115 protein-coding genes and 6 pseudogenes (1 of these 121 cut by a window edge) are annotated in these 111,697 nt (G+C 60.3%); 61 read left to right on the forward strand and 60 right to left on the reverse strand.

Translation table 11 applies throughout. From position 1 onward, the window contains the following. From GGQ68_RS20025 to GGQ68_RS20055, 7 genes and pseudogenes are all read right to left on the reverse strand, one after another. Positions 1-357: pseudogene (locus tag GGQ68_RS20025) on the reverse strand (DUF2493 domain-containing protein); the annotation flags it as partial. Positions 358-1,080: 723 nt separating this feature from the next. Further along, entirely contained in the window at positions 1,081-1,410 is a 330-nt protein-coding gene (locus GGQ68_RS20030) for a carboxymuconolactone decarboxylase family protein (protein ID WP_183969173.1), read from the reverse strand. Next, positions 1,410-1,847, reverse strand: a complete 438-nt coding sequence (locus GGQ68_RS20035) for a pseudoazurin (RefSeq protein ID WP_183969175.1) — start codon at positions 1,845-1,847, stop codon at positions 1,410-1,412. The genes GGQ68_RS20030 and GGQ68_RS20035 overlap by 1 nt, the downstream gene beginning before the upstream one ends. A gap of 28 nt (positions 1,848-1,875) precedes the next feature. After that, a complete protein-coding gene (gene moaA, locus GGQ68_RS20040; protein ID WP_183969177.1) occupies positions 1,876-2,883 on the reverse strand; it encodes a GTP 3',8-cyclase MoaA in 1,008 nt (335 codons plus the stop codon). Beyond that, positions 2,873-3,403: a DUF2478 domain-containing protein gene (locus tag GGQ68_RS20045; RefSeq protein WP_183969179.1), complete on the reverse strand. Its 531-nt coding sequence runs from the start codon at positions 3,401-3,403 to the stop codon at positions 2,873-2,875. The genes moaA and GGQ68_RS20045 overlap by 11 nt, the downstream gene beginning before the upstream one ends. Then, positions 3,400-4,671, reverse strand: coding sequence for a molybdopterin molybdotransferase MoeA (locus GGQ68_RS20050; protein WP_183969181.1), 1,272 nt, complete (start codon positions 4,669-4,671; stop codon positions 3,400-3,402). Before GGQ68_RS20050 ends, GGQ68_RS20045 begins: the two co-directional genes overlap by 4 nt. A gap of 92 nt (positions 4,672-4,763) precedes the next feature. Next, a complete protein-coding gene (locus tag GGQ68_RS20055) occupies positions 4,764-7,439 on the reverse strand; it encodes a molybdopterin-dependent oxidoreductase (protein ID WP_183969183.1) in 2,676 nt (891 codons plus the stop codon). Positions 7,440-7,475: 36 nt separating this feature from the next. Between GGQ68_RS20055 and GGQ68_RS20060 the strand changes: the two genes are divergently transcribed. Then, positions 7,476-8,258: a response regulator gene (locus tag GGQ68_RS20060; protein WP_246429468.1), complete on the forward strand. Its 783-nt coding sequence runs from the start codon at positions 7,476-7,478 to the stop codon at positions 8,256-8,258. Here GGQ68_RS20060 and GGQ68_RS20065 read toward each other — a convergent pair. Next, the gene (locus GGQ68_RS20065; protein WP_246429469.1) at positions 8,228-10,990 is read right to left on the reverse strand and encodes an ATP-binding protein; all 2,763 of its coding nucleotides are present in this window, start codon (positions 10,988-10,990) and stop codon (positions 8,228-8,230) included. The genes GGQ68_RS20060 and GGQ68_RS20065 overlap by 31 nt on opposite strands. On the opposite strand from GGQ68_RS20065, the gene torT reads away from it, so the two are divergent. After that, positions 10,962-12,011, forward strand: a complete 1,050-nt coding sequence (gene torT, locus GGQ68_RS20070) for a TMAO reductase system periplasmic protein TorT (protein WP_246429470.1) — start codon at positions 10,962-10,964, stop codon at positions 12,009-12,011. The genes GGQ68_RS20065 and torT overlap by 29 nt on opposite strands. Before the next feature lie 162 nt (positions 12,012-12,173). Here the strand turns inward: torT and GGQ68_RS20075 are convergent, their stop codons facing one another. Next, positions 12,174-12,521 carry a Rossmann-fold NAD(P)-binding domain-containing protein gene (locus tag GGQ68_RS20075; RefSeq protein WP_183969189.1) on the reverse strand — a complete coding sequence of 116 codons (348 nt, stop codon included), beginning with the start codon at positions 12,519-12,521 and terminating at the stop codon, positions 12,174-12,176. 62 nt (positions 12,522-12,583) lie between these two features. On the opposite strand from GGQ68_RS20075, the gene GGQ68_RS24925 reads away from it, so the two are divergent. The 4 genes and pseudogenes from GGQ68_RS24925 (at position 12,584) to GGQ68_RS20095 (ending at position 16,460) form a co-directional block, all read left to right on the forward strand. Beyond that, positions 12,584-13,549 carry a DMT family transporter gene (locus tag GGQ68_RS24925; protein ID WP_425502992.1) on the forward strand — a complete coding sequence of 322 codons (966 nt, stop codon included), beginning with the start codon at positions 12,584-12,586 and terminating at the stop codon, positions 13,547-13,549. Positions 13,550-13,996: 447 nt separating this feature from the next. Beyond that, positions 13,997-14,386 (forward strand): hydroxyisourate hydrolase, encoded by a 390-nt coding sequence (gene uraH, locus GGQ68_RS20085; RefSeq protein WP_183969191.1) that lies wholly within the window; start codon positions 13,997-13,999, stop codon positions 14,384-14,386. A gap of 186 nt (positions 14,387-14,572) precedes the next feature. Next, entirely contained in the window at positions 14,573-14,998 is a 426-nt protein-coding gene (locus GGQ68_RS20090; RefSeq protein ID WP_221235655.1) for a GlcG/HbpS family heme-binding protein, read from the forward strand. A 530-nt stretch (positions 14,999-15,528) separates the two neighbouring features. Next, a pseudogene (locus GGQ68_RS20095) lies at positions 15,529-16,460 on the forward strand (IS5 family transposase). A 238-nt stretch (positions 16,461-16,698) separates the two neighbouring features. Here the strand turns inward: GGQ68_RS20095 and GGQ68_RS20100 are convergent. The 18 genes and pseudogenes from GGQ68_RS20100 to GGQ68_RS20185 all read right to left on the reverse strand — a co-directional run bounded on the left by GGQ68_RS20100 (position 16,699) and on the right by GGQ68_RS20185 (position 31,713). Next, positions 16,699-17,280: a rhomboid family intramembrane serine protease gene (locus tag GGQ68_RS20100; protein ID WP_183969319.1), complete on the reverse strand. Its 582-nt coding sequence runs from the start codon at positions 17,278-17,280 to the stop codon at positions 16,699-16,701. A gap of 148 nt (positions 17,281-17,428) precedes the next feature. Then, complete coding sequence (locus GGQ68_RS20105) at positions 17,429-17,836, reverse strand: hypothetical protein (RefSeq protein WP_114284493.1); 408 nt, start codon at positions 17,834-17,836, stop codon at positions 17,429-17,431. A 284-nt stretch (positions 17,837-18,120) separates the two neighbouring features. Continuing rightward, on the reverse strand, positions 18,121-18,849 hold the full coding sequence (locus GGQ68_RS20110) for a DUF736 family protein (RefSeq protein ID WP_183969196.1): 729 nt from the start codon (positions 18,847-18,849) through the stop codon (positions 18,121-18,123). A gap of 124 nt (positions 18,850-18,973) precedes the next feature. Next, positions 18,974-19,277, reverse strand: a pseudogene (locus GGQ68_RS20115) (hypothetical protein). 100 nt (positions 19,278-19,377) lie between these two features. After that, positions 19,378-19,839, reverse strand: coding sequence for a DUF6915 family protein (locus GGQ68_RS20120; RefSeq protein ID WP_183969200.1), 462 nt, complete (start codon positions 19,837-19,839; stop codon positions 19,378-19,380). Between the two features lies 1 nt (position 19,840). Continuing rightward, positions 19,841-20,227 carry a DUF6878 family protein gene (locus GGQ68_RS20125; protein ID WP_183969202.1) on the reverse strand — a complete coding sequence of 129 codons (387 nt, stop codon included), beginning with the start codon at positions 20,225-20,227 and terminating at the stop codon, positions 19,841-19,843. Positions 20,228-20,348: 121 nt separating this feature from the next. Beyond that, a complete protein-coding gene (locus tag GGQ68_RS20130; RefSeq protein ID WP_183969204.1) occupies positions 20,349-24,611 on the reverse strand; it encodes a strawberry notch family protein in 4,263 nt (1,420 codons plus the stop codon). Between the two features lie 103 nt (positions 24,612-24,714). Then, a complete protein-coding gene (locus tag GGQ68_RS20135) occupies positions 24,715-24,867 on the reverse strand; it encodes an antitoxin PaaA2 family protein (protein ID WP_009820264.1) in 153 nt (50 codons plus the stop codon). Then, positions 24,857-25,021 carry a hypothetical protein gene (locus GGQ68_RS20140; protein WP_009820263.1) on the reverse strand — a complete coding sequence of 55 codons (165 nt, stop codon included), beginning with the start codon at positions 25,019-25,021 and terminating at the stop codon, positions 24,857-24,859. The genes GGQ68_RS20135 and GGQ68_RS20140 overlap by 11 nt, the downstream gene beginning before the upstream one ends. A 94-nt stretch (positions 25,022-25,115) precedes the next feature. Continuing rightward, positions 25,116-25,634 (reverse strand): type II toxin-antitoxin system YhaV family toxin, encoded by a 519-nt coding sequence (locus tag GGQ68_RS20145; RefSeq protein WP_008282927.1) that lies wholly within the window; start codon positions 25,632-25,634, stop codon positions 25,116-25,118. Then, the gene (locus GGQ68_RS20150; RefSeq protein WP_005668772.1) at positions 25,631-25,957 is read right to left on the reverse strand and encodes a type II toxin-antitoxin system PrlF family antitoxin; all 327 of its coding nucleotides are present in this window, start codon (positions 25,955-25,957) and stop codon (positions 25,631-25,633) included. Before GGQ68_RS20150 ends, GGQ68_RS20145 begins: the two co-directional genes overlap by 4 nt. A gap of 124 nt (positions 25,958-26,081) precedes the next feature. After that, positions 26,082-26,735, reverse strand: coding sequence for a DUF6927 domain-containing protein (locus GGQ68_RS20155; RefSeq protein WP_183969206.1), 654 nt, complete (start codon positions 26,733-26,735; stop codon positions 26,082-26,084). Next, on the reverse strand, positions 26,735-27,328 hold the full coding sequence (locus GGQ68_RS20160; protein ID WP_090525080.1) for a regulator: 594 nt from the start codon (positions 27,326-27,328) through the stop codon (positions 26,735-26,737). Before GGQ68_RS20160 ends, GGQ68_RS20155 begins: the two co-directional genes overlap by 1 nt. A gap of 72 nt (positions 27,329-27,400) precedes the next feature. Next, on the reverse strand, positions 27,401-29,383 hold the full coding sequence (locus tag GGQ68_RS20165; protein ID WP_183969208.1) for a ParB/RepB/Spo0J family partition protein: 1,983 nt from the start codon (positions 29,381-29,383) through the stop codon (positions 27,401-27,403). A 154-nt stretch (positions 29,384-29,537) separates the two neighbouring features. Then, a complete protein-coding gene (locus GGQ68_RS20170; RefSeq protein ID WP_183969210.1) occupies positions 29,538-29,927 on the reverse strand; it encodes a DUF3768 domain-containing protein in 390 nt (129 codons plus the stop codon). 87 nt (positions 29,928-30,014) lie between these two features. Further along, positions 30,015-30,224 carry a DUF6330 family protein gene (locus tag GGQ68_RS20175; protein ID WP_150297420.1) on the reverse strand — a complete coding sequence of 70 codons (210 nt, stop codon included), beginning with the start codon at positions 30,222-30,224 and terminating at the stop codon, positions 30,015-30,017. A 23-nt stretch (positions 30,225-30,247) separates the two neighbouring features. Further along, positions 30,248-31,186: an ArdC family protein gene (locus GGQ68_RS20180; RefSeq protein ID WP_183969212.1), complete on the reverse strand. Its 939-nt coding sequence runs from the start codon at positions 31,184-31,186 to the stop codon at positions 30,248-30,250. A gap of 41 nt (positions 31,187-31,227) precedes the next feature. Continuing rightward, complete coding sequence (locus GGQ68_RS20185; protein WP_183969214.1) at positions 31,228-31,713, reverse strand: hypothetical protein; 486 nt, start codon at positions 31,711-31,713, stop codon at positions 31,228-31,230. 279 nt (positions 31,714-31,992) lie between these two features. Here GGQ68_RS20185 and GGQ68_RS20190 point away from each other — a divergent pair, with 279 nt between their 5' ends. Next, positions 31,993-33,195, forward strand: a complete 1,203-nt coding sequence (locus tag GGQ68_RS20190; RefSeq protein WP_183969216.1) for a Fic family protein — start codon at positions 31,993-31,995, stop codon at positions 33,193-33,195. Between the two features lie 212 nt (positions 33,196-33,407). Here the strand turns inward: GGQ68_RS20190 and repC are convergent, their stop codons facing one another. From repC to GGQ68_RS20210, 4 genes are all read right to left on the reverse strand, one after another. After that, a complete protein-coding gene (gene repC, locus GGQ68_RS20195; RefSeq protein ID WP_183969217.1) occupies positions 33,408-34,463 on the reverse strand; it encodes a plasmid replication protein RepC in 1,056 nt (351 codons plus the stop codon). A 238-nt stretch (positions 34,464-34,701) separates the two neighbouring features. Further along, positions 34,702-35,670: a plasmid partitioning protein RepB gene (gene repB, locus GGQ68_RS20200; protein WP_246429471.1), complete on the reverse strand. Its 969-nt coding sequence runs from the start codon at positions 35,668-35,670 to the stop codon at positions 34,702-34,704. Continuing rightward, complete coding sequence (gene repA, locus GGQ68_RS20205; RefSeq protein WP_009807965.1) at positions 35,670-36,869, reverse strand: plasmid partitioning protein RepA; 1,200 nt, start codon at positions 36,867-36,869, stop codon at positions 35,670-35,672. Before repA ends, repB begins: the two co-directional genes overlap by 1 nt. A gap of 341 nt (positions 36,870-37,210) precedes the next feature. Then, the gene (locus GGQ68_RS20210) at positions 37,211-38,119 is read right to left on the reverse strand and encodes a recombinase family protein (RefSeq protein WP_183969322.1); all 909 of its coding nucleotides are present in this window, start codon (positions 38,117-38,119) and stop codon (positions 37,211-37,213) included. A 226-nt stretch (positions 38,120-38,345) separates the two neighbouring features. Between GGQ68_RS20210 and GGQ68_RS20215 the strand changes: the two genes are divergently transcribed. The 6 genes and pseudogenes from GGQ68_RS20215 to GGQ68_RS20240 all read left to right on the forward strand — a co-directional run. Then, complete coding sequence (locus tag GGQ68_RS20215; protein ID WP_071974140.1) at positions 38,346-39,416, forward strand: hypothetical protein; 1,071 nt, start codon at positions 38,346-38,348, stop codon at positions 39,414-39,416. A gap of 215 nt (positions 39,417-39,631) precedes the next feature. Further along, the gene (locus GGQ68_RS20220) at positions 39,632-40,222 is read left to right on the forward strand and encodes a L,D-transpeptidase (RefSeq protein WP_183969219.1); all 591 of its coding nucleotides are present in this window, start codon (positions 39,632-39,634) and stop codon (positions 40,220-40,222) included. Between the two features lie 83 nt (positions 40,223-40,305). Continuing rightward, positions 40,306-40,884 carry a L,D-transpeptidase gene (locus tag GGQ68_RS20225; protein WP_009815505.1) on the forward strand — a complete coding sequence of 193 codons (579 nt, stop codon included), beginning with the start codon at positions 40,306-40,308 and terminating at the stop codon, positions 40,882-40,884. 12 nt (positions 40,885-40,896) lie between these two features. Continuing rightward, positions 40,897-41,631, forward strand: coding sequence for a DsbA family protein (locus tag GGQ68_RS20230; protein ID WP_246429472.1), 735 nt, complete (start codon positions 40,897-40,899; stop codon positions 41,629-41,631). Positions 41,632-41,766: 135 nt separating this feature from the next. Next, the gene (locus tag GGQ68_RS24930; protein WP_156875013.1) at positions 41,767-41,913 is read left to right on the forward strand and encodes a cation transporter; all 147 of its coding nucleotides are present in this window, start codon (positions 41,767-41,769) and stop codon (positions 41,911-41,913) included. A 233-nt stretch (positions 41,914-42,146) separates the two neighbouring features. Further along, positions 42,147-42,425, forward strand: a pseudogene (locus tag GGQ68_RS20240) (hypothetical protein); the annotation flags it as partial. A 336-nt stretch (positions 42,426-42,761) separates the two neighbouring features. Here the strand turns inward: GGQ68_RS20240 and GGQ68_RS20245 are convergent. Together GGQ68_RS20245 and GGQ68_RS20250 are read right to left on the reverse strand one after the other, a co-directional pair. After that, positions 42,762-43,943: a ZIP family metal transporter gene (locus GGQ68_RS20245; protein ID WP_183969220.1), complete on the reverse strand. Its 1,182-nt coding sequence runs from the start codon at positions 43,941-43,943 to the stop codon at positions 42,762-42,764. Continuing rightward, positions 43,940-45,148, reverse strand: coding sequence for a multicopper oxidase domain-containing protein (locus GGQ68_RS20250; protein ID WP_246429473.1), 1,209 nt, complete (start codon positions 45,146-45,148; stop codon positions 43,940-43,942). The genes GGQ68_RS20245 and GGQ68_RS20250 overlap by 4 nt, the downstream gene beginning before the upstream one ends. A 115-nt stretch (positions 45,149-45,263) precedes the next feature. On the opposite strand from GGQ68_RS20250, the gene mntR reads away from it, so the two are divergent. Continuing rightward, positions 45,264-45,716: a manganese-binding transcriptional regulator MntR gene (gene mntR, locus GGQ68_RS20255; protein WP_009815500.1), complete on the forward strand. Its 453-nt coding sequence runs from the start codon at positions 45,264-45,266 to the stop codon at positions 45,714-45,716. Between the two features lie 122 nt (positions 45,717-45,838). Here mntR and GGQ68_RS24455 read toward each other — a convergent pair. Then, positions 45,839-46,230: pseudogene (locus GGQ68_RS24455) on the reverse strand (transposase); the annotation flags it as partial. Positions 46,231-46,478: 248 nt separating this feature from the next. Here GGQ68_RS24455 and GGQ68_RS20265 point away from each other — a divergent pair. Next, positions 46,479-47,144, forward strand: a complete 666-nt coding sequence (locus GGQ68_RS20265) for a L,D-transpeptidase (RefSeq protein ID WP_026155629.1) — start codon at positions 46,479-46,481, stop codon at positions 47,142-47,144. Between the two features lie 25 nt (positions 47,145-47,169). On the opposite strand, the gene GGQ68_RS20270 is transcribed toward GGQ68_RS20265, so the two are convergent. Continuing rightward, complete coding sequence (locus GGQ68_RS20270; RefSeq protein ID WP_071974144.1) at positions 47,170-47,454, reverse strand: hypothetical protein; 285 nt, start codon at positions 47,452-47,454, stop codon at positions 47,170-47,172. A 182-nt stretch (positions 47,455-47,636) separates the two neighbouring features. Here GGQ68_RS20270 and GGQ68_RS20275 point away from each other — a divergent pair, with 182 nt between their 5' ends. From GGQ68_RS20275 to GGQ68_RS20285, 3 genes are all read left to right on the forward strand, one after another. Further along, positions 47,637-49,991: a heavy metal translocating P-type ATPase gene (locus tag GGQ68_RS20275; protein WP_183969221.1), complete on the forward strand. Its 2,355-nt coding sequence runs from the start codon at positions 47,637-47,639 to the stop codon at positions 49,989-49,991. A 34-nt stretch (positions 49,992-50,025) separates the two neighbouring features. Further along, positions 50,026-50,313, forward strand: coding sequence for a TFIIB-type zinc ribbon-containing protein (locus GGQ68_RS20280; RefSeq protein ID WP_183969328.1), 288 nt, complete (start codon positions 50,026-50,028; stop codon positions 50,311-50,313). A 182-nt stretch (positions 50,314-50,495) separates the two neighbouring features. After that, positions 50,496-51,008 (forward strand): L,D-transpeptidase family protein, encoded by a 513-nt coding sequence (locus tag GGQ68_RS20285; protein WP_040618649.1) that lies wholly within the window; start codon positions 50,496-50,498, stop codon positions 51,006-51,008. A 219-nt stretch (positions 51,009-51,227) separates the two neighbouring features. On the opposite strand, the gene GGQ68_RS20290 is transcribed toward GGQ68_RS20285, so the two are convergent. The 13 genes from GGQ68_RS20290 to GGQ68_RS20350 are packed head-to-tail and all read right to left on the reverse strand — an operon-like array spanning position 51,228 to position 61,840. Next, complete coding sequence (locus GGQ68_RS20290; RefSeq protein ID WP_009815494.1) at positions 51,228-52,229, reverse strand: cytochrome c oxidase assembly protein; 1,002 nt, start codon at positions 52,227-52,229, stop codon at positions 51,228-51,230. Then, entirely contained in the window at positions 52,226-54,163 is a 1,938-nt protein-coding gene (locus GGQ68_RS20295; RefSeq protein ID WP_183969223.1) for a penicillin acylase family protein, read from the reverse strand. Before GGQ68_RS20295 ends, GGQ68_RS20290 begins: the two co-directional genes overlap by 4 nt. A gap of 24 nt (positions 54,164-54,187) precedes the next feature. Next, positions 54,188-54,355 carry a hypothetical protein gene (locus tag GGQ68_RS20300; RefSeq protein WP_009815492.1) on the reverse strand — a complete coding sequence of 56 codons (168 nt, stop codon included), beginning with the start codon at positions 54,353-54,355 and terminating at the stop codon, positions 54,188-54,190. Next, a complete protein-coding gene (gene lnt, locus GGQ68_RS20305) occupies positions 54,346-55,959 on the reverse strand; it encodes an apolipoprotein N-acyltransferase (protein ID WP_183969225.1) in 1,614 nt (537 codons plus the stop codon). Before lnt ends, GGQ68_RS20300 begins: the two co-directional genes overlap by 10 nt. Continuing rightward, complete coding sequence (gene lspA / locus GGQ68_RS20310) at positions 55,926-56,384, reverse strand: signal peptidase II (protein WP_183969330.1); 459 nt, start codon at positions 56,382-56,384, stop codon at positions 55,926-55,928. Before lspA ends, lnt begins: the two co-directional genes overlap by 34 nt. A 28-nt stretch (positions 56,385-56,412) precedes the next feature. Continuing rightward, complete coding sequence (locus tag GGQ68_RS20315) at positions 56,413-57,195, reverse strand: ZIP family metal transporter (RefSeq protein ID WP_183969226.1); 783 nt, start codon at positions 57,193-57,195, stop codon at positions 56,413-56,415. Between the two features lie 12 nt (positions 57,196-57,207). Further along, positions 57,208-57,663, reverse strand: coding sequence for a DUF411 domain-containing protein (locus GGQ68_RS20320; RefSeq protein WP_183969228.1), 456 nt, complete (start codon positions 57,661-57,663; stop codon positions 57,208-57,210). Between the two features lie 3 nt (positions 57,664-57,666). Then, entirely contained in the window at positions 57,667-59,040 is a 1,374-nt protein-coding gene (locus tag GGQ68_RS20325; protein WP_183969229.1) for a M23 family metallopeptidase, read from the reverse strand. Continuing rightward, the gene (locus GGQ68_RS20330; RefSeq protein ID WP_183969231.1) at positions 59,037-59,663 is read right to left on the reverse strand and encodes an SCO family protein; all 627 of its coding nucleotides are present in this window, start codon (positions 59,661-59,663) and stop codon (positions 59,037-59,039) included. The genes GGQ68_RS20325 and GGQ68_RS20330 overlap by 4 nt, the downstream gene beginning before the upstream one ends. Continuing rightward, positions 59,663-60,130 carry a copper chaperone PCu(A)C gene (locus GGQ68_RS20335; RefSeq protein ID WP_183969233.1) on the reverse strand — a complete coding sequence of 156 codons (468 nt, stop codon included), beginning with the start codon at positions 60,128-60,130 and terminating at the stop codon, positions 59,663-59,665. The genes GGQ68_RS20330 and GGQ68_RS20335 overlap by 1 nt, the downstream gene beginning before the upstream one ends. 23 nt (positions 60,131-60,153) lie before the next feature. After that, positions 60,154-60,813 (reverse strand): DsbA family protein, encoded by a 660-nt coding sequence (locus GGQ68_RS20340; RefSeq protein ID WP_037941756.1) that lies wholly within the window; start codon positions 60,811-60,813, stop codon positions 60,154-60,156. Continuing rightward, positions 60,810-61,232: a disulfide bond formation protein B gene (locus GGQ68_RS20345; RefSeq protein WP_183969235.1), complete on the reverse strand. Its 423-nt coding sequence runs from the start codon at positions 61,230-61,232 to the stop codon at positions 60,810-60,812. The genes GGQ68_RS20340 and GGQ68_RS20345 overlap by 4 nt, the downstream gene beginning before the upstream one ends. Before the next feature lie 5 nt (positions 61,233-61,237). Further along, entirely contained in the window at positions 61,238-61,840 is a 603-nt protein-coding gene (locus GGQ68_RS20350) for an SCO family protein (protein ID WP_246429474.1), read from the reverse strand. Between the two features lie 171 nt (positions 61,841-62,011). On the opposite strand from GGQ68_RS20350, the gene GGQ68_RS20355 reads away from it, so the two are divergent. The 16 genes from GGQ68_RS20355 (at position 62,012) to GGQ68_RS20425 (ending at position 72,401) form a co-directional block, all read left to right on the forward strand. Further along, a complete protein-coding gene (locus tag GGQ68_RS20355; protein WP_094037598.1) occupies positions 62,012-62,440 on the forward strand; it encodes a MerR family transcriptional regulator in 429 nt (142 codons plus the stop codon). Between the two features lie 103 nt (positions 62,441-62,543). Further along, positions 62,544-63,122, forward strand: coding sequence for a cation efflux transmembrane domain-containing protein (locus GGQ68_RS20360; protein WP_037941752.1), 579 nt, complete (start codon positions 62,544-62,546; stop codon positions 63,120-63,122). Positions 63,123-63,217: 95 nt separating this feature from the next. After that, the gene (locus tag GGQ68_RS20365) at positions 63,218-63,973 is read left to right on the forward strand and encodes a transglutaminase-like domain-containing protein (RefSeq protein ID WP_111734023.1); all 756 of its coding nucleotides are present in this window, start codon (positions 63,218-63,220) and stop codon (positions 63,971-63,973) included. Continuing rightward, positions 63,963-64,928 carry a cation diffusion facilitator family transporter gene (locus GGQ68_RS20370; protein ID WP_111734025.1) on the forward strand — a complete coding sequence of 322 codons (966 nt, stop codon included), beginning with the start codon at positions 63,963-63,965 and terminating at the stop codon, positions 64,926-64,928. The genes GGQ68_RS20365 and GGQ68_RS20370 overlap by 11 nt, the downstream gene beginning before the upstream one ends. Beyond that, positions 64,900-65,262, forward strand: a complete 363-nt coding sequence (locus GGQ68_RS20375; protein ID WP_183969237.1) for a SpoIIAA family protein — start codon at positions 64,900-64,902, stop codon at positions 65,260-65,262. Before GGQ68_RS20370 ends, GGQ68_RS20375 begins: the two co-directional genes overlap by 29 nt. 665 nt (positions 65,263-65,927) lie before the next feature. Beyond that, positions 65,928-67,367 (forward strand): multicopper oxidase family protein, encoded by a 1,440-nt coding sequence (locus GGQ68_RS20380; protein ID WP_183969239.1) that lies wholly within the window; start codon positions 65,928-65,930, stop codon positions 67,365-67,367. Between the two features lie 25 nt (positions 67,368-67,392). After that, entirely contained in the window at positions 67,393-67,860 is a 468-nt protein-coding gene (locus GGQ68_RS20385; protein ID WP_221235658.1) for a DUF411 domain-containing protein, read from the forward strand. 66 nt (positions 67,861-67,926) lie between these two features. Further along, a complete protein-coding gene (locus GGQ68_RS24650; protein ID WP_009503829.1) occupies positions 67,927-68,061 on the forward strand; it encodes a hypothetical protein in 135 nt (44 codons plus the stop codon). 202 nt (positions 68,062-68,263) lie between these two features. After that, a complete protein-coding gene (locus tag GGQ68_RS20390) occupies positions 68,264-68,641 on the forward strand; it encodes a c-type cytochrome (RefSeq protein WP_240558221.1) in 378 nt (125 codons plus the stop codon). Further along, positions 68,638-69,234, forward strand: coding sequence for a DsbE family thiol:disulfide interchange protein (locus GGQ68_RS20395; RefSeq protein WP_183969241.1), 597 nt, complete (start codon positions 68,638-68,640; stop codon positions 69,232-69,234). Before GGQ68_RS20390 ends, GGQ68_RS20395 begins: the two co-directional genes overlap by 4 nt. Further along, positions 69,231-69,743, forward strand: coding sequence for a TlpA family protein disulfide reductase (locus GGQ68_RS20400; protein WP_066010346.1), 513 nt, complete (start codon positions 69,231-69,233; stop codon positions 69,741-69,743). Before GGQ68_RS20395 ends, GGQ68_RS20400 begins: the two co-directional genes overlap by 4 nt. Positions 69,744-69,825: 82 nt before the next feature. Continuing rightward, entirely contained in the window at positions 69,826-70,107 is a 282-nt protein-coding gene (locus GGQ68_RS20405) for a hypothetical protein (RefSeq protein ID WP_183969243.1), read from the forward strand. A 40-nt stretch (positions 70,108-70,147) separates the two neighbouring features. Then, a complete protein-coding gene (locus tag GGQ68_RS20410; RefSeq protein ID WP_071974092.1) occupies positions 70,148-70,420 on the forward strand; it encodes a hypothetical protein in 273 nt (90 codons plus the stop codon). Between the two features lie 60 nt (positions 70,421-70,480). Beyond that, positions 70,481-71,176, forward strand: coding sequence for an SCO family protein (locus tag GGQ68_RS20415; RefSeq protein ID WP_203595585.1), 696 nt, complete (start codon positions 70,481-70,483; stop codon positions 71,174-71,176). Beyond that, positions 71,173-71,664 carry a hypothetical protein gene (locus tag GGQ68_RS20420; RefSeq protein ID WP_164193029.1) on the forward strand — a complete coding sequence of 164 codons (492 nt, stop codon included), beginning with the start codon at positions 71,173-71,175 and terminating at the stop codon, positions 71,662-71,664. The genes GGQ68_RS20415 and GGQ68_RS20420 overlap by 4 nt, the downstream gene beginning before the upstream one ends. Continuing rightward, positions 71,664-72,401, forward strand: coding sequence for a cytochrome c biogenesis CcdA family protein (locus tag GGQ68_RS20425; RefSeq protein ID WP_183969336.1), 738 nt, complete (start codon positions 71,664-71,666; stop codon positions 72,399-72,401). The genes GGQ68_RS20420 and GGQ68_RS20425 overlap by 1 nt, the downstream gene beginning before the upstream one ends. Before the next feature lie 100 nt (positions 72,402-72,501). On the opposite strand, the gene GGQ68_RS20430 is transcribed toward GGQ68_RS20425, so the two are convergent. From GGQ68_RS20430 to GGQ68_RS20445, 4 genes are all read right to left on the reverse strand, one after another. Next, on the reverse strand, positions 72,502-73,266 hold the full coding sequence (locus GGQ68_RS20430; protein ID WP_183969245.1) for a MauE/DoxX family redox-associated membrane protein: 765 nt from the start codon (positions 73,264-73,266) through the stop codon (positions 72,502-72,504). A 22-nt stretch (positions 73,267-73,288) separates the two neighbouring features. Next, positions 73,289-74,161, reverse strand: a complete 873-nt coding sequence (locus GGQ68_RS20435; protein ID WP_183969247.1) for a DUF305 domain-containing protein — start codon at positions 74,159-74,161, stop codon at positions 73,289-73,291. 165 nt (positions 74,162-74,326) lie between these two features. Next, positions 74,327-74,713 (reverse strand): Cu(I)-responsive transcriptional regulator, encoded by a 387-nt coding sequence (gene cueR / locus GGQ68_RS20440; RefSeq protein WP_183969249.1) that lies wholly within the window; start codon positions 74,711-74,713, stop codon positions 74,327-74,329. Positions 74,714-74,731: 18 nt separating this feature from the next. Beyond that, the gene (locus GGQ68_RS20445; protein WP_183969251.1) at positions 74,732-77,239 is read right to left on the reverse strand and encodes a heavy metal translocating P-type ATPase; all 2,508 of its coding nucleotides are present in this window, start codon (positions 77,237-77,239) and stop codon (positions 74,732-74,734) included. A gap of 140 nt (positions 77,240-77,379) precedes the next feature. On the opposite strand from GGQ68_RS20445, the gene GGQ68_RS20450 reads away from it, so the two are divergent. From GGQ68_RS20450 to GGQ68_RS20490, 9 genes and pseudogenes are all read left to right on the forward strand, one after another. After that, on the forward strand, positions 77,380-77,580 hold the full coding sequence (locus GGQ68_RS20450) for a heavy-metal-associated domain-containing protein (RefSeq protein WP_183969253.1): 201 nt from the start codon (positions 77,380-77,382) through the stop codon (positions 77,578-77,580). Positions 77,581-78,274: 694 nt separating this feature from the next. Further along, complete coding sequence (locus tag GGQ68_RS20460) at positions 78,275-78,496, forward strand: hypothetical protein (RefSeq protein WP_221235659.1); 222 nt, start codon at positions 78,275-78,277, stop codon at positions 78,494-78,496. Next, the gene (locus GGQ68_RS20465) at positions 78,496-79,959 is read left to right on the forward strand and encodes a TolC family protein (RefSeq protein WP_183969259.1); all 1,464 of its coding nucleotides are present in this window, start codon (positions 78,496-78,498) and stop codon (positions 79,957-79,959) included. The genes GGQ68_RS20460 and GGQ68_RS20465 overlap by 1 nt, the downstream gene beginning before the upstream one ends. A gap of 11 nt (positions 79,960-79,970) precedes the next feature. Beyond that, entirely contained in the window at positions 79,971-81,329 is a 1,359-nt protein-coding gene (locus GGQ68_RS20470; protein ID WP_110506225.1) for a multicopper oxidase family protein, read from the forward strand. Positions 81,330-81,376: 47 nt separating this feature from the next. Beyond that, a complete protein-coding gene (locus GGQ68_RS20475; protein ID WP_183969261.1) occupies positions 81,377-82,066 on the forward strand; it encodes a copper-binding protein in 690 nt (229 codons plus the stop codon). A gap of 119 nt (positions 82,067-82,185) precedes the next feature. After that, on the forward strand, positions 82,186-82,683 hold the full coding sequence (locus GGQ68_RS20480) for a cupredoxin domain-containing protein (RefSeq protein ID WP_343056015.1): 498 nt from the start codon (positions 82,186-82,188) through the stop codon (positions 82,681-82,683). Between the two features lie 8 nt (positions 82,684-82,691). Then, positions 82,692-83,996, forward strand: coding sequence for an ABC transporter transmembrane domain-containing protein (locus GGQ68_RS20485; protein ID WP_183969263.1), 1,305 nt, complete (start codon positions 82,692-82,694; stop codon positions 83,994-83,996). Between the two features lie 14 nt (positions 83,997-84,010). Further along, positions 84,011-84,450: pseudogene (locus GGQ68_RS24460) on the forward strand (c-type cytochrome). Between the two features lie 188 nt (positions 84,451-84,638). Then, positions 84,639-85,787, forward strand: a complete 1,149-nt coding sequence (locus GGQ68_RS20490; protein WP_183969265.1) for a sialidase family protein — start codon at positions 84,639-84,641, stop codon at positions 85,785-85,787. Positions 85,788-85,836: 49 nt separating this feature from the next. On the opposite strand, the gene GGQ68_RS20495 is transcribed toward GGQ68_RS20490, so the two are convergent. From GGQ68_RS20495 to GGQ68_RS20515, 5 genes are all read right to left on the reverse strand, one after another. Further along, positions 85,837-88,986: an efflux RND transporter permease subunit gene (locus GGQ68_RS20495; protein ID WP_183969267.1), complete on the reverse strand. Its 3,150-nt coding sequence runs from the start codon at positions 88,984-88,986 to the stop codon at positions 85,837-85,839. Beyond that, positions 88,983-90,419, reverse strand: coding sequence for an efflux RND transporter periplasmic adaptor subunit (locus tag GGQ68_RS20500; RefSeq protein ID WP_183969269.1), 1,437 nt, complete (start codon positions 90,417-90,419; stop codon positions 88,983-88,985). Before GGQ68_RS20500 ends, GGQ68_RS20495 begins: the two co-directional genes overlap by 4 nt. After that, entirely contained in the window at positions 90,416-90,814 is a 399-nt protein-coding gene (locus tag GGQ68_RS20505; protein ID WP_183969271.1) for a FixH family protein, read from the reverse strand. The genes GGQ68_RS20500 and GGQ68_RS20505 overlap by 4 nt, the downstream gene beginning before the upstream one ends. A gap of 109 nt (positions 90,815-90,923) precedes the next feature. Next, the gene (locus tag GGQ68_RS20510) at positions 90,924-91,334 is read right to left on the reverse strand and encodes a hypothetical protein (protein WP_183969272.1); all 411 of its coding nucleotides are present in this window, start codon (positions 91,332-91,334) and stop codon (positions 90,924-90,926) included. 12 nt (positions 91,335-91,346) lie between these two features. Beyond that, positions 91,347-93,674 carry a heavy metal translocating P-type ATPase gene (locus GGQ68_RS20515; RefSeq protein WP_183969274.1) on the reverse strand — a complete coding sequence of 776 codons (2,328 nt, stop codon included), beginning with the start codon at positions 93,672-93,674 and terminating at the stop codon, positions 91,347-91,349. Positions 93,675-93,877: 203 nt separating this feature from the next. Here GGQ68_RS20515 and GGQ68_RS20520 point away from each other — a divergent pair, with 203 nt between their 5' ends. Then, on the forward strand, positions 93,878-94,573 hold the full coding sequence (locus GGQ68_RS20520) for a hypothetical protein (RefSeq protein ID WP_246429476.1): 696 nt from the start codon (positions 93,878-93,880) through the stop codon (positions 94,571-94,573). A gap of 517 nt (positions 94,574-95,090) precedes the next feature. Here GGQ68_RS20520 and GGQ68_RS20525 read toward each other — a convergent pair. Together GGQ68_RS20525 and GGQ68_RS20530 are read right to left on the reverse strand one after the other, a co-directional pair. Then, positions 95,091-95,348 (reverse strand): helix-turn-helix domain-containing protein, encoded by a 258-nt coding sequence (locus GGQ68_RS20525; RefSeq protein WP_183969278.1) that lies wholly within the window; start codon positions 95,346-95,348, stop codon positions 95,091-95,093. A 124-nt stretch (positions 95,349-95,472) separates the two neighbouring features. Continuing rightward, positions 95,473-95,724: a hypothetical protein gene (locus GGQ68_RS20530; RefSeq protein WP_025042455.1), complete on the reverse strand. Its 252-nt coding sequence runs from the start codon at positions 95,722-95,724 to the stop codon at positions 95,473-95,475. A gap of 210 nt (positions 95,725-95,934) precedes the next feature. Here GGQ68_RS20530 and GGQ68_RS20535 point away from each other — a divergent pair, with 210 nt between their 5' ends. The 15 genes from GGQ68_RS20535 to GGQ68_RS20605 are packed head-to-tail and all read left to right on the forward strand — an operon-like array spanning position 95,935 to position 107,432. Further along, complete coding sequence (locus GGQ68_RS20535; protein WP_183969280.1) at positions 95,935-96,303, forward strand: hypothetical protein; 369 nt, start codon at positions 95,935-95,937, stop codon at positions 96,301-96,303. A gap of 43 nt (positions 96,304-96,346) precedes the next feature. Beyond that, on the forward strand, positions 96,347-96,961 hold the full coding sequence (locus tag GGQ68_RS20540; protein WP_183969282.1) for a lytic transglycosylase domain-containing protein: 615 nt from the start codon (positions 96,347-96,349) through the stop codon (positions 96,959-96,961). After that, complete coding sequence (locus GGQ68_RS20545) at positions 96,958-97,251, forward strand: TrbC/VirB2 family protein (protein ID WP_012187323.1); 294 nt, start codon at positions 96,958-96,960, stop codon at positions 97,249-97,251. The genes GGQ68_RS20540 and GGQ68_RS20545 overlap by 4 nt, the downstream gene beginning before the upstream one ends. Next, complete coding sequence (locus tag GGQ68_RS20550) at positions 97,244-97,522, forward strand: VirB3 family type IV secretion system protein (protein ID WP_183969284.1); 279 nt, start codon at positions 97,244-97,246, stop codon at positions 97,520-97,522. Before GGQ68_RS20545 ends, GGQ68_RS20550 begins: the two co-directional genes overlap by 8 nt. Continuing rightward, the gene (locus GGQ68_RS20555) at positions 97,512-99,887 is read left to right on the forward strand and encodes a VirB4 family type IV secretion/conjugal transfer ATPase (RefSeq protein ID WP_183969285.1); all 2,376 of its coding nucleotides are present in this window, start codon (positions 97,512-97,514) and stop codon (positions 99,885-99,887) included. Before GGQ68_RS20550 ends, GGQ68_RS20555 begins: the two co-directional genes overlap by 11 nt. Then, positions 99,884-100,051: a hypothetical protein gene (locus GGQ68_RS20560; RefSeq protein WP_183969286.1), complete on the forward strand. Its 168-nt coding sequence runs from the start codon at positions 99,884-99,886 to the stop codon at positions 100,049-100,051. Before GGQ68_RS20555 ends, GGQ68_RS20560 begins: the two co-directional genes overlap by 4 nt. A gap of 55 nt (positions 100,052-100,106) precedes the next feature. After that, positions 100,107-101,195 carry a lytic transglycosylase domain-containing protein gene (locus GGQ68_RS20565; RefSeq protein ID WP_343056022.1) on the forward strand — a complete coding sequence of 363 codons (1,089 nt, stop codon included), beginning with the start codon at positions 100,107-100,109 and terminating at the stop codon, positions 101,193-101,195. After that, positions 101,195-102,004, forward strand: coding sequence for a type IV secretion system protein (locus tag GGQ68_RS20570; RefSeq protein WP_183969338.1), 810 nt, complete (start codon positions 101,195-101,197; stop codon positions 102,002-102,004). Before GGQ68_RS20565 ends, GGQ68_RS20570 begins: the two co-directional genes overlap by 1 nt. 16 nt (positions 102,005-102,020) lie before the next feature. Next, positions 102,021-102,674 (forward strand): VirB8/TrbF family protein, encoded by a 654-nt coding sequence (locus GGQ68_RS20575; RefSeq protein ID WP_183969288.1) that lies wholly within the window; start codon positions 102,021-102,023, stop codon positions 102,672-102,674. Positions 102,675-102,676: 2 nt separating this feature from the next. After that, positions 102,677-103,372: a TrbG/VirB9 family P-type conjugative transfer protein gene (locus GGQ68_RS20580; protein ID WP_183969290.1), complete on the forward strand. Its 696-nt coding sequence runs from the start codon at positions 102,677-102,679 to the stop codon at positions 103,370-103,372. Continuing rightward, the gene (locus GGQ68_RS20585) at positions 103,369-104,748 is read left to right on the forward strand and encodes a TraB/TrbI/VirB10 family type IV secretion system protein (protein ID WP_183969292.1); all 1,380 of its coding nucleotides are present in this window, start codon (positions 103,369-103,371) and stop codon (positions 104,746-104,748) included. The genes GGQ68_RS20580 and GGQ68_RS20585 overlap by 4 nt, the downstream gene beginning before the upstream one ends. Positions 104,749-104,752: 4 nt before the next feature. Then, a complete protein-coding gene (locus GGQ68_RS20590; RefSeq protein ID WP_093968715.1) occupies positions 104,753-105,739 on the forward strand; it encodes an ATPase, T2SS/T4P/T4SS family in 987 nt (328 codons plus the stop codon). Beyond that, complete coding sequence (locus GGQ68_RS20595; RefSeq protein ID WP_009808068.1) at positions 105,736-105,930, forward strand: DUF4177 domain-containing protein; 195 nt, start codon at positions 105,736-105,738, stop codon at positions 105,928-105,930. Before GGQ68_RS20590 ends, GGQ68_RS20595 begins: the two co-directional genes overlap by 4 nt. Further along, on the forward strand, positions 105,927-106,346 hold the full coding sequence (locus GGQ68_RS20600) for a hypothetical protein (protein WP_183969294.1): 420 nt from the start codon (positions 105,927-105,929) through the stop codon (positions 106,344-106,346). Before GGQ68_RS20595 ends, GGQ68_RS20600 begins: the two co-directional genes overlap by 4 nt. 12 nt (positions 106,347-106,358) lie before the next feature. Continuing rightward, the gene (locus GGQ68_RS20605) at positions 106,359-107,432 is read left to right on the forward strand and encodes a TrbL/VirB6 family protein (protein ID WP_183969296.1); all 1,074 of its coding nucleotides are present in this window, start codon (positions 106,359-106,361) and stop codon (positions 107,430-107,432) included. A 1,410-nt stretch (positions 107,433-108,842) separates the two neighbouring features. On the opposite strand, the gene GGQ68_RS20610 is transcribed toward GGQ68_RS20605, so the two are convergent. Continuing rightward, entirely contained in the window at positions 108,843-109,568 is a 726-nt protein-coding gene (locus GGQ68_RS20610; RefSeq protein ID WP_047998257.1) for a putative quinol monooxygenase, read from the reverse strand. 150 nt (positions 109,569-109,718) lie between these two features. Here GGQ68_RS20610 and GGQ68_RS20615 point away from each other — a divergent pair, with 150 nt between their 5' ends. Together GGQ68_RS20615 and GGQ68_RS20620 are read left to right on the forward strand one after the other, a co-directional pair. Continuing rightward, a complete protein-coding gene (locus GGQ68_RS20615; protein WP_183969298.1) occupies positions 109,719-110,585 on the forward strand; it encodes a LysR family transcriptional regulator in 867 nt (288 codons plus the stop codon). Between the two features lie 116 nt (positions 110,586-110,701). Continuing rightward, positions 110,702-111,697, forward strand: partial view of an IS110 family RNA-guided transposase gene (locus GGQ68_RS20620; RefSeq protein WP_183969300.1) — the 5' portion only. 63 nt of this gene lie beyond the right edge of the window; 996 of the gene's 1,059 nt are visible here — the first part of the coding sequence; its start codon is at positions 110,702-110,704; the stop codon falls past the right edge of the window.

Genomic DNA, 111,697 nt, shown 5'->3' on the forward strand with positions numbered 1-111,697 from the left:
AGCGCTGACAATCTCGCGCAGCTGCACAAAGCGCGCCTGCGCCTCGTCGAGCGCGGTCTCGGCGATCTCCGATCCGTCGTGGGATTTTGCCAGCGCGCCGATCTTGTCGGCGGTGCGGTCAACCTCCTTGCCAAGCGCCACCTTGCGGCGCTGCAGGATCGTCGCGAGCCCATGGGCCAGCGGTTCGATTTCGGCTTCAAGCCCGGTCCCGCGCAGCTGCCCGAGCAATGACTCGAAGCTTTCGCGGATGATGTGGTCGCTCAGGACGTGATCTTCCGGGATCGGCAGCTGCGCGTCCTTCTCGGTCAGTCCGAAAAGCTCGATGGTCTCGTAGGTGTTTGCGGTGTCGTAAGCCATGTCTGGTCTCCAGTGTTCGGTTGCAAGGCCACCACGTGAGTGTGGGGGCATGGCCGAATGCCTGGTTTCCGAATCTGCCCGGGTCAGGGACGGCGCAGCCGCCGGCTTGCCGGGCGCAAAAGTTTTCCGCGTGCAGCAACTGACACATGCGCGCCCTCACGCACGGGACCGCCCCAAGCCACAGGCCCCGTCCTCGCCGAAAAGTTTTGCGATCCTTGACGCGGGCTGATTTGGGGGCCATCCGGAGGATATGCTTCCACGCTCATGTGTGTGTGTTTTGACGGTAGGTTTGCCCGACACGAGCAGGCAAACGGCCCGACCGGACGCGGGAGACGGATGCAGCGGCGGGATCGTTTTGCCCCGCAAAACAGACCAGAGCGCAATCCGGCGGAGCGGCCAGGGAGAGACGTGCTCGCGAGGCGGGCAAACCGGGACGCCAAGCGCAACGCCGCGGTGAGGCCGCATGGCCGAATGCGCGACGGACCGAAGGGCCGTTCTCCCCTGCAACAGAGCCGATGGAGGCCAACCGACTCGAGTGATACTCGGGCGATAGCTTGAGTAGGGTAGATATCCGGAAGCGATATTCTAATCGCTTCCGGATGTTGTGTTTCGAGATCATGGGATAGCTCATATCCTTTTCTGACAAGAGTAGAAAAGGATACGTCGCCGTTACGCAGATGTTGAGATTCAGTGAACGCTAACACGATCTGCGGACACCGATTTTTACTTCTCCTCCGTCACATCAGAGATCCAAGTCCCTGCCGCAACGGCGCGCGGAAGGCCGAGCGGGCCAATTGCCAGCAACGCGACCTGATGCAGGTCGACGGCGGCGATGCCTTCCGACAGTCCTCTGCGGCTATGAGAATGCACCGCCCCTTCGGAGGACGCGCCGATGGCAAGGGCCAGCTTGACCAGTCGGCGCTCGCGGGCAGTCAGGCCGCCCGCGTCTGCAGTGGCCTCGCCGAGGGCGGCATAGGCCTCCCAGATCGCGGGATGCTTCTGCGCCAGATCACCGGCCGCGCCGGGAAGCTCTTTGTTGTTCCCGCCGGCCATCAGCTTGCCGCGCCTTCGGCCAGAATTTCCTCAAAGGCTTCTTTTGCTTTCCTTGGCATTTTCGCATCGAGGAAGTCCTCGGGCGCTTCTGCCCCGCCGACCCGGATGACCATGACCATGCCCATTCCCGCATGAGGCTTGCATTCGACGCCGATCATGCCTTCGGTCGTGACCTCGACCGACACTTCCTTGTTCATCTTGCCTTTGAAGCTTTCCTGCCCCTCGGGCACCATTCCCTTGATCGTCTCGGCATTGTGGCCCTTGTCGACGGGCAGAAACACGACCGTATCGCCCACCTCGGCAGACACAAAGCGCGGCTCGAAGACCATGACGCCGGCCTCGCCCTTGTTCAGCATCTTGACCTCAATCGTCTCGGCCATCGCCGACACGGGCGCCAGTGCCATCAACGCCGCGGCTGCAATCATATTCAGTTTCATCTGTATCTTCCTTTCTGAGTTGAAGAAATCATCCGCCCAAGGCGGACATGTGCCGGGGCACGGCGGTGTCCGCCATGCGCGACATATCGAACGCGTGCCGCTCGGGTTTGACCAGCAGCGCGGCGCGCAAGGCGTCCAGCGCGGCGGTGTCCGAGTGGCGCAGGGGGGCGCGCAGATCGACCGCGCTGTCATCCCCCAGACACGTGTAAAGCTGGCCGGTGCAACTGACGCGCACCCGGTTGCAAAGGGCGCAGAAGTTGCAGGACATGGGCGAGATCAGCCCGATCCGCCCGCCGGTTTCGGCAACGCGCATGTAGCGCGCGGGTCCGCCCGAGCTGCGTTGCAGGGGGCTGAGGGTCCAGCGTTCCGACAGATCGCGCTGCAGATCGCGCAGCGACAGGACGCTTTCGCCGCGGTTGAGGCCGGTCTCGCCCAGCGGCATTTCCTCGATCAGGGTCAGGTTCATGCGGCGTGCGTGGGCAAAGCGGATCAGGTCATCCACCTCGCTTTCGAAGGCGCCGCGACTTGCCACTGCGTTCAGCTTGACCTGCAGCCCTGCCTCCAATGCCGCCTCGATACCGCTCAGCACCATGCGGATGTCGCCCAGCCGCGTGACCGCGCGATACCGTGCCGGATCGAGCGTATCGAGCGAGACATTGACGCGCCGCACCCCGCACGCTGCCAGATCATAGGCATGGCGCGCCAGAAGCGTGCCATTGGTGGTCAGCGTCAATTCGTCCAACGCGCCGCTGGTCAGATGGCGTGACAGATCACGGAAGAGATCCATGATATCGCGCCGCACCAGCGGCTCGCCCCCGGTGATACGCAGCTTGCGCACGCCGTGCCGGATGAACAGCTCCGACAGACGGGCCAGTTCTTCAAGGCTGAGCACCTCGCGCCGGGGCAGGAAGCTCATCTTTTCGGCCATGCAATAGGTGCAGCGCAGATCGCAGCGGTCGGTGACCGAGAGGCGCAGATAGCTGACCGTGCGGCCAAACCCGTCGACAAGCGGCGCGGGCGCAGTATCAAGCGGCATTGCGCGCCTCCTGCGATTGCAGCGCCCAATCGATCACCGCGCGCCTCTCCATCGGCAGATCGCAGGCGGTGTCGCCGCCGAACATGCGCCAGCCTTCGGCATAGATGGGCCGCACGGCGGTCAGCACCGGCACCCCCAGCGTGATCGCGCTGGCGACCAGATCGCGGAATCCACGGCCCTCGCTTTCGCCGCGTCCGAACCGGTTGAGGATCAGCAGGTCCGCGCCCGCGCGCAACTCGTCGTCGATATAGGCGGCGCAATCGGCCAGCGCGCCGGGGTGCAAGCGGCAGCCGCGCGATCCGGCGCCGAGGGGCTGCGATATGCGGAATGTTTTGCCGGAGCCCAGCGTCGTCAGGTCCATATCCGCGCAATGACATTCGCCAGTCGCCGCCCCGCGGCTTTGCAGGGCGCCGCGAATGCGCAGGCCGGATGCGTCCAACCTTTTGGCAATCTCTGACAAGAAAGCGTCGATATCGCCCGCGTCAAAGCGGATCGCGGCAAGGAGGGGATGGGAAGTCATGCGCAATCTCCGCAGGCATTGAAGGGGTGCCAATGCAGCAGATCGCCCGGTGCCAACTTGGCGCAGTCCGCCGCGACAATCGCCAGGCCGTCCGCCTGTGTGAGGGGCAGCAGCGTGGCCGATACGCCTTGGCCCAGGCGACGAAGGACCGGCAGACCGCCCGCGTCATGAAAGACTAGCCGCACCGGGAATACTTCGGCCCGGCCCGGCTTGCGCTGCCAATCGAAATCGGCGCGCGCGGGCACTTCCGCAAAGCGGCGCGGCGCGGCGCCCGAGAGGCGCGCGAGTTGTGGGCCCGCAAACATATGATAGCCGACATGCACCGCCATCGGGTTGCCCGGCAGGCCGGTCACCGCCGCGCCATTCAGCATCCCGAACATGACCGGCTTGCCGGGCTTGAGCGCAACACGCCACGCCTCGATCCGGCCCCCGGCGGCGCAGAGCGCGGCGCGAACGTGATCCTTGCCGCCCATGGACACGGCGCCCGTGGTCAGGATCAGATCATAAGCATTGCCCAATGCGCCAAAGGCCGCCTCGGTCGCGGTGGCGTCATCGGGCAGGATGCCCAGATCATGCACCTCGGCGCCATCTTGCGCGAGCAGGGCGCAAAGCATCGGGCGATTGGCATCGTTGATCTGGCCCGGTGCGCAAGAGCCATCCGAGACCTCGTCCCCGGTCGAGAAAACGGCGACCCGCGGTCGGCGCGTGACGGTGACCTGTGTCAAACCATTGGCCGCGAGCAGGCCGATATGATGTGGTGCCACGCGCGTGCCCTCGGGGATCAGCACCTGCCCGGCGCCTTGATCGCTACCGGCGTGGCGGATATTGGCGCCCGGCGCGGGGGGCGTTTCGATATGAACCTTGTGTCCCTTGTCCACGCAGGCCTCGACCATGACAACGGCGTCCGCGCCGCGGGGCAGGGGGGCGCCGGTATAGATACGCAGCGCCGCGCCCGGCGGCAGATCGCGAGGCGCATCGCCCGCTGCAACCGTGCCAGCCACCGGCAGACAGCACCGCCCGGCCAGATCGCCAAGGCGAAGCGCAAACCCGTCCATCGCGGAGTTGTCAAAGCTGGGCATGGCGTTTGCGGCGATAATGCGCTGGGCTGTAACGCGGCCCTGCGCGGCGGCCAGACCGACCGTTTCGAATTCTGAGATTGGCCGAACCTGCTCCAGCGCTATCTGCACCGCTTCGCCGTGGCTCAGAAGGCTCTGACGCGCCGCCAGTTGATCGCAATCGCAACCGGCTCCTACGATTGATCCGTCCATGGGTATCCCCTTGGCCGGGCGAATTCGCCCGCTGAGATTTGATGATGTGCCGGGCGGCCATGATCGCCGCCCGGCAGGTGGGCACTGCGCGCTTACATCGGCGCGTCTGATGCGTTCTCCATCAGGAATTCCATGACCAGCGCCGCCTCGTTTTCGTCCAGACCGGCGCGGGGGAACATCGATGGGGTGATGCCCTTCCACTGGTTCTGGGTAAAGTGCGAGACCTCGCGTGGGCCGTGGCAGACGGTGCAACGCTCGTAGAAGATCTTCTCGCCTGGTCCGGCATCGGCCAGCAGCGACTCGGTGATGTCATAGACACGGTCCAGACCCAGCTTGTCCTCGTCGATCGCGGCCAGTTCGTAATCTTCGATGATGGGTGGCTTCTCATATGCCATGTTGGGGCCTTCGGGATCCTCGCATTTGCGCATCTCGCACAGCACGGTGTTGGCCGTGGTCGCCTGTGATAGACCCGAGGACCGCTGGGTCGAGGTCAGGAAGTTGACCAGGCCCGAGTTGCAGCGTCCCTTGCTGTCCAGTGACGGCCAGCCGCCCTCATAGACCGACACGACGCCCGGCATGATGTCATCCGACAGGATCGCACCGACGATGATGGTGCCGCGGTCGTTATAAAGCTCGACCAGATCGCCATCTTCGATGCCGCGGTCAGCCGCGTCCTGCGTGTTGATCCGTACCGGTTCGCGGCCCTGGATCTTGTAGAGATCGCGCAGCGTCTCGGACTGGTCCATCTGGCTGTGTAGGCGATACCAGGGGTGCGGGCTGACGACGTGCAGTTGCCCTTCCTTGGCATTGCCCAGATATTCGTGTTTTTCCATCCATACGGGCATGCCGGGGCAGTCGTCGATCTGAAAACCTGCGATTTCGCTACAGAACATTTCGATCTTGCCCGAGGATGTGTGCAGTGGGTTCTCGATGGGATCGGTATAGAAATCGCCGTGGCGAACCCACTTGCGCGCCTCCTCTGGCACCTCCTGGCGGGCATAGCCCTTTTCCCAGAATTCCTCGAACGGGGTGTGCTTGGCTGCGGCAGAGCGCTCATAAGCCTGCTGAATATGATCCATCAGCTCATAGCCATCGGTGAATTGGGTCCACAGGCCCATTTTGTCGGCCAGACCTTCGCAGATGTGATAATCGGACATGCTCTCGCCGACTGGCTCGATGACCTTTTTCATCGCGTAGATCTTATCGTTGGAATAGGTGCCTCCGACGCTGATGTCGTCGCGCTCCAGCGTCGAGCTGGCGGGCAGCACGATATCGGCCCAACGGGTCGCCGCGGTCCACCACACATCGACGCTGACAATGGTTTCGACCTTTTCCAAGGCGCGGATGAGGCGGTTGGTATCCTGCTGGTGCGACATGAAGTTGTTGCCGGCGTTGTAGATCATCTTCACGTCCGGGTAGGTGCCGGTCATGCCGTTATAGATGAAGTCGCCGCCGGGGTTTTCCAGCATCTCGGTGATGCGGCTGGCAGGGCAGATGCCCTTGACCCAGTTGCGCCCCTGGCTGAGGCCCGTGGGCGTGGACTTGCCCGATTGCGGCATGCCGCCCGAGCCGTAATGCCACGAGAAGCCGACGCCTTGGCCCGGCTTGCCGATATGGCCGCACAGCGCCGAGAAGTTGACGATGGCCCAATGAGTCATCTCGCCATGCTGCGCGCGCTGGAGCGACCATGCGCCGGCGATCTCGGTGCGCTTGGTAGCCATCATCTCGGCCAGCTCGCGGATCTTGTCTGCGGGGATGCCGGTGATCTTCTCGGCCCATTCGGGCGTCTTCGGCAAATCGTCGCTTTCACCGCGGACATATTTGATCCACTGGCCCGAGCCGACGGTGTATTTCTTGAGATAAATCCGATCTTCGAGACCTTGGTCCAGAACGTGATACGCCATCGCCGTAAAGAGCGCGACGTCGGTGTTCGGGATGATCTGGATCCAGTCGGCGTCCAGATACTCGTCAGACGCGGTGCGCTGCGGGTTGATCGAGATGAACTGCGTGCCGTTGTCGCGGATCTGCGCCCATGGGCCGGTCATCTGGTGGTCGGCCACGGTATATTCGATGCGGTTGTTCTTGACCGGATCGCAGCCGACCAGCACGAAAAGCTCGGTGTTGTCGCGGATGACTTCCCACGCGGTCTGCGCGGAATAGACCTCCATATCGCCGATCACGCGGGGCAGGCAGATCTGGCTGGCACCGGCGGACCAGTCGCCCTGCGTGTTGGTGCAGCCGCCGATCAGGTTCAGCAGACGGCCCTGCATCACGTTGGGGCGGAAGTTGCCCGCATTGGCCCAGCCCCCGTAAGACGAGCTGAAGATCGCCTCGTTGCCATAGGTCTCGGCGGTGTCCAGCAGCGCCTTGGCTGTCAGGCTAAAGGCGGTGTCCCAATCGACGCGGACGTATTCTTCCTTGCCGCGCAGCTCGGGCTTGATGTCGCCGCTTTCCCAGTTCTCCAGATATGACTTGCGCACCATCGGATAGTTGATGCGGCTCTTGTCATAGGTGCGGTCCGTGACGCCGTACATCAGCATCTCGGTCGGCTTGGCGTCGAGTTGCGGGATGGCGTTGATGTTGACCAACTTACCGTCCTTTACCACTGCCTCGAAAGGGCCGAAATGGCTGGCATGGAACACGCGGCCCTCGGAGAATGAATTGGGGTCAAGCGCAGCCATCGCGGTGCTGCCCATCAGGTTGGCGGCGCCGAATGTCGCGGCACCGCCTTGCAGAAACGCGCGGCGGGTGGGTCTTTGAAAGGTCATGTCGGCCTCCGGTTAAAAGGAACTTGGCCCTTTTCTATGGAATACCGCGCCGTGCTGGTTGATCTGGAACAACTGCGCTTGTTCGAAGATGTAACCGGATGTAACAATCTGCGGATGAGCCAGCATATCATCATTGTCGAGGACGATCGCACCAGCCGGATGCGGCTGGCGGCTTATCTGCGCAGTCTCGGGTATCGTGTCAGCGAGGCAGAAGACGCCGATCAGATGCAGGCCACCATCGACTTTGATCCAGCGGAGTTGTTGCTGGTGGACATCAATCTGGATGGCAAGGACGGTCTTACCATCACGCGCGAGCAGCGCCAGATCTCGCGGGTAGGGATCATCCTGTTGACTGCGCGGGACGATCAGGTGGACCGCATCGTCGGGCTGGAGATGGGCGCGGATGACTACATCACCAAGCCTTTCGACAAACGCGAACTTGCTGTCCGGGTTAAGAATCTGTTGGCGCGCATTGCCCATATTGGGCAGGCGCCGCAAGGCGCCGCTCCGGTCGAGACCTTCGGACCGTGGCGGTTTGACCGTATCCGGCGGCGCATCGTGTCTGCCGCCCGGACCGAGCAGCTGAGCAAGCAGGAATTCGACGTCATGGCGGCACTGGCCGAGCATCCCGGCCAGACGCTGAGCCGGGCGCGCCTGTCGGAGATGATGGGGCGCGGCGCGATGCGGTCCAATGACAGGATGATCGATGTGGTCGTCGGGCGCCTGCGCAAGAAGGTGGAGCGCGATCCGTCAAACCCCGAATGGATCCTGACCGAACACGGGCAGGGCTACCGTTTCGTGGATCCCTCGTCGATCTGAAGTCCTGCCGTTTTTGCGGCGGCTTTCAGCGTCTTGGCCGCGTCCTCGGCTGCCTTGAGCGCGCGCGCGAGTGACGGATCGCCCCCGTTCTCTGCAGATGCCTCGACCTCTGCCAGCGCACCCGCCAGCGCGTCCAGCCTGAAATTCGACGCCGCGCCCCGTATCCTGTGCGCAGCTTTGCGCCGCGCGTCCCCGGATGCGGATCGCAGCGTGTCCAACTCATCCTGAAGGCTGTCCAGAAAGTCGCGCACGATCAGCGCCGTCGTCTCCGCGCCAAGATCGGCGATGTCGCCGCGCAGGCTGTCCAAAACCCCTTCCGCGCCCTGCGGCACCTCAGCCGGAGCGCAAAGGGCAAGTAGTTCGGCCAGCGCCCGAGGGGAAATCGGCTTGGTCAAAATGCGCGCCACGTTCAACGCGGCGCGATTTTCATCGTTGTCCTCGATCAGATGCGCGGTCAGAGCGACGCGTAAAGGCGCCTCCGTGCGACGTTTGATACGCGCGGCCACCTCCTTGCCGCTGATATCCGGCAGGTCAAGATCGATCAGGATCAGATCGAAACGGGTTTCCTCCTCTGCGGCCAGACCCGCAGCACCGTTGGCGGCCTCGCTGACATCGCAGCCCATGCGCTCCAGATACCCACGTGCGACCATGCGATTGACCTTGTGATCGTCGATGACGAGCACAGCGCAGCCAGCCTCGACCTTTTGCCAGTTTGACGCGTCCTCGGGGATCAGATCCGCGTCGCCGATCGTCAGGGGGACGGTCAGCGTAAAGCGGCTTCCTACGTCCTTCTCGCTTTCGACGCTGAGCGCGCCGCCCAGGGCCGCCGTCAAGCTGCGCGAGATCGCAAGTCCGAGGCCCAGACCTTCTACCCCGTCGCGTCTGGCTTGGTCGGTTCTGCTATATTCATCGAATGCGGTTGCCATGGCCTCGCTGGACATGCCCGCGCCGGTATCGGCCACGGTCATGCTGAGGACAGGCTGGCCGGTTTCGGGCGAAATCGCATGATCGACCAGCAGTGTGACCGAGCCGCGCTCGGTATATTTGACCGCATTGGACAGCAGGTTGATCATCACCTGACGGATCTTGGTGATATCGCCGAACAGGACGGGTGGCGCCGGTTCCGACAGATCAATGACGGCCTCCAATTGCTTTGAGGCCGCCAGCGATTGCAGATGATGCCCCAGCTGCCCGACAAAGTCGCGCAGCAGGAAATGCACGGGCGTGAGGCGGTCGGCGCGGCCTTGAGTGTCGGAATAGCTCAGGACGTCATTGGTCAATTCCAAGAGCTCGCATGCCGAGCGATGCGCCGTTCTTACCCTGCCTCGCGCGTCGGGGTCTTCGGTCTCATCCTCGAGCAAACCGAGCATGCCGATTATTCCGTTGAGCGGCGTGCGTATCTCATGGCTCATGCGCGCGAGAAATTCGGTCTTGCTGCGATCTGCAGCCTCGGCTTCGGCGCGGGCGACATTCGACAGCTTCATTTCGGTCACGACATCGCCGGTCCGCGCGATGACCGCTTCCTCCAGGTGCGATCGAAGGCGTGCGGCCTCATGTGCGCGGCGGCGCAGAATGTTCAGGGCCTTTTCCATGCGCCCGATTTCGTCCTGCCCGCTGATAGGCATCGGATCGCCGTATTCGCCGCCTGCCACAGCAACGATGCGGCCAGACACATTCGCAAGGCGAGTGACCAGCTGCCTGCGCGCATAAAGCCAGAGGACAAATGCGGCGATTGTCGCCGCGACAACCACCGCCAAAAGCGCGAGGGCAAGCGTGCGCGCGCGGGCCTGGGCCGCCGCAATACCTGCCAATCCTTGTGCCTGTACGTTTTCGCGTGCGATGCGGGCCCGGTCCGACATCTGGCTGATTGCCTGGCCCAAGCGCCCGCTGTCGGAGGCAATGACAGATTGCAAGGCGGTGCGCCTGGTCTGCTGGTCGATGATCCCGCCGGGGGCCAGTGCCCGTCGATAGTCTTGCAGCAGCGCGATTGCGTCCACTTGCGCGGAAGACGAGGGTAGGAACCTTGCGCGCCGCTCTGCCTGGTCAAGCAGGCTGGATATCTCTGCGCCTATGGCGGCCAAAGCCTCTGGCGCGGTAAGCTCCTTGACCTGCTGGAGTTGCAGGCGCGCGGCGTCCACGGTCCGCGCCATTTCCGTCACGCGCTCAAACGCAAAGAACGCATCATCAGCAAGGGTGTCGAGTGCTTTCCGCGGATCATCTGCGCCCCCGTCATAGAGCCCGGCAATCCCGGCCGTTATTCTAAGCCGGGCAAGATCCTTTTGAGCCTCAATCAAGGCGTTGATCGCTGCACCTTGGCTCGCCAGCCTTTTGGCAGATGCCTGAACGCGGGCGGTCAATTGCAACCTCTCCAGACCACTGCGCCTCATTCTGTCGACGAGATCATTCGCCCGCATCCCCGCGCGCTCTCCCGCGCCCTGCGAGGTCATCCTTTCGAGTTTCAGCACGCCGGTGCCTATACGGTCGACTGCCTCTTCCAGCGCGGCAGCGATCCGGTCAAGATCTTCTGGCGTGTCTGGCCGCTCGAACGCTGCGACCAGATTGCCGACACCTTCGGCAGCAGAGCCCACGCGGCTGGCCAGCTCCATCGCCGGGAGGTTGGTATTGATCAGGTCTGTCTGGCTTTGCGCCAGATAGCGGTTGACGGCTATCGCAACGACACCCACCATGACCGCGAGCGCTGCCATGGCCGACAGAATCTGGATCAAACGCATGTCAAATCTGGTCTGGCGCATCGCCCGACTTTACGGGTGTGTCGGGACAGGCACAATCGCAACGCTTTGCCTTGGTGCGTGCCTTTCTTTGGTTCTTACGCTGGCGCCGATACCTCTGCTTGCGGGGCCGTCGCGCCTGATCTGTGTTCTCGTACCTCACTTCAAAGATGAGTACTGGCTGAGCGTCGCATATGGTCTCGAACAGGAGGCGGCACGGCAAAACGCGGATTTGCTGATGTATGAGGCCGGCGGATACGGCGCGAAAGCGCGGCAGATCGAGCAGCTGGCCGCCTGTGCTGATCGCGGCGTGGATGCGATCCTGATCGGGGCGGTCACGCAAGACGATCCGGCGCTACGGGATGCTATCGCGGCCAGCGCACATGACGTGCCGATCTTCGGGCTGGTGAACGATGTTGAAAGTGATGCGCTGCAGGACCGTATCGGTGTCGACTGGCATGACATGGGACTTATAATCGGGCGTCACTTAGCCACGCTGCATCCCGAAGGCTCAGAAAAGCAATCGGCGCTTTTGGTCTCCGGTCCACCTCGCTCTGGATGGCCGGCTCTCTTGGAGGCGGGGTTGCGCGACGGGTTGGCCACGAGTGCCGTCACGATCATTGACGGATTTGGCGCGGATACAGGATTGCGCCAGCAACTCTCGATCGTAGAAACCGCGCTTATGCTACATCCCGATGCCGACTACCTGATTGGCAGCGCGCCCGCCATCGAAGCTGCTATGGGACTACGCGCCCGGCCCGGCGATCGCACGTCACCGACGCTCATATCAACATACATCAGCCACACGGTTCTCCGCGGTTTGAAAAATGGCGCCGTCATGGCGGCCTCCTTTGACGATCCGGCGTTGCAGGGAGAGTTGGCAATCCGGCGCATCGTCGAGGGGGCGGAGGCAAACCCTGGCCCTGGCCCCCTCGGACCTCAGGTGGTCCTGTTGTCCCGGAGCCCGCAGGATTTTACGCAAATTCGGTTGTCGCCTGCTGATTACTTTCCCGACATTCAGTAGCCATCGATCCTCCATGACAAAAAATAAGAGGGATCCGGCCTCTCGGAGCAGATGTCGTTAAATTGCACACACGTCATCTTGAACCAACCCTCAGAGGGGGCGGCTTCTAAGAGCCATGATTCCAGTCAAGTTCACTCAAATCCCCACAGTGCCTCTACCTCTCTAAGGTTGAGCGCTAAAAAGGATACAAGGGCCTCGAATGCCGGTGAAAATGTCTGACGGGTCGTCTTGCTTAGTCATGTTGCAGGCGCGTGCGACCACCTGTCCGCCAGCGTCCGTAATCTCGCCCGCCACCGCCTTTGCAGCATCCAGATCCAAGTCGCTGGCCATTATAGACACGCAAGCGTCGGCAAAGGTAAAAGCGATCGCGTGGCCGATGCCTGAATCAGGTGACACCGGCGAAAGAGTTTTGGCTATATAATTGACAAACAATACTGGGGCTTCTACCTCGCCCTTATGGCAAGGGGCCGCGATGGCGTCGCGGCAGTCTGCCAGTCTCAATTCATCCATCGTCCTGAACGCCCGGACTTTTGCCACGCAATTGCGTGGTCCAGAAGTATGGAGGTGTTCCAATGACCGATTTTGTTTACGTCCCGCCACGTTTTTCCCTCGCTGGGACCGCCACGCCGGCTGTGCGTGGAATGCTGTGCATGATTGCCGCGATGCTGCTGCTGCCTTTGGGCGACAGTCTGGCAAAGCTTCTAACCCGTGCCGTGCATCCGATCGAGGTCACCATGTGGCGGCTTGCTGCGCAGTCTGTATGTCTGGTCCCCGTTGCCATTGTACTGCGCCGCAGGCTGCGCGGATCCATCCTGTCACCTGTCATCATGCTGTCGGGCGCTCTGCTGGCGATATCCCTCAGCGCGCTGATTAGCGCTTTCGCGGTCATGCCTTTGGCCACTGCAATCGCCATCTTTTTTGTCGAGCCGTTGCTGCTGACGCTTCTTGCCGGCCCGCTCCTGGGCGAAGTGCCGGGACGGCGCCGTTTGATCGCCGTCGGCATCGGGCTGACCGGCGCCTTGATTGTTATCAGGCCGGGGTTTTCGACCTACGGCTGGGTCACAATCCTGCCGCTGATTTCAGCTCTGGCTTATGCGCTGAATATGATCGTGCTGCGCAAGGCCTGTGAAACACGCTCCGGGCTGACGGTTCAATGCGGGGCGGCGCTCTATGCCGGGGTGATCGTTGCGGTGGTCGCACTTGCCGCGCATCTGGTTGGGGCATTGACGTTGACCCCCGCCGCGATTCCCGCTTGGGGCTGGGGCGCAGTCCTGGGCGCGGGTGTTCTGGCAGCGGTCAGTTTTGTTCTGATCGCCCAAGCCTTTCGCATGGCCGAGGCCAGCAGTCTGGCCTCTTTCCAGTACCTCGAAATTCTGGGCGCGCTCGGCGTCGGCTATCTGCTGTTTGGTGATCTGCCCGATGCGATGACGTGGCTTGGCGTTTTGATCATCCTCGCCTCGGGGCTGTATGTGTTCCACCGCGAGGGCCACGCCGACACCGACACGCGCGCGCCCCGCCGTCGACGCACGACACGCTGACCTGCTGCTAAGAGATGGCGGATCGTCGAGGAGACCTTGGAGGACGACGCTACAATCTTGGTCGTCGGTTGCCCGAATGGTTTTGCTCATAACCTACTGTATAGTCGGCGGCGCCTGATGCTGGATAGGCGAGCCGACAGTAACATCGGTCACAAACCTATGATTTGATACCGTGAGAAGCATTTTCTTACACAGATGCTTGGGGGCGATGGCGTCGCTCTCCTTGTTCTCGTAACCATCCTGAACGCCGGGATTTGGGTTGCGCATCACGCAACTTGAGGCTTGTAGGCCGTTGATGGTTGATGGCTGGATGCTGCCGCGTCTGGCTTTGTATCATGACCGAGAAAAACAGTAGCACGGCCGCGTTGATTGGCATTGCTGCATCACGTGCGTTCGTTTTCCGCTGAGCGGTCCTACAAGCTGAATTAAGCTGAAAAGGTAAAAATCATGATCCGTACGATTTTTCTTGCTGCGCTCTCCGCCGCTGCCCTGGCGGGCGCCGCACAGGCCGAAGACATCTCGACCCATGTTCTCAATATCTCCACAGGTGAAGGAGGCGCAGGCATTCCGGTGATGCTGGAGATCGAAAAGGACGGTGAGTGGGCCGAGGTCGGCTCGGGCGTGACCGGAAACAATGGCCGCGTCGAAGGGTTCGGCGTCGAGGCCGAGGACGCCCAATACCGGCTAACGTTTGATATGACAAAGTATGACGCGAACAAGAAGGAGCCGTTCTTCCCGGAAATTACGGTCACCTTCGACGTGCAAGACGCTGAGCGCCACCATCACGTTCCGGTGCTGGTCAGTGCGTATGGCTTCTCGACCTACCTTGGAAACTGAAACGTTGTGCTTTGAAGGCCTTAAGGCCTTGACGCTCAATGATCAAGCTTCGCCCCTGGCTTTCGCAAGTGGGCGAGGCGATGTGCCACAAAGCCTATTGGAGCTTACATGCTTTCCAAGACAACCCTCGCCACTGCCGCTTTCACCCTATCCGCGACAGCAGCAACAGCACAGGAGTCGGCGTCGATGGATGCCGTGCTGACTCAAGCAAATCTATCGCCGAGCATGGCCAATGAGATAGCCACGGCTGCGATCGACGCCTGCGCCAAGATCGATCAGACCGCGGTGGTCGCTGTGGTCGACTGCGGTGGCAATTTGGTCGCGGTTCAGCGCGGTGACAATGTGGGCCCCCACAACACTGAGGCGGCCCAGCGCAAGGCGTTCACTGCCCTCTCCACCAAAACCAAATCCGGCGACCTGGCGGAGATCGCCCGTAACGATGCGTCGAGCCAAAACCTGACGACCGTCGATGACCTGCTCCTGCTGGGCGGCGGTGTCCCTGTAAGGCTGGGCGATGACGTCATCGGCGCTGTCGGTGTTGCGGGTGCAGGTGGATCCGCCAATGACGAAAGTTGCGCTGTTGAGGCGATCGAGGCCGCTTTGAACGATTAATTGCATCACTCCCGCGACCGATACGTTTTCGGTCGCGGGTAAAATACGTGCCAAGAAACCCGTCGAAAGATGGTGCAGCGTTCTCATGGTGCGGCGCAGTCGCTTAATGCAAGGACAGGTTTTGTACCAAACAGGCCAGCAAAACCCACCGTCAGAATCCAGCTCTTCGCATTTCGCCGTGTAGGATGAGTGTTCTTTGTCAGAATTAAGGCTTGAATCTATGCTCATGCTGGTGGGGCGAAGCAGCATCATACTCACGCATATTGCTTCGCCGATCAGGTGATGGCTTCCGCGCCTTTGTGATCAAAGATGTCCAAAGGCCTAGCAGCTGGGCTGCTCGAAGACTTTGCACCACGCTCCCACTGCGCAAATATGCTGGCGCTCAGGTTTCAATGTCTCCTCTTTACCGCTGACCTCGATTGAAATGGAAGCTCTCACCCAATTGATCGGCGGGTTCGGCGCCGGAAGGCTTTGTTGCACAAATCGGCTGAGGGATTCACTGTTTGAATCCAGCATGATAGCTTTCTGTCATGAGCAGTTGGTCACCTACGAAGTACAAGACCAGGAACTGGCCTTCGTACAACACGGCGCTGAAGCAGCGCGGTTCGCTATCGATCTGGTTTGATGCCGAGATGGAATGGTCTGCCCCGGCGACCGGCAGGCGCGGCCGCCAGCGCGAGTTCAGCGATGCGGCAATTCAGGTTTGTCTTACGATGAAGGTACTGTTTGGTATGCCCCTTCGGCAGACGACGGGGTTCGTCGAAAGCCTGTTGCGACTGGCAGGCCTTGACTGGAAAGTGCCGGACTTCAGCACCCTGTGTCGCCGCCAGAAGACGCTGAGCGTCGCGATCCCCTATCGCGGAGGAACGGGTCCTTTGCACCTGCTGATCGACGCGACCGGGATCAAAGCGGAAGGTGAAGGAGAGTGGAGCGCGCGCAAGCATGGCGGGAGCAAGAAACGCCTGTGGCGCAAGCTTCACCTCGGTATGGACGCGGAAACGCTGGAGATCCGCGCGGTCGGCGTCACGACAAGCAATGTCGGCGATGCACCCATGCTGCCCGACTTGCTGAAACAAATCTCACCCGACCAGGAGATCGCCACCGTCACCGCTGATGGGGCCTATGACACGCGCAGATGCCACAATGTGATTGCCGCTCGAGGTGCCGCAGCCATCATCCCGCCGCGCAAAAATGCCCAACCTTGGAAACCAACCACGGCGGGCGCTATCGCGCGAAACGAAGCTGTGAGAGCCTGCAAATATCTCGGGCGTGCTTTGTGGCGAAAGTTGACCGGCTATCACCGACGAAGCCGCGCAGAGACAAAGATGGACTGCGTCAAACTCCTTGGCCAAGGCCTCATGGCCCGAGACTTCGACCGGCAGGTTGCTGAGCTCCAAGTTCGGATCGCGGTGCTCAATCGCTACACCGCTCTTGGCTACCCGTCACTGAGCCCGTCGGATAAGTGTGTCCGGGGAAAGGGGGCGTCCGTTCACACCACGATTTGTGCAACAGAGCCGTTGTCACAACGCAAAGCTGACATCGGCACCACGTCTTTGAACGGCAACAAAGTCCGCACAGCGGACCCTGATTGTTGGAAAATGCTGCGCGACGCACGAACGACCGCTTCGGTGAAGCTGCGCCGCGGCGTGGTAAACAAGTCCCAAGGTCGGCAATGGGCCGACAACGTAGGGTGTACTGCTTCAGTCCAAATCGACACCGCCGAGGCGCGGCACATGGACATGCGTCCGGACAAGGGATGCAGCGACAGCGCCCGCGATGGCTCCGAAGAGATGCGCCTCCCACGAGACGCCGGGTTGGCCCGGAAGAACGCCCCAGAGAATGGAGCTATAAAGGACACCGACCAGTAGTGCCGCGCCCAGCGTGATCGGGGAGCGATCCACGAAGCCGCGCGCGACGAGGAAGCCAAACCAGCCGAAGACCAACCCTGACGCACCGATATGGATGGCGGAGCTTCCGAACAGCCAGACGAGTCCGCCGCCGAGGCCGATCACCACTGCGTTCACCGGCAGCAAGGCTCGCGTGGTCGTGGCAACCAGCAGCCCACCCATCACCAGGAGAGGCGGCGTATTGGCCATCAGATGCGCGAAGCTTCCGTGCATCAGCGGCATGGCGACAACGCCATCCAAACCATCGAGCTGCCTGGGGATCAGGCCGAAGGCCGGGTTCAAACCGTAGCCGGCGATCCAATTGACGACCTGAACCGCCCAGAGCAGCGCGACAAAAGCGGCAAGCGTTGCGGCGCGCCGCAAGAAAGCGCGCATGTGATCCCGTTTCATCATGTTCGCGACAGTAGACGTCCCCACAGCGCCTTCAACAGCTTTCGCGCGCTGCACAGGGTTCCCCTTCCGAGAAAGGGGGTTTGAGGCGGCCAACCTCGGTACGGCTCAAGCCAGGAGAATCGCTTCGATCTTACACAGTGTTCCCCGGTCGCAGCGGCATGATTTCACGCTCGGGGCGCTTCAGGGCTTCGGCGTATTTGCGGGCATTGTCATCGATCGTGCTGTGCCACAGCTTCGAGACAAACGCCCGAGCGTCTTGGACCGTCATATCGTTCAGCGATGAGGACAACGCCATGAAGAGCTCATCCTCGCTGATCGCGGCGGCGCTATGCATGGCGTCCGCGTAAAATGAAGGGTCGTTCAGGACCTGTTGGCTTAGCGGCATCAGCGCGAGGTTCTCTTCCGGGATCGCCATGAAGATCGTGTCCTGCAGGTCGGTCAGATACGCACGCCGCGAGGTGGACACCGACTTTCCCACCGCCTTGGCCTCCTGATATGCCTGCCTTGTCCTGTCGAGCTTCGCCCTTGCATGGGTCATGATGACTTCACGCTTTCGGGCGGGTAGCGAAAATCCAGTGCAGCGCTCGATATGAGCAAGGAGTTCTGCAACCTCTGCCTCAACATCAAAGCTCTCGAACCATGGAACCGTCCCTGATCTAGCCGCCACGCGCCCGCCCTCTATATTACGTGAATATATTATTGTATCGCATTTGCACCTGATCGCAAGCGGGTGGCGTCCTTCACGCAAACGGACATGGAAAAAGGGGAACCGTGATCCCACGGCTCCCCTTTCGGTTCAGATCGTCTCCCCCCGCGCGCCGATTAGGCGACCAAGGAGAGCCCCGCGCCTGCGTCCAGCGGCTGCTCACCGCTGTCGATGAACGGGATGATCGAGAAGGTCTGCCCGCCGCGCTGTTCTTCGTTCTGCACGGCGTTGACGCGCAGATCGCCATCGGGCGTGTTGATTAGCAACGAAAGGTAGTCATTGCCCGTGCGGCTGCTTTTGGCCATCCAGGCCGAGCCGACGCGGATCGGTGTGCCCCGGGGCGAGCTGACCTCGATGCGGTAATCGGGGTGGGTCTCCTCGGTCTTGTAGCTGTTCTCGATCAGCATGAACTCCAGATCGAACATCATGTTGGCGATGTAGCCGGTGAAGGCGTTGTCGGCGTCCATGGCGGTGAGCTCGCCCGAGATCGAGCCGGATTTCATCAGGCCGTTCGAGACCAGCGGGATGATCTCAAACGCGCCGCTTTGGGCCGCACGCGCCTCTTTCGTCTGCACCGCGTTGACCCGGAACGGGCCGAGGCCGACATCGATCTGCATCGAGATGTAGGGGTTGCCGCTGGTATTGCCGGTCTCGTTCCAGGCCGTGCCGATGCGCACCTTGCGGCCTGATTTGTTGACTGCCGTCACGTCAAAATCCGGGCTGCGTTCGGACATCTTGGCCCGCGCCTCCAACTGGACGGCGATGTCAAAGCGCGTCCCGTGGATCATGCCGGTGTACTGAGCGGCTGCGGTCTCGACATTGCGGGTGAGGGTTCCTGCGAACATAGGATGGTTCCTTTTGGATTGGCCGGTGCTTGACGTTTTTGCCAGCGCATCCGGGATTGCTTTCTCGACCCCTTGAGGGATCACAAATCAGAAAGCCTGCTTTCCTTTCAGCCCCGCCCACGGGTCAAAGCTGCTGTCCGAGTGGGAATGCTCCCCGCGCCTCCGGGTGCTACGCCCCTCCCCTGCCCGTCTGATCTTGATTGGCTGCCCGGATTTTCCGCGCAGTCCTCCGATCGCGCGATGAAGAACTCCGCCTCTTTTCCGTTCAACCGTTGCCCGCCTCGGTCGGTCAGACCGATGCAGCTACCGTTCGGCACATAGGTGATGAGGTACTGACCGAGCGGGTCCTTGTGGACAACGTAGCCGGTATTGGCCCAATGCACGGTCTGGCCGGCATCGACGGCCGCCTTGATGTCTTCGAGTGTCATGCGAACCTCCTTACGAAGAATGGTGGGGAAACGACACAAGAAGCCCGGTCGTCCAACCGGGCTTCCATGCAGCATTCGTTTGGCAAACGGCCGAGACCTGTCAGGCGCTTCGCGTGGCTTGCGTCGCGCGCGCCGCCATCCAATCTTTCAGGCCAAGAACCGTTCTTCCGGCTGCGACCTCGGAGGCCCAGGCAACCCTTGGGTCGCCGCAGGGCTCGGAGCCGACATGCCGGTCGATATGACCATTGGCCATCCATGGCTCGGGCTGGATCCGTCGCAGCCAGTCCGCCATGCTCGGAATGCGGCCCTGGCAGTCTTCACGGATATGCTGCTCGCCGATCCAGCGCACGGAAATGTCCCGACCTGCGCTATTGGTCAGGGACAGGCCGAAGACACGTTCGGCCTCATACAGGCCTTGGGCATGGTGACGCATCGCTCGGTGCGTAAAGAGCGCGAGGTGCTCTTTCGAGGCATCGAACCAGTCATGTATGGACTGATAGTCAGACGGCACCCCGCCGAATTTCCGGGCGGAGCTTTCGGCATGATGAAGCGGATGGGCCATCTCAAAGACCCTCGTCATAGCTGTGCGAGCATTCGACATAGCGGTCCGCGTGATCGAGCGTGATGCTGTCTGCTGCAATGTCCCAAGTCAGCGTGCCATAGCCGCCCTCATTGTTCTCGAACCCCGGGTGATGGTGATAGGCGAGCGACCAGGCGAAGTCGCCAACCTCTGTGGCAAGTGGCTCCGGCAGGTTGACCTCTGCAGGCTGCACCGTCACATCCTCGACATTGCCGGAGTCGCCATAGCCTTCGTATTCGGCAGTGACCTCGCTGATGCCGAGCGCACGTAGTTGCGCGAGCAGCTCCGTTCGGGATGCCTTCAAGGTGGTTTCGCGCTCCGCGCGCCACTGAGCCGCCATTGCGGCATAATCGATCTGGGGATTGGTCATGGGTCTGTCCTCTTGTCTGTAATTGGGGGGCCGGGCGTGGCATTGGTCAGCGCGCGGCCGGAAAGCGCAGATCGGTGAAACCCAGATCCGCGACGCCCGGCCCAAAGCCCTCTTTGACTTTTCAGGCGGCTTGTTCTGCCACCTTGGCGACTCGCTGCCCCACGATCCGGGCCAGAATGCTCCCCGCGTCGATCCCGTCCCCATGCGGCAGGAACACCCGCAATTGGAAGGCGATGATCTCAGTGAAGCAGCCGAGCGCCTTGAGGCCGTCGATCATGCCCCGATCCGCACCGCCCAACTCAAGGCGCATCTCGCCTGCGACCCGGCGACGGGTCAGGGTCAGACCCCGGCCCAGATCGAGTGGCGCGGTGGTGCCAAGGGCGGCGGTCAACATCTCCTGCGGCGTTTGCGGGTTGGAGACGAGGAAGCGGGCGCGCAGCGCGGCCGCACCTTCCTCGCTCAGCGTGCGCCCGATCATGGCGGCCGCCCCCTCCGGCGTGACCCGGTAGATGCGCTCATTGGTGGTCGGAATGTCCTTCCAGATCGGCAACAAGAGCCCGGTCAGCAGGTAAAGCTTGGTCGTGGTGGTTTTTGGCAGGGACGCAGCCTCGACATCCCATAGTCCTGCAAACTCGGGCCTGTCGATCTCTTCCCAAGCCGAGGACTCGAACCGCACCTCTTCGAGATAGCTCGACCCGTTTGGCCGCACCACCTTGCGCATCAGCGTGACAATGTCTTCGTCATACATCTGCATGGGCCGCGCCGAGATGAGCGCCGCGCGACCGGAAGCGCGATTGACCATCGGCAGCTTGTCCGGATTGCGCGATATGGCCTCTTCAGCGCCCAGGACATGGACCGGATCCGTGACCTCGAGCCCGATGATCCGCGTCACGGCGCCGGATTTCGGGCAGGTCCAGAGATCTTCCGTGGAGACCTGTTCTATCTTCTCGCCGCGCAGGGTTTCCACGCCGAGATCGAGCGTGCCCGCCGCGCGCGCGCGCTCAGACTGATCGGCAATCCGCCTCATGAACTCGGCAAAGAGCGCGTTCTGCATGTGGATGGGCAGCGCAAGCACCCGGTTGAGAAACCGCTGGATCGGCGGCAGCTCCTCAAGGAGCACCCCGTCCTTGTCGATCAGCCGCAGGGCTGTCCAGTCGGTGAAGCTCTCGTAGCTCATCGCTTCAGCGCGCCCGGCGGCAAGATCGGCGAAATACCCACGCAGCGCCGCCCGCGCGATCGGGCTTTCGAGATTGTCCTCCTCCCGGAACATGCCCTGCGAGCCGGTCTCGCGCTGACCCTTGGTCAAGGCCCCAAGCTGGTCGAGGCGTTTGGCTATCGTCGAGGTGAAACGCTTTTCGCCATGCACATCCGAGGTGCAGACCCGGAAGAACGGCGCGTTGACCTGGGCAGAGCGATGCGTGCGGCCCAGCCCCTGGATGGCCGCATCCGCGCGCCAGCCGGGCTCCAACAGGTAGTGCCGACGCCGTTTCTGGTTCTTCGCCGTTTGCGCCGCATGGTAGGATCGACCGGTGCCACCCGCATCGGAGAAGATCAGGACATCCTTTTCGCCGTCCATGAAGGCTTGGGTCTCCGACGAATTGCTGCTGGCGGCGCGCTTCTCGATGAAAAGATGACCATCCTCGGCCTTCAAAGGGCGGATGGAGCGCCCGGTGACCTCTGCGACGGCCTCGTCGCCAAAAGCCCAGAGGATCTGATCGAGCGCCGAGGGGATCGGGGCGAGCGTCATCAACTCCATCATGGCCGCGTCACGCAAAGCGAGCGCCTCGCGCGAGACAACGAGCGCCCCGGTCTCATCCCGTAAAGGTTCCACTACCATATTGCCGTCGATCTCGACCAGCTTTTGCGCATGGATCGGGAAGGCCTGTTCGAGGTAGCCCAGCACGTAGTCACGCGGCGTCAAGGCACCCTCGACGAGTTCATCCTCCGGGTCCATCGTCTCAAGCCGACGCTTCAACAGGCTTTCGCCTGTAGAGACAACCTGGATGACGCAAGCCTTGCCCGCCGCCAGATCGTCCGCGATGGCGCGGATGATGGTCGGGGCCTTCATGCCCATCAGCAGATGATTGAAGAAGCGCTGCTTCGTGCTCTCGAAGCGGGACTTGGCCGAGGCGCGTGCGGCCGAGGCATTAGTCTCTACCGAGGCGTCGTTGACGCCGGTCGCTGTCAGCGCGGCCTCGAGATTGTGATGAATCGTCCGAAACGAAGTCGCGTATGCGTCGTAGATCTCGATCTGGGCCGGGGTGAGCGCGTGTTCGAGCACATCGTATTCCACGCCATCAAAGCTGAGGGCGCGCGCCGTGTAGAGGCCGAGTGTCTTGAGATCACGCGCGACCACCTCCATGGCAGCGACACCGCCGGCTTCCATCGCCGAGACGAAACTCTCGCGGCTCGGAAAGGGGTATTCGGGGCCCTGCCCCCAGAGCCCCAGCCGCGCGGCATAGGCCAGGTTGTGCACGCTCGTGGCGCCCGTGGCCGAGATGTAGAAGACGCGAGCGTGGGGTGCTGCCAGTTGCAGCCGCAGGCCAGCAAGGCCCTGCTGGGAGGGTTTGACCCCCCTGCCCTGCTCGGACCCTGCCGCGTTCTGCATGGCATGGGCCTCATCAAAAGCGAGGACGCCTTCAAAGTCTGCGCCCATCCAGTCGAGGATCTGGCTCAGTCGCGTGGTGCCGCATTTGCCCGCGGACCGCAGCGTGGCGTAGGTGACGAACAGGATACCGTCGCCCATCGGGACGGGCTGGTCCGGTTTCCATTTTGAGAGCGGCTGGATGTCGGCTGGCGAGCCGCCGAGATCGGTCCAGTCGCGGATGGCGTCCTCGATGAGCGTGGCGGATTTGGAGACCCAGATCGCCTTTCTGCGACCGGCCAGCCAGTTCACGAGAATGAGCCCCGCGCATTCGCGGCCCTTGCCGCAACCGGTGCCGTCGCCGAGGAAATAGCCAAGGCGATAGGCTCGTGCATCCGGGTCATCATCGGCGCGCGTCAGCTTGGTCTGGTCGTCATCGATCGCGAACCGACCCGGCAGGTCGCGCCCATGGGCGTCATGCGCCATGATGATGGTTTCCAGCTGCGCCTCGGAGAGATGTCCCTCCTCGATCAACCGGGCGGGCAGGCGCAAGTCATCACTGCCCGTGTTTGAGGGCATGGGCGGGGCAACCGAGGCCATGGCGATGCTTTCAACGAGCGGCGTGGGATGTTCCTGCGCACCCGCAATCGCGATCCGCTGCGGCCGGTAACGCGCATAGATGTCCGAGACCGGCGTGTTGTCGCGAGGGGTCTCAAAGCTTGTGAAGCTGAGCGGACGGACGGCATTGGCCCGGGGTTTGGAGGCGGCAACAGGCGCAGCGGCGGTCTTGCGCGGGGCAGAGGGTGCAACGGTCGGTCGCGCAGTAGTAACCGCTGCCGCCTGTTGTACGTGGCGCATCTTGGTCCGGGTCGCGGCCACGGAGTCGACAAAAGGAAGGGCCTCATCCAGATCGCACACAATAGCGCGGATCATCTCCCCATCCTCCTGCACCTTGTCGAAGACCATCAGCTGGGTTTCGACAGAGGTGCCGAGCTTGCGGTAGACCTGCCCCGGCATCGTCAGCGCGAAGCGTGGCGTCAGGAGACCGCAGGCGCGGGACCAATGCGCGGCATCGCGTTCGGGCGTGAATCCCGGCGGCATGATCGCCACCAGCCGCCCGCCGGGTGCCAAGCGCTTTGCAGCCGCAATGAGATGTTTGGCGGCGATGTGCTTGTCTCGGGAGCGGTCGACCGAGGAGGTGAAGGGCGGGTTCATCACCACGACGTCGGGTAGAACCGGCGACTGCAGCAGATCGTCGATATGCTCGCCGTCATGGCCCGTCACCTCGCCGCCGAAAACCGCGCGCAGGAGGCGCTGGCGAAAGGGGTCGATCTCGTTGAGCACAAGGGTGGCACCGGCCCGGGCGGCGAAAGCAGCCAGAGCACCAGTGCCAGCCGAGGGCTCCAGCACGGTCTCGCCCTTGCGAACGGCTGCCGCCCGCACGACCATTGCCGCGAAAGGCAACGGCGTGGAAAACTGCTGCAGCCGGATCTGCTGCTCTGACCGGCGGGTTTCCGTCAGCAGCCGCGAGGCAAGCAGCTTTGCAGCGGCGATGTCATCTGGCACGCCGTTCCCACGCAGCAACACTTGGACAGCCGCGGCCTGCATCAGGTCATATGCCATGCGCCAGTCCCAGGCACCGCCGGCATCGCTGCCATGGAACGTCTCGCGCATGATACGCGCGAGCGCTGAACTGCGCAGGGGCTGGTGGTGGATCTCTGTGCCGATAAGCGCTAGCGCAGAGGCGAGATCGGCTTCGGAGATTGCGAGAGCCGGGTTGGCCGTTCTGGGTTTGGACATGGGGATTTTCCTTTGGATCAGGGTCTGAGTTCCAAAGGACAAAAAGCCCGCTTTCGCTTTTCAAGGTGACGGGGGTCAGACCGCGCTGACCTCCAAGGCTTGGTCAGGACTTGGGTTCGACCTCCCGTTTCGCATCAATCAATGCCTGTGCGGCCTGCATCACCTGAACTTGAGATGTTCCCGTGCATTCCTCCTCCAGCGCGGCCTGCACCTTCGCGCGAAACCACGCGTCATACGAATTGACATCAGCCGCCACGGAAATGCTCCTCGAGCCCGATATCCAGCAGCTTGCCGAGGTCATCGGGCATGTCTGCAACGTGCACAGCAATTGGGAAACGGTGCCCCGTCAGGTCAGGCGCGCATTGCTCCTCTAGCCCGAGGTGCTGCCTATCCTTTTCCGTTTCGTCCATTGTGCTTTCTCCGACCGTATTATCAGCCGATGCTACATCTTCCAGCGGGGCGTCGTAAACGATAATGCCAAAGGGTCACAGCAAGCTGGCCCACTTACCGATCGGGCACCGCTTCAAGGGAAGTTTCGAACCGCTTGCCCGCCGCTGCAGCTTCTTTCAAGAGCGCGTCGAAATTGTCAGGTGGATTGCCATCTTCCAACATCCCTTTGAACGTCGCATAGGCATCCGTCTTGCTGCCGTAGGCGCGCAGGGTCTTGTCGTCGTTCACCCAGGCCACCACGATGACCTTCGCATCGCTGTTGAACCGATAGAACAGCCGATACTGCTGGAAGAATTTCGCCCGGAACCAGTGCTTGCGGTGATCGCCGAGTGTGCCGCCTTGCCGGAAGGCGGCGGCACCCGGATCTGCCGGTATGGCCTCGGTGACCAGCTTGAAGATGGCGGCCAGCCGTTTCGTCGGGTTTTTCTTGCGCCAGGTCTTAGGATCGCGTGCCTTACGCGCCTCGACCTCTTCAATCAGCCCTTCGAGCTGATCCAGAAAGAGCGGATGCGCATAAATCGACCATCCGTTTACGACAAGCGGCGCTTGGGCGGGCACGCTATCGCCGCTCATTCATCCTCGAGCGATAGCGGCGCATCGAGATCGACGTCAACGTCTCCGACCAGTGCTGCAAGACGGTCATGCAAAGCCCCATCGAACGCCCGAATGCGGTCCGGATGCGCCTTGATATCTGCCTCGACAAAATCGAGAAAGGCTCCGAGCACGGGATCTTCCTCGTCGCTGCGCACGGGCTCGATATAGACCCTGCCACTCGGCTCGGTGCAGTAACGAATCTGGTCGCCCTTGCCCAGCTTGAGCTGTTTGCGCACACCCGCCGGCACGGTCGTCTGATACCGATCCGTGAGTTTCGAGACATCTTGTGCGAGGGCTGTCATGGCAGTCTCCTGAAGAAAAGGTTCTTTGCTGCCCGCGATAGGTAATGCATTTGCATTGCCTTGTCAAGACAAGCCGCAGCATCTGCTGTCGCCGGGCAGGTCAATGAACCGTTCGGCGCAGGACCTAATTTCGCCCCGCCAGGAACTCCGCCAGCACCGGGCTAGCCGCACCTTTCGCGGAGCTGAGCAGCTCCGAGCCCGCAAGCGAGGCCTTCGACAGGCGTACGAGCCCACCAGTTTCCTCGATGCGGTAGCAGCGGCGTTTTTGCCGCCCCCGCTTGTAGTGCGTCGCGGTGACGATCTGGCAGGCGCTACCATCGGTGAGCGTCACAGGGGTGGCGAGCCTGATCTTGTCGCCTTCCTCGTAGTCCGGGATCGCAGCCCAATCCCGGCAGCGCTGACGCCAGTGCTGGGCGTAGCTGTCCGGGTCTTTCAGGTCGGAGAGAAGCGCGATCAGCCCAAGGGGAGCACGAGACTCGTGCGGGCCAGCGCTTTCCTCCATGTCCTTGTAGCCCCAGCAGCCGTCATCGTATCGGGTGAGGAAGACAGCCCCGAAAGTGATGGAGCCATCTGCATGGGTGACATAGGTCGTGTCTTCGACTGGGGTGCCGTCGAGATTGGTGACCCTTGCCGCCGCATACCAGGTGGAGCCGACCTTGCATGCCTTGACCAGTTCCGTCTTGCGCCTTTCGCCCTCGAAGGTGCACAGCCGAGCAATCTCCGCTTTCTCATCCGCGTAGGTCTGGACGCGGCCGTCGGTGTAGAAGAGCCAACCCATCAGGCAACCCTCCGATCATCGAGTTCCATCAGCGCATCGAGCGGCACGCGGTAGGGCTGCATGGCGTCGAAATCCTCGCAATTGCCGCAGTTCTGCACGATCGCGAAGGTGTCGCAGGCATCCTTGAGAATGACCCGGAAGGTGCCGCCGAGGCCCGAGGGCACCTCGTAGGTCCCGCCGATGAGATAGTCCGAGGCCCGGCGCACGAAGACGCGGATGCTGTGGCCATCGGTGGCGAGCCGGATCGCACCCCGCCCCCGGTCGATGAGCACCTGCACGTCATCCAGGATGTCGGTGTAGAACTGGCCGGTCAGATCGCGAAACGCCATGCGGCGCTGCGCCATCCAGTCGGTGTCCCGAAACGGGTTCATGCCATCGGCGAAAGCAAAGGACGGATCGGCCTGCTCGGTGGTGACGATACGGGTGGTCGTGCCATCGATGCCGTTTGAGCGCAGATGCACGCCATTGCCGACGATGAGGATCAGGGCGGGCCTGTCCACGGGCCCGTTCCAGTTGGGCAGGAAGGTTTTGCAGGCGCGTGCATGGGCGATCTGCGCCGCAACAGCGGACGCAGAGAACTTGAGAATAGCCATGGGGATGTCTTTCTGTTCGGTTTGGAAGGGTCGACCCGCGCGGGGCATGCCTCGCGCGGGTCGCGTGATGGCTCAGGCCGCTTGCGCGACCTCGCTCTCAGGCTCGGGATTTTCCGCAGTGGGCTCCGCCTCATCACAGGCGACACCGGCGGTCTGCATCATCGGCGGGCACCAGGCGGCCACGGCAGCGCGCTGTGTATCCGTGAGCGTGGCGAAGGGCTCGGCGAAGAGCTTGTCACAAAAGGCGACGATCTCCTTCTTGCTCGACGAGGCCAGCGTCACCGCCTCCTGGGCGAGACCCAGATCCTCGCCGAGGATCTTCAGGAGCCAAGCCTTCTTGAAGCGGTTGAAGAGCGCCGCATTCGGCGTCCAGTGGGCGCGGATGTCGGGCATGATCTCGATCTCGAACGCATGCATCAGGCTGTCGCGCTGGCGGTCCCGCGCGAAGCAGGACTGCGTGGTGCTGGCCGTGGCATAGGCGACGAGCTTGGCCTTCTCGCCTGCCTCCAGCGCGCGAAACGCCGCGAACTGATCGGCGGGCCGGCGGCTGTCATCGAGCCAGGAGAGGTCAAGCATATCATGCGCCGCCGCCACCTGCTCAAGCGAGGTCTCGTCGATCTCGTCCATCTTGGCGTGGTTGCGGTATTCCTTGCGGGCATCGATCTTGATCGCCTGCGTGACACTCATGCCGCTGGCCAGAACGTCGCTCACCAGCTTAAAGAGCGTCATATCGAGCGTGGCCTCGGGATACAGCGCCATCGCGGCGCCAAGGGCCATGGCCCGCTCGGTCTTGAGATCCTCGGCCAGTGAGGCTGGATAAGTGATTTCGCCCGGGTCCGGGGCCTCCTCCCCGGTCGGGTTGGCCGAGGAGCCGCGCGCGCCCTCCTCTTTGACGGTGTCCTCGGGGCGCACGAGGCCCACATGGAGCGTCACCTGACCGCCCTGCCACGACGCGATCACGCCTGCACGGGCGAGATCCTCTGCGCTGTAGGCCTCCTGCAGGTCGCGGGCTTCCTCTTCCAGAGCGTCGACACGGTCGTAAAGGGCGTTGTAGGCACCGTCCTCGAGATCCTCATCCTCCATCTCGAGCTGCAATTTCTCGAGCTCTGCGGTGATCTCATCGATGCGCTTCTGGGCGGTCTCGTCGGGCTCAATCGGGCCGGGATAGACGCGGCCGTAGTCGGCCATGGTCGCGTAATCATAGCGGACCATCGCATCGGCCCAGGCAAAGCCCAGCCTCATGCGGGCCTCTTCGGCAGCGGCACCGAGCTTCTCGAGCAGGATGGTCTCGACCAGCGCCGCATCCTCAAGCACGGAATGCTCTTCCAGAAGGTCAGCCGCGACGGCGCCGCCGCGGGCCTCGTAGTCCGCGCGCACGAAGGCCCCGAGATCGTCGCTGACCTGCACCCCGCGGGATTTGAGCGCCTGACGGACGGTGTAGGCCTGCAGATAGCCGCCGTCCTTCGTGAGCGCCTCGAAGACCTCGCGCTGCGCCTCCTGGCTCGGATGCTCGGCAAAGGCTTTCATCGTGTCGAGCGTGATCACCTTGGCCCGGGCTGCGGCGCGGATGTCGGGGTGGATAAGGCCATAGCGCAACCGGCCTTTCACGGCCGCCACCGTGGTGCCAAAGGTCTTTGCGATGGTCTCGGGCGTCTGGCCGTCGACCTCCATCATCCGCGCGAAAGCCTCGAACTCGTCGATGGCATTCATCGGCGCCTGGGTGATGTTCTCGGCGAGCGACAGCGCCGTGGTGACGTCGCTCTCCTCAGGGACAAGGCGGCAGTCGACCTTGGTTTTCGCGGTGAACCCCTTGGCGGCCTTATCGGCGATCAGCTCCTTCAGGGCTGCATGGCGCCGGCCACCGGCGAGGACAGCATATTTGCCGTCAAGCTTCTGGACGAGAAGCGGCTGGAGCAGGCCCAGCACTGAGATACTGGCCTTCAGATGCGCGATGTTCTCGGGATCATAGGTTTCCGGCGCGTTGCTGCGCACATTGGCGGGGTGGGCGACAAGATCGCCGATCGCGACGGTGAGAGGGGCAAAGCTTGTGGTCATGGGATATCCTTCCAGGTGGGTGAGGTGTGGCCCGCCTTCACGCGCGTGACCAATCCCCGGCTTCAGGGATCACCACGACAAAAGGCCCACTTTCCTTTTGAGGGGTCAGTGGGCCTTCATCGTCTCAGATGTCAGGGGGGATTCCCCTGCCCTTCTACCAGTCGCGCGCCAGCATGATTGTCAGCACGCGCATGGTGGTGGCGGGATTGTCCGGGGTCTCAGCCCCGTAGCGGAAATCCGAATCTGCCTCATAGAGATCAATCTTCCAGAACACGGTCTCGCCCCGGATCTCGACCGCCCCGAAATCGTGCCATCCCTCGGGATCATTCTCAGGCTCGAATGTATCGAACGCACCGGTGGCCTTCACCGCCTCGGCCATGAAGCCGTCACCGGCCTCCATAAGCGAGCGGGTGACATGCATCCGGCCCTGGATGGGCTGCACCGGCGGCACTCCAAGGCACGCGAGCTTGCGAAACGCGTCGTTTTGCGCCGCGATCACGGTCGGATCTGGACGGTCTGGCTGGGGTTGAACGGTCATGGACATGGGGATCTCCTTTGAGAAGTTGAAACACCCTTCCCAAAGCCCGCTTTCACTTTTCTGCTTGGCGGAAGGACCGAAGCAGAAGGCGCCTTACCCGAACAGCCCTCTGGCTCTGTAGTTCGGGTTGGGGATGGTTTCGATCCAGCCGCCTTGTTCTTTGATGCTCTCGAGCGCTGCCGAGAACGGATAAGCGCCCTCGGACTGGCTCCACCAATAGGCACCGCGCTTGAAAGTGATGATCTTGCGGCGGCCGTCTTCGAAGCAGGCCACCCGCAGCGTCTTGGGTTCCTTGCGTGACATGGGACTCTCCGTTCTCCGTGTGGTCAGGCCGCCTTGGCGCTGCGCCCTGCCCTGCTCGCCTCCGATCTGGCGATCAAGTAGTCGCAAGCGCGCTGCGCGTCCGCGGCGTGCTTGAAGATCGCACCCTTGTCCGAGCGCAGGACGCGCAACCAGTTGTGGAGATAGGCGGCATTCATCTCGAGCGTATGCGCCGTGAAGCCGAGCGTCTGCCCCAGGAACACCGAGGTCAATTCCGCGACTATCTCCTCGCGCGCATAGGACGTGTTGCCAAACTTCGAGAACCCGAAATCACGGTTCAATCGATGGGGGGCTTTCGTGGCATGGGCGAGCTCATGGGCCCAGACCCCGTAGAAATTGCGCGGGTCCTGGAACCGCGTGATGGATGGCATGTAAACCTTGTCCACGGGGGGCAAATAGTACGCCTCCGTGCCCGTGAAGACGGTTGTGATGTCGATGGCATCGAAAAACGCCTGCATGTGCGGGATGGGCTCGGACTGCGGATGCTTGGGCACGGGCTCCGGGTCAGGGTAGAAGCTGTCGGGCAAGCCCTCGATCTGGCAGGCATTGAACACACGGTAGGATTTCTGGAAGCGGAAGATACGGGCTTCCTCGGAGTGATCATCCCCGCTGCTACGGTCGTCCTCGCAATCGGCGTCTTTCCGGCTTTGGCCGTAGTAGACAACGACAGAGGACTTCTCGCCTTTGCGCACCTTCGCGTCCAAGGCATTGGCCTGAGGCAGCGTCATCCAGAAGGGCGAGCTATGGCCCGCCATCACGGTGCGCATCGTCAGCAGGAAGTTGTTGACCCCCTGGTAGGGTTCCCCGCCCACGCGCAGGGGGCGACAGCTGCCACCTGCGGTCCATGGCTTGCGCCACGGCAGGACGCCGCGCTCGATGATGCGGATGATTTCGTTTGTGATGACCTCTGAGGCATCGAATTTGGGCGTACGGGATCGGGCCATGGCTGGCCTCCTTTTCGAGTTTTGGTGAGAGGGAGTGGTGACTAGGTTGACCGACAGGGGCGCGGATCGTTGGCGATCCTGGCACCGAGGGCTTCGACCATGTCGATGTAGGTGGTCAGCGACACGGACTTGCCGGGACCCGAAGAGTCAGGGTCGACCGATCCGTCCCGCGCCACCCGCGGCAGGTTCGCGAAGGTGATGACATCGGTGACGGGTCGGATATCGATGAACGGAGTTCCTCGTGCGACCGCGAGGGCGGCCAAGGGAAAGCGCTCGATCGGCGCGAGGGTCGAGACGGTGGTCCAACCGAGATGGAGGAACGTGCCGCCCTCTCCGCAGATCACATGGGCATTCGGCAGCGTCGCTGCCTGCCTGAGATAGCCAAGATCACGCAGGACGGTCTGGCGTTCGAGCCGCTGTGCCAGCAACGTCTGGCCAGTTCGGCGCAGCTCTGTATGCCGCCACCATGAGGCAGCGGTTGCGCGGAGCACGCGCAAGACACCTGATTGCATAGGAATGCCCTTCATCAGGAAAGACAGACCGGAATCCGGCCCGGACCCATCTGAGGGACCCCAAAGGCCCTCATCCGTCAGTCACAAAAACCCGAAGAACACTTTCTCTTTTCCCGGCCCCTTTGGGGACACAACAAAACCGAAAAGCCCGGCACATCTGCCGAAGCCATTGATTTCATGCAGCAATTCCAGATCGGCAGGCAAGATCGGCAACGCATATCGGCAAAACCTTGCTTGAAAGTACGAAATGTGTTTATTTTTCAATTACTTTGCAAACATGGAAGATCGGCAAAAATGCTGGAAACACCCGCCAGGATCGAACCCTGCTTCTTCGAGGAGCATATTCCCACAGAACTGGCAGACCTTTCGGTCGACATCCAGAGGGAAGCCACCGGGCTGGGACAAGGGTTGCATCCTGACAGCGCAGCCGAACTTGCCGATCTCGTCCGTGTGATGAACTGCTACTACTCCAACCTGATCGAAGGACACAACACGCGCCCCCGCGACATCGAAAGGGCGCTGGCTGGTGCCGAGCTTGAGGAAGAAACCCGTCCCCTCGCCCTTGAGGCCCGAGCGCACGTCATCGTTCAACGGGCCATCGACGAGATGCATCGCAAGGGCACCCTGCCCCGCCCCACATCCGTCGAATTCCTGACTTGGGTCCATAAGAGCTTCTACGACGAGATGCCGGATGAGTTTCGGGTCATCGAACATCCCGACGGCACACAAGAGCCCATCGTTCCGGGACGCATGCGCCAGGATGATGATCGGGAAGTTGCGGTCGGGCGCCACCTACCTCCATCATCGTCGCGCGTCGCGGCGTTCATGGATCACTTTGACAAACGGTTTCAAATTGCGGCGCGGTCTTCGAGCGGACGGATCATCGCGATCGCGTCTGCACATCACCGGCTGAACTACATCCACCCCTTCCCGGATGGCAACGGTCGTGTCAGCAGATTGATGTCTCATGCCATGGCCCTCACAGCAGGGATCGGTGGCCAGGGGCTCTGGTGCGTTTCGCGTGGGCTGGCCCGCGGGCTGACCGATCGGGGCGAGTACAAACGGATGATGGATCTGGCCGACAGCCCACGCCGCGGAGACCGAGACGGGCGCGGCAACCTGTCAGAGGCGGCACTGAAGGCGTTCAGCGAATGGTTCCTAAAAGTGACGCTCGACCAGATCACGTTCTCTGCGAAGCTGTTCGATCTCGGCGGACTGGACCAACGGTATCGTCGTCTTGTTGCAGATACCACCGATGACAAGCGAGCGCCGGAACTGATCTCGGCGGTTCTTCGGCATGGGGCACTGGAACGAGGCGATGCGCAGATTGTGCTCAAGACGTCCGAGCGTACTGCTCGCAACACGCTGAGTAAACTGACCGCCGCCGGATACCTGACTTCCGTCTCTCCGAAGACGCCCGTTCGGTTGGCGTTTCCGTTGGATTATCGAGAGCGGCTCTTTCCAAACCTCTTTGGAGACGGTGACCTCCCACAATAACTTTAGGCATTTAGGGTGTATTGCCTGGCCGCCGATTTCTTCCATGAGCGGCCAGATTTTCATCAAGGCTTGCTCGTGTGTCACTTGTCCACCGCGGTGGACATCTGCTGGTCTGAGATAAACTGAAGAACCATCACGCGCGGCTAGGTGCGTTTGGACAGTTTTGGTTGCCACAAGCGCCGCTTCTCGTTCGAAGTCCACCGCGGTGGACATTAGACAGTTCGCTCATTGTTTTCGGACAGTCGCCTGATCAAAGCTAATGGATCAAATTGGTTTTGCCTTTGACCTAGGGTGATACTGTGAAAATACGCTCCAAAATCCCTGATGCGTTTTCCAAGCTGTAGCATGATGAAGATCGCGCATGACGCTTTCTGAGCTCCTACAGCATTCTTGGCTTTCTCGAAAGTCTCTGGGTGAATGCCCATCATGGGTGCAAGTGTTCGAGCATGGTTTTCAATGTCCAACCAGTTTCTAAGTCTCTCTGTGGAGAACGATGTCGCCTGATCGCAGACTGAGGTCAGCAAGTCTGGTTTCAGGGCCTCAAGGCCTATGTTGCTATCTAAATCTTTTTTTTCTTCTTCAGACTTAGATTGATGCCGGACAGTTCGTCCGTCATTGGCGGGCAATTCCATAGTTTCAGGCGGGTCATCCGGGGTAGACAAACTCTGGCATTCTGCATCTGTATTGGCGAGCAGAGCGTGGTATTCGGGGAGGCTCAGCTTCCTGCGTAGAGCTTTCCGTGCGTGGTTGATGAATGCGTTGCTAGGATCGTGCTCTTCCAAATGGGCGAGCTTTGTAAGGATCTGTTTGCGGACAAATATACGATCTCGGCGGTTATTCTCCATCTCTTGCGCGATGGCTATAAGCTGGCTAGCACGTTGGAGCAGGGGGGTGAGAGACAATCCATAACTGATGCACTCCCCGCCGGATGAGCGAACGCGGTAGCGCTTTCGGTTCGAGCTGTCATTGCGCTTGATGAATCCGAGTTCAACGAAGCGGTTGATGTGCCTCCGGAGAGTCCGTTCGTCGATTCCGCCAACGCGCTGGCAAAGTGAATTGTTAGACGCAAAAACCGTTTCGCCATGGCCAGGTTTCAGAAAACTGAGCATTGCTTGAAGTGTCTGTATGTGGCCAGGACGTAGACCAAACACGCTGCGTGCATCTCTCAGGGCTCTGAAGATGGTCCAGACGTCGGTTTCAGATGGGGGAAATGAGCCGCGGGTTGCATCAGCACCTGCGGCTTCGATCGAGAGTTTTGTAAATGCCATGGCTTGTTCACGACGACCGTTCGGCCCACAACTTCCCCGTCTCTTTCCTCGAATTTTCGCGGAAAAAGGCAAAAAATATCAGTCCACCGAATCGGTGACTCTTGACCGGTATGCTGGAGGTTGCTACATCAAAGATGCTAATCAGGTGATGAGGGCTCTCCAGGGGAAACTTTGGGGGGCTCTTTTCTTTCGGGTCTTCGCTTTTCTCCTCTGCTCGTGTTGCTCTGTGTGGCCTGGGTTAGGACCCAGAGCCTCTCTCATTCCGCCACTGTACGAAGAGTTGCAAAAGCGTAGCTTCCGCGTGCTCTTCGAGCCATTGGCCGAATTCTGGATTGTCCTTCTTGGTGACCTTGAGCGCGATCGCCTTTTCATCGATTGTCAGCGTGCCCAATGAACTGCCGTTCTCATCATTGATGACCGAAGTCAGCCCACGATTGGGCGGCTTCTTGTCGCTACGTGCTTTGCTCGAGCAAGCCGAATAGACCGCTTGGAACTTTTCGGAACTAGGAGTGTCGTCGGGCAGGGCGGCGAGCGCCTCTTTGGCGATGTCCACCAAATCTACCTTCACCGACAAGGCAGCTAGATCACCCCACTGCCGTCGTCCGATCCCATGTGCTGGCCCGATGAGTTGAACAAGACCGTCTGGCAGTTGTTCTATGACGACCCTGTGGTTGGATACGCCTTGCCGGGTCAGACCTAGAGCATCTTGAATGACACCGGGTTTGTACCCGGATTCTTGCATCTCTTTGATAAAAAGAGACTTTTCTATAAAAGACGGATCAAGTCTGAGGTTGTTCTCCTGGCCTTGAGCGATCAGAGATGCGTCATCGTCCAAGGTTCGAACAATTGCCTTGACCGTTCCACCGACCTTACGGATCGCCGCAAGCCTGCGGCGGCCGTAGATGATGCGGTATCTGTCCGGTTGGGCTGATGGACGGACCATGATGGGCACTTGTTGGCCATGCTTGCGAATGCTCTCGGCCAACTCATCGATACTGGAATCTTCCAGCACCAACCGATCGCGCAGCCCATCCATGTCAATCTGATTGGGTTCGATATCGCGAATCGAGTTTGCTGTGATCTCGCGCAAAGAGTCGCGCAATCCTCCAACAGATCCCGGCAGCTTTGCCGCTTTTGGCGGGGTAGGGGAGGGGGCTCCGCTCTCCGTCTCATTCCTTGGAGGCTGGTTGAAGATGTTTCGGGCCATCAGCGACGCCCCCATGCCATTTGGATCGTCTGCTCTAGCTCATCGCCAACGCCATTCACGCTGGTCAGGGCGCGATCAATTGTCTTTCTGATGAATTGGCTTGGATCGACTTCGTAGACGGTCTGCTGGGTCATCCCCGCGTCGGAGATCGCCGTAGACTTCAGCATCGGCTCTGTCATGACCTGACCTGCCAGAATTGATCTCAGGTAGCCTGCCATTTGGGTCTGCGGACCGTCCGACGGTTCATATCTGGTAATCAGGAACTTGACAAAATCCCATGTGACACGCCGACCGATGGCTTCCTCCACGGCCTTGACCGTTTCTGAAGCAAGCTTCAGGAATTGGCTCATGGATGCGATGTCAAGCATGCCAGGTACCACGGTAACCAAAAGCCCCGTCGAGGCTGCCAGCGCAGTCAAGGTTAGAAACCCAAGCTGAGGCGGGCAGTCGATCAGGACGATGTCGTAGTTTGCCTCAACCTCTTCAAGCGCCAAGGCGAGGCGCTCTGCAAAGATGGGCTGTACGCGACGGGCGAGAGCGTTTGCGGTCTCGGTTTCGTACTCCGAGAGCATCAAGCCGGCGGGCACCATGTCGAGCTTATGGAAGTAGGTCTTTTGGATGACGTTCGAGAGAGGAACTTGGTCCTCATATCTCAAAGCATCATAGATTGTGCCGCCATCGGCGAACTCAAGCTCGGGCCGAAAGCCGAAAAACGTGGTCAAACTTGCTTGCGGATCGAGGTCTAGGACCAGCACGCGGTAACCGCGCAAGGCATACCTTTGCGCAAGATGAATCGTTGCAGTAGTCTTTGATGAACCGCCTTTGAAGTTGACGACGGATATCACCTGGAGACGATCGCCATCACGTCGACCTGGGCGGTAGCTTTCTGCGTTCTTTCCAGTGCGTCCAAGAACATCGCGCAACTCATCAATCTCTTGGGCTGTGTAGAACCGGTGTCCGCGGTTGTCTGTATGCACTTCTGGAAAGCTGCCGTCCTTGTGCCGGTTGCGCAGGTTAGATGTGCTTACGCGCAGGAGGCCGGCGACTTCGGTGGAACTGAAGCGGCGTAGGGACTTTCGTTCTTCGGGTTCGAAAGCGATCTTCATCTGGCGATCCAAAGACTCAGCCAGATTGTCGGCAAATGCTCCGATATCGGAAGAGCCTATGCCTTGCGTGTATCCAATGTTACGATCATCCATGTCCTGCCGCCCACTCTCGGCCTCTGTTGAGGCTCTTAGTCATTCTGACGGTGTACAGCGTGTCTGACGCGTTTTGCCGTCAGAATGGGAATGCCACGATCCAGTGAGTCCGGCAAGAAGAATCTAAATGTAGTGTGAAAGTTATCCACAACACCTATAGGCGTTGCCGCGTAAAAAACTCAGCAAGTCATTGATATAGATATATTAAATGCAGATCTAACCGAATCGAGCCGCTACTCTGTTGAGTTGGCACATTAGCAACTAACCCCAAGCAACTAATGGCACTTTCTGCCTCCTGCGGAGTTTTCTCCCGGTGAAATTTTTTGGATTCGGGTCAGAAGCTACATCTGATCTTGGCTCGATTCGTACGGCATGAGGCCAAGTCGTTCCGCCCGCTCCAACAGCATTTTCACCGAAGACGGCTGCCATCTTGTTCGGCCGCGAGGCGTGCGTTCGCGCATAGATTCCAGCCGTTCACAGATCACTTGAAGCGTGATGTCGGGATCTGCGCCCTTGATGCCAGCAATAATGGCGGGCAGGCGATCGTCCGTTTCGCGGCGCCCGGCGCGGGCCAGCACCTCGGTAGGCAGGAAGCCGTCGCGGACATAGGCCTTCACAGCGCGCAAGAGACGGCTTTGGGTCCAGCGACGCGCCTCGGGCAAGGGGCCGTTGATGATGCGCACCACGTCTTCCCAGGCCAAGTCGGGGCGCAACCGGCGCACATGGGGCACCCAATCTTGTGCCGTTTCGTTCAGACGCTCCATGTAGCCGTCCTGTCGCGCTAGCCGCACCTTGCGAAGAGCGGCAGGGTCTTTGGCCCGCAGTCCAGGGTTTCCGCCCACGCGGCCCTTTGTGCGCGCGCTGGCGAGGCCGGCCTTGGTGCGCTCCCGGATCAGGGCGCGCTCGAACTCGGCCGCAGCGCCCAAGACCTGCAGCGTGAACTTGCCCTGCGGGGATCCAGTGTCGATCGGGTCCTGGATCGAGCGAAAGAACGCACCCCTGGCCTCCAGCCGCTCGATCACTTCCAGCAGATGCGACAGAGACCGCGCAAGCCGGTCGATCCGCACGACGACCAGCGTATCGCCACTCTGGATGCGTTCGAGCACACGCCCAAGCACCGGCCGCGCGCGATTGCCGCCTGAGGCGTGCTCTTCATAGATTTCGGCGCAACCCGCAGATTTCAGGGCCTGCGACTGGGGCAGGGGGGTCTGATCCTCGGTAGATACGCGCGCGTAGCCTATCAATGGCATCAAAACAGGCCTTTTGCAGTTTTATCTATCGCTACTAAACGACCGTTTGTAAACAAATGCAAGTAGGTGCTCTCTCGTCGTGCTCGTCCAAAAACCTTTGGTTTCCTTGCGCTGAAAGCGATCTGAGAGGTTTCACCTGCAGTCGCGCGCGCGTACTATATAAAGGGCGCAGGCAGCGGCCACAAAAACGCCTGGGCAATGTGCAAAAAATCAGTATTTTGCACACATGATGACGCAAGCCTCTTCTTTGACTGATGATTACGACGACCCCCTTATCACCATCGAGGAGGATGAAGAGGCTCACGAAGACGATCTCTGGTTTCTACCTAGGTCACTTGAAGAAGAACCGGATGATTTGCCTCCAGGGCCACGGGCGGAACCGCCCGACACTGCTGTCGTCGAAGACTGGGCAAAAGCAGAAGGCGTTCACGCTGCGCGACTGGCAAGAGTGGCTGGACGCCTGGGAGCTCTGGATGACCGGCTGCTGCGTGGCCCGGAAGGCTGGCGGCATCGCCTCGCTCTTATCGAGGCAGCGGATCTCAGCTGGTTCGCAGGGGATCGGGTGAGTTCTGATCGTCTGGCGCTCTGGATATCGATGCGGCTGTCAGGTGCACAGGATGACCCAAATGCACTGGCAAGAGTTGGATGGGCTGTTCGGCGCCTAACAGGCGGTCCTGGACCGAAAGCTGACTTGGCCGCCTTCCTGGATCGCCGCGATCCCGAGAACATTGAAGACAGCGCTGAGCGTTTCGAGGATCGCGCGGGTGGGTGGCTGGACGTCATGGCAGCCGCAAAGGGTCTCCACCCGATCACGCGGGCGTGCATGGGGTATCACCTGTGGAGCTTGGCGGGCCTCGGACGCCACGGCGACCAGATCGAAGCTGCCGTCACCGCGTCCAGGATCGCGACCAGCGATGGAAGCGGTGCCATCTTCGCGCCGCTCGCTATGGCCGGGGCCGGGGGGCTGCGCGTTTCGGGCTTGCCACCCGAGCGTTTGGCCCGCTGGTTGGATGGGATGAACAGCGCAATTCTAACGGCGATGCGAACACTTGATGATATTGAAGTGTGGATCGGGCGGGCAGAAAACGTCATGGCGCAATTATCTGGCCGCACGCCGGTTGCCTTGCGAAAGGTTTTCACGGAATGGCCCTTGGTCTCCGCCCCGATGGCTGAGGCCATGACCGGAGCCAGCCGCGCCGCCGTTCAGCGCAATCTCGCATGGATGGAGGCAAGCGGTTTGATCCGCGAGGTGACGGGGCACGGGAGGTATCGCATGTGGAAAGCTGACCTAATATAGGTCATTTGTCGAGGCTGACACCGGCTTGACCTGGCACGCTTTAGTGCCGCCCCAGATGATCGTTTAAGCCACTTTCCGTTCGAATGCGACAAGGCTTTTCCAGCCCAAAGCGTTCGTTAGCCATTCGTCTCACGTTTTTGTGACAATTGATCGCTTGAAGCTCCAGTGGGTGAAGGTTGTAACCAGGCGAAAGAGGCACGACCGAAGGATTGATCATGAAGCTAATTAAAGACTCATCTATCTCACGTCGCGGAGCGCTGCTCGGTGCGGCCGCAAGTGGGGTGTTCCTAGGAGCAGGCGTTGCAACAGCGCAAACCACAGCACCACTTGCTACGCCACCAGTGCGCCGCAATATTTCATCCTTCAGCACCTCAAACTGGCGGGATCACTTCGATAATCTAAACCACGGTGCAATCCTGTGCGACATTGATTCCCGAGCGGTGCAATATTGGTCAGAGGATGAAAGTGTTTATAAGCTGTATCCGTCGAGCGTTCCGGAATCCGAAGAACTGACAAAACGCGGATACACTAGCGTTATCAAGAAAGTGGAAGGACCAAGCTGGCGCCCCACGCCTTCGATGAAGATCCGCAATCCGGATTGGCCAGACTATTTTCCACCCGGTCCAGACAACCCCTTGGGTACACACGCCCTCTACCTTTCATGGCAATATTACCGCGTCCACGGAACGGGCGACACGCGGAAAATTGGCCGCCAATCGTCGAACGGATGCATCGGCCTTTACAACGAACATATCAAAGAACTGTTCGCTTTGGCTGAGGTAGGAACACAAGTGAAATTGTTCTGATCGCGCACCTAGCATGACTTGTTAAAGTCTTTTCTCGTGTACCGGCGTTCATTCAACGTTCACCGTTCGAAAGCCACAGCTTCATGAATCGAAGAAAATTCCTCCTTGCCGCCGGGGCTGTTGGCACTTTGGCCAGTCAGCCAGTTTCAGCCCATGTAGTGCTGCCAAAGTATGATTTACCGCCGGAGTATTTACCTCAAGTAGTGAGCATTCCAGAGGGCTCCGCTCCATACGAAATCCATGTTGTTCCAAGCCAGTTTGCCCTGTTCTGGACCCAACCCGATAACACTGCAATTCGCTACGCTGTCGGGATCGGTCGCCCGGGCCTTTACGAGGCAGGCGAATTCTATGTGGGGGCAAAGAAGGAGTGGCCCAGCTGGACACCGACCCCGGGCATGTTGCGTCGTGAACCGAAAAAGTATGGACCGTTTCGGAATGGAATGCCTGGCGGTCTGAGCAACCCTCTAGGTGCGCGGGCCCTCTACCTTTTTCAACCGGGACGCGGGGATACCTTTTTACGTGTGCATGGCACAAATGACCCAAGCACTATTGGCAGTGCCGTTTCAAACGGATGCGCCAGATTGGTGAACGATCAGATTGTCCAGTTGTATGATATGGTTCCGCTGGACACGCGTGTGATCCTGTACCCCGCAACTTTCTAGGAAGTATTTAAGATGTTATCAGCGCGACGCGACCTTTCAAAAATTGTTCTTGCAACAGTCTTCACTGCATTTTCTTTCACTACTGTGGCCGCACAAGAACTCAATGAGGCAGATATTAAGCGTCTGGCGCTTGAAGCGATCTTGGAAAAACCCGAAATTTTGATCGAAGCGCTCTCAATCCTACAAGAACGTGAAAATGCAGCACTTGCTGAAGCGCAGTCTACAGCTTTAACTGAATTGCGCGACGACTTCGAACAGAACGCTCCCATCTTCGGAAATCTGGATGGTAGCGTCACGCTAGTCGAATTTTTTGACTATAACTGTGGATATTGCCGCCGCGCAGCACCTGAAGTCAAAGCCGTGCTGGAGACAAGCAAGGATGTCCGCATTATTTATCGTGAATTTCCGATCCTAGGGCCCGGTTCCGAAATTGCGGCGCGCGCGTCACTTGCCGCGAGAAACCAAGGTAAATATCAGCAGTTTCACGAGGCAATGATGGCATTGAACGGGCAAGCCGTTGAAGCAAGCGTTATGAAAGTTGCAGGCGATGTGGGGCTCGATCTCGAAGTTTTGAAAACAGACATGCAATCAGACCTAGTGAACGATCACATTGCTGGCTCTCTGCGTCTGGCAGAAGCTTTGGGTATAACTGGAACGCCGACGTTCGTATTGGGTGATGAAATAATCCCCGGTGTGATCGAGCGCGGCACCTTTCTTGAAAAGATTGCAGCCCTCGTCCCCGAGTGAAACGGACGACGATTGTGAAATCGGACCTTAAAGTCCTTGACCTTCCGCCTGCTGGACCCTCTATCTCTGAAGTTGTCCGGAGCAAGAGGTCTCAATATCGAAAACGAAAAATCATTCACGTACGGCACTCAAAAGATGAGTTGTTCATCTTGTGTTGGCCGTGTGGAAAAGGCTTTGAGCGCGGTATTGGGTGCCTCTGAGACGCACGTAAATCTGGTGTCGCGTAGCCCTAACTGTGAGATGAGAAATCCAACAAGATCAACGGCTGTCCTTTGCCCCTGAATATGAGATTTTGCTTTTTGCTCCGATATTCTTGCCCTTAATCCTGAGACAGAGTTCACAGACTTGTGCGGCAGATATCGATGGAGAATGATGGCGACGACTCTGTTGCCGATGGTGATGAGGAAGCGCGCGGGGCGGCCGTTTTGCGTCCGCTTGTTCAGGTATATCTCAAAAGAACTGGCACCAATTGGGCGGCCTTGGGTCACGCTGGCGATTGACGTCGCAACGCCGATATGGAAATAGCATGCCTGACCGCGATGCGGCACCTCGACGATATCCAGGCATGGTCAGCGCGGGCGGAAACCATGATGGCCCCGCTTTCTGGCAAGACACCACCAGCATTGCGCGCGGTGCTGACCGAATGGCCCGTCGTCTCCGCTCCAATGGCCGAGACCCTGACCGGTGCCAGCCGGGGCGCCGTCCAGCGCAACCTTGCTTGGATGGAAGCACAAGGTCTAATCTGCGAGGTGACCGGAAAGGAATGTTTCCGCATGTGGCGGGCGATGCCATGAAACACCTCTAAAGAAGCACTCGTTTTGGTGTGTAGCATCTGCTGATAGTTCAACGGAGGCCCAGAATCGTGACAGAACAAAAATATCAGACAGTCGATTTCGACGGCGGCTCAGCAATAGTGGTCAGATGGATTTGCAGTGTTTTCACCTATCTGTGATATCTAGGTGGATCCTCTAGTCCCTCTAGCCTCAAATTCTTCATTTCGAAATCACGAAAGAATAAGTCTCTTGGGCGCACAAACTGGGGCACGGAAATTGCGATCTCCCCGTGGACAGACGGGGTCAGTTTATAGAGCTGGGCGACCGCCCCATAAGGCCGAAACAGCCGATCACCGCTCAGATCTTGATCAATGCCGCCGTCGCGTACATGAAGGCGATGCCGCCCAGAAACCCGACCAGTACGGCTGGTGCCATCAGCGCCGCCTGCCTGTCGGCGTTTTGACGTACAAGGTAGGCGCTGACCTCGACCATGACTTGCAGGATCGCACCCGCTCCGACGGCGAGTGCCAGTGCCGACCATTGCGGCGCATAGGCAAGGCTGCCCGCCCACATTCCGAGGATGGCCGGGCCACCGGCGAGCAGGGTAAGGGCGGCAAACGTCCAAAGCGTTGGCCGGGCACGAAGCATCGGGGCGGCGATGCCGATGCCCTCGGTGACATTGTGCAAGGCAAAGCCTAGGACGAGGAAAGTGCCAAGCCCGGCCGACCCGGCAGCGAATGCGCCGCCGATTGCCAGCCCTTCGCCGAAGTTGTGCAGCCCGATGCCAAGCGCGATGTAGAACGCCAGCGCAATACCTTCCGGATTGCCGCGCCAGCGCCCGATCGCCATCAGCAACAGAAAACTTGCCAGCGCTGCCAACCAGACCATAGCGGAACCCTGGAATATCGCGGCTGCCCGGTTGGACAACTCCAGCGCCTCGGAGATCGTGTCGATCAGCAAGAAGGCCAGCAACCCGACCGTCAGCGCAAGCAGAAAGTTCATCCCGCTTCGCCCGACGCCCTTCATCGCCGGGTAGAACATCAGGCCAAGCGCCACCGGCAAAAGGCCGACGATCGCCCCGATCACTGCCTGAGGACGCAACTGCGACGCGGACGCCTTTGGAGTCGGAACCGCCACCACTATCTCATGCCCGAAGGTCGCGCCCGTGTTGGTCAGCAGGTTGACATGGTGGGCCTCGCCAATAACCCACGGATAGGGAATACGCAGCCAGACCGCGTCGCCTCGGGCAATCGGCCCCGCCGGTTCCTGCGTGAAGGTCCAGTAGGCATCGTCGACTGCGACCTGCGCGACCACCATCGGCTCCGATCCGCCGGCGCGCGCCCTGAGCGATATCCCCGACCCATCGAGGATCGTCCGTTCGACGGTCAGCGCTTCGACCGGGGGGGCGCCGTTGTTGAAGCCGCGCAAGGGATCGAGCGAGGCGATCCAGACAAAGGCGCCCAGCATGACGGCCAGCGGCACGAGGGCGAGAAGCAGACGGGTCATTGGCGGGCGGCTGCGTTGGATATGATCGGTCATGCTCCGGCCTCCCGCACGTCGAAAAAGCCCATCCAGCCAAGTTCGGTGAACTCGGCCTGGTGCGCATGGAACATATACATCCCGTCCTCGTGATCGGCGAAGCTGAACTCGAGGATGCCGCGCTGCGCCTGACACTGCATGATCACATCGACCGTGCGCAGGGTCGGCGTGAGCTGGGTGCCGGTGTCGTAATAGTCGAAGAAATTCCCATGCAGGTGGAACGAGTTGATCGGATCGAACTCGGTCGCATTCATGAGGTAGATACGTACCGGGCGCGACTTGTCGATCCGGATCGGCGCGTTCATGTAAGCTTGGCCGACCGTGTTTACGGCATAGACCTCGTTCTCACCATCGAAATTGGTGTCAAAGCCGTTCATCACCATCGCCAGTTCCTTCCATTCGGCGTTTTCCGGGCTGCCCAGCACACGCGACGCCGCAACGGCCGCAAATTCGGGGTGGCGCGCCGGATCCGGATCGACCACGAAAAGGCCGTACATGCCCTTGTGCATGTGCCGTTTCAGTGGCAGGGCATGGCAATGGTAGAGGTGGCAGCCGAAGGGCTTGGCATCGAATTCGTAAACGAACTCCTCGCCCGGATCGATCAGCCCGGCGCCTTGAACGCCGTCCATCCGCGCCGAGTGAATGCCGTGAAAATGCATGGAATGCGGGTGTGACCCGAGGTTGCGAAAGACGATCCTCAGTCGTTCGCCCTCCTTCGCTCGCAGGGCGGGGCCTGGCACGCGGCCGTTGAACGTCCAGGCGGGAAAGAAAACGCCGGGAGCGATCTCGATCTCCACGTCGATGGCGTCCACCTCGAACGTTCGCAACGTGCGCCCATCCGGCAGGACTTCGGTGCGACCGGTCTCCCAGTCGGTCAGCATGGCCGTCGGGTCGAACCCGTTCCGGGCGTGGTCGACCTGGCCGACCATCGTCATGTTGCCATGCGCCATGCCACTGTCATGGGCCGAATACGGATCGACCGCCCCGCCTGGCATAGCATGCCCCGCCATCGGGTCGGGCGTTGCCTGGGATTGCGCGCGGCTCGCGGCCACGGCCGCTCCGCCGGCAGCCACCAGACCGCCGACCAACAACGCGCGTCGCGACGCCGATACTGGCTCCGTGACCATCGCAGGTGGCGCTGTGGGCCGAGATGTCTCCACGGCGGACGACACATCGCGCCCTCGTTTGCTGGTATCGACAGGCATGGACGATGTCCCCTCAGATGACACGCAGGCCAAGTCCCGGCGCAAAAAGTTAGCTTCGGCTAATAATCATCGCTTAGGCTTTACGAGTCAATCCCGATCGTGCGAGGGTGACGACATGACGGATGATGAGAACCTTGATTCAACCGAGGCAGAGGCACGTGCGGTCGAATCCCGCGCCGAGGCCTTCATCGGTGTGCGCGAAGCGCGGCGCAGCGAAGTGGCGGAAGATTATGTCGAACTGATCGCCGAACTCATCCACGAGAACGGCGAGGCCCGGCCGGTCGATATTGCGACACGCATGGGCGTGACCGCGCCAACAGTCGCCAAGACGCTTGGCCGTCTGGCGCGGGACGGCCTGATCACTCGCGCGAAATACCGCTCGGTCTTCCTGACCGAGGAAGGCCGGGCGCTCGCCAAGGAATGCAGACATCGCCACGAGATCGTCTTGCGGTTTCTCCTGAGCCTCGGGCTCGACCCCGAGACGGCTGAACGCGATGCCGAAGGCATCGAGCACCATGTCAGCGAACGGACGCTTGCGCTGTTCGCGGCGTTTTCCCAGCGGTCATAGTCGGGTGGTTGCCGTTGAAGTAAGCGGGTTGACCTTAGACTTTAACCTACCAATCGAGGGGTCCTCGAGGCAATGTTCTACAAATAGGCTGATAGGCGGTGTTAACCATTCTCCGGACGGACTTATTCCAAAGCTTCTGTGACGGGGATGCCAAGGGCGGTGTAGCTGTTGACGACTGCTAAGCGGAACTGAAGCTTCGCACCATGGCGGCCAAAGTCCGACGCGATGAGCGGCTGGCCAAGCAGTTTCACACATTGCATCTTCGTCTCGTCTCGTCTCGTCTCGGCGCGGCTTCGGCGGGGATATCCGCTCCATTGTCGCCAGAGCGCGCAGCCCAGATACTGCGATGCCCGTATGGCCTAATTACGAGCCGCCGCTACAGCTATGATCTCCATCCAAGCTTTGCGTTCTAACGGGGCGAAATAACGGAATGAGAGCCGGAGCCAGAGATGGCATCGTAGCATTTGCGAGTGGCGTAAGTTCCCTGTGCCGTGACGTTCCCGATCTCATGGTCGCGATATCGAAGCCGCTGTGCCTAAATTTCCAGACAATCTGCGACTTAACGAATTGTCGCTGCGCAACTTCGGACCAGGTATCGTGCGAGCAGTTTTCTCCTCCCAAGCAAACTGGAAACTGCAAGGATCGCATGTTTGCTCACGAAAATTTGCCCTTGAACCTCTAGCCACTAGAAGTCCTATCTGTTCAAGGAGAACACATACCGTTCTTGCCATCAATCGCCGGTGAGAACCGAAAGGGTACGAAATGCTGACAAGACGACACTTCATTCAGACAACAACGGCGCTTTTTTCGGTGACCGGTCCCGGTATGGCTTTTGCCGACACTTGGCCCACCGAGGCTCAGAAGGCTGAATGGGACGCACAGGTGACGCCTCAGGGTTATGTTGCCGAGACTTCCAACCCATGGGGATTGCACCCGCGGTTCCTACCGCAACGTGTGGTCGCGAAGGCCGGTCTCGTGCCGGGAGATATCCATGTCGACGCGGTCGCACGATATCTTTACCACATTGAAGAGGGTGGAACCGCGATGCGCTACGGCGTGGCCATCGCGCGGGGGAACCTCTACGAGCCGGGTGTCTATACCATCAAGCGCAAGGTCAGGTGGCCGCACTGGCAACCGACACAGAGCATGATCAATCGCGACCCCGAACTTTATGCTGACATTGCCGATGGCATGGAACCGGGACCGGAAAACGCGCTTGGATCGAGGGCGCTGTATCTCTACGTCGGGGATCGCGATACCCTTTTGCGCATCCATGGCACTCCGAGCCCACGGAGTATCGGTGGCCGCGCAAGTTCGGGCTGCGTACGGATGGTCATGGCTCATATCAATGATCTTTACCCGAACGTCGAGACCGGCTCTACGGCCTATCTTTACTCGGCGGAGGACAGCGTGACTGCCCGCAGCTAAGCCAAGCAGCGGACGGCAAACGCAATTAAGTTTCGCGAGGGGTGCAGATACGATTGCCGTTCGCCGTGCGCAGCGGCAGCAAGGTTGTTTCTACGGGGCCGCTGTGTTTGTACCAGTAGCACCCGTCTTCCGGTACCAAGCGCGCAGTTGCAACATCCTGATCCGGGGCAGCCATTGCAATCACGGCTTCGGGAACGTTGCCCCCCTGTTTTGCCGCGTCGCCCGGTCCAGTCGGCTGGACTGCGCACCCGGCCGTGAGCGACAGCGCCACTGCAACCATCATTTTTTGCTTCAGAATCAAAACCCGCATTAAGTTTCCTTTCGTGACTGTTTTTCTTTGCAGCGGCTGTTCATGCCTCAAGGCGTGATAGAGCCAGTCACCGCATCCTCTAGCAATAAAACAATCTGAAATACCACCGTATTTTGCTCTTGAAGCTCTAGCCACTGTAGGGGCTATGTCATGGTAAAGCACCCGAATCCAGAGGTCCATTCATGCCGTCCGACACCCATCGTCACGACCACGATCACGCCGAAGATGCCCAGACAAGCGGCGGCAGCTGCTGCGGGAGCGCCGGAACGTGCGGCGACACCGTTCCGGCGACCCCCGCGCCAGCGGGCGGGCGCAGTTTTCAGGTGTCCGGCCTCGATTGCGCCGAGGAGGTAGCAATCCTGAACAAGGTGGTCGGCCCGAAGATCGGCGGGGCCGAACATCTTGCGTTCGACGTGATCAATGGACGGATGACTATTCTCGACAGCGCCAAGAGTGTATCGGACGGCGAAATTGCAGAACTGGTCGCAAGCACCGGCATGACCGCCAAGCCTTGGGATGCCGAAAACGCGTCGGTCGACCAGGCGGCCCATCTTGCACGCCAGCGGCTGTTTACGGCGCTCAGCGGCGGCTTCTGGGCCGCGGGATTTCTGTGGCACATCATCGAGACCGGCATGGGGGGGGCACTCGGCCTCTTCGCAGGGCACGGCGAAGCGCCGATGCCACTGGTCGAGGCAGGGTTATTCGCGGTTGCGATCCTGTTCGGTGTTTGGCTCGTGGCGCCCAAGGCATGGTCGTCCGCACGGCGGCTGTCGCCCGACATGAACCTGCTCATGGTCATCGCAGTCGCGGGTGCAATTGGCCTCGGCGAATTTTTCGAGGCGGCGACGGTTGCGTTCTTCTTCTCGCTCTCGCTTTTCCTCGAAAGCTGGAGCGTCGGGCGTGCGAGGAATGCGGTTTCAGCTCTGCTGGACCTGGCGCCGCCGACGGCAAGAATTCTTTATGATGACGGTTCGGAAGCGGACGTACCGGCTTCCGCGGTTGCTATCAACGCACGTTTCGTCGTGCGCGGCGGAGACCGCATCCCATTGGATGGTGAGGTTGTCGATGGGGCAGGGGCCGTCGATCAGGCGCCAATCACCGGAGAGAGTGCGCTGGTCCCAAAGGAACGGGGCGACGAAGTCTATGCCGGTACGATCAACGGCGAAGGCACACTGACGGTGCGCGCCACGAAGGCCGCCTCGGACACCGTATTGGCCAAGATCATCCGCATGGTCGGTGACGCCCATGCCCGCCGCGCGCCGGTGGAGCAGTGGGTGGCGAAATTCGCCCGCATCTATACGCCTATCGTCATGGCTCTCGCCATTGCAATTGCCCTGCTGCCGCCGCTCATTTTCGGGGGGGCCTGGGATTATTGGTTCTACAATGCACTCGTGCTGCTGGTGATCGCTTGCCCATGCGCTCTGGTCATCTCGACACCGGTCTCCATCGTCGCTGCACTCACCGCCTCAGCCCGGGCCGGGGTGCTGATCAAGGGCGGTGCATATGTTGAGGCACCGGGCAAGACCACTGCACTGGCCATGGACAAGACCGGCACGATCACCATGGGCGAGCCCGAGGTGGCGGCGGTGCATCCGCTGGGCAAAGCATCGGCGCAAGATCTGATGACCCTCGCCGCTGGGCTGGAGGCACGTTCCTCGCATCCCTTGGCGCGCGCCATTCTTGCGCGGGCAGAAGCCGACGGCATCAAGGTATCCGCCGCGGAAGATACCCGAACCGTTCCGGGCAGGGGACTTGAAGGACGCACAGACGGCCGGTCGATCTGGCTGGGGTCGGACCGGTTTGCCGAGGAGAAGGGTTTCGGCGACGCCATTCCGAAGGATTTGCGCGACCGCATCGAAGGGGCTGGCAGCACCCTTGTTGCCGTGGGCGACGACACCGGTGTCACCGGCATCTTGGAATTGCGCGACCGTATCCGCCCGGATGCCAAAGGCATCGTGGCGCAGCTTCACGCGCAGGGTGTGAAGACCATCGTCATGCTGACCGGTGATAACGAGCGGACAGCGCGCGCTGTTGCAGCCGAGGTCGGCATCGACGAGGTCCGTGCCGAGCTTCTGCCCGAAGACAAGGTGACTGCCATCGAAGAACTGGTCGAAACGCATGACATGGTGGCCATGATCGGCGACGGGGTCAACGACGCCCCGGCCATGGCGCGCGCGCATTACGCCATCGCAATGGGTGCCGTTGGTTCGGACGCGGCAATCGAGACGGCGGATATAGCCCTGATGACCGACGATCTCGGCAAGGTGCCTTGGCTGATCGGTCATTCGCGCCGGACAATGTCGATTATCCATCAGAACATCGGTATTTCCTTGGCGACCAAGGGCGTTTTCGTCGTCGCTACTGCGTTCGGAGTGGCATCGATGTGGGGCGCTATTGCAGCCGATGTAGGAGTGTCATTGCTGGTGGTGGCCAACGCCCTGCGCCTGCTGAACAGCCAAGAGGCCAAGGCACCGCCGTCCGGCGGTGAGCAGGTTGGCGAAGGCTTGGCCAAAGGGGCGCTGGCACATGGTCATTGAACTGGGAGAACCCGGAAAGGAGCCGAGACGAGACATGAGCGTGAAGGGCAGGATGATGTGTCCGGTTTGCGAGGTGCCCTTGAGCATGACCGACCGCCAGGGGATCGAGATCGACTTCTGTCCCGATTGCCTGGGTGTCTGGCTAGACCGGGGCGAACTGGACAAGATCATCGAGCGTTCGGCACCCGATGTGGCGCCTCAGCGGGTGCCTGAGCCGCGCGGCTACGACGATGATCGCGGCTACCGGCGCGGAAAGCACGGCGGCGGCGACGGCAAGCACGGCTATCGCCGCAAATCCTGGCTTCACGAGTTGTTCGATTAAGGCTTGCCGTGGCCTCCCTGCCGGTCGCCCTCAAGGCGCTGCGGTAGGCCCGCAAGGCATTCAGCGGTGAGCAGGTTGGTCCAGAGATGGCAAAGGCCGCGCTTGCCCACGGACATTGATCACGCAGCATTTGCAAGGTAACGTAATGTCCATATCAGACCTCACGAAAGAGGCATCGAGCAGTGAAAACCATCCGATTTCCCCGCCGCGCCGTCCTGTTGGGCGGGTTGGCAGCGTTTTTGTCTGGCTGTGCCAGCAAGTTCCGCAGCTATGGCGGACCCGAGGTGACCCGTGTTCGGCTTTACAAGGGGCAGCGTTTGCTTGTTCTGGACGGAGCCGATCGCGTATTGCAAACCTATCCGGTCGGGCTGGGTTTCGCTCCTGAGGGTCACAAGCAATTCGAGGGAGACGGCCGGACCCCTGAGGGCGCTTACGTAGTCGATAAGCGCAACCCCGAAAGTACGTATCATCTTTCGGTTGGCATCTCCTATCCGAATGAGGCCGACATCGCCTTTGCTGAAGCGCAGGGCCTTTCCCCCGGCGGCGACATCTTCATCCATGGTGGTCCACGCCCAGGCATCGACCCAACGGACGTCCGCGACTGGACAGCTGGCTGCATCGCGGTCACAGATCGGCAGATCGAGGACATCTATGCAATGGTGAAAGACGGAACACCGATCGACATCTACGCCTGATGGGAGGAGATGATCTTCCGTCAGATCAGGCAAATCGTCGGCACAGGGCCACGTTGATCGCTTCGATGGCGATCACGGCCAAAGTGACGCTCGCCGCCGTGGGCCAGCGCAAGCACCCGGTACGCGTAAGGACACTACAATATGTGTCCAGCCGTGGCAGTGGCGAAACAGGCGGGCCCTAGCGGGGAAGAATACGTCTGGTATCATGTCGAATTCAATCTATCCGAGGGCATAGACGATGGTCACGACGGTAATCATGACAACCATGAACATGGCGAATGCGCCAAGGGCGAGGGTACGGCCCATGTCCCGGTTCGGCTTCTCTACTTTCAGACGCAGTTCCTCCGCGGTTTCCGGAAACTCGAGCGCCGCCGCATTCGATTGGCGCATCAGGTCGTAGCGGGACGTCCAGCGCCGTTCCTCCGCTGCGTTCCAGCCGTTCAGCACCAGGATGATTGCCACGATGAGAACCATCGACGACGGGACCCAGATTACGTAGCCGCCGATTGTCTCGTCAGCCAGGGCGCGAAGTCGACCACCGCTCGCTGCGATGATTTCTGATCCATAGAGGGGCACCTCCTTGAGCGTTGTCAGGGAGCCCAGAAAGATGTTGGAAACGATCACCACGAACCCTGACATCAGTCGAGCACCGCGCCGCGCTCCTTCAGGCGGATCACGCGGATCGAACAGCATAGCAAAGTACCAAAGCCCCGCCAGCACCATAGACAGATGTGCCAGCGCTTCCATCGCCGCAATACGTTGTGTAAGGGCGTAGATCATCGGGATCTGCCAGACGAAAAGCGCGCCAATCAACAGGGAGGTGGCAGATGCAGGAAGCGCCAAGAATCGCGGGATGCGCGCACGCCCAATCGCGGCAAGGCGTCGGCGCCATTCCCTTTTCAATCCGGCTTGAAGGCCAAGCCAGGGCTGAGAAACCGCGATAAGAAGCGGTCCTACCAGTCGCAGAAGAAGATGCTCGACCTGATGTACAGAAAACAGACTGTGCCCCAATGGCGGGAGCGGCCCATTCGTCGCGACGAGGACGACCGCGAGGCCGACAAAGAAGACGGTTCGACGCCAGCCAGAAACCCTTCCGAGACAGCGAACGTGTATTTTGAGCCCACGCAAAAACAGCCATGCTGTAAGGCCGACAACAATGAGCGACACCGGTGACAGCGCATCGCCGAAAGGGTCGTAAAGAAAGAAGAGGTTCGTGATCATTCGCTCTGGCCCTCGCTCATCCGAGGACTGTCCGAGGTAGCCGGTGTGAGTCGCGAGATCCCGGAAGCGCCGCCACGGGCCAGTGACAGATCGGTCGACATGGCCAGGTATTCGCCTCGTATCCAGGAGGGAAAGAGATTGTCGTAGAATCGAGATAGCGGATGTCCCGACTGTCCGGTGGGCGAGATGTAGTATGATCCCGCTGCTTCCGATATCGACATGACCGCCTGAAAATTGCTTCCGGCACTCACAAGGAATGGACGGTCTTCTTCGACACCAAATGATGTCAAGAATAGCGTATACGGATCGCCTGAAATCGGCGCTTGAAGGGACAGCAGGTCGGTCAGCAACCCACGTGAACTGATTGGCGACCACTGCATGTCAAATCTATGCTCCTCCCCCCAGGTCCACGTCGAGGGATCGCGCCCATATCGATCGACCAGCCAGCCAAGGGCATCATCCAGGGCCACGCGAACCTGCTCCTCACATGTCTCGCGAGGTGAGGATAGGCGGATGTCGCACCAGATCGCGCTACCGCGACGATCGCTGAGTACCGCATAAAGAAAGTTTGGGTTCGGACGGGTCCAGAGTTGCTCCGCTGTCGGAAACTCGTCCTTCAAAATGCGCTGCTGCAAAGCCCGGACCCAGGTCCAGAACAGCAGAGGTTCCGGTGAATAGCGATCCATTTCGCCATTCCACGAGGCAAGCCTGTCCAGAAGCTCACGACGAAGGCTGTCCGCATCGGTGCCTTCGATGCTGTCTCTGGACTGCACGAACCAAAGCTCTTTCGCCATCAGGGGCAGGAGGGTTCGCGCCACGGAACTTACGGTGTCCCTTTGAACACCGATGGCGCCTTCCGTCGAGAAGATCGATTGCCGCGCTTCAAGCTCCGCCAGTCGAATGTCGCGAAAAGACGACGCCCGTACGGCCTCCGCTCTTGGCCATCGGGCAACGGTCTCTCGGTCAATGGCCAATGCCTCCATGCCCTTCGGCAACATGTCTGCGGCAACTCCGATGGCATCGATCGCGTCGGCCGAACGCGCGAACAGCTCCAGCATCGTCAGGAAACCTGCCGCCCGCACGGGTGACGGCCCCCTTGGTGCCTCCTCGTCTGGCACGGGAAATGACCGGAAGGCCCAGGCGACGCGCGCATTGCGACCGACAATAACGAAAGGTACGCCCGGTATTGTGGCCCCTATGGCCGGCCCTGTCGAAAATTGAAGATCTGCGAGATACCATTCCGAGGGAAGCGACAGGGAACCGCTGATATCGGCGGCTAGAATTGGCGTTCCGGTCGCTGTTCGGTCGCCGTCGATCGCCCATGCATCAAGGCGCTGCTCCGGATCAGTCGCAAACAGTTCGGGCACTCTCAGGCGATCCGCCGGTATAATGGCACCTGATATACTCGGCATTCCTTCCCGTGCGCTTCCCGGTCGCAGGCCATTCAGGAAAGACCGGGCAATCCTCAGGCTATCGCCGGGTGTCCAGGCCGCGATCGACCGTTCGTCTGCGATCAGCAGCTCCGGAGAGCCTCGGCCACGCCCGCCTTCCGACACTAGCTCCAGCCACGCATTAACGCCGGCGGCATAGGATGCGAGCGCGTCTGAGACCGCTGGCTCAAGGTCCAAGATCTCATCCGATGGCCACGAAGCTTCCGCTTTTCGCCTTGCCCTTAACAGTTGACCGAGCCTGTCTTGGGCGTGAACGAAGCCGATCGCGAAGTAAACATCCGCAGCGGAAGCTGCGGAGATGTGCGGGACTGCCGAAGAATCTCGCAGAATGTCGACCGGTCCGCCTAAGCCTGCGACCGTGAAGTCCTCGTCGTAATCGGGAACGGATGCGCTCAGCAGAAAATAGACCAACCCGGAACCAACCGATACCGTGATGCAGATTGCCAGAAACCCGTACAGCAATATGTTGAAAAGCCGTCTCATGTCGGTGCTGTTTCGAAACCCTTCTTAAAAAAAGATGCGCAAGAGGACCACCGATATGAAATAGGTGAGAAGACCGAAGGCGATCGCCGAACTCGCCGCATACTGGAGGATATCCAGCCGGTTTCCTTTTCGGCGTCGCGCCAGATATCCACCCCAGATCGCACCCGCGACAATGCCCGCGATTACCAGCATGACTTTTTCTCCGTTCTTGTTCTCTTGTTGCACCGGTGTGTGCCGACCAGACCTGCAGCCAGTCCCACGGCCCAAGTAGTGAAGATGAGAGCCAGCAGCGCCCAGTCGCCGAAGCGCGCATAGAGCGTTGACGGATGAGCAGAGGGCAGAGCCGCATCTATGACACCGGTTTCTCCGTTGCCGAGCCGCGCGACGAGGTCACCGTTTGCGTCGATGATCGCGGAGATCCCTGTGTTTGCGGCCCGGACGATGGGAAGCCCTTCCTCGACAGCGCGCATGCGTGCGGAGGCGAGATGCTGCTCCGGTCCAATGCTGGTTCCGAACCAAGCATCGTTGGTCGCATTGAAAATCCAGTCCGGCCGGAACAGGTCGTCGACCACATGCCCTGGGAAGATGATCTCATAGCAGATCGCCACGGCGACCAGCGGCACACCCGGAAGCGCAAGCGTTCGCGGGCCCGGTCCGGGCGTAAAATCGCCCAGCCCCGCCGTCAGCCGCTCAATCGGCAACCAGCTGCGGAATGGCACGTATTCGCCGAAAGGCACGAGATGGTGTTTCGCGTATCCGGTCAGGATCTCGCCCGTCTCGCCAAAAGCCTGGACCGTGTTGAAATATTGGATCCCATCCTCACTCGGTACACGGTCCGGCACTCCGGTGAGCAGCATGCTGCCGTCTGGCAGCGCAGCGGCAATGCGGGCCCGCGCCTCCGTATCCTCATCGAGGAAACCCGGAAAGGCGGTTTCCGGCCAGAGAAGAACGTCGAAATCGCCGGGCCGGGTTGAAAGCTCAAGATACCGCGCGAATGTCGCCTCGCGGTTCTCGGGCGCCCATTTCTCCTCTTGTGGAATGTTGCCCTGGACAATGCGCAGGTCGACAGCGGGTGGCTGTTGTGCATCCGACTGGAGGCGAAGCGTGCCGACAGCCCACATCGTCGCTATGCCGGCCAGCGCCATGAGCGAGATGGTCAATCGTTGCCGCCCGGACGCGAGGACAGCAGCGCCGGGGAGTACCGCGACGAACACGGTGAGAAAGCTTAGCCCATAGCTTCCGACCCAGGCGGCGGTCTGGCGAAGGGCGGCGTAGTCTACAAGTGCGTAACCGGCCAGGTTCCAGGGGAACCCTGTCAGAACGTGACCTCGCAACCACTCGGCAGCGGTCCACGAGGTCGCGAACAGGAGGCAGGCCAGAAGTCTGCCCAGGGCTCCGCGCCGCGCGATTTCGGCGAAGAGCGCGGCGGCAATGGCCGGGAAAATCGCGAGACCTGCGGACAATCCCGCGACGGCCGGGATTGCCATCGCCCCGAACCGCTCGGCCTCGACGTAGAAACTCTCCGCGATCCACGAAATCCCGAAACCGAACTGGCCGAGACCAAACGCCCAGCCGACGAGGAAAGCACGCCCGAAGGAGAGATCGCGAAGACCGACAAACAACGCGGAATAGGCAACGGGAACGAGCAGGAGAAGCGAGAAAGGCGGGAAAGTCAGAACGGTCAGCGCCCCGGCGACGAAACCAAGCGTCATCCGCGAAAGCAAACGGTGGCGCAGAGCGATGCGGTTCAGAATTTCCGGCTTCACGACTTGATCGAACGCCGCGCGCTGATCCATGGCGCGGCGAGCAAGAGCCCCACGCCACTGACGACAAATACATCGGCCATGTTGAAGGCAGGCCAATGTGTTGTGCCAATGTAGAAATCCAAGAAGTCTGTTGCAGCCCGATACCGCACACGATCGATGACATTGCCCAGGGCTCCGCCAATAATCGCGCCATAGGCAAGCGTTTCGACCGCATTTTCGGCGCGAAACAGCATAACCCCTAGCCAAACACAGATGGCAAGAGCGAGAGCGATGAGGCTCCACCACGGAGCGCCGCCCAGCATCCCGAAAGTCACGCCGTCATTACGATAAAAGACGAGGTTGAATCCCGGAAACACGGAAATCCCGGCGCTTAAAGTGACGGCATTCGCAACGACAATGGCTTTGGTGATCTGATCGATCGCGAACGTAGCAAGCGCTGCAAATACGCCGATAATCGGAGATACTTTGTATGATGACATTGCCTCACCCCAACCAGACATCGAGAAACAGCATCAGAACGAGCCCGACTGCGAGACCGAGCGTCGCCCTGTTCTGGTTCCCGTTGCGATGGGTTTCGGGGATGATTTCGTGGCTGATGACGTAGAGCATTGCGCCCGCGGCAAAGGCCAGTCCCCATGGAAGCAGCGGTTCCGACAGTGTGATGATGCCGGCCCCGAGCAGGCCGCCAATCGGCTCGACCATGCCCGTCAGAGCCGCGATGCCCCAGGCGCGCAGCTTCGGATATCCCTCGCCCAGCAAAGATACAGCGACGGCCAATCCTTCGGGCACATTCTGAAGCCCGATGCCGATGGCGAGCGGCAGACCGCCCTGCATACCTCCGGGCCCGAAGCCGACCCCGACCGCGAGGCCTTCGGGGAAGTTGTGGATCGTGATCGCGATGATGAATAGCCAGACCCGCCGCAAAGACGCCGCTTCGGGCCCTTCGCGTCCCGTCTTGAAGTGCTCGTGCGGCAGCTTTTCGTTCATCAGGGCGACAGCCCCCATACCCAGCAGGATCGCGACGCATACGATGGCGGCAGGCATCGCGCCGTTTTCGAACATGGGCTCCGCCGCATCCAATGCCGGGATGATCAGCGAAAAGAAGGAAGCGGCGAGCATCACACCGGCAGCGAAGCCGAGCGACAGATCGCGCGTGGCCCGAGACGGAATGCGCCCGAACAGCACGGGAACTGCTCCGACTGCCGTAAGCGATCCGGCAGCGAGGCTTCCGAGGAAGCCGAGCATTATCGGAGACAGGTTTTCCATGGGCAGGCCAGATTATCCTTCGGCGTAGCTTGAAAAGACTTCCGTCGACCCGTCCTCGCGGATCAGGAAAACATCATAGGCCTCGCGGTCGTCTTCCGGCCCCATGCCGGGCGAGCCATAGGGCATCCCCGGAACGGTGAGGCCGACGGCGTCCGGGCGCTCCTCGAGAAGGCGGCGGATGTCACCGGCCGGGACATGGCCTTCGATCACGTAGCCATCAATGAGCGCGGTGTGGCAGGAGACCATGCGCTGCGGCACGCCGTTGTCGAGCTTGAAGCGAACCAGCGACCCACCGAACATGTTCTCGCCCGTCGGCGCAAACCCGTTTTCTTCGAGATGGTTCATCCACGAGAGGCAACAGCCGCAACCGTTCGTCTTGCGGACCTCGATCGCCGTTGCCTCTGCGAGGACCTGGGCCGCTGGTAACAGGGCCAGGGTGATTGCCAGAGCTTGGGTCATGCGTTTCATGGGTCAGAGCCTTTCGGTTGTCGTTTCGGCAATCTCGCTGCCGAGGTTTTGATCCAGAAGCGCGCGCGCCTCGGCCAGACGCGAGAGCGCGGCGGTATCATCCGCTTCGCTCTCGGCTGCTTCGGCGAGCCGGTCGTCAGAGAGGGGGTCAGTCGGGCGCCCATCCACGAGGACTTCGTAGTGCAGGTTCGGACCTGTCGCCGTGCCAGTCGCGCCGACGCGGCCGATCACATCTCCCGCCGCAACGCGTTGGCCTTGTGCCAGGTCTTCCGGCACGGCGCTCAGATGCGCGTAGCGCGTCATGGTGTCGGAGCCGTGCGAGATTTCGACCACACGGCCATAGCCACCGCGCCAGCCAATGAAACTAACCCGCCCTGGTGCCGTCGATTGAACCGGTGTCCCACGTGCCGCTGCGAAATCGACGCCGGTGTGCATCCGGACGTTGCCAAAGACCGGATGCGTGCGGCGTCCGAACACCGAGCTGAGGCGCGCACCCTCGACCGGCTGTGCGAAGACGCGCAGCACCTCGCCATCGACGTAGATCGTCGCCTGACCGCTGCCGTCGTCCGGCCATACGATCTCGTAAAGCGAACCGCCGATCTCCAATGCGGCGAAGGCGAGCTCGGGCTGTCCGATCCTATCCTCGCCCACATGCGCCTCACGCCAGAGAAGCCTTAGTGTCTCGCCACCGGCCAACTCGCGGCGGAAATCCACGGTCCCACCCAGCATCTGCGCAAGGTCCACGGAAAAACGGGCGGGTATGCCGGCTTCGTCGAGTGCCGCGAAGATCGAGCTGTCGATCACGGCTTCGCCGGCAAGGGTTACGATCTCCGGATCCGGAGCCACGACCTGCGTAGACAACTGCTCGCCGAAAACCACCTCGATCCGAACCCCGTCCTCGACGGCGAGTGAGACGGTGCGGGGGCTGCCGTCCACGGTCGAAGCGACAGTGACCGAGTGCCCCGGCCGCAGCCGTCGCAGATCGTATTCCGCGCCAAGCGCGAGGGCAACTTCGGCTCTGTCAGGTGCCGCAAGTCCAGCTTCGGACAGCAAGAAATCGAGCGTCTCGCCAGGTGCAATGTCGCGCGACCACGTCGACAGCGGTGGCTCGATCGCCCTTACCGGCCTGTCGGCAAACGCGGCCTGCAGAAGGGGTAGGGGGCCGAGGTCGGGTGCATCCTCTGCCCATGCCGTCGCGGGCAGCGTCACGAGGATGTCAACGTTTCTAGGGGCTTCAGGACCTTGGGGCATCCAGCTACCTGCCTGGGCAAGTTCCGGCGGCACGGGTTCTTTCGACATGAAATCAAAGATGGCGATAGCCGCTCCCGAAACCGTCCCCGCAATTGCGACACCCGCCGCCAGAGTTCTGAGCCTCATGTCGCCCCCTCCATTTCTTCTGCTAGCGCGCGGCGAATTTTCGGCACCGCGAATTCTCTGGGTTCGTGATAGTCGATCATGGTGACGAACCGCCCAGAGGCTGCGAACAGGAAGACGCTCGCGGTGTGGTTCATCGTGTAATCGCCGCTTTCCGTCGGCACCCGCTCGTAGGTGGCGCGGAAGCCGTCCGCGACGCGCGCGATCTGCTCTTCCGGTCCCGTCCAGCCACGTATCCCAGGATGGAAGTAGCCGACATATTCGGCCACCGTTTCGACAGTGTCGCGCTCGGGATCGACCGTGATGAAAACCACGTTCATCTCGTCGGCCTCGTCTCCCAGATCATCGAGCCATCCCGAAATGTCCGAGAGCGTGGTCGGGCAGACATCGGGACAGTAGGTGAAGCCGAAGAACGCCATCGTCGGGCGACCGATCAGGGTTTCTGGCCCGACCGCGTTGCCCTCATGATCCGTCAGACGGAAATCCATCTCGGTCAGGGCCACAGGCCGCTGCCCGACAGGCTCGGCTCCACCGGGTCCATCGACCTGCCACCAACCGACGAAGAGCATCAGGGCGACCGCCCCGACACCAGCCGCGCCGTACCCCAGGATCGCCCGTCGCCGCATCAGTCCTCTGGCCCCCGCGCGGCGATTCCGAGGATCGGCACCTCGACCGTCACTTCGCCTCCGTCGTCGAAAAGCAGGGTCAGCGGAAAGGTGTCCCCTTCCGTCATCGGTTCTTGCAGCCGCATCAGCATTGCGTGCAGGCCCCCCGGTTCGAGCGCGACGCTCTCGCCCGGGGCGATCGCGATCTCCCCCGCCGGGCTCATGGAACTCACACCTTCGGCATTTGTCTTCGTCTCGTGAATTTCGGGCATCATCGCGAGCGGTGTTGTAAGATCGATCAGCGTCACAGGCTCGTCGCCAGTGTTGCGGATCTTCATGTAGGCGGCCCCGGGACGGTTCATCCCGATGGAGGCGCGGGACCACGCGTTCTCGACGACAACATCCTCGGGTCCGGCCAGCGCGGGCACCGAGAGCCCTCCAAGGGTCAAAAGCGCGGCCAGTGTGCTGGTCAAAATATACTTTTTCATCGTTCTGATCCTGCCTTTTCCATTCAGCTTTGCGCGGCAGCGACTTCGGCAGCCACCAGACGACGCAATTCTGCCTCTCCGAATGGATCGAGCGGCTTGCCGTTCACGAAGAATGTGGGCGTCTGGCGAATTCCCACGGTCTCGACGTCGGCACGATCCTGATTCAGGATCGCCACGACATCGGGCGCCAGCATTTGCGTGCGCGCGGCCTCGGCATCGAGTCCGGCCGTGGCGGCGATCTGAAGGATCAGGCCAGGCGCCGGGGCACCGTGCGACGCCCATCTCGGCTGTTCCCGCAGAACGGCCTCAAGCACCGGCACGTAAACGTCCTGCATGCGCGCCGCCTCGAGCACGCGGATCGCTTCCTCGGATGCCGCGCCGTGGAAGGGCGTGTAGCGGATCACGACGCGGACAGCATCCCCATGCTCGGCCATGATGTCCTTCACGATGGGATGAAAGGCGCGACAGGCCTCGCAGGCCGGATCGAAGAATTCGACGATCGTGACGGGCGCCTCCGCAGGTCCGAGGATGGGCGAGTAGGGGCGGATCATCGCCTCAGCAAGTTCCGGAGCAACAGGCTCCGCTTCGGCCACCGGGCCGGGGCGGGTTGCAAACCAGGTGGCTCCGCCGAAACCGGCGACGCCGAGGGCGAGAACGGACAGGATCAGGCCGCGTCGGTTCATGTTCGTGTGTCCTTCAATGAAAGGGCCGACAGCGCCCCGATCAGCGCGAAGGCGACGAGCGCCATCAGCGGGATAGGGACGCCGAAGACCAGTTGGTTGTCATCGGTGCAAGAGGGGCCGGTGGCCGTGCAGGGCTGGATGCGTTCGGGAACAAGACCGACGTACAGGCCCATGTGCCACAGGGCGATTGCGCCGCCGCCAAGCGCCAATGCGATGCCGTAGCGCCCCACACGGCCGTCCCGCCACCAAAGGCCCAGCCCGAGGATAATGGCCAAGGGAAACATGAAGGCGCGCTGGAACCAGCACAGCACACAGGGCGTCTGCCCCAGCACCTCGCCGATAAAAAGCACGGCAAGCGAGGCGACGAGCGCGATGATCCACGCCAGCCCGAGGGCTGTTTCTCCGGACATACGGTTCATGTCGGTCAGATCCTCTCTTCCAGATCGGCGAGGATCTCTTCGGCGGAGGTGCCGTAGGGCCAGGAGTCGGCAAAGCCTGCCTCGGGGTCGAAGAGGAACAGATGCGACGTGTGGCCGATGGTGTACCCATCCGGCGCTGCGGCCTCTTCGACGCGCTCAAAGAAGATTGGAAACGTCTCGGACGTGGCGGCGATCTGTTCCGGCGTGCCCGTCAGCCCGATGATGCCCGCATCGAACAGCGGGACGTATTCGGCGAGTGCTGGGGGCGTGTCTCGTTCAGGGTCGATTGTTATGAAAATCGGCTGGACCTTGGCTGCATCGTCGCCCAGACCGTCCATCACCGCCGCGACCTCAGATAGGGTCGTCGGGCAGACGTCGGGGCAGTTGGTAAACCCGAAAAAAACCAGCATCCAGCGCCCCGCAAAGTCCTCCTCGGTTTGAACCATACCCTGGTGGTCCGTCAGTTCGAACTCAGCGAAAAAAGGCGGCTCGGCGTCAGTTCGGGCGCTATCGGCACGATAATCGGACCATAGCAAGAGCCATACGAAGGCAAGCGCTGCCACGCCTGCCAAAACCCAAAGAAACTTCTGTGCCGATGTAAGGGACAATCCTGTTCGCCTGTTTTTGATTCTTATTGCAAGTGCGGATACATCCTCTAGCCGCTAGAGGTTCAAGCACGAAATCATGGTATAGCTTGAACTCACGCGTCTGTGAATCCGACACTTGTTTATTCCGACGGCAAAACCTACACAAACTGTATCTTTTTCATGGAGGCGAAAATGCTCACGATCGGTACTCTGTCAAAGAAGACTGGCACAAAAGTGCAGACCATCCGGTACTACGAACAGATCGGACTTATGCCCGAACCTGGCAGGACCGAAGGCGGACAGAGGCGCTACGACAATGCACAGCTCGACCGACTGTCCTTCATCCGCCATTCGCGGCAACTCGGTTTCTCGCTCGATGCGATCCGCGAGCTGCTCGACCTCAGCGACCATCCCAACCGGCCCTGCCACGAGGCCGATGCCATCGCGCGTCGCCAGCTCAAACAGGTGGAGCAGCGCATGGCGCGCCTGAAGGCGCTGCGCACGGAACTGAAACGCATGGTTCACGAATGCAGCGGCGGGCGGACGGGAGACTGCAAGGTGCTTGAGGTGTTGCGGGACCATTCGGAATGCTTGACCGAGCACGAGGAAATCGGGGCCTGAAGGAATTCAGCCAACATTCCGGCTGGAACGCAGATCAGCCGCAGAAGTTAATGTGTCGTACAACACAAGCTGGAACCACAAAATGGCCGCTAGACAAGATTCAATGGAGAGACGGACGCTTTGGATCGTTCTGGCGCTCAATATCGGTTTGGCCGTGGCCTTTTTCGCAACAGGCGCCTTCGGCGACTCAAGTGCCCTGATCGCCAACGGGCTCGATAACCTCTCCGACAGCTTCGTCTACGCGATCAGCCTTTTCGCTTTGTCCCGATCCGACAAATGGAAACGCGGGGCGGCGAACGTTTCCGGCGGGCTGCTGATTCTGTTCGCCGCTGGTATCCTTTACGATGCATGGCGCCGCTACATCGGCGGGTCAGATCCGCTCGGGACGATCATGATCGCCATGGCCCTGATCGCGGCGGCCATCAACGCAGTCTGCGTCTGGCTGCTCGCTAAGCTCAAAGATCCGGACGTCAACATCCGCGCGGCCAACACCTTCAGTTACAACGATTTCGCCGCGAACCTCGGAATCGTCGTGGCTGGCGGCCTCGTCGCCTGGCTGGGAACCAACTGGCCGGACCTCGTCGTCGGCGTGATTGTCGCCGGGATCGCGGCCTGGGGAGGTATCGACATTCTGCGCGACGCACACGGCGAACACCACAAAGCAGTTCATACGGGCAAATAGTTGCGGGAGATTCTTTCTGAAAGAAAGGATTGAAGCTACAGTGACTATAGCAATTAGTCTTGTTCTAAGACGATTCGAGGACCGCCCCGTTGCATATGACCGACCCCCTACTTGTACCCACCAAACTACTGGATTTTGATGCCGCGCCTCTTGCGCATCTAATTGAGAACCGCAGCTGGCGCGGCTTATCCGAATACGATCGGATCGGAGCTGCCTATGATTTCGTTCGGAATGAAATCGCGTTCGGATACAATCGAGCTGACGACATCCCCGCATCCGAAGTGCTTTCCGACGGCTATGGGCAGTGCAATACCAAAGGCACGCTCTTGATGGCGCTGCTGCGTGGTATCGGCATTCGTAGCCGGTTGCATGGCTTCACGATCCACACAGGCTTGCAGCGCGGTGTTGTCCCTGAGCTGGTGTATCCGCTTGCTCCGCAGGAAGTTCTCCACTCATGGGTTGAGATCGAATATCAAGGTGCCTGGATCAACCTTGAAGGCTTCATCCTGGATGACGCTTTCCTCAAAGTTCTGCAAACGTCATTCTCGGACACGGACAGTCTCTGCGGGTATGGCGCGGGCACGGATTGTCTTGGCGCGCCTCCCGTCGCCTGGAACGGAGAAGATACCTACATTCAGAAAACCGGCATCGTGCAGGATTTCGGCGTGTTTGATACGCCGGACACCTTCTATTTGTCCCATGAGCAATCCTTTGGATGGCTGCGTGGTGCCATTTACCGTCATATCATACGCCACTGGATGAATGCGCGCGTACGTGGTTTCCGCAGCGGCCGCCTCAAGACTGACCGACGCGCGACACACGCGCATGAGGAGCCTGCCAATGCCGCATGATCATGGGCACGCGCATATCGATCCGGATTCTGGCGATCGGCGGGTTGCCATTGCGATCTGGGCGAACGGGCTTCTTACCGTTGCGCAGATCGTCGGGGGCATATTGTCAGGCAGTCTGGCACTGATCGCCGATGCGCTGCACAACTTTTCCGATATGGCCTCGCTTGTCATTGCCTTCGCCGCACGCAAGATCGCGCGCCGCCCGGCCGATGAGCGCATGACCTTCGGCTATGGTCGGGTCGAAATCGTCGCGGCCCTGGTTAACTACACCACCCTGATTTTGATCGGCTTCTACCTGATCTACGAAGGTGGCATGCGCATGATTGATCCACCCGAAGTCATGGGTTGGACCGTCGTCATTCTCGGTGGAATTGCGCTTGTGGTCGACACACTGACCGCAATGCTGACCTATTCGATGCAGAAGGGCAGCGTGAACATCCGCGCGCTTTTCCTGCATAACCTGTCGGACGCGCTTGCTTCGGTCGCGGTTATCGTCGGTGGGTCGCTGATCATCCTTTACGACATGCGTTGGGTCGATCCTGCCATCACCATCGGCATCGCGATCTACATCCTGTATCTGTCTTTCACTGAAATAGGCGGCCCAATCCGAACCCTGATGCTCGGGAGCCCGCCGGACATCGACAACGAGGCCGTCGTCGAAGCGATGCGGAAAGTCGAAGGCGTCGCCGACGTCCACCACGTCCATCTCTGGCAAATGCAAGAGCACGAGGCTGCGCTCGACTGCCATGTCGTCGTGGCAGCCGAGGGCTGGTCGAAGATCGAAGAGATCAAGAGCGCGATCAAGAAGCGGCTGAAGGAAGAGTTCGGCATCAGCCATTCCAGTCTCGAATTTGAGCATGAGGATCGCGCTCATCAGAACGCCGATCTCTACGGTCACGGCAACGCAAGTGAAAAGGAGAAGACCAATGTTCAAGGAAACGCTGACCGAGCATGATGATGTCATCGGGCTCGTCTGCGAAGGCAAGTTGACAGAGGCAGACTTCAAGAAAATGCACGCGCTGCTTCATGAACGTCTTGGAACAACCGATAATCCGGGTCTGGTTCTCGACCTTACAAGTTTCGAGGGCTACGAAGAGCTTTCGGCGATCCTGGAAGATCTGAAGATCGACACCGCCCACGTGAACGATTTCTGTCGCATAGCGGTTGTCGGAGAACGCAGATGGATGGAATGGGGCGCTCGGGTGGTCAACCTACTGACGGGCTCCGAGATGCAGTGGTTCGAATCCAGCGATGCCGAGTCCGCACTTGCGTGGGCGCGTGACGGGTAGCCAACGATTCTGCAAGAAAAGGACTAACTGAATTGGATATGGAATAATGCTTCTGGCGGATCCGGACCTACTACGTAGCGACTTTAACCGGGTACTGTGTGCTGATGTGCGATTCGAGTGAAATGACATCCGCCTCAAGATCGTGAGGCTACAGGGGCATCACGTCCAAGTTACAGAATATCGCTTGACCTCCCCTTACTGGAAGGTTGTAAAAACTGTTCATGTTCCGCGTTTTTCGCCTTGTTTTGATTCTCATGCTGACCTTCGGTACAGTGACTGCGCCGGATATGTCGTTGGCCGGTATGTCGGTCACGGCTATGGCGCAGATGGAACCCACCGAAAGCGCGGATGGCCGTTGCGGCGGGTGCGATCCCACCGGATTTGCTGAGGGCACTGCCTGTGAAGGTGGGTGTCCTGTTCCTTGCGGCTCCAGCGGTACTTCTGGCCTCCTTGCCAATATGCCGTCAGCGCGGCTCACGAGGCCTTTTGGTACTGCCGTCCGGGGTGCCGAACCTCTGATCTCACTCGGCACGAATCCGTCGCTTGATCCATTCCCTCCCAAACTGCCTGTCTGAACCTGAAACCGGCCTCGCCTGCGGCGAGGCCTGATTGTTGCCTTGGCCGAAGCTGGCTGAGTGCGACCCTTTCAGATCAAGGCAGTTGCGATGATTCTCCACAGACCGATTTCACGAAGGCACGTGCTTCGCACAGGTGCCGCATTCACAGCCCTATCCGCTCTGTCACCTGCACGAATGGCAATGGCCGATTCAACTGGGGACCCATTCGTCCTACGCGCGGCATCCGGACAGGCCGCCCTGCGCCCGTCACCATATGGCCCGACTAATGTCTGGAGCTATAACGGGTCCGTCCCCGGTCCTGAAATCAGGGTCCGGCAGGGCGACCGATTGCTGGTTTTGGCTCAGAATGGGTTAGATGAAGGGACCACAATCCACTGGCATGGCATCCGCACGCCCAATGCGATGGACGGAGTGCCGTTCCTCACGCAGGACCCGATCCCGGTTAATGGCGATTTCCTGTACGAATTCGATGCACTGGATGCGGGCACGTTCTGGTATCACCCGCACCAGCGCAGTTCGGAACAGGTCGGACGTGGACTCTACGGGCCGCTGATCGTCGAGGAGGTGGACCCGATCCGCGTGGATCGTGACCTGACCTGGATGCTGGACGACTGGCGCATGACGCGGGCGGGGCAGTTGTCGGATGACTTCGGCAACCGCCATGACGCGATGCACGGCGGTCGTATTGGCAATTCCGTGACCATCAACGGTGAGATCCCCGAACGGATCTCGGTGCAATCCGGTGAGCGCATCCGCTTGCGGCTAATCAATGCGGCGAACGCGCGGATATTCGGGCTGGATTTTGGAGATTTTGAACCAGTCGTGGTCGCGCTGGACGGTCAAACCGTGACGCCCCATGCCCCTGACGGCGGGGTCGTGGTGATCGGCCCGGCGATGCGTGTCGATCTGGTAATCGACATGACCGGCAAACCCGGAGAGGCCGTCACGGTCACCGATGTCTTCTACGAAGGCCTCGAATACCGTCTGGTCGATCTCGTCTACGGGCCTGACAGGCTGCGGGACAGTGTGCCGGATTGGTCTATGGACCTGCCGCCCAACCCGCTGGCCGAACCGGACATGGCGTCGGCCGCGCGGCACCAGATCGTCTTCAACGGCGGAATGATGGGGCAGATGATGATGGGCAGCGGTATGGGGTCGATGATGGACCAGATGCGCGAGGGCAACATGTGGTTCATCAACGGAGAAGCCGCGACGGGTCATATGATGGACCCCTTGCTGGTCCTGCCGCAGGGCACGTCGCACGTGTTCGAGATGGATAATCGCACCGCCTGGCACCATCCGATCCATTTGCATGGGCATTCGTTCCGTGTGATCGCCCGCAACGGACAACCGACTCGGTATCGCGAATGGCAGGACACCGTCCTGATGGCCCCCGAAGAACGGGTCGAAATCGCGTTCGTCGCGGACAACCCAGGCGACTGGATGTTCCACTGTCACATTCTGGAACACCAGGCGGCGGGCATGATGGGCGTCATCCGTGTCGATCCCGGCACGACCAAAACCTGAAACTCACACACTTAGGACCATGAAAATGAATGAACCGATAAAGAAGATACTTGGATTTGCCAGCCTCGGCACGGCAGGTGCCGTCGCCGTCCTTGCGATGAGCCTGAATGCCGCGCCTGCCGCGGCGCAGGAGGTCACGCTCTATAAGAACCCGCAATGCGGATGCTGCGAAAGCTACGCGGATTATCTGCGCGAGAACGGTTTTACGGTGGAGGTGAAGCCGACCCACGATCTGGCGCAGATCAGCCGCGACGCCGGTATTCCGGACGACTTCCAAGGCTGCCATACCACTTTTGTAGGGGACTACGTCATCAGCGGTCATGTGCCGATTGGTACCGTCAACAAGCTGCTTGAGGAGCGTCCGGAAATTGCCGGTGTGACCCTGCCAGGCATGCCGTTGGGGTCGCCGGGTATGGGCGGCGCAAAACAGGAGCCGTTCAAGATTTACACCGTCGAGGAAGGTGTGAGCCCGACCGTATATGCGGTCGAATGATCAATCGCGCGGTCTGGTGCGAACCCGTGCCAGACCGGTTTCAAGGGAAAACAAAGGATGGAATGCATGATGATGGACGGTGGAATGATGGGCGGCGGCATGATGATTGCGATGGGCCTCGTCTGGTTGCTGATCGTGGGTGTGCTGGTGCTCGCGGCGATCGCCTTGGTCAAATACATCCGCTCGGACAGCGGAAAATAGAAATGTGCCAGAATGCGGATTGAGGGTGCCAGCAGCGGCGATAGCCTGTTGTCGATGGGGTTGGTCTGGGCGCTTTGCGTCCTGCTTGTCCTGTCGTCGCTCGCGGCACTCATCGTCCTCTGTAGGTGGCTCGTAACAAGAAGGCGGAAACTAAGTGAAAAACACGATTAGGCTCTCGGCTGTCCTGCTCGCCACAACGGTTTTGCCGGTTGCGGCGCAGAGCGACGTGCGCATGGGTGAGCGCCTCTATCAAGAGAATTGCGCCAGTTGCCATGGGGCGAACCTAGAGGGGCAGCTAGATTGGCGCTCCAGATTGCCGAACGGAAGGTTGCCTGCCCCACCGCACGACGCCTCCGGCCATACCTGGCATCACCCCGACCGCGTATTGTTCGACATCGTGAAACGCGGACCGGCGGCGATTGTCGGGAACGGGTACGAAAGCGACATGCCCGGATATGAGGATGTGCTGACAGACGATGAGATCACGGCGATCATCGACTACATCAAGAGCACATGGCCCAACCGGATCCGCGCGTCGCAGGAAAGCCGATCCCTTGCCGATGAGCAGGCGCAGCCATGACGGAAGAGGTCGAGAGAAATGCCGACCCTGTGTCGCGACGCAGAATCTCCGGGTTCGTGCTGGTGCCGCTGATAGCTTTTGCCCTCATGGTCCTGTTCGGTTGGGGGCTTTTCAGGGGTGGCGACGACTTGCCGTCGGCACTTCTCGGCAAACCCGTGCCCGACTTCGCGCTGCCCCCGGTGCTCGGCCGAGAAGAAGGTCTTTCGACGCAGGACCTGATCGGACACGTGTCACTGGTGAACGTCTTCGCCTCGTGGTGTGTGCCCTGCCGTGCCGAACACCCGTTGTTCATGGAGTTGAGTGCAACCGGTGAGGTGCCGCTCTACGGAATCAACTACAAGGACCCGCCCGATCAGGCGCGCGCCTGGCTCGACGAGTTGGGTGATCCCTACGCGCGCATCGGGGCCGACATCAACGGACGCGCCGGTATCGAATGGGGCGTCTATGGCGTGCCCGAAACCTACGTCATCGCGCCCGACGGCATCATCGCCTACCGCCATGTTGGTCCGATCACACGAGCAATCCTGCAGGAAACGCTGCTGCCGATCGTCCGTGACCACAAAACCCAATCCGCCAAGGAGAAAACGCCATGAAAAATCTGAAACCGGCGCTGATCGCCTGGGCACTGTCCGTCGGCGCGGCTTTCGCGACACCGCAAGGGTTTGCACTTCACGACACCCCGCAACCTGTCGCCAATGTGCGCTACGAGAAAGATGACGGCAGCCGCGGAGACATGGAAGATTTTCGCGGCAAAGTGATCCTCGTGAATGTCTGGGCAACCTGGTGCGTCCCCTGCCGCGAAGAGATGCCGACGCTCGATGCGCTTCAGGCGGAACTTGGCGGCGACGACTTCGAAGTGGTTGCCCTTTCCATCGACCGGGCCGGATCACAAATCGTTCGGCGTTTCTACGACGAGATCGGTGTCACCAATCTCAATATGTATGTCGACCAGACCATGCTTTCGATGACCGCGCTGCGCACCGTTGGCCTGCCGACGACGATCCTGATCGACGCGCAGGGGCGGGAGCTCGGGCGACTGGTCGGCCCGGCCGAATGGGATGATCCCGAGATGGTGTCCTTTTTGCGAAGCTTTATTGAATGAATCCCAGCAAAAGTCCACTGCTCACCCTTGACCTTCCAGTTACTGGAATGACTAGCTTTTAATCATCGAAAGGACTTTCTGGATGACCGAAATATCACCTTCCAACATTGCGGGTGCCGCCAACATCGAAAGCGCAGGAAATTGGCCCAGGTGGTTGACGCGCAGACGATTGCTGTTCGTCGGTGCGGCAACCGTGATGGGGGGCGGCATGGCCATGAACTGGGGATGGCTCACCGCGATCGGGCTCGCGCCTGTTCTGGTCTCGCTGGCCCCCTGTGCCGCGATGTGCGGCCTGGGTCTGTGCATGAAGGGCGGGTCTGGAAAGGGATGCTCCAACTCGCCGGACGGGGCGTCTCCCGACTGAGTTCTTTCGATAACCACACGATCAACCCAAGGAGAAAACCATGAGAAAAACACTTACAACTTTCGTCGTTGCGACGGCCCTTACCGCAAGTGCATTTGCCGTCAGCGCCCAGGAACAGACCACGCCGGAAACGGGCGAAATGATGCAGAATGAGGGGGCCATGCAAGGCGGCATGATGGACGGCGACATGATGGGCATGATGAAGATGATGGCCGAAATGAAACCCATGATGGAAGCCTGCACCGAGATGATGGCGTCCATGACCGAGAATATGGACGGCGGCATGATGCCGTCGGAAAAGTCTGACGGCTAGATTTGCCCAAATGCCTGTCGGTCAACGGATCGGCAGGCATTTATTGTAAGGATACAAGAATTGACAGCACTGACACGGCGCGCCGCTTTAGCGATACTCGCGGCCACGATTTCGTCTCCGGCCTTCGCCAATCATCCGGGGGAAAACCTGGATGCGCGCATGTTCGAGATGGAGCCCTACTTCCAAGCCATCGATGCAGCGCAGGCTCCGGGTTTCGAGCTGCAGGATTCCGAGGGGAATCCCGTGCGCCTGTCGGATTTCAGCGACAAGGTGGTCATCCTTCATTTCATCTATGCCAACTGCCCGGATATCTGCCCGCTCCATGCGGAAAAGATCGCGGCGGTCCAGGCTTCGATCAACGACGGGCCGATGAAGGAGCTTGTGCAGTTCATCTCGATCACGACCGATCCTGTGAACGACACGCCAGACGTGTTGCGCGATTACTCGGACCGGCATGGGCTCGATCCAAGCAATTGGGTTATTCTAACCAAACGTCCCGATCAGACTGAAAATGCAACGCGCGTTCTGGCGCGGGACTATGGGCTGGAGTTCACGATGACCGCCGACAGCGACATGATGATGCACGGAGCGGTCACCCATGTTGTGGACATCGGCGGGCGGTTCGCTGCAAAATTCCATGGCATGGACTTCAAGAACGTGAACCTGATCCTCTATGTCAGCGAGTTGATCAACAACGCCCAGCATCGACGCCGGGAGCCCAGCTGGTGGGACCGGCTGACAGGTGTGTTTCAATGAGTGTCGTCGCGACTGGCGTCAGGCTGTCCTCGACAGACGGAATTTCCCTGACAGCTCTGCGTCGGTATTTTGCGGTGATCATCCCGGCCAACTTGATCTGGGAGTTCGCGCATATGCCGCTCTACACGATATGGAACGAGGGCACCTGGGGTGAGATTGTCTTCGCAGCCGTCCATTGCACGGGTGGCGATATCCTGATCGCCATGAGCGCGCTGATGCTTGCCCTCATGCTGTCGGGCCGGGGCTGGCCCCTGGTCGCCTCGACGCGGCGGTCTGTGACCGTCCTGACGGTGGTGTTCGGGCTCGGATACACGCTGTTCAGCGAATGGCTCAACATCGTGATCCGCGCCGCCTGGGCCTATTCGGACCTGATGCCAATCATTCCGGTCCTCGATGCGGGCCTGTCACCTGTGTTGCAATGGATCGTGGTCCCGCTGGTCGCGTTCTGGTGGGCCGTGTGGCCCTTCAGCACCGAGCGTGACGCGTGATGGACATCTCCGGCATCGGCATCTTCGCGGCCTTCCTGGCGGGGGCCATTTCGTTCCTGTCGCCTTGCGTCCTGCCGCTTGTGCCGGGCTATGTCTCGTACATCGCAGGGCAGCCGGATTTGCGCATGACGCGGTCGGCCGGCTTGCGGGCGCGCGCCGGGGCGCTCGGGTTGAGTGCCTGCTTTGTCTTGGGCTTTTCGACGGTCTTCGTCGCACTTGGAGCCGGGGCCAGCGCGCTCGGATCGCTGCTGCTGACATGGCGCACCGAGCTGAATTATTTGGGCGGCGCGATCATCATCCTGTTCGGTCTGGTCATGCTGGGTGTCTTTCGACTGGAGGCATTCTCCCGTGACACCCGGTTCAATCTCGATATTCCCGGCGGTCGCCCGCTCGGGGCCTATGTGCTGGGGCTTGCCTTCGCTTTCGGCTGGACGCCCTGCATCGGTCCGATCCTCGGGGCTATCCTGACGCTCAGCTCGACCTCGGGCGGCATGTCGGACGGCATCTGGCTGCTGACGATTTATTCCGCGGGGCTGGGGGTGCCGTTCCTGTTGGCGGCGCTGTTCACCGACGCCATCGCCGCGCGGGTCAGGCAGATCGGCAAGGCCGGTCGCTGGCTCTACAAGGGCGCGGGTGTTGCCATGATCATCATGGGCATTGCCATCATGACCGGGCAATTGTCACGGTTTGCCTATTGGTTGCTGGGGACGTTTCCCTTTCTCGCGACGATCGGGTGACGAATCTCGAACCAGCTCTAGGTGTGATGGCTGCTGTGTGGGGATCATCTCCGCCACTCAATGTCATCCACGCCGCGCGCCCGTAGAGGTCGCGGGGTCGTCAGCCGATCAGGTAGACCCGGATCGGCATCCAGATACCCATGACCATCATCATCAGGTTCTCGGTGAGCGAGACGAACCCTAGTGGCACGTTGCTGTCGCCCCCGACGCAGGCGCATTTCAACTCGCGCTTGTCGATGTACACGGCCTTGAAGACCGAAACCGCGCCGACGGTGCCGATGAACAAGGCCACGGGTGCCGACAGCCAGGTGAGCGCCCCGGCGACCATGAGGATACCGGCGAAGGCCTCTCCGAAGGGATAAAGATAGCCGTAGCGCACCCAGCGGCGCGCCAGCAGGTCGTAATTCAGGAACATGGTCGAAAAGCTCTCGACATCCTGAAGCTTCTGCACTGCAAGCAAGCACATCGAGATCGAGACGAACCATTCCAGTGCGCGCAGGCTGAGGATGGTTCCAAAGCTGTACCATGACAGGCCGAGCGCCATCAGAAACGCGACGGCAAAGATCGCGATCACCGGCTGATAGGAGGTGTCCGAGCGCTCGCTTTCCGGCGCGTCGAGGCCGAAATGGACCCGCAGATCGTCGTAGCCGCCAATCCGCTTGTCGCCGATCCAGGTCTGCGGCGTGGTCTCGACCCCGTGCTTTTCCATGAAGGCATCGGTTTCCTCACGTGTCGTCAGGTGATGATCCTCGACCTCGTACCCTTCCCGTTCAAGCAGGTCTTTGGACTTGAGACCATAAGGGCAAAGATGATCCTGCATGACCATCCGGTAGAGTTGGGCTGATTTCGATGCGTCTTTCGGCATGGTGTTTCCTCCAGTTTCTGGTTCAGGCACCGCAACCGTAATATCCGCGATACCCTGCACGCAGACCGGACCCAAGTTCGAGAACGAGATCGGCGTCCTGCATTTCGCCACTATTTGCGTCCAATGTGCCGGGTCCGCTCGGCGCGCTCAACGCCACTGTCATGCCTTCCGTGCCCCAAGTGCTTCCGGCGTCGCCAGCCTCCAGCCGCACCAGATCGCCGCTGATCTTGGCGAGAGCTACACTCCCACCGTCGATGCGGCCCACCGCCAGCGCAGGCCTGCTTGTGGTGGTGTAGGTGAACGTGCACGCGGCGCCGCCGGGAAACATCTGCGCAATGTCCTCCGAAGTAAGAAATTCGAGGTCGAGAATGGCGACTTCCGGGGTTGATAGCGCCTCGTCGAGGCTCACGATCTGCGCCGGTCCGCTTTCTGACTGTGCCGGACTGTCACCGTTGGCGTCGATATCGTTCACCAGATAACGCATCTCGGCGATTTCCTTGTCCTGCGCATAGATGATCTCATCCGCCAGCTTGCGCACGCGCGGGTCCGAGATATCGGCGCGGCTGGAGGTCATGATCGCGATCGAGTGGTGCGGGATCATTGCCCGCATGTAGCTGGTGTCGCCCACCGTCACTTGGCTGCGGACCAGCCAAAGCGAGGCGGCAAAGACCACAGCGGCACCGATGAAGATGGCGGCGTTAGCCATCTTGCTGGAATACATCGACAGCATGAAGCCCAGCATGATGATCGCCATGGTGGCACCCATCAGGAGAGCCATGTAGGCCCGCGTTTCCGACCAGAACACATGCGTCCAGAGGTAGGTATTGAGATACATCAGACCGAACATGACGACGGTAGATGTGGCGATCATCGCGAAAAAGCGGCCATATGACATGAAGTTGTCCTCTCTCGAAATCGTGAAGTCTAAAGGTGGAACAACTTTCCCGCGCTGGAATGTTCCGAAATAGCTGCAGCCAGTCGCACCTTATGGGTGGCGCTGCCCGCTGCGGGACGTATCTAAGCCCGCTTAATCCGCTGCCCTGGCGGTCCGGGTCTTATCCTATTCCATCGCCAGATCTGCGAGAATCGGACAATTAGGCCTGTGATCGCCAGCGCAGGCATCGACAAGGTGCGACAACGTCGCGCGCATCTCGGTCAGTTCTGCGATTTTCCGGTCGATCCGGTCGAGGTGTTCCTCGGCGATCTGCTTGACCTCCGCGCTGGCGCGGTCGGTATCGGCATAGAGTTTCAGCAGGCTCCGGCAGTCCTCGATGGTGAAGCCAAGCGCACGCGCTCGCCCGAGAAACGCCAACTTGTGGACGTCGCTCTGCCGAAAGCTGCGATAACCGTTCGCGCTGCGCAGCGGCTCGACCAGCCCGATGTCCTCGTAGTAGCGGATGGTCTTCGCAGGAAGGCCGGACAGGTCGGCCACGTCTCCGATATTCATGATCGTTTTCTCCTTGTTTCATTCCGCCGGGAGGGGGGACATGCGGGGGGCAGTCGCGGCCTTCGCCGCGTCGTCCATCGCCGGGCGGACACGGCGCAGGCGCAGCGCGTTCGTCAGTACGAAGACCGAGCTGAGCGCCATTGCCCCAGCCGCCAGCACCGGCGACAGCAGCAGGCCCGCTACCGGGTAGAGCAGCCCCGCCGCCACCGGAATGAGGGCTACGTTATAGCCGAAGGCCCAGAACAGGTTCTGGCGGATGTTGCGCATCGTACGCCGCGACACTTCCAGCGCGTTGACCACGCCGCGCAGATCGCCCGACATCAGCACCACGTCGGCCGATTCGATGGCGACGTCGGTGCCGGTGCCGATGGCGATGCCCACGTCCGCATGGGCAAGCGCGGGCGCATCGTTGATGCCGTCGCCGACAAAGGCGATGTGCTGGCCCGTGCCGCGCAGATCGTCCAATGCCGCGACCTTGCCATCCGGCAGCACACCCGCGATCACATGGTCGATGCCGGTCTCGCGCGCGATGGCTTCTGCCGTCTCGCGCTTGTCGCCGGTGATCATGGCAACCTTCAGGCCCAGATCGTGCAGCGCCCGGATGGCCGCCGCGCTGGACCGCTTCACCGGATCGGCCACGGCGATGACGGCGGCAACGCGTCCGTCGATGGCGGCGTAAAGCGCGGTGCGGCCCCGTTCGGCCAGGCGGCGCTCGACGTCAGACAGCGCGCCGATCTCCAGCCCTTCGCGCGTCATCAGTCGGTCGGCGCCCACCAGCACGTCACGGCCCGCGACTTCGGCCCGGACCCCGTGGCCCGTGATGGAGGTGAAGTTCCGCGCGTCATGCCGTACCACTTTCCCGGCCTTCGCCGCACGCAGGATGGCCTCGGCGATGGGGTGTTCGGATTGCGCCTCGACTGCTGCTACCAGCGCCAGCACCTCGGCCCGGTCAAAGCCCTCTGCCAGCACCAGATCGGTCAGCTCGGGGCGGCCTTCGGTCACCGTGCCGGTCTTGTCCAGCGCCACGACATCGACTGTCGAAAGCTGTTGCAGCGCATCGCCCTTGCGGAACAGCACGCCCATTTCCGCGGCGCGCCCCGTGCCGACCATGATCGAGGTCGGCGTGGCCAGCCCCATCGCGCAGGGGCAGGCGATGATCAGTACAGACACACCCGCCACAAGGGCATAGGAGAGCGCGGGGGACGGGCCGAGCACGAGCCAGACCAGTACCGTCACCGCGGCAAAAGCCATGACCGCCGGGACGAACCACAACGTGATCCGGTCCACCATCCCCTGGATCGGCAGTTTGGCGCCCTGCGCCTCTTCGACCATGCGGATGATCTGGGCCAGGGTGGTATCCGCGCCCACGCGGGTCGCGCGGAAATGGAAGGCGCCGGAGCCGTTGACCGTCCCTCCCGTGACGGGATCGCCCGCCGATTTGGCAACCGGTACGGGTTCGCCGGTGATCATGCTCTCATCGACACGGGCACTGCCTTCGGTCACCTCGCCATCAACGGCGATCCGCTCTCCGGGTCGCACGAGCAGCATATCGCCCGTGGTGATGCGTTCGATGGCAACATCCTGCGGTTCCCCGTCCACCAGCACGCGGGCGGTTTTGGCCTGAAGGCCCAGCAGCTTCTGGATCGCGGCGCCGGTTCTGCCCTTCGCGCGTGCCTCCAACCAACGTCCCAGCAGGATCAGCACCACGATGACTGCCGCCGCCTCGAAATAGACCGCACGCGACCCTTCAGGCAGCAATGCAGGCGCGAAAAGCGCGATGAGAGAATAGAGGTAGGCGGCAGAGGTGCCGACAGCGACAAGGCTGTTCATATCCGGCGCGCCCTTGAGCAACGCAGGAAAACCGCGCGTGTAGAAGCTGCGCCCCGGCCAGAACAGGACCACCGTTGTCAGGCCGAATTGAATCAGCCAGCTTGCCCGGTGACCGATCGTGTCGCCGATCAGTCCATGCACTCCGGGGATCAGATGCGCGCCCATTTCCAGCAGAAACACCGGCAGGGTGAGGGCCGCCGCCAGGGCGGTCCTGCGGGCCAGCATCCGCGCCTCTTCATCCTTCCGGACACTCGTGTCTTCCGCCTCTCTGTCCTGCGGCAAGGTCGCGGGATAGCCTGCGTCACCCGCCGCCTTCAGCAGGTCTGCAACCGCAACCGAGCCTTCGAGATACGTTACCGTCGCAGTTTCCGAGGCCAGATTGACGTTCACGGCCAGCACGCCTGGCACCGCCGCCAGCGCCTTGTCCACCCGACCGACGCAGGACGCGCAGGACATGGAGGCCACGTTCAGGCGAGTGCTCTGCTTACGGGCCGGATAGCAAATCTCTTCCAGCTTTTCGACGATGTTCGAAATGCGCTCTGGCGCGTCGATCTGCGCCTGAGCGGTTTCGCTGGCGAGGTTGACTCGAACGTCGCTGACGCCCGGCAGGCCGGAAAGCCCACGCTCCACCCGCCCGACGCAAGAGGCGCAGGACATGTTCTGCAGGGAAAGTCGAAGGGTATGCGAATCCGACATGGGTGACTCCTGATCCTGGTTCTCCGAGAGATAAGGGTTCCATTCACTGGAAGGTCAACAGGTGCATCGAGGAATTTTTTCGGGCATTGACCTTCCCATAGGGGAACGCCCTAGATAGCAGCAGCAAGAAGGAGATCGTGATGATCAGGTTCAGCGTGCCGGACATGAACTGCGGACATTGCACCGCGTCGATAGAGAAGGCCATTGTGACGATAGACCCACACGCGACTGTCACCTGTGACCTGACTGCGCGTTCCGTCGAGGTAGATAGCGCATTGGATGAAAGCGCTCTGAAGGCAGCGATTCACGATGCGGGCTACGGATCGGAAAGACTGAGTTAGTCCCGGCACTTCCTGTCATTACTGAAGTACTCACTACCATTTTCGCGTCTTCTGTCTGAATGGTGAACGTTGCTATGTACCTATTGCGCAACAGTTTTGAGCGCACGCAGCGAGAATTCGCCTGCCTCGCTAGAATGTGCCAAACCTTCCCGCGCTGTAAGCGTTGACTAATTTGTCAAAACGTCCAAGTTGCCATTTATGAGAATGCGTGTCGCCACTTCGGTATGGGTGAAATTCCTCACTTGCTTCGCTTTTGCGTTGGCATTGGTTCTGTCTCCACCTTCTGCGGCACACGCGGTCTCGGGAATGCATGATGGTCAGCATTCTGGATCGATCAGCTCCCTTCTCAGCAAACCGACAGCTGGTCAGGGAATCGATATCCACGCCGACCACATGAAACGTCCGGCGACAGTTGACGTGGATGACATATCCTCCGACATGGGTGAAACAGAGCAACAATCAAATCAGTGTTGTAACGGAATATGCATTTCTGTCGTCATTCCAGACGCAGACTTGGTATTCCCGGATCCTATTGCTGCGAAAGAATATATGATCCTGAGCGGTCAGACGCATTCCGTCGAAACATCAGGGTTTCTGCGGCCCCCTCGATTCCTGATCTGAAACGGCGCCCAATCCGGGTGTGAGCCTTGCGCAGACTCTGCGTGAGACATCGTTCATCAATCAGGTTACCTTCATGAAAATTCATCTACTTATGGGGGCCTCGGCCCTCGGGCTCGGCGCATGCGCCTATGAGCCTACCCCCTTGCCCTCCATTGCGACACAACAGGCTGTCGTTAACGCGACCGTTTCGTCTCCGATCAGCTATCAAGATCCATTGGCTGGCTACACCTATCGTGGTCCGACCGGCCCCCGTGATTGGCGGTCTGTCAATCAAGAGCAGACGGAGGGCAACTGATGCGGGCATCTAAGATTCCGCTGGTTCTTGGCTTTCCACTTTTCTTGGGCGCCTGCGCTACCGCAGTACCGGGAATCTACACCGAACCAAAGGCCGGTTTTGCCAATGTGGCCAGCCAGATCACGCCAGCGATCGGCAAACGGACCGTGTTTGCGGAAACGCAAGCCGAAAACGAAGCGCTCAAAAAACAGGTGCACAGCATGGTGCATCAGAAGACGATCTCGGCCGATACGGCGGTTCAGGTTGCGTTGCTGAACAATAAGGGTCTGCAAGCGTCTTACGCCAATGTCGGCCTCTCGGCCGCTGAGGCTTGGCAACAATCGACGCCGGAAAACCCGATCGTCTCAATTGGTGTCTTGGGAATCGGTGCGCCTGAGCTCGGTGCCTACAGGGCGATCGAAGGGCTGATCCGGTCGAACGTCCTCGATGCCACCACGCGCAAACAGCGCATGGCCATTGCTGATGCAAGCTTCCGGCAGGCTCAGCTCAATGCCGTGAACGACACACTTGCACTGGCCAATCAGACGCGAAAGGCATGGGTCGATGCAGTCGCCGCCTTCGAGGCAGTGAGCTATCTGCGGCGCGCGAAAGCGACCTCTGACGCCGGCTCGGAACTGGCTATGCGGTTGGGCGAGACCGGCGCACTCAACAAAGCTGGGCAGGCCCGCGAACAGGCATTCAATGCCGAACTGGCGGGGCAACTTGCACAGGCACGATTGAACGCCACTCGGTCCAAGGAGGCTTTGACCAGGTTGATGGGTCTCTGGGGCACCGAAGTCGATTACTATGTGCCAGATGCCCTTCCTGCACTGCCGCGTTCTGTCGGCCGTGTGACCGACATCGAGGCCAAGGCGCTCCGAAACCGGGTGGATCTCCGTGTTGCCAAACTTGGCCTGGAAGCGCAGGCCAAGGCGTTTGGGCTGACCGATCAGACCCGCATTGTCAGCGATCTTGAGTTCATTGCCGGGTTCGAGGCGGAGCGGGAAATTGAGGACGGAGAAACGGAAACCGTGACCACCCCTCAGGTGGAAGTGGAGTTCGCGATCCCGATCTATGACACCGGCAAGGCCCGGATGCGCAAGGCGGAATTGTCTTATCTACAAGCGGCCAACGTGCTCGCAGAGAAGGCCGTGAACGTCCGGTCCGAAGCGCGCGGTGCTGAGACTTCCTATCATGCCGCCTATAAAATCGCGCGCCACTACCGCGACGTTCTGGTGCCGCTACGCACGACCGTCGAAGAAGAGGGTTTGCTGTCTTACAACGGCATGATCACCAACACTTTCGAGCTGCTGACTGATGTGCGCGAGAAACTTGGCGCATCCCTGGAAGCGGCAAACGCAAAACGCGAGTTCTACATGGCACAGGCCGATCTGACCGCCGCGATCTATGGCGGCGGCGAAGGCGGCGGTGGTGCTGGTGGAGAAGGCGCAACGCTTGCCGCCGGTGGCGGCGCAGGACACTGAAAGGAACTGACATGTTGAACAGACGTCAATTACTCGGAGCCGGCGCCGCAGGTGCAACGCTGGTCTCTTCAAAAGCCTGGGGTCAAACCCTGAACATGGGCCTCCCCGAAGCCGCGCAGATGGACAGTGCGGCAACGGCGATTACGGCGCGTCCGTCGTCAGGGCCGGACTACACACCTGTGGTCACGCTGAACGGGTGGACCCTGCCGCACCGGATGAACAACGGGGTCAAGGAATTTCACCTCGTCGCCGAACCGGTAGAGCGCGAACTTGCAGACGGCATGATTGCGCATTTGTGGGGTTACAACGGCCAGTCCACCGGTCCAACGATCGAAGCAGTCGAAGGCGACCGGGTCCGCATCTACGTCACCAACAAGCTGCCGGAAGGCACCACGGTGCATTGGCACGGGCTCATCCTGCCCTCGGGCATGGATGGGGTCTCCGGGTTGAGTCATCCCAGCATCCCGCCAGGAAAAACGTTTGTCTACGAATTCGACTTGGTGAAGTCCGGCACGTTCATGTACCACCCCCATGGCGACGAAATGACCCAGATGGCGATGGGGATGATGGGCATGTTCGTGGTCCATCCCAAGGATCCCACCTTCATGCCGGTGGATCGCGATTTTCTGATCATGCTGAATGCCTTTGACATCGATCCCGGCACATACGTGCCCCGCATCATGACGATGACGGACTTCAACCTGTGGACGTGGAACAGTCGGATCTTCCCCGACATCGATCCGCTGGTCGTGAACAAGGGCGACAAGGTGCGAGTACGCGTCGGCAACCTCACGATGACAAACCACCCGATCCACATGCATGGCTATGACTTCAAGGTCACCTGCACGGATGGTGGCTGGGTGCCGCCAGAAGCGCAATGGCCGGAGGTCAGCATCGACATCCCCGTGGGCGCGATGCGCGCCTATGAGTTCGTCGCAGACCATCTGGGTGACTGGGCGATTCACTGCCACAAGTCGCACCACACGATGAATGCCATGGGTCACGATGTGCCGACGTTCATCGGGGTCAACAAGAAGCCGCTGACCCAGAAGATCCGTCAGTTCCAGCCGGAATACATGCCCATGGGCATGTCCGGCATGGGGGACATGGCGAAAATGGAAATGCCGCTGCCTGACAACACGATCCCGATGATGACGGGTTGGGGGCCCTACGGCCCCATCGAGATGGGCGGCATGTTTTCGGTCGTAAAGGTGCGGGACGGCATCGACGCGGACGATTACTCCGATCCCGGCTGGTACGAAAATCCTCCGGGCGAGATGGCCTACGAATGGACTGGCGAATTGCCCGAGTTCGCCTCGAACAACAGTCCCAAGACCATTCTCACACCAAAACCAAACTCGGAGGGCTGAACGGCCCTTCGTCGACTCCAACCAAACCAAACCTACAGGAAAACCAAATGAAAAAACTTCTTCTGAGCACCTCTCTCGTCCTTTTCGCTTCAACGGGGGCTTTCGCTGACGTTGGTCATGCCAAAATGGCCGTCGGTATGCCCGGCCATACGGCAAAAGTCGACCGGTCGATTGATGTAACCCTGCTTGAAAACGACGAAGGCGAAATGCTGATCGAGAGTGAGGAGATGACCATCAAGCAGGGTGAAACCATCCGCTTCAACATCACGAACAAGGGTGAGCTGGAACACGAGTTTGTTCTCGACACGCTGGAAAATAACGCCGAGCACAAGATCGAAATGGCCAAGATGGACATGGAACACGACGACCCGAACCGTATCCGTCTTGATCCGGGTGCCACGGGCGAGGTCGTCTGGACGTTCGCGAATGCTGGTACGTTCGAAGCCGCGTGCCTGATCCCGGGTCACTACGAATCCGGAATGCACCGTGCGGTCTCAGTGGGGGACCAGATGACTCAGGCTGACGTGGAATATACGAGCGGGACCATCAAGAAGATCGACGCCAAAGCCGGCAAGGTCACAATCATCCACGGCCCTCTGGTCAACCTCGATATGCCCGCGATGACGATGGTGTTCCGCGCGGACGAAGCGATGATGGCCAAGATGGCGGAAGGTCAGGACATCGAGTTCGTTGCCGACCGGGTCAAGGGCAAGCTTACTGTCACGCAGATGAAGTGAAGATAGACAATGGGGCCGAGGCGAACACGCCCGGCCCCAACGCTTTGAGGCAATAAAATCAAGCGTTAAGGAGGTAGCCGAGCAGTATGAATTTCCTGATAATCTGCACCACCGCCCTTGTGCTCGTCTTTCCGGCTTTCTCAGTGAACGCTTCCAGTGGCAAAGGCCAGCAACCTCATGCGCGGGCCTTTGAATTGCCTGGCCATGATGCGATCGGGAAGCCCGGTGTCGGTTCCTCATTCGACCGGACGATCGAAATATCCATCAGGGAGACAGAAAGCGGATACATGCTTTTCGAGCCGGACGCGATCCAGATTGAAAAGGGATCGGTCGTTCGGTTTTTGATTGGCAATACGGGCGCTCTGGATCACGAGTTCTTTCTCGGCTCCTTTGACGAAATTGCGAAACATCAGCAGTGGATGCGCGAACACCCCGATATGCAACATGATCGCGCCAACTCGGTTTTGATCCCAAGTGGACAAAATGCCGACCTGATCTGGGAGTTCTCCGATATGACAAACCTGGAGTTCGTGTGCTTGATACCCGGCCACCGGGAAGCGGGCATGTGGGGCGTCATCATCGTGCACGATCACCTTGCGCCGAAATCCAAGGGTTAGAGTTTTTGATGTCACTCCTGGACAGGTATCACGTGCTTGTACACAACGTATCTGCCGCGTTTGGGTACGACTACAGCGATGCGACGCCAGACTGGGTTCACCCGTTCATTCATCTGATACTGGTCTTGGCACCCGCGCTGCTGATCACTGTCGGCTCATATCTTGCTATTCGCGGCATTTTCAAGCTTTGGAAGCGCCGTCACACCTCTACGTTCCACCCCGAACCCATACGGGGGCTTGAAGGCAGTCTTTTCAGCACGGTCCTGCGCTACTCCAGAAGGCAGCAGGCATTGATGATTGTAGTCAGCCTCATCGCGATGCCTATTCTATATTTGACCCTCGAACTGCCAAAGCAGATCGTAAACAACGCTTTGGATTCTGATCGTTTCCCCGTTGCCGTTTTGGGACGAGACGTCGATCAGGTCGTTTTCCTAATGCTTCTCTGTGGTCTCTACCTTTTGGCGATCATCCTGAATGGGCTAAACAAATATGGCCTTAACGTGTTCAAGGGATTTGTAGCTGAGCGTTTTCTGCGGCGCTTCCGGCTGCTGGTCTATCGGCAATGGCGCAGCGATCCCGACTCCCGAAACCAGAGCGAAATCGTCCCTATTCTCGCACAGGAAGTTGAGCCCATAGGTGGCTTCGCGGCAGATGTCCTCACGCTGCCAATCCTACAAGGTGGTACACTGTTGACGATCCTGTTTTTCATGTTCGTTCAGGACCCTGTGTTGGGTGCCGCCGCACTGACGGTGCTGCCAATCCAGCTCGTGCTGCTGCCCAAGCTACAGCGGCGTGTCAACGCCCTTTCACGTACAAGAATCAAGGAAGTCCGACAGCTCGGTAGACAGCTTAGCGAACAGTTGCATGAACGGCAGGTCAATCCGACCGGACTGCTACCGGCCGGAGCGAGTTTTAGAGAGCTTGAGCACGTCCGCAGGAAGATTTTCCGCCTGAAGTTCTTCATCAAGGCCCTCAACAATTTTCTAACCGCGCTGACCCCATTCCTGTTCTACTCATTGGGAGGATATTTCGTCATCGAAGGGCGTATTACACTCGGTGCCCTGGTGGCCGTCCTAGCCGCACACAAAGACTTCTCGGCACCGCTTAAAGAACTCTTCAATTACTATCAGACGCTGGAAGACACGCGGATCCGGTACCACGAAATCACGACCTTTTTCAACAAATCGATCCAGCAATCCGCAATTGTTCAAGCAGACAACACCATGCCGCAGGAGGTCAGTCAATTCGAGCAAGCCCAACTGAGATACCCGGCTTCGTCTCTAAAAAGGCAGGGGGCCATCGCAACATCATGAGAGAGTTTGATAGTATGAAATGGGCAGCGATATTTTTTGCTCTGGTCGCCGTCGCTGCAGCAGTATGGTTCATTGTGCAACCGAGCCACACTCGGACGGGCGCCCAGAGGCAGGACAGCATCGCGCTTCCCGCGGGTGCTCTCGCTACTGTCAAGCTACCAAACAGTTTCACAGAGCAGGAGCAAATCGGCGCAAGCGCTTATGATGCGGTCTGTTCCGCTTGCCATGGCCGAAACGCGCAGGCCAAGATGGCGTCGCTCCTCCGCTTGTTCACAAGATCTATGAACCCAGCCACCACGGCGACATGGCGTTTGTCCTCGCAGCGCAGAATGGAGTTCGGGCGCACCACTGGGAATTTGGCAACATGCCAGCGGTTGAAGGCGTGACGCGCTCAGACATCCTTGCTATCGTGGCGTACATTCGAGCTTTGCAGCGGGCCAACGGAATTGACTAAGCATTTTCGTCGGTCAAAAGAATGGGAGTTGGCTCACGGCCAATTAGCATTCGGGTTGCCACAGAAAAGCAATAGCTGGTGGGAAAATTCTGTTCATGATTAAATGTTCTGCTGCGTCGACTCTGATCCTTGGTGCATTGTTCGCTTCGTCCACCGCATCATACGCGGAGGAAACCGGATTATTCAGATTGACCGACCGCGGATCACCTGTTGGCATCAATGCGCGCGAACCATCACTCGCACCCTTGTCGGATGGCAGGGTTTTACTGAGCTGGACCGAAGAAAGCGGAACCGAAGCGGAAGTTCGCATGGCCATCCTCAACGGCAGTGAGTGGTCGGACGTCCGCACAATTAATGTATCGTCAAAGACTTACATCAACTGGGCCGACTTCCCTTCGGTAGTGGCGCTTGCTGGTGGCGGTTTGGCGGCACAATGGCTAGAGCTGAATGGACCGGGCGATTACCAATACGACGTCAAAATCGCTTTTTCCAAAGATGAAGGCAGAAGCTGGACTGACCCGATTGTCCCTCACGATGACAGGTCTCAACGTGAGCATGGTTTTGTTTCGTTGGTACCCGACCAATTTGGTGGATTGACGGCGCTGTGGCTGGATGGCCGAGAGTATGACAGTCAGACAGAAGGCGACAGCTTCGAAAATGCGATGCAGTTGCGCGCGCGGCAGATCAACTTTGACGGAACGATGCAGCCAGAAAGCCTGTTGGATGTGCGCACCTGTACCTGTTGCCAGACTTCTGCAGCGCGGACTGCATCAGGCGACATCGTGGCGGTCTATCGTGACAGAACCGCCGATGAAATTCGCGATATATCGGCTGTCCGGCAGGCCGACGGGGAGTGGACGGAGCCCGCCACGATCCATAACGACGGATGGGAAATCGCCGGATGCCCCGTCAATGGCCCGGCCATTGATACCATGGGCGACAGGATTTCCGTTATCTGGTTCACGGCAGCCGAGAACGAGCCGAAGGTTCGTATCGCCTTTTCGGACGATGGCGGTGCGCAGTTCGACGAACCGCTCCGCATTGACCTCGGCGCAGCCGCAGGTCGGGTGGACGTCCTGCAATTTGCAGATGGCAGCGCATTGGCGCTCTGGATCGAATATGTGGGAGGCGGTGAAGCGATCGTCATGTGCCACGTAACGCCAGATGCCGGATGTGTCGCGCCTCAGGCGCTCCACATCAATCGAGGCGGCGGATCGGTCGGTTTTCCGAGGATGGCGCTTGGCGGAACCGGGGCGTTTGTGGCCTGGACGCAACCAATCAGCGGCGCGGACGGCAGTACCACCATTCGCGTCGTTGAAGTCGCTCTGTCGCCATAGGTTTCAAGCATTCATCTCGATTCCCAATGCCTCCTTAATGCTGTTGCCCTTATTCTGCGGCCTGCCCGAGGGCCAAATCAGGCGCTGTACCGGCCTTCTTGAGGCTCCAGACTTTGAGGATGGCATAAACCGCCGGAATGACGATCAGGGTTAGCAAGGTTGACGACACCATACCTCCGATCATCGGCACTGCGATGCGCTGCATGATCTCGGACCCGGTTCCATGCGCCCAGAGGATCGGCATCAGGCCGGCCATGATTGCGACAACTGTCATCATCTTGGGGCGAACGCGATCTACTGCACCCACCATGATCGCGGCGTAGAGTTCGTCGCGGGTCAGGTCGCGGCCGCCCGCGCGGTCACGCGCTTCATTCAACGCCTGATCGAGATAGATCAACATGATCACACCGGTTTCAGCCGCCACCCCGGCCAGCGCGATAAACCCGACGGCCACCGCAACCGACATGTTGAAGCCCATGAACCACATGAGCCAAATGCCGCCCACCAGCGCGAAGGGCAGCGACAGCATCACGATCAGCGTTTCCGTCAGACGGCGGAAGTTCAGGTAAAGCAGCAGAAAGATCAGCGCCAGCGTTAACGGCACAACTGTGGCCAGCCGCTGTTTCGCACGTTCAAGGTACTCGAACTGCCCGCTCCAGCCCAAAGAATAGCCGGGTGGCAGGGTGACGGAAGCCGCGACCGCCGCCTGCGCTTCGGCCACGTAGCCACCGAGATCGCGTCCGACGATATCGACGAAGATATAGACGGCAAGCTGTCCGTTTTCGGTGCGGATCGAAGTGGCCCCACGGGTGCGTTCGATGGTGGCTACGTCCCCAAGTGGAATTGTGCCACCGCCCGGCAGCGCCACTTGAACCTCGCGTCCGATGGCCTCCGGATCGGACCTCAGTGTCGCCGGATAGCGCACTGCGACGTCGTAGCGCTCGCGGCCCTCGACGGTCTGCGTGATGGCCTTGGCCCCCAATGCCATGCCGATCACCTCCTGCACATCCTGCACCGACAGACCGTAGCGGCCGAGCGCTGTACGATCCGGGGTGATGTCAAGGTAATAGCCGCCGATCACCCGTTCGGCATAGGCGCTGGTCGTTCCAGGCACCGTGCCGACCACGGCTTCCACCTCACGGGCGACCTTTTCCATCTCGGTCAGGCTGGAACCGAAGACCTTGATCCCCACTGGTGTGCGGATGCCGGTGGACAGCATATCAATGCGTGCCCGAATCGGCATCGTCCAGGCGTTCGATACGCCGGGAAATTGCAGCGCGGCATCCATTTCCTGTCGCAGGCTTTCAATGGTCACACCGGGACGCCATTCGTCTTCCGGGCGGAGCTGGATGATCGTCTCGAACATCTCCGTCGGTGCTGGATCGGTTGCAGTCAGCGCGCGGCCTGCTTTACCAAAAACCGACAGCACTTCGGGGAAGGTCTTGATGATGCGGTCCTGGGTCTGCATCAAGTCGGCGGCCTTGGTGACCGACAGCCCGGGCAGCGTGGTCGGCATGTACATAAGTGTGCCCTCGTTCAGGACGGGCATGAATTCAGACCCCAGCTGGCGCGCGGGCCAGATGGTGATTACCAGTGCCGCAATGGCCACGATGATCGTGAGGCTCTTAGCCTTCAACACGGCGCCGATAATCGGGCGGTAGACCGCGATCAGCACGCGGTTTACCGGATTCCTGTGTTCAGGGATGATCCGACCCCGCACGAAAACCACCATCAACGCAGGCACCAGCGTCACCGACAGGAACGCCGCCGACGCCATTGCAAACGTCTTGGTATAGGCCAGCGGGCCGAACATACGTCCCTCCTGTCCTTCCAGCGCAAAGATCGGCAGAAACGAGACGGTGATGATCAGCAAGCTGAAGAATAGCGCGGGGCCGACCTCGCTTGCCGCTTCGATCAGCACCTGGATGCGTGGCTTGTCAGGGGCGGCCCGTTCGAGGTGTTTGTGCGCATTTTCGATCATCACAATGGCCGCGTCGATCATCGCGCCGATGGCGATGGCAATGCCGCCGAGGCTCATGATATTGGCCCCGATTCCGAGAAATTTCATTGCCGTGAAGGCCATCAGCAATCCGACAGGCAGCATGATGATCGCCACGAGGGCGGAGCGGACGTGCAACAGAAAAATGATCGTGACCCCCGCCACGACGAGGCTTTCTTCGAGCAGCGTTGTTTTCAACGTCTCGATTGCCGACAGGATCAGGTCGGAGCGGTCATAGACCGGCACGATGTCGACTCCATCCGGTAGGCTTTGGGCCACCACGTCCAGTTCGGCCTTGGCGTTTTCGATCACATCCAGCGCATTTGCGCCGACCCGTTGAAGCACTATGCCACTGGCGACCTCGCCCTCACCGTTCAACTCGGCGATGCCGCGGCGTTCGTTGGGGACGATTTCGATCCGTGCGACGTCTTTCAGGTTGATCGGCACCCCGCCAATGCTGCGCAGGGTGATGTTGCCGATATCCTCGGTCCCCGCCAGATAGCCGCGTCCGCGCACCATGAATTCGAACTCGGACAGCTCCACCGTGCGCCCGCCGGTGTCCATGTTGCTCTCGGAGATGGCCTTGCCGATATCAGACAGCGTGATCCCCTGCGCGCGCATTCGGACCGGGTCAACTGTGACCGAGTATTGCTTAACGAAGCCACCGACACTGGCCACTTCGGACACGCCCTCTGCGCGGCTAGCCCCGAAACGCACTACCCAATCCTGCAACGACCGCAATTCAGCAAGGCTCAGGTTCTCGCCGGTGATCGCATATTGATAGACCCAGCCCACCCCCGTTGCATCCGGACCAAGGGCCGGTGTCACCCCATCGGGCAGGCGAGCCGCAGCAGCGTTGAGGTATTCCAGCACGCGCGACCGCGCCCAGTACGGGTCAACTCCGTCCTCGAAGATGATGTATACAAAAGAGATGCCGAAGAACGAAAAGCCCCGCACCACGCGGGATCGCGGCACCGTCAGCATGGCCGAGGTCAGCGGATAGGTGACCTGATCCTCGACCACTTGCGGGGCCTGTCCCGGATAGTCGGTCAGCACGATCACCTGCACGTCCGACAGATCGGGAATAGCGTCGATCGGCAAATTGCGTAGTGACCAGACCCCTGAGGCGATGATAAGGGCCGTGGCAAAGAACACCAGAACAAGGTTGCGGGCGGACCATTCGATGACACGCGCGATCATTCGACTGCCTCCGGGGCGGTCAGCGCAGCCAGGGCTGCGTTCAGGTTGCTCTCCGCGTCGATCAGAAAGGTCGAGGTGGTGACGATCCGGTCGCCCTCGGAAATACCTTCGCGGACTTCCACCATCCCGGCGGCCTGCCGCCCCAGCACCACATCCTGCGGGGCGAATTTCCCCTCTCCCATATCGCGGATCACCACCCGGCGATCGCCGGTGTCGATCACCGCCGTTTCCGGCACCTGCACCACGGGCGCACCGTCGCCCGTCGCCAAAGCCACATCAGCGAACATGTTGACAAGCAAGCGACCCTCAGGGTTGGACAGGTCGACGCGGACGCGTGCCGTCCGGGTCTGCATATCGACCTCAGGGTAGATCTTGTCGATGATGCCGCTGAAGGTCTCGCCCGGTAGGCCTGGGAAGGTGATCGTCGCAGCGTTTCCATCCGAAAGGCCCGCGAGCGCAGATTCCGGCACGTCCGCCATGATCCAGACAACCGATGTATCGGCAATACGAAACAGCGTTTCGCCAGCCTCGGACATCATGCCTTCGACGGCCATTCGTTCCAGAACCACGCCCGACCGCGGTGCCATCAGGCTGATTTGCACCGGCGCACGCCTGTCCGCCGCGATCTTGTCGATCACTGACACGGGAACACCCAAGTTTGCCAGCCTTTGACGGCTGCCTTCCACGCGCCCTTCACCACTTCGCAGGTCCGAAACATACTGTGCGGCCGCCGAGACGATATCCGGAGAATAGAGCATCGCCAGCGGTTCGCCCGCTTCAACGATTGATCCGGTCGTTACATCCTCAACTTCTTCGATGAAAGCATCCGCACGCAATGAAATGACGCTAACTCGACGCTCATCTAGCGCGACGATCCCCGGCGCTCGAACCGTCGTTGCCATGGGCTTGAGCACCGCAACTGACGTACGTACGCCGGTGCGCTGTAGTTTGCCGGGCGATACGGTCACCGATCCGGCATCGTTTGCCTCATCGGCAAAAACGGGAAGGTAGTCCATGCCCATGGAATCCTGCTTAGGCACCGGAGACGTATCAGGCAGGCCCATCGGATGCCGGTAGTAGAGAACGGTTCGTTCGCCAATTTTCGCCTCTAGGGGGTTGGGCGCCTCTGGGTCAAACGACACATCTTCGCTTGCCAGCACCGTCAGAAACGCCTTGCCATCGACGGTGTCGGTCGGAACCGCGGACCATTCGGCAAGACCGTCAGGGTGTCGATAGTAGATAATCGGGCCCATCGCCGATCGGATTTCGGCCGGCATCGCGTCAGCTTCACGTCCCAAAAGTGCTGTGAGCTGCGTCTGCGCCACATCCGTCAGCATCGCAGGCGTCCAGCGTTTGCCGCCCGCCGCAAGGCCAACCCATCCAGCCGCGCTGCCAACGACGGCGATCAGCACCAGTTTGCCAAAGGCGCTCATGGCTGTACCTCGATTACGATCTGTGCCTGAACGGTTTCCATCTCGCCCTGCACCTTGGCCGCAACTGAAAAGCGCCAGTTTCCGTCCATCGTCAGATCGGCAGAGAAGCGATAGAGACCCGGCTCTTCGCCGGGTAACGCCAAGACCGGTGAAGTCATCGTCTCCATCCCGTCCGGCGCCATATCCAGCCTTGTGGCAAAGATGACGGCGCCCTCCACGGGCGCATTGGTGCGGGTATCAATCAGACGAACTTCTAGAACCGCATCGTCTCCGAAGGGATAAGTCGTCTCGACAAGAACGAGAATGTAATCAGATGCAGCGGCCTGTGCCACCGGCACGGAAAGCTGGGCAGCGACCACGAGGGCAGCAAGGGCGCTGTGAATATAACGGGGCATGATACGCCTGTATTGACGGGCAACGGGAACGCCGACCATCGTATCGACCTGGAACTGGTCTAAACGTTACATCGGCGCGCGGCTGTTGGTGCGGCAGGCACCAGAACCGCTATGCTTTGGGCGGTCTTTGCAATCCGCCGTCTGCCTGTTGCAGAATCGCCGTTGCCTCAGTCCGCACGTACCCGGCACGTCCGGACCGAGGCAGGTTCACCAGGATCACTCGTTCGAGCTCGGCCACGATCGGGGCCACACGACATTGCGTCGTAGAAATGCAGGCAGCGTCGCATTCCGGCATGTCCGGGCAGTCGTTCGGGCAGCAATCGCTCTGCATAGCCATAGCAGGCGCTGGGTCCACACTTGAAATGGACGCAAGATTGATTTGCACCAGAACAGCGCCAACCAACAGAGCAACCAGAAAAAGGCGCGTTTTGAATAACATGCAACATGCTATGCTGAAGTTCTCATAGATCAGCAATACACGTTTTGCTGAAATAGAAGTGTCGTCCAGCTTCACGCTCAATACGCGGATCGTCTAAAGCCTCAATCGCCGTAGTCTGAGCGCGTTCGCGATGACCGAGACCGACGAGAGGCTCATTGCGGCGGCGGCGAACATGGGCGACATCAACAGCCCGAATACCGGGTAGAGCACGCCCGCAGCCAAGGGCACACCGAGCGTGTTGTAGGCGAATGCCCAGAACAGGTTCTGGCGTATGTTACGGATCGTCGCCACGGCCAGCGTCCGTGCCTTGACGATACCGTTCAAATCGCCGCGCAAGAGAGTGATGCCCGCGCTTTCAACCGCCACGTCCGCACCCGTACCCATTGCAAGGCCGACATCCGCTGCAGCGAGGGCAGGCGCGTCGTTGACACCATCGCCGGCCATGGCGACCTTTTTGCCATTCGCGTGAAGCTCGTCCACCAGTGCCTTTTTGTCTTCCGGGAGAACGCCGGCTCGTACTTCGTCGATGCCAAGACGCTGCGCCACGGCCCTTGCTGTGCGTTCGTTATCACCCGTAGCCATGATTATCCGCAGGCCCGCCTCGTGCAATTGCTTGATGGCCTCGGCCGTCGTTTCCTTGATCGGGTCGGCGACGGCGACGATGCCGGACAGTTTTCCTTCTATGGCCACGAACATGGCCGTCTTGCCTTCGCTTCGCAGAACATCTGCTGCCTCCTCTGCTGCGGAGGTGTCGAGGGACATGTCGCGCATCATCGCGGTGTTACCAAGCGCGACGGCGCGGCCCGAGACGGTTCCGCTCACACCCTTGCCGGTCACGGCTTCGAAGTTCTCGGCATTGCCGACTTTGATACCTCTCTCTTTCGCGCCTTCGACGATGGCCTCTGCCAGCGGGTGCTCGGAGCCTTTTTCCAAGGCAGCCGCGAGGGTCAGAATGGTTTCTTCGGACTCGTCGTCCAAAGCGTTCACATCGGTTAGCGTCGGCTTGCCTTCGGTCAGGGTGCCGGTCTTATCGACGATCAGCGTATCGACCTTGGCCATGCGTTCCAGCGCTTCGGCGTCCTTGATCAGGACACCCGCCTGCGCACCGCGACCTGCGGCCGTCGTGATCGAAATCGGGGTCGCCAGACCCAGAGCACAGGGGCAGGCGATGATCAGCACTGACACCGCCGAGGCGATAGCAAAGACGAGTGCCGGTTCGGGCCCGAAGCCGAGCCAAGCGGCGAAGGAAAGGATGGCGACCACGACAACGGTCGGCACGAAATAGGAAGAAACCTGGTCCGCGAGCCCCTGGATCGGTGCACGGGATCGCCGCGCGTTCGAGACCATCTCGACGATCTGGCTCAGCATCGTGTCGGCACCTACACGGGCGGCTTCTATGACAAGGGAGCCGTTCTTATTGATTGTGCCGCCGGTGACCGTATCGCCCGGACCTTTTTCGACCGGCAACGGCTCGCCGGTTATCATGCTCTCGTTGATGGATGACGTTCCGTCAACAACCTTGGCGTCAACGGGGACCGCATCACCTGGGCGAACCCTCAGGCGATCTCCCTCAACGATGTTTTCCAGCGGTGCGTCGTATTCCGTACCGTCGGGCAGAATGCGTCGCGCGGTTTTCGGGGCCAGATCGAGCAGCGCCCGGATGGCATCGCCGGTCCGTTCCCGCGCCCGCAATTCCAGTACTTGCCCGACGAAAATCAGAGTGATGATGACGACGGCAGCTTCAAAATAGGTGCCGACACCCGCGCCCATTCGGTACTCGTCCGGAAACACACCAGGAAGGAACGTGGCGACCAGCGAATAGAGATATGCCGCGCCGACACCAATCGCGATCAGCGTCCACATGTTGGGTGAGCGGTTCACGATCGACGCCCAACCCCGCACGAAAAACGGCTTCGCCGCCCACAGCACGATCGGCGTCGCCAACACAAACTCGATGTATGTCGCCAGCCGATGTCCGATCCAGTCCCGGACCGGCAAACCGACCAGCTCTCCCATAGTCAGGATAACCAGAGGAACGGCCGCGGCGGCACTGATCCACATTCGGCGGGTAAAGTCGGTCAGTTCTTCGCTGGGTTCATCCGACGGCACCATCGGTTCAAGCGCCATGCCGCAGATCGGACAGGCGCCGGGCTCGTCACGAACTATCTCGGGGTGCATTGGGCAGGTGTACTGAGTCCCGGCTTTCGGGGTCATGCTGTGATCCGATGCCGTACCTGAGGCATAGTAGATCGGATCGGCCTCGAACCTGGTCTGGCACTTATCGGAGCAGAAGTAGAAGGTTTCACCGTCATAATCCGCCTGACGGGCCTCCGGAGACATAGTGACGGACATGCCGCAAACTGGATCCTTGGCCTGATCGGATGACCGCTCTCGCGGGTGCGGTTCTGTTACCTGTATCATGCTCTAGCCCTCCAAAATGATGCCAACTCCCAAGATGGGGCTTCCAGCAACTGGAAGGTCAAGCTTGGATTGCTGATTAGCGAAGGAAAGCTGATTGATACTACCAATATATTACATAAACTTCATTATGCGTCTTTATACTTCGTGTTGCGATAGTATATTATCGTATGTATGCTGGACTCCGGTCATGGAGGTTCCTCAGAATGCGCCATTTACTCAAAAAACTCCTCGCCTCGGTCGCAGTCGCTTTGACCGTGACAGGTTCTTCGCTGCCAATACCCGCCCGTGCGCAGACATACCCGATCGATTGCGCAATCCTCCTGTGCCTGTCTGGCGGCTGGCCTGCTTCCGTCCCTTGCGCCCGAGCCCGCGCCGAATTTATCCGGCGGATTACACCTTGGCCGGTCGAACCACCGCTGCAAATCTGGCGCTGTCCCATGGGCGCCTCCTACGAGAACGATCGGTTACAAAACAACGCTGGCCGCATCTTTGAAGCCTTGTACCGAACCGACAGCCGTCGACCGCTTCAATCCTTGCCAGTAGATAATCTCGTTCCCACCGACCTCGCCCTGCGGCTCGTTCAGGACCGCGCGGACATCGATATCAGCGGGCCAGAGTTCAATTTCGTGCGGTCCATCCGCGTCTTCGATGTACGGTATGCACGACAGCACGAGTCCGGGCGCGATGGGGACTGTAACCGAAGCGCGACCGTGGTCCTCGGCACTTACGGGACCCAAGGTGACTTCGCTTGGCAAAGGTCTTCCGTCACTGCCCTTCCTTCGGCTCACGAAGGTCTTGAACGCTGGGGCGAGCATTGTCCTGGCATTTATCACCGATCCGTCTTCGTCGATTGGCGTGACTATGAGGGCAACTACGGGTTCGAGCAGGTGAACTACTGACCTGCCGTCTCGTAGATTTGTCTCGGAAGACGGCTTCTTTGGGGTGTACGACCGCACCGCATACGCGTCGCGGTCCACATGCTGTTTGGCGTTTCGGCAAAAACCGCGGGTTCGCTCTGTTCACCCGTCGTCGCTTCTTCCGATCCTCGTCAGCGCGTCGAAGTCGATTTCTTGCTTCTGTTCGTCACTTATATCCGGCCAGGTTTCCGATACCGGCTGGGGCCCTTGGACGTCCCACATCACCGCATGTGAGCCTGTACTCCAGCGATAAACCCAACCAACAACACTGCACCCATCGGTCCCGATCAGATTGGCGATCGCGACGCCCTCACCCCTATCATCGTTCACTGTTTACTGACTTCCTGCACTGTGGCGCTGCGAATTGCGGCGTGGGGTTGCAGAGCGTTCACTACGACCGCGCGCCGGGCTTCTTTGATGTTGGCTAACTGGTCCTCGATGAGGGAATGATCATCGGACCGGGAAAATGGGTTCCCGTGTTCTCAACAATTCATTTGGTTCAAATCCTGTGGTCGGGCTCCGTGGCGGCTTCGACAATCGACAGGACTTCATCTTTGTCAAAGCCAATGACCCTCGCCAGAACTGTAAACTCCACGACGTCGATACGACGCTCGCCACTTTCGAGACGTGCGACAAATGACTGGTGGCGTTTGAGCTTCGCCGCCAACTGCTGCTGGCTGAGACCCGCATTTTGACGTGCTTCAACCAACGCACGGACGAGCGCCAACTGGCCATTTGTTCTGATTGTCTTTGCCACGCGTCACATACCTTTTGTGACGTCGCTAGCGGATGAAATCTGTTATCTAAAAAGTAGATATATGAGGGTGTTATCGGCGTCTGGTTTCCATGGGCTGCAAGTCTGATGCTCCCGAGGTTGCCCATCAATCCCCTACCAATTGCAGAAATCGGCCATAGTCCTCGCTGACTTCGCGCGCTTCCTCGAAGGCGCGGGCGCGCTCGCTGTCGAGGCAACGGAAGTAGCTCTGGATATCCTGGATGTAATCTTCGAAGTCGCCACGGATGATGTCCGAATAGTCCCGCGCTGCCTGCGAATCGCTTGGCATGAAAGGACGGGCCGGGGCGAAGCAGGATTCCGCCAAAACTGGTCCGGGAACGCAGATCAGAAGGACCATAGCTTGCAATGGGAGCAGGCCTGTCAACCTTGGGTTTCTCAAACCTGTTATCTCCTTGATCGCGGACACTGGCCGTGACTAGTGTTTGCGTAACCAAACTACAGCTAAAGCACGATATTACATCTTGCGGTTGATAATATACTATCGTAACTCTGGGCTTCAAGTAGGAATGCCTGGGGTCGCGCCATTGGAGAAAGCGTGAGCCGGGCCATGAACTGGGACATCGAAGCACCAAATGTGGTTACGGAAGCCAGGTTCCGCGAACTCGTGGAAAGCGGCTATAGCGCAGAAATCCTGTGCCAAGAGTCGGCACACAAGAAAGGCCCCAGCTATTACGGGGTCTGGATCATGCGTGTTGTCTCTGATGACGGGGTGGAAAAGCTCCTCGTCACCGCCCGCACGCGGACGACCTACAACGATATCAAGATCCGCGAGTTCAAGACGATCTCCGGCGTGGTGTCTTTCTTTATTGGCCTTGGCTTTGCACATGTCGACCTGCCGCTTGAGGCGGGGACAAGCCGTACGCATAAACTCGCCCCGCCAGACAAAGCGCCATCAGACAAGGTCGCTGGCAGCTAACCTCGTCTGTCTCTGGCTGGTCGCAGCACCTGCCTCAGCGCAAATGGTCCTGGTCATGGAGAGCGACGGCTCCCTGACGCCTTCCCAATCCCAAAATAGCTTCGCGCGCAATTACAATGACGGGATTGGTCAGGGTTCGGCCTCCGATGGGATCGCGATCTTCGGCGAGGTAGAGGCCGAGCAAGAGGGCGTCCAAGTCGCGGTCCTTGCCCGCCCGACCCCCCTGCCCCACGCCGATGTCCTCTCCGGGATTCAGACCACGGCCCTGCGTTATGCCAGCCACCCCGGCCTAAGGCGCGCGGAGCTTTCCGTCACGGGCTGGCTGAGCATCTACCGCGCCAATATCGAAGTGGAGAGCGGCTATCGGCAGGATGCGATCTCACATGCGGGCGCCATTGGCCTTGGTCAGCTGATGCCCGACACCGCGCGCGACCTCGGCGTTGACCCGCGTGACCCCCAACAGAACCTCGACGGCTCTGCACGCTACCTCGCGATGATGCTGGAGCGCTTCGGCGATCCGCATCTGGCGCTGGCGGCCTACAACGCGGGGCCGGACGCCGTGCGCCAACACGGTGGCATTCCCCCTTACCGAGAAACCCAGAACCACGTGGCCCGCGTCATGGCTGTCGTGGCCCGATTGGAAGGATCAAATTCGTGAGACAGATTTCAAACCTTTTTGTCGCCTCGCTGGCGCTATTCCTGCTGATTGCCGAACCCGCCCTCGCCCAGAGCATTGATCTCTCCCCGATCCAGAGCCTGTTACAGGGCATTGTCGATGCGCTGACCGGACCTCTTGGTGTGGTCATCGCCACACTCGCGGTCCTCGGCGTGTTCTTGAGCTGGTTCTTCAACATCATCGACCTGCGCCAGGCGCTTTGGGTCCTCGTGGGCATCGCTGGTGTCGCCGCCGCCCCCACCATCGTTGCCGCGGTCTTTGCCGGTGGCTGAGCGCGCGCCTCTCTTCCTCGGCCTCGTGCGTCCGCCGAAGCTCCTGGGCCTGCCCATCATGTATGCGATGGTCTGGCTCTTCGGCTCGGTGCTTCTCTTCGTCTGGGTCCAGCATATTGCGGTGCTGGCTGTCGCGGCTCTGCTCTATCCGGTGCTGTGGAAGGCCGCGGATTGGGACCCGCGTTTCATCGACGTGATGATGACGGCGCTGCAGGAGACGCCACCCACGCGAAACCGCAACATCCATGGCGGGGACAGCTATGCCCCGTGATGAAGCCCGCAACGCTGCGCTCGACCCCCGCACAATGACGCCAGACTGGTATGCGCGCGAGACCCGGCTTGCGCATATGCTGCCCTATGTGAGCCTCGTCGACGACCAGACCGTGCGCACCCGGGTGAACGAGCTCTTCCGTTGCATCCGGCTCGAGGGGATCAACAGCTACACGACCGATGATGCCTATCTCGACAAGGTGACGGCCCTTTTTGGCCGCATCATCGCGCAGCTCGGGCCGGAATTCAGCTATTACGTCCACAAGGTCTCCAAGGCCATCAAACCGGATCTGGACCCAGTTCGTGAGGACAGCTTCGCGGGCGAGGTCGACCGGCGCTGGCGCGCGAAACTCGAGACCAGCGGGCTCCGCGACAAAACACTGACGCTCACCGTCATTCACCGCCCGCCTCCGAAAAGCCTCCTGCCGTTCCTGAGCCGCAGCGCGCCGGACCGACTGAAGGAGGAGACCCGCAAACGCCTGCAGCGCCTCGGTGAGGCCGTGAACGTCTTCCTCTCGGGGCTTACCGAGCTCAAGCCGCGCCTGCTGTCAGCCGGATCGGGAGAGTTGGTGGGATTTTTGGGCGCGCTCAACACGGGCACCGAGCTGCCGCTCTACCCGGCCAACACCTACGGCTTTCTGTCCTTCAACGTCGCCAATACCCGCGTTACGTTTCACGGCGACCATTTCGAGCTTTCCGAGGGCGTCGTGGGCCACCGCTACGGCAAGAGCTTCACCATCGGAGAATACTCGGAAGGCACCTCCTGCACCATGTTCGACATGCTGAACCTGCCGGTCGACATGATCGTCACCCATTCCTTCACACCGATCAATTCGAACCTCATGGCAGGCCGCATCAAGCGGCAAAAGCGCCAGATGCAGGCCAGCCAAGACGCCGCCCTGTCGCTCATGGAAGCGCTCGACATCGCGGCTGATGATCTCGAGGCCAAGCGCCAAAACTTCGGCGAGCATCACATGGTCGTGACGCTCTTTTGCGACACACTCGAAGAACTGCAAACCCTCAGCGCCGAGATCGTGAACGCCGCCGCGACCGAAGGCGTGAAGATGATCGGCGAGCGCGTCGCGGCCAAAGCGCATTACCTCAGCCAGCATCCCGGCAACCAGCCCAAGCGCGTGCGCGCCAGTGCCATCACCAATCGCAACTTCGCGGATTTCGCGGCTTTCCACCGGACCCAACTCGGCAAACCCGCCACGAAAACCCCTTGGGGCCGCGTCATTACTTACCTGCCCACGCCCGAACAGAGCGCCTACCGGTTTTCCTATCACGAGCAGGGGTCGCCCGACAAAGAACCCACCGGCGGGCACACCTTGATCATGGGCAGGCCGGGCTCTGGCAAGTCAGTTCTCTCCGCCTTTCTCATGACGCAGGCCCGTCGAGCAGGGGCGCGGATCTTCGTCTTCGATTACCGCCTCGGTATGGAGATGGCGGTGCGCGCCAATGGCGGGCGCTACGCGTCCCTGAACGCCGGCCAGCCCACGGGCCTCAACCCGCTCTGGACCGAGACCGATGCGCGCGGCACCGCCTGGCTTTCCGACTGGCTTGCCACCCTGCTCTACCGCGCTGACAAGCCGCTCACACCGGCACAGACCAATCGCATCCAGGAAGTCGTGCGCCAGAATGCCCAGGCCTCCAATCCGGCCCTGCGGAACTGGCGGGATTTCGCATCGCTTTTTGTGTCTACGGATGACGGCGGCGATCTGCACCAGCGCCTGCTCGAGTGGACCGAAGACGGCCGCTACGGCTGGATCTTCGGGCAGAGCCTCGAGGACACGTTCTCGCTCAAGGGCGATGTCGTGGGCTTCGATCTGACCGGCATTCTCGACAGCGAGGCCGACAAGGAACGGATGGCGGTCCTGGCCTATCTTTTCCGCCGGGTCGAGCGCGAGATCGAGGACCGCCGCCCCACCATCATCGTGATCGACGAGGCCTGGAAGGCGCTCGACAACGCATATTTCGCCGAACGGCTGTCGAACTGGCTCGTGACTGCGCGCAAGCAGAACACCGTCGCGGTGATGATGACGCAATATGCCAGCCAGCTTGAGCGCACCCGGACCGGCAAGACCATCGTCGAAGCCGTTCCGACGCAGATCCTGCTACCCAATATCCGCGCCAATGCCTCGGACTACGCCATGCTGAACCTCACGGAGAAGGAGCTTGACGTCCTTCTCAACACGGGCAGCAACAGCCGCCTCGCACTGATCCGCGACGATCAGGGCTCAATCGTCGTCGATGCCGATCTGAGCGCCCTTGGGCCCAATCTCACGATCCTTGGCGGCATGGAAAAGGGAGAAGCGCTTGTCGGCGCCGATTACCGCGACCGCCCAGATTTTTGGAGGCTTTCATGATCCGTATTCTTATCGCTTTGGCTGCGCTCGGCGCGCTGGCCTCCTGCACCCAGTATCGGGAGCCGCAGGCCAATTGCTTCACCTTTCTCGCCTCGACAGCCCCTGTCGCGCCTGATTGCACCTTCACGCCTCTTGATGCGCCGGAGGGCGACATTGAAGTCTAGCCTGCTTCATATCCTGGCGTTTTGCCTGCTGCCCGGTCTCGCCCTGTCCCAAGGTGTGCCGACTAATGACAGCGGGCTGACCGCGCGCGATATCGTCGAGACCGGCGACCGCGAAGCAGACTTGGCCCTTCAGGCGGACAAGCTTGCCGTGCGCGAACTCATCGCCGAGATCGAACGGGAGCAGCTGGAAACCCTGCAACGCATCCTTGATGCCCAGACCAGCTTCGGGGGTCAAGGACTGCCGGCGATGGTCTCGGGGCTAGAAAACGGCAGCGGCGATCCCGACCGCGCCGTAGAAGCCGTTTATGGCACGGGCGAGATCGATCCCAATCCCGGCGGTGCGCAGATGTTCGGGGATACGTCTGAGACCATCGAGCAGCTCATCATCCGCGTGGCTCAAGAGACCAGCGGCTTTGCGGGTGTTGGCCGCGCAGGACTCTCGCCCGTCCAGTGGCGCGCGTTGCTGCAAGCCCTGATCTGGCAGGAAAGCCGGTTTACCATTGGGGCACGGTCTCCTGTCGGTGCCTATGGTCTGACCCAGATCATGCCCGGAACCGCCAGCGATCTCGGCATCAACCCGGAATACTATGACAGCCCCTACCTTCAGGTGCATGGCGGCGCGCGCTATCTCGCAACCCAGCTCAACACATTCGATGGCAACATCATCAACGCGCTCGCGGCCTATAACGCCGGACCCGGCCGGGTTTTCGAGTATGGCGGCGTGCCACCCTTCCGCGAGACCAGAGCCTACGTCCAGGTGATCCCCGAACGCTATAACCTCTATTTGACCCGTATCGGCGGGATCGAAGCGCTTGGCACGATCGACCCCGCGCTTCTGGCCAATGCCAACCTCTCAATCACCGGGCACGGTGCCGCCTTCTACGGCAACAACTCACCAGCCGCGATCCACCAAGCCGCCCTGCGCATCCGCGATATCGTCGAACGGATTTCCAAAACCGAGGACGTGCAGGAGAGCGTCGCGCTCAACACCTATGCCCGCGCCGAACTCGTGCGCCTCGTCGCTGCACGCATCCGGCTTCAGGCGGCACGCACCCGCGTCCTCTCTGCCGAGGAGCTGGCCCAGGCCAGCGCCCGCATGGCCGAAGGCGCGGTCATGGATTTTACGATCAGGGAGATTGAATGATGGGACATCTGCTCTTTAGGACAGCTTTGGCCACGACACTTGGCGTTGGCTTGCAGTTCAGCGCCCTACCCCCTGCCACAGCACAGGGTGTACCGGTCGTCGACACCCAGAACATCGCGCAAAACATTCAGCAGCTGCGGCAGATGATCGAAGACGAGATCCTGCAAAACGAACAGCTGACGCAGCTCCGCGAACAGCTCGGCCTTCTCACGGATCAACTCGCGGAGCTGCAAAGAACCTACGAGGCCCTCACCCGCCTTGCCGAACTGCCGGAGATCATCCGCACCGAGATGGAAGACGAACTCAATGGTCTGCTCGACCAGGAATTCGGCGACATCCTCGCCACGATTGAGGCGATCAAGACTGGGGATTTCTCTGGCCTGTCTGGCTCTGGCGCGAGCGAGATCGAAACCCAAATGGACCGGGTGCTGGCTGACCTCGGCTTTGACGAGGACACGCTCTCGGAAATGGCTACGAGCGGAAATCCCGGAGCCAACCGCGTGGCGACGCAGGCAACAACCGGCGCGCTCGTCTCAGCCGCCGCCCAGAACAGCTATGAAGACGCAGGCCAATCGCTCGAGCGGGTCGACCGCCTTGTGGGGCTTATCGACGACATGGACGAACTCAAGGAAAGCATCGATCTCAACACGCGCGTGACCGCGGAGCTCGCCATTGCGCTGGTCGCCATGTGGCAGCTCGAAGCCATCCAGACCGTGGGCGATGGCACGGGAGGCGTGATCGATGCCGCCACCATCGCCGAGGAGCAGCGCTTCATGGATTTCACCTTGCCGGACCTCCGGGCAGACTGATCGTGGGGTGTGACACGTGGCGACTGAACAAGAAATCATCGAGGAAGAACTGGTCTACGGTGCCTTGCGCCGCGAACGGCTCTGGCAACGCCTTGGCCTGATAGGCCTTGTATTCGGCATCATCGGCTGTCTGAGTGCCGCAGCAGTTGCGATCCTCGATGTCGACCCGCCCCCCGTCGTTGTCCCCTATGATCCCGCCACCGGCTTTGCGCTCCCTGAGGCCTCGGTGGGCGCTTCCTCGGTGACTGCCAACCAGGCGATCATCGAGGCGGAGGTGTTCCGCTATGTGACTGACCGGGAGGTCTATAACCAGCTCGACAACGATCTGCGCATCCGCAGCGTCCTGCGCCGCTCGGACGGAGCTGCCGAGAGCGGGCTGCGCCAGATCTGGAACAGCGCCAACGAGAATTACCCGCCGACGGTCTATGGCCCCAATGCTCGGCTCGACGTGGAAATCCTCAGCATCAGCCGGATCGGAACCAACCGCGCGACGGTCCGCCTGCGCAAGCGCCTGACGTCCATTAACGGCACCCAGACCGGGCTCTTCACTGCGACGCTTCTCTTCGAGTTCCGCCCGGAGACCCGCCGCTCCATCGATGAGGTCTGGACCAATCCATTCGGCTTCACCGTCCTCGAATATTCCATCCGCTCCGACAGATTGGAGAACTGACGTTGTTGTTTATAAGATCGCTTATTTTTGTCATTGCCCTGTTGCCCGGCCTCGCCTCTGCCGAAGCCATCCCGCGTGGCGGTCCCAACGACAGCCGGGTGCGCTTGGCCACCTACCAGGAGGGTCAGGTCTACCGTCTCAGCGTGTCGCTCACTCATGTGACCACCATCGAGTTCGGCGAGGGCGAAAGCATCCGCTCGATCATCGCGGGCGACACGGAAGGGTTTGAGATCGATGGCGTACCGGGCGGGCAAGCCTTCGCGATCAAGCCCGTCGCGCGCGGCGTCCATACCAATGTGACGGTCTACACGAACAGGCGCAGCTACTATTTCAACGTCGAGGAGGTCCGCAGCCCGACCTTCTACGTGGTGCAGTTCCGCTATCCGGAAGACGCTGCGCGCCCGACCCGGGCCATCGCGGCCCAAGCGCCGAACTACAATTACGGCGCCAGTGCGCGGACCGAGTTCACGCCAACCCGCATCTGGGATGACGGGACATTCACGTATTTCGCTTTTCCAAGAAACGCGCCTGTGCCCGCGATCTTCCGCTACGCGGGCGGCCGCGAGCGCACGGTCAACACGCAAACTCCTGAAGACGGCGTGATCCGCGTCAGCGGCGTGAACCGCCAATGGGTCCTGCGACTTGGCGAAGAGGTGGTCTGCATCGAGGCGGTCCCGACCGCGGAGGCCGCCTCATGAGCGATACCGGGAACACCGAGCTGGAAAAACGCCTCGCCGCCCTTGAGAAAGGCAGTGCCCGCGCCCCCACGGCGGCGCAGCGCCGGTCGCCCCTTCTCGCACTGATCGTGGTCCTCGTCATCGGCGCGGGTGGTGCCATGCTTTATCTCCTCTCACAGCCCGACGAAGAGGAAGCCTTGCCGACGGCCACCCCGGATGTCTTCCAAAACGAGGGGGACGGCTTTGGCGCCATCGAGACCTTGCCCCCGCCCGAGCCCGAGGTTGTGTTCGTCGCACCCGATCCGGTCGAGCCCAATGCTGAGCTTTTGGCGCAGATCACCGCGCTGCAGGCTCAGATCGAGGAATTGCGCAACGCCCCCGAGCCGGTCGTCGAGGAAGACACCGCCGCCGCAGAGGCGATCGACGCGCTGACCGCTCAGATCGCGGCGCTGCAAGCCGCCTCGGAAGCCGCACAGCAACGATTCCAGGACGAACTGACGGCGCGGGATCGCAGCCTTGAGCAATTACGCATGGATCTGGAACTGGCCCAACTCGAGGCCAGCCGACCGCAAGCCGCGCCAGCGGGCCCCACGGAAGATGAGCTGCGCGCACGCGAGCAAGAGAGACTGCGCCGCGAGGAAGAAGCCCGGCGCATGGCCGAGCTGAAGCGCCGCGCCGCGGAGGAACGCGCCTTCCAGGAGCGGCGCATCGCCTCGCCCACCATCGCGTTTGGCGGCACGTCCGGAGCGAATGAAACGGCTCTGACTGAACGCACTTTTGGCGAGGTGACGGATTTCGTGCTGAACGGTGCATTGCCCACATCCGTGACGCAAGCCGAGGTCATCGCCAATCCCTCCAACACGATCATCCAGGGCACCATGATCCAGGCCGTCATGGAAACTGCCCTCGACAGCTCCTTGCCCGGCCAGACCCGTGCCGTGGTGTCCGAGGATGTCTACAGCGTCGATGGCGCGCGCCTTTTGATCCCCCGAGGCTCCCGTCTGATCGGGCGCTACCGGGCCGGCGTCGATATCGCGCAGCGCCGCGTCACGATCGCCTGGGACCGGATCATCCTGCCTGACAATCAGACCGTCCAGATCAGCTCCTTCGGGGGTGATGAACTGGGCCGTTCCGGTGTCACCGGTTTCGTGGACACGCGCTTTGCTGAGCGTTTCGGGTCGGCCGCCCTGATCTCGCTGATTTCGGCCGCGCCAAGTGCCGCCGCCTCCGAGGTTCAGGATGAGACTGCCGCCGACGTTCTCGAAGACGTTGGCGATGATCTGGCAGATGCCACGGACAGCGTCATTGGCGATTACCTCTCCATCGGACCCGTCATCTATGTCGACCAGGGGGCCCGCGTGACAGTGATGGTCGACCGCGATCTGGAGATATTCTGAGCCCATGTCGCTGAGCTATCTCGAAACCTCGCTCGACCGGATCGACGCCGCCGCTCGCGACGATGTCATCGAGATCTGCATTAACCCTGATGGCACCTGCTGGGGCGAATTCCAGGGCGATCACTTCATGCGCGCGCTGGACCAGAGGCTTACGGGCGTTCAGGTCAGGGACCTCGGCAACCAGATCGCCTCCTCGGCCAATACCACGATGAGCAAGGACCGCCCCATCGTCTCGGTCTCGATCACCTACAAGGGGCGCCCGATCCGTGCACAGGTCATCACCCCGCCCGCCGTGCTCTCGGCCATGTCGATCAGCCTGCGGTTCTTCTCGAGCCTGCCACTCGAGGGCATCGCACTCGATTTCCTCTACGGAAAAGAGCGCAAGCTCGAAGACCTGCGCGTCGAAAAGAAGCGGGCCTTGCGCGCCGTGGTGGCCGCGGGTTTGATCGATGACGCGCTCGCCTTCTGCGTCGAGAACAAACTCAACATGATCGTCTCGGGCGGCACCTCCACCGGCAAGACCGTGGCCGCGCGCAAGATCCTATCTCACGTGCCATCCGAGGAACGCATCGTGACCATCGAAGAAGCCGCCGAGCTGCTGCCGACCCAGCCAAATGCAGTGACCCTCATCGCCAATCGCGACGCGGAATTCCAGACCGCCGATGTGCTTCTCACCGCCACGCTGCGCATGCGTCCCGACCGGATCATCCTGGGCGAAGTGCGCGGCAAGGAGGCCATGACCTTTCTGGAAGCCATCAACACCGGCCACGGCGGGTCCATGACAACGCTGCATGCCGAAACCCCGCAACTCGCCGTGCAGCGGCTCGCGATCGCGGCACTCAAGACCGAAATCCCGATGACCTATGCCGACATGATCCAGTACATCGAAAATTCCATTGACGTGATCATCCAGGCCGGTCGCCATGACGGCAAACGCGGCATCACCGAATTCTACCTCCCCGGCGCAACTGAGATTGGAACTTCCCCATGAAAACCTTTGAATACGATATCTTGTCCTTTCCCATGACTCGTAAGACCGGCCTTTCCGACATGCAGGCCAGCCTGAATGCCAAAGGTGCAGAAGGCTGGGAGGTGGTGTCGATCAGCTCCTCGGAATTCGCCAATGTCGGGCACACAGTGTTTCTGAAGCGCGAAACGACAACAGTTGGAACCGCGGCATGAGAGTGACGCGGTTTCGCCTCGCCCTGGCTGCGCTCGCCCTCGGCCTCAGCCTGACGTTCACCCCCGCGTTCGCCGAGCGCGACCTAGTCCCTACCTTGGAGCGCCGCTTCGATGTCTGTCCGGACCGCCCCGCTGAACTCAGCTGGATGCAAGAAATCCCCCTGCGCCAAGCCTATCAGCGCGTGCTGGTCCAAGACATCTACCGTGCCCAAAACCTTGAGCGCATCGTCGAGACTGGCAGCTGCAATTGCGAGATCCGGTTCCCGTCCTGGGACGATGCCGAGGCGATGTTTCGCGAGGTCCACGCGAGTGGCGAACGATGGGAGATGCTGCAGGCCTCGGACGCCTACGACCGCCGCGCCAACGCCGCCCGCCCTGCCGCCAAGGCCATCTGCGAAGCCGCGGGCAATTGGTAAGGCTGATCCCCGATGAGCGTCGTCACCTATTTCGTTGAAACCTCCCAGGGCTATCTCGACACCGCCGCAGAAACCCAGTTCGGATCGGTTGCGGCAACGGTTGGCACGCTTCTGGTGCTGGGAACAACGCTGGTGGTGGTTCTCGTTTTCCTGAACATGGTCTACCAGTACAAGGCGATGGACGGACGCACGGCATTCTGGCTCGCGGTCAAGATCGGGCTCATCGGGATATTTGCAACCAACTGGGTGCAGTTCAACGCCCTCTCCTCCGCCATCCTGGCCGGGATCGACAGCATTGCGGGTGCGCTGGTTGCTTCCGTTGGTGGTGGAACTCCCGGCCCTTCTGGCACTTTCGCAGAAGAGTTTGACCGGCTAATCGCGGAACTAGGGGACTATCTCAACGCCGCTGGGTCCGAGCTGAACTGGATGGCAGGGGCCATGCTCGACATTGTCGGGGTCCTCTTGCTCTCGATCCTCGGCGGGCTGGCCGCCTTCATCCTCGTGGCATCCCGCCTGATGATCGCACTTCTGATCGGGATCGCACCGGTGATGATTTTCCTGACCCTCTTCGAGGTCACCAAGGACTATTTCGCGCGCTGGCTGTCGGCGCTGGTCTCCTTCGCGCTCTACCCCATAGTCGTGGCCGGTGTGTTCGCGACAATCACGGGTGTCTCCTCTGCCCTCATCGGCGAACTCGGCGACCCGGAGGGAGCCTCAAACATCGGCGCGCTCATTCCCTTCTTCATGATGGTGCTCATGGCCAAGGGCTTCATCATTGCCACGCCCTTCATCGTCCGCGCGATCTCCGGAAACATTATGATGCCCGCCCTCTCCAGTGGTCTCGGCGGCTACAGCTTTGCCCGCGCCGCCATGGGCAGCCAGCAGGCCTACAATCGCTACCTGATCGGAGGCGCAAGTGGCGCAGAATACGCAGCCCTCAGGGCGCGGCAGTTCTTCGGCGTGCAGCAGATGCCCGTGAGGCAGGGCATGGGGCAGACGGGTTCCGCAGGAGGCGCAGGATCCGCAGACTCGGGGTCAAAAATGCTGGCGCAGCTGGCGAGACTGGGTCGACTTGGCCGACGGTGACGGCCCTGAGCCGCCGTTCATCGTCGGACCCGAGGCTGCGCCGCGGCTTCCCCAGACCGGTCGTTCATGCACTGCGCAGCAATTTAGGACGCCCAAGGTCTGCTGTGCGGACAGAACGGACTTTCGCCGCAGGCCTGTCGATGTCCGGTTTGATGAGCCGTCCAACAAACAGTCGTTTCTGAGGATGCGCGATGTAAATCAACAGACCGACTGAGCCCAAATTGACCAAAACAACTAGCTTATAGCCCTATTGCGGGATAGTGCATCCCACACAGGTATTAATCGGGCGATTGTTGAACTCGGCTTTGGCGGCAGCGCGCTCCGCTTCCAGCACGCGGAGCGCGGCCGCATCCTTTGCCTTTTGAGCATTTCTTGCGCTGACCGCCTGATCGAGTCTTGCTTGCGCAGCGCGCTTTGCATCCGCTTCTGAGGGTGCATTCTTGCCGCAGGTTGACCAACGCTGCTCTTCGATCCCGCTTCTGAGTGTTCCTGATTTACAGCTCGTCAAGTGAAACCCAGATCCGGAAGAGGAATTTGTCGAGCCAGAGGATGTAGTCGAACTCGAACCAGACGATGAATAATCTGTCACTGGTGCTCGTTGTATCGCAGATGAGCTACGAACCGGCGCTCTGTTAGTATTCCCGACACCGTTGCCATAGTACCGTGGTGCGCCATAAGTTCCATAGCTGGAGTTCGTACTGCCAAAGCCTCCAGATTGACTCATCTCTCGATTCATGTTCGTCATGGCCTCATTGAAAGCGCGGGAATCTGAATCAGAACATGCTACCAGAGTCAGCATAAAAATTGGTGCTAGTTTTTTTAACATCACTGTAATCCCTCTTGAAACCAAGGCACCTTCGCAAAACTGCTTTAAAAAATAAACACCTAATCTTCTTGGGGTAATAATGCGCGCAGCGGCAGTGATAGAAACGCTGAGAAATGCCGCGCGCGAATAGGTGTGTTCTAAAAATGTTCCTTTAGGAGCATCACCAAACCGCGCTTATTTGCGCCGACACAAACCCGGTTCAAAACCTAAGTGGTTGTTGAGAGCCTTCGGGCGCCTGATGATAGCGGACATTCGCGCAACGCGCAGCATCGGTCACATTGGGCTCGTTCCGGACCTTCGCTGCACGGCAGGACCAAGCGCCTGGTCGCGCTCCCCGCGCAGCGTCGCTCCCGGCCCAGACCTGCCGTTCGAAGCGACCGTCGATGCGGCAACGCACAGTCACCGAAGCAGCCATTCGTGCATCGCGCAGCATTTTTCGTGGGTGAAGGTCGTCAGAGCGGACAAAACCGCCAACCGGACGGCACCAATGAATGTCCTCTTCGCGGCAAAATAGAATTTGTATCTGAGGCAACAAATGCCCGGCGACCATTGGCCGCCGGGCACTCGATAAAGGCACTCGTTACTTACTTGATTGCCAGAATGTCGAAGTTACTGACGTTGGCGACCACGCCGTCGTCCCAACCGCCCTCGACCAGAACCGACGCTTTTTCGTTCAGAAGCCCGGCAACCTGCCCAGCAAAGTGTGCCTCGCGACCTGAGTTGTCGGCGAAGATGTCAAAGATTGCGAAGTTGTTTTCGTCAATCTGCAAAGCCGCCCAGAACAGCGTCTTTGGCTCTGTATCGGCCACGATCGGGCCAGCCGCCGTCAACAATGCAGCCAGATTATCGGCCTGTCCTGGAGCCGCTTCGAGCCGGATATATGTTGCAGTTGTGGCACTGTAGAGATCAACCGGTGCTTTGGCTGACAGAACGTCCGAGTTGTTGATGTTGGCGACAACTCCAGCATCCCAACCGCCGTCTACTAATGTGTCTGCGTTTCCATTCAGTGCGCCTGCGACAGCACCTGAAAAATGGGCATTGCGGGCAGCTTCATCCTCAAAGACATCGAAGATCGCTAGGCTGTCGCCTGCTTGCAAAGCAAACCAGAGTTTGGTGCCGGGCTCGGTTTCTGCGACCAGTGGGGCAGCACCTGCAAGAAACTCGGCAAATGCGTCGGTCTGGCCGGATGCGGCGGGCATTTCGATAAAGCTGGCAGTGTGATCGTTCATGACGTTTTCCTGTGCGTTTGCGGAAGTTGTTGCAGAAATCAAAGCGAGTGCTGAGATGGTGTGAAGGATTATGGATTTCATTGGTCTTCTCCTGAGTTTGGGTTCATCGTTCGTTTTCGATGAGCCCTTGTCCCATGTGCCACCCTCATGACTCCAATCTTGAAGTCCTATACTTCGATAGGCATTGACTATGATTGATGCGCGGTTGAGGTTGCGTATGAGGAGGACGTCATGGAAATGAATCAGGTCCGCTACTTTTTGGCGGTTTGCGAGCATCGCAATTTCACCCATGCCGCGAGTGCTTCCAACGTATCGCAACCCTCGCTTACGGCGGCGATCAAAAAACTTGAGGACGAATTGGGCGATGCATTGTTCATCCGAGATCGTGCTGGCTGCCGCCTGACAGCGCTTGGTAAGCTTATGCAGCCAAGATTGGAACGCATCCAGTCTGAGGCAAGGGAGGCAAAAGCCGAGGCTGTCCGACATACGCGGCTAGAAAGAGTCCCGATTAGCATCGGAATAGGTGAAACGATAGGCCATGCCAAAGTCTCGGAGGCCGTCGAACGGTTTCGTCAACGCGTGCCGCAAGCCGAGATAGAACTGATCGTCGACGCAAACGACACTTTGTTGGCGGGACTTCGGGAGGGAGAATTTGATCTCGTGATATCAACAGTAGAGGTCAGTGAGGAGCTTTATCGCATAGACCCACTCTATCAAGAGGCCTATCGTGTGGTTGTGGCGAAAGGTCATCCCCTGTCTGAGTTGCCGGCCGTATCGCTTGCTGATTTGGCAGATACAACCATGTTGGATCGCCCAAATTGTGAAATGCGAGAGGCATTGCATGGGGCGTGCACGGACCATGGTCATACGCTCTATGCGGCATACCGGTCAAACCGCGTGGACTGGTTGGTCGAGCTCGCGCGGCGAGGCTCGGGGGCCGTTATCCTTCCCGAAACGTCGATCCCTGACCATGACAATCTCGTCTCACTTCCGGTAGCCGACATGGAAATTGCAAGAGATGTGGCAGCGCTTCGTTTCCGCCATCAGGCTTCTCGCTCAGAAACAAACGAACTGGTGCGGGAGTTTTCGCGGAACTGAGCTTTGTAAAGAGCGGACATTGGCGCTTCGTGCAGCATCGGTCAATAATGGGATGTACCGGCTGCTTCACCCAGCAGGTTAGGCTTTGCCTATGACTGCAAACAGGAGAAGTCGCTATGAAATCGGAAAATCTGGAAGAGATCGCTGTCATTGGCGTCGACATTGGAAAAGACACGTTTCACCTCGTCGGTTTCGATCAAACAGGTCAGCGCGTTTTACGTAAGAAGATTAAGCGGTTGGCTTTACAGCCGACATTTGAGAGTTTTCCGCGCTGTGTCGTTGGCATGGAAGCTTGCATGAGCGCGCATTTTGTTAGCCGCATGTTGCGCAAACTTGGTTTTGAGCCTCGGATCATCCCAGCGATCTATGTGAAGCCGTTCAACAAGGGGCAAAAGAACGATTACAACGATGCAGAGGCTATCGCTGAAGCAGCAATGCGTCCCAACCTCCGCACGGTGACTGAGAAAAGTCAGGATCAGTTGGATCTGCAGGCAATGCATCGTGTCCGGTCGAGGCTGGTGGCACGTCGCACCGCCACGATCAATCAGATCCGGGCATTCCTGATTGAACAAGGCATCACAGTCCGAGCAGGTCGGCACAGGTTGCAGAGTCCATTTGAGGCCATCCTGGAAAACCGGCGCGATGAAATCTCACCGCGGATGCGCAGCACGCTCCTTGGGCTTTATGGCGATTGGCTTTGGGTCGATGAGCGGATCAAAGCAATCTCATCGGAGATTGAGGACATCAGCCGGTCTGAAGAAAACAGTGCCAACATCATGACCATTCCGGGGATTGGTCCGTTGATCTCGACGGCCATCGTTGCCGCCATTGGTCAGGGCGAGGTGTTTGACAGAGGCCGGGACTTTGCAGCGTGGATTGGCCTGGTGCCGCGCCAGTTCAGTACGGGTGGTCGGACGATTCTTGGTAGGATCAGCAAACGCGGCAACGGCTATCTACGGATGCTGCTTGTGCAGGCCGCCAATGTCATCTTGATGCGCCCGCATCGCTGGGATGCAATCGGTCTTGGTCCATGGTTGAGAGGGGTCACAGGACGCATGCCGCACAATAAGGCCGCAGTCGCATTGGCCAATAAACTGGCCCACACCGCTTGG

It is taken from the genome of Sagittula marina, assembly GCF_014196795.1.
Lineage (GTDB): Bacteria > Pseudomonadota > Alphaproteobacteria > Rhodobacterales > Rhodobacteraceae > Sagittula > Sagittula marina.

Coding starts and splice junctions, on each gene's coding strand:
- GGQ68_RS20030 (WP_183969173.1), bottom strand. CDS start 1,410: ATGGCCGGCGGGAACAACAAAGAGCTTCCCGGCGCGGCCGGTGATCTG.
- GGQ68_RS20035 (WP_183969175.1), bottom strand. CDS start 1,847: ATGAAACTGAATATGATTGCAGCCGCGGCGTTGATGGCACTGGCGCCC.
- moaA (WP_183969177.1), bottom strand. CDS start 2,883: ATGCCGCTTGATACTGCGCCCGCGCCGCTTGTCGACGGGTTTGGCCGC.
- GGQ68_RS20045 (WP_183969179.1), bottom strand. CDS start 3,403: ATGACTTCCCATCCCCTCCTTGCCGCGATCCGCTTTGACGCGGGCGAT.
- GGQ68_RS20050 (WP_183969181.1), bottom strand. CDS start 4,671: ATGGACGGATCAATCGTAGGAGCCGGTTGCGATTGCGATCAACTGGCG.
- GGQ68_RS20055 (WP_183969183.1), bottom strand. CDS start 7,439: ATGACCTTTCAAAGACCCACCCGCCGCGCGTTTCTGCAAGGCGGTGCC.
- GGQ68_RS20060 (WP_246429468.1), top strand. CDS start 7,476: ATGGAATACCGCGCCGTGCTGGTTGATCTGGAACAACTGCGCTTGTTC.
- torT (WP_246429470.1), top strand. CDS start 10,962: ATGGCCGACAGAATCTGGATCAAACGCATGTCAAATCTGGTCTGGCGC.
- GGQ68_RS20065 (WP_246429469.1), bottom strand. CDS start 10,990: ATGCGTTTGATCCAGATTCTGTCGGCCATGGCAGCGCTCGCGGTCATG.
- GGQ68_RS20075 (WP_183969189.1), bottom strand. CDS start 12,521: ATGGATGAATTGAGACTGGCAGACTGCCGCGACGCCATCGCGGCCCCT.
- GGQ68_RS24925 (WP_425502992.1), top strand. CDS start 12,584: ATGACCGATTTTGTTTACGTCCCGCCACGTTTTTCCCTCGCTGGGACC.
- uraH (WP_183969191.1), top strand. CDS start 13,997: ATGATCCGTACGATTTTTCTTGCTGCGCTCTCCGCCGCTGCCCTGGCG.
- GGQ68_RS20090 (WP_221235655.1), top strand. CDS start 14,573: ATGGATGCCGTGCTGACTCAAGCAAATCTATCGCCGAGCATGGCCAAT.
- GGQ68_RS20100 (WP_183969319.1), bottom strand. CDS start 17,280: ATGCGCGCTTTCTTGCGGCGCGCCGCAACGCTTGCCGCTTTTGTCGCG.
- GGQ68_RS20105 (WP_114284493.1), bottom strand. CDS start 17,836: ATGACCCATGCAAGGGCGAAGCTCGACAGGACAAGGCAGGCATATCAG.
- GGQ68_RS20110 (WP_183969196.1), bottom strand. CDS start 18,849: ATGTTCGCAGGAACCCTCACCCGCAATGTCGAGACCGCAGCCGCTCAG.
- GGQ68_RS20120 (WP_183969200.1), bottom strand. CDS start 19,839: ATGGCCCATCCGCTTCATCATGCCGAAAGCTCCGCCCGGAAATTCGGC.
- GGQ68_RS20125 (WP_183969202.1), bottom strand. CDS start 20,227: ATGACCAATCCCCAGATCGATTATGCCGCAATGGCGGCTCAGTGGCGC.
- GGQ68_RS20130 (WP_183969204.1), bottom strand. CDS start 24,611: ATGTCCAAACCCAGAACGGCCAACCCGGCTCTCGCAATCTCCGAAGCC.
- GGQ68_RS20140 (WP_009820263.1), bottom strand. CDS start 25,021: ATGGACGAAACGGAAAAGGATAGGCAGCACCTCGGGCTAGAGGAGCAA.
- GGQ68_RS20145 (WP_008282927.1), bottom strand. CDS start 25,634: ATGAGCGGCGATAGCGTGCCCGCCCAAGCGCCGCTTGTCGTAAACGGA.
- GGQ68_RS20150 (WP_005668772.1), bottom strand. CDS start 25,957: ATGACAGCCCTCGCACAAGATGTCTCGAAACTCACGGATCGGTATCAG.
- GGQ68_RS20155 (WP_183969206.1), bottom strand. CDS start 26,735: ATGGGTTGGCTCTTCTACACCGACGGCCGCGTCCAGACCTACGCGGAT.
- GGQ68_RS20160 (WP_090525080.1), bottom strand. CDS start 27,328: ATGGCTATTCTCAAGTTCTCTGCGTCCGCTGTTGCGGCGCAGATCGCC.
- GGQ68_RS20165 (WP_183969208.1), bottom strand. CDS start 29,383: ATGACCACAAGCTTTGCCCCTCTCACCGTCGCGATCGGCGATCTTGTC.
- GGQ68_RS20170 (WP_183969210.1), bottom strand. CDS start 29,927: ATGTCCATGACCGTTCAACCCCAGCCAGACCGTCCAGATCCGACCGTG.
- GGQ68_RS20175 (WP_150297420.1), bottom strand. CDS start 30,224: ATGTCACGCAAGGAACCCAAGACGCTGCGGGTGGCCTGCTTCGAAGAC.
- GGQ68_RS20180 (WP_183969212.1), bottom strand. CDS start 31,186: ATGGCCCGATCCCGTACGCCCAAATTCGATGCCTCAGAGGTCATCACA.
- GGQ68_RS20185 (WP_183969214.1), bottom strand. CDS start 31,713: ATGAAGGGCATTCCTATGCAATCAGGTGTCTTGCGCGTGCTCCGCGCA.
- GGQ68_RS20190 (WP_183969216.1), top strand. CDS start 31,993: ATGCTGGAAACACCCGCCAGGATCGAACCCTGCTTCTTCGAGGAGCAT.
- repC (WP_183969217.1), bottom strand. CDS start 34,463: ATGGCATTTACAAAACTCTCGATCGAAGCCGCAGGTGCTGATGCAACC.
- repB (WP_246429471.1), bottom strand. CDS start 35,670: ATGGCCCGAAACATCTTCAACCAGCCTCCAAGGAATGAGACGGAGAGC.
- repA (WP_009807965.1), bottom strand. CDS start 36,869: ATGGATGATCGTAACATTGGATACACGCAAGGCATAGGCTCTTCCGAT.
- GGQ68_RS20210 (WP_183969322.1), bottom strand. CDS start 38,119: ATGCCATTGATAGGCTACGCGCGCGTATCTACCGAGGATCAGACCCCC.
- GGQ68_RS20215 (WP_071974140.1), top strand. CDS start 38,346: ATGATGACGCAAGCCTCTTCTTTGACTGATGATTACGACGACCCCCTT.
- GGQ68_RS20220 (WP_183969219.1), top strand. CDS start 39,632: ATGAAGCTAATTAAAGACTCATCTATCTCACGTCGCGGAGCGCTGCTC.
- GGQ68_RS20225 (WP_009815505.1), top strand. CDS start 40,306: ATGAATCGAAGAAAATTCCTCCTTGCCGCCGGGGCTGTTGGCACTTTG.
- GGQ68_RS20230 (WP_246429472.1), top strand. CDS start 40,897: ATGTTATCAGCGCGACGCGACCTTTCAAAAATTGTTCTTGCAACAGTC.
- GGQ68_RS24930 (WP_156875013.1), top strand. CDS start 41,767: ATGAGTTGTTCATCTTGTGTTGGCCGTGTGGAAAAGGCTTTGAGCGCG.
- GGQ68_RS20245 (WP_183969220.1), bottom strand. CDS start 43,943: ATGACCGATCATATCCAACGCAGCCGCCCGCCAATGACCCGTCTGCTT.
- GGQ68_RS20250 (WP_246429473.1), bottom strand. CDS start 45,148: ATGCCTGTCGATACCAGCAAACGAGGGCGCGATGTGTCGTCCGCCGTG.
- mntR (WP_009815500.1), top strand. CDS start 45,264: ATGACGGATGATGAGAACCTTGATTCAACCGAGGCAGAGGCACGTGCG.
- GGQ68_RS20265 (WP_026155629.1), top strand. CDS start 46,479: ATGCTGACAAGACGACACTTCATTCAGACAACAACGGCGCTTTTTTCG.
- GGQ68_RS20270 (WP_071974144.1), bottom strand. CDS start 47,454: ATGCGGGTTTTGATTCTGAAGCAAAAAATGATGGTTGCAGTGGCGCTG.
- GGQ68_RS20275 (WP_183969221.1), top strand. CDS start 47,637: ATGCCGTCCGACACCCATCGTCACGACCACGATCACGCCGAAGATGCC.
- GGQ68_RS20280 (WP_183969328.1), top strand. CDS start 50,026: ATGAGCGTGAAGGGCAGGATGATGTGTCCGGTTTGCGAGGTGCCCTTG.
- GGQ68_RS20290 (WP_009815494.1), bottom strand. CDS start 52,229: ATGATCACGAACCTCTTCTTTCTTTACGACCCTTTCGGCGATGCGCTG.
- GGQ68_RS20295 (WP_183969223.1), bottom strand. CDS start 54,163: ATGAGACGGCTTTTCAACATATTGCTGTACGGGTTTCTGGCAATCTGC.
- GGQ68_RS20300 (WP_009815492.1), bottom strand. CDS start 54,355: ATGCTGGTAATCGCGGGCATTGTCGCGGGTGCGATCTGGGGTGGATAT.
- lnt (WP_183969225.1), bottom strand. CDS start 55,959: ATGGATCAGCGCGCGGCGTTCGATCAAGTCGTGAAGCCGGAAATTCTG.
- GGQ68_RS20315 (WP_183969226.1), bottom strand. CDS start 57,195: ATGGAAAACCTGTCTCCGATAATGCTCGGCTTCCTCGGAAGCCTCGCT.
- GGQ68_RS20320 (WP_183969228.1), bottom strand. CDS start 57,663: ATGAAACGCATGACCCAAGCTCTGGCAATCACCCTGGCCCTGTTACCA.
- GGQ68_RS20325 (WP_183969229.1), bottom strand. CDS start 59,040: ATGAGGCTCAGAACTCTGGCGGCGGGTGTCGCAATTGCGGGGACGGTT.
- GGQ68_RS20330 (WP_183969231.1), bottom strand. CDS start 59,663: ATGCGGCGACGGGCGATCCTGGGGTACGGCGCGGCTGGTGTCGGGGCG.
- GGQ68_RS20335 (WP_183969233.1), bottom strand. CDS start 60,130: ATGAAAAAGTATATTTTGACCAGCACACTGGCCGCGCTTTTGACCCTT.
- GGQ68_RS20340 (WP_037941756.1), bottom strand. CDS start 60,813: ATGAACCGACGCGGCCTGATCCTGTCCGTTCTCGCCCTCGGCGTCGCC.
- GGQ68_RS20345 (WP_183969235.1), bottom strand. CDS start 61,232: ATGAACCGTATGTCCGGAGAAACAGCCCTCGGGCTGGCGTGGATCATC.
- GGQ68_RS20355 (WP_094037598.1), top strand. CDS start 62,012: ATGCTCACGATCGGTACTCTGTCAAAGAAGACTGGCACAAAAGTGCAG.
- GGQ68_RS20360 (WP_037941752.1), top strand. CDS start 62,544: ATGGAGAGACGGACGCTTTGGATCGTTCTGGCGCTCAATATCGGTTTG.
- GGQ68_RS20365 (WP_111734023.1), top strand. CDS start 63,218: ATGACCGACCCCCTACTTGTACCCACCAAACTACTGGATTTTGATGCC.
- GGQ68_RS20370 (WP_111734025.1), top strand. CDS start 63,963: ATGCCGCATGATCATGGGCACGCGCATATCGATCCGGATTCTGGCGAT.
- GGQ68_RS20375 (WP_183969237.1), top strand. CDS start 64,900: ATGTTCAAGGAAACGCTGACCGAGCATGATGATGTCATCGGGCTCGTC.
- GGQ68_RS20380 (WP_183969239.1), top strand. CDS start 65,928: ATGATTCTCCACAGACCGATTTCACGAAGGCACGTGCTTCGCACAGGT.
- GGQ68_RS20385 (WP_221235658.1), top strand. CDS start 67,393: ATGAATGAACCGATAAAGAAGATACTTGGATTTGCCAGCCTCGGCACG.
- GGQ68_RS24650 (WP_009503829.1), top strand. CDS start 67,927: ATGATGATGGACGGTGGAATGATGGGCGGCGGCATGATGATTGCGATG.
- GGQ68_RS20395 (WP_183969241.1), top strand. CDS start 68,638: ATGACGGAAGAGGTCGAGAGAAATGCCGACCCTGTGTCGCGACGCAGA.
- GGQ68_RS20400 (WP_066010346.1), top strand. CDS start 69,231: ATGAAAAATCTGAAACCGGCGCTGATCGCCTGGGCACTGTCCGTCGGC.
- GGQ68_RS20405 (WP_183969243.1), top strand. CDS start 69,826: ATGACCGAAATATCACCTTCCAACATTGCGGGTGCCGCCAACATCGAA.
- GGQ68_RS20410 (WP_071974092.1), top strand. CDS start 70,148: ATGAGAAAAACACTTACAACTTTCGTCGTTGCGACGGCCCTTACCGCA.
- GGQ68_RS20420 (WP_164193029.1), top strand. CDS start 71,173: ATGAGTGTCGTCGCGACTGGCGTCAGGCTGTCCTCGACAGACGGAATT.
- GGQ68_RS20425 (WP_183969336.1), top strand. CDS start 71,664: ATGGACATCTCCGGCATCGGCATCTTCGCGGCCTTCCTGGCGGGGGCC.
- GGQ68_RS20430 (WP_183969245.1), bottom strand. CDS start 73,266: ATGCCGAAAGACGCATCGAAATCAGCCCAACTCTACCGGATGGTCATG.
- GGQ68_RS20435 (WP_183969247.1), bottom strand. CDS start 74,161: ATGTCATATGGCCGCTTTTTCGCGATGATCGCCACATCTACCGTCGTC.
- cueR (WP_183969249.1), bottom strand. CDS start 74,713: ATGAATATCGGAGACGTGGCCGACCTGTCCGGCCTTCCTGCGAAGACC.
- GGQ68_RS20445 (WP_183969251.1), bottom strand. CDS start 77,239: ATGTCGGATTCGCATACCCTTCGACTTTCCCTGCAGAACATGTCCTGC.
- GGQ68_RS20450 (WP_183969253.1), top strand. CDS start 77,380: ATGATCAGGTTCAGCGTGCCGGACATGAACTGCGGACATTGCACCGCG.
- GGQ68_RS20460 (WP_221235659.1), top strand. CDS start 78,275: ATGAAAATTCATCTACTTATGGGGGCCTCGGCCCTCGGGCTCGGCGCA.
- GGQ68_RS20465 (WP_183969259.1), top strand. CDS start 78,496: ATGCGGGCATCTAAGATTCCGCTGGTTCTTGGCTTTCCACTTTTCTTG.
- GGQ68_RS20470 (WP_110506225.1), top strand. CDS start 79,971: ATGTTGAACAGACGTCAATTACTCGGAGCCGGCGCCGCAGGTGCAACG.
- GGQ68_RS20475 (WP_183969261.1), top strand. CDS start 81,377: ATGAAAAAACTTCTTCTGAGCACCTCTCTCGTCCTTTTCGCTTCAACG.
- GGQ68_RS20485 (WP_183969263.1), top strand. CDS start 82,692: ATGTCACTCCTGGACAGGTATCACGTGCTTGTACACAACGTATCTGCC.
- GGQ68_RS20495 (WP_183969267.1), bottom strand. CDS start 88,986: ATGATCGCGCGTGTCATCGAATGGTCCGCCCGCAACCTTGTTCTGGTG.
- GGQ68_RS20500 (WP_183969269.1), bottom strand. CDS start 90,419: ATGAGCGCCTTTGGCAAACTGGTGCTGATCGCCGTCGTTGGCAGCGCG.
- GGQ68_RS20505 (WP_183969271.1), bottom strand. CDS start 90,814: ATGCCCCGTTATATTCACAGCGCCCTTGCTGCCCTCGTGGTCGCTGCC.
- GGQ68_RS20515 (WP_183969274.1), bottom strand. CDS start 93,674: ATGATACAGGTAACAGAACCGCACCCGCGAGAGCGGTCATCCGATCAG.
- GGQ68_RS20520 (WP_246429476.1), top strand. CDS start 93,878: ATGCGCCATTTACTCAAAAAACTCCTCGCCTCGGTCGCAGTCGCTTTG.
- GGQ68_RS20530 (WP_025042455.1), bottom strand. CDS start 95,724: ATGGTCCTTCTGATCTGCGTTCCCGGACCAGTTTTGGCGGAATCCTGC.
- GGQ68_RS20535 (WP_183969280.1), top strand. CDS start 95,935: ATGAACTGGGACATCGAAGCACCAAATGTGGTTACGGAAGCCAGGTTC.
- GGQ68_RS20540 (WP_183969282.1), top strand. CDS start 96,347: ATGGTCCTGGTCATGGAGAGCGACGGCTCCCTGACGCCTTCCCAATCC.
- GGQ68_RS20555 (WP_183969285.1), top strand. CDS start 97,512: ATGCCCCGTGATGAAGCCCGCAACGCTGCGCTCGACCCCCGCACAATG.
- GGQ68_RS20560 (WP_183969286.1), top strand. CDS start 99,884: ATGATCCGTATTCTTATCGCTTTGGCTGCGCTCGGCGCGCTGGCCTCC.
- GGQ68_RS20570 (WP_183969338.1), top strand. CDS start 101,195: ATGGGACATCTGCTCTTTAGGACAGCTTTGGCCACGACACTTGGCGTT.
- GGQ68_RS20585 (WP_183969292.1), top strand. CDS start 103,369: ATGAGCGATACCGGGAACACCGAGCTGGAAAAACGCCTCGCCGCCCTT.
- GGQ68_RS20590 (WP_093968715.1), top strand. CDS start 104,753: ATGTCGCTGAGCTATCTCGAAACCTCGCTCGACCGGATCGACGCCGCC.
- GGQ68_RS20595 (WP_009808068.1), top strand. CDS start 105,736: ATGAAAACCTTTGAATACGATATCTTGTCCTTTCCCATGACTCGTAAG.
- GGQ68_RS20600 (WP_183969294.1), top strand. CDS start 105,927: ATGAGAGTGACGCGGTTTCGCCTCGCCCTGGCTGCGCTCGCCCTCGGC.
- GGQ68_RS20605 (WP_183969296.1), top strand. CDS start 106,359: ATGAGCGTCGTCACCTATTTCGTTGAAACCTCCCAGGGCTATCTCGAC.
- GGQ68_RS20610 (WP_047998257.1), bottom strand. CDS start 109,568: ATGAAATCCATAATCCTTCACACCATCTCAGCACTCGCTTTGATTTCT.
- GGQ68_RS20615 (WP_183969298.1), top strand. CDS start 109,719: ATGGAAATGAATCAGGTCCGCTACTTTTTGGCGGTTTGCGAGCATCGC.